This is a genomic window from Nannocystis punicea, assembly GCF_026965555.1.
GTDB lineage: Bacteria > Myxococcota_A > Polyangia > Nannocystales > Nannocystaceae > Nannocystis > Nannocystis punicea.
Genome location: NZ_CP114040.1, coordinates 5,289,695 through 5,405,037 on the forward strand (window position 1 = coordinate 5,289,695; position 115,343 = coordinate 5,405,037).

Below are 115,343 nucleotides of genomic sequence, written 5' to 3' on the forward strand. Positions count from 1 at the left end.
CCAAGTGTACGTTCGGACATGTTCGTCCGAACATGGCGAATGGGTCCTATGCGTGACGACGCCTGCCGTGAACGGGAGGCCGGAGCGAATCGACATGCCGGACCCGGCAGGGAGCCCAGTCGTTGAATGTCCCGAAGAACAGGCGCCGTGCGGGTCTTTCGGGACACGCGAAGTGCCCAGGGCGCTGAAGAGTTGCTCTCGGCCGGTGAGCGAGACGCAGTGCGAGTCCATGGCCTCCGCTCGGCGACCGCCAGAGCGGGCGAGTCGAGCGCTCGACTCGGCGACGACCAACATGACCTTTGAGACACATGACTTCGGCCGCCGCGTGACTGCTCGCCGGAGCGAGCTCCCGCACCTCCATCGGCTCGTCGCGGACGCCGCCGCTGGCCGATGGAGCGGCGCGGGCCGAGGGGCGCACGGAGCGATCGCGGGTCCGTGCCCCGTCGAATGGCGCGCGTGATCGAACCCGCGCCGGCCGGTCGCGCAGCCGCACGCAGCCGCGCCTCCGGCGAGCGGCTCCGCGCGCAAGGTCACGCTCCGTGCGCTTGTCTGGCGCCCGCGGCTGGCCTATTTCGCCCGCGATGACCGCGGCACAGTTCGAAGTGCGCGTCGAGGCCAACCGTCGCCTCTCGGGCGGCTACTTCTTGCTCGAGCTCGCCGCCGCGGCGCCGACGCCGGTCGCCGACGCGGTCCCGGGCCAGTTCGTGATGCTGCGCGGCGAGTGGGGCAGGGAGCTGCTCAACCCGCGGGCCTTCTCGATCCTCGACGCGCCGGACGCCACGCGCTTCTCGATCCTCGCCAAGGCCTACGGCGAGGGCACGCGGCGGCTCAAGCGGGTCGAGCCCGGCGATCGCCTGGTCACCACCGGGCCGCTCGGCGCCGCGTTCCCGCGCCCCGTCGCCGGCGTGCGCGACCTGCTTGTCGCCGGCGGCGTCGGTCTGCCGCCGCTCCACTTCTATGCGCGTATGGCCCAGAGAGCAGGTCTCTCGGGACATGTCGAAATGTACTACGGCGGCCGCGACCGCGACGACCTGGTGCTGCTCGACGACCTCGCCGCGTGGGGCGTGGCCGCCAACCTGGCCACCGAGGACGGCAGCGCCGGCGTGCGCGGCTACGTGACCGCCGCCCTGTCGCCGCGCCTCGACGCCGCCGCGCGCTCGGGCGAGGTCGTACGCGTGCTCGCCTGCGGGCCGACGCCGATGCTGGCCGCGGTGCGCCGCCTGGTGCTGGAGCGCGGCGTGCAGGCCTACCTCTGCCTCGAGGAGAACATGGCGTGCGGCTTCGGCGTGTGCCTCGGCTGCGCCGTGCCGGTCTACGGCGCCAAACCCTACCGCTACTGCTGCACCGACGGCCCGGTGTTCGACGCTCGCGAGGTGCGCTGGCCATGACCGAAGGCATCGACCTCACCACTTCCTGCGGCCCGATCGCGCTGCGCACCCCGATCCTCGCGGCCTCGGGCTGCTTCGCCTACGGCCAGCAATTCGCCGCCTTCACCGACCTGCGCGCGCTCGGCGGGATCTCGACCAAGGGCATCTCGCCGCTGCCGCGCTTCGGCAACCCGCTGCCGCGGATCTGCGAGACCACGGGCGGCATGCTCAACTCGATCGGGCTCGAGAACGTCGGCGTCGAGGCGTTCCTGCGCGACAAGCTGCCGTTCCTCCGCGACCTCGGCGTGTCGGTGTGGGTCAACTTCTTCGGCGTCGACTTCGAGACCTACGTCGACTGCGCGCGCAAGCTCGGCGAGGGGCAGGGCATCGATGCGCTCGAGATGAACATCTCGTGCCCGAACATCAAGAAGGGCGGGATCGAGTTCGGCACCGTCCCCGAGGTCGCGCACCGGCTCACCCGCGCCTGCGTCGAGGTCTCGCGCGTGCCGATCATCGTCAAGCTGAGCCCGAACGTCAGCGACATCGTCGCCATGGCCGACGCGGTGCAGAAGGCCGGCGCCGCCGGTGTGTCGCTGATCAACACGATCACTGGCATGGCGATCGACGTGCGCACGCGCCGGCCGAAGATCGCCACCACGTACGGCGGTCTGTCGGGCCCGGCGATCAAGCCGATCGCGCTGCGCATGGTCCATCAGGTCGCGCGCGCGCTGCCGGATCTCCCGATCTGCGGCATGGGCGGGATCCTCAGCGGCGAAGACGCGCTCGAGTTCCTGATGGCCGGAGCGCACTGCGTGCAGATCGGCACCGCCAACTTCGCCGAGCCCGGCGCGTGCGTGCGCGTCACCGAGGAACTGCGGGCCCTGCTGGGCACGCTGCGGTTCCCCTCGGTGCGGGCGGCGATCGGCAGCCTCGAAGCGCACGCGGCCGAGCCCGAGCACCTGGTCGAGTCGCCCTGGTCCGGGGGCTAGTCGCGGCTGCGGGGCGACGGCGGTCGCGCCTCCTCTGAGAGGCGCCGGGAGCCGATCTTCGTCGCTGAAGTCCCCCGAGCTCGCCTGCTCCGTCGCTAGCGCGGGTTTTTCGCGGGTGCGGCGCCGTACGCGGCGGTTTCGCGGCCATTCTGTACTTCGGGACAGGCGCTCGCGGAGGCTGCGGCGGCGGTGACGCCTCGATCCTGTACTTTGGGCCAGGCGCACGCGGGCGGCCCTGCGGGCTGCGGGAAGGGATGTGGGAGGACCTGGTCTTTCGGCTAGGCGAGCGGAGCGCCGCTGGCGCGCGGTTGGTACGCGTCGTCCGGAGAATGTAGGTGTCGCGCAATTGTTCGGTGCGGAGCGGTGTCTTGAGCTCGCGCATCCCGGTCCACGCGGGCGCGCGTCCACGCGCGAGGGTGGGGGACCTCGCCGCCGCTTGCGGCCAAAACCCGGCCTCGGATACGCTGCCGGTCGCTGATGTCGGATCGTGAAATTCCCTGGCGGGCTCGCCTCGCGGCCGCAGTCCTCGACGTTTCACCCGACTGGGGCGCGAGCGCTGCGAGCAAGGCTCTAGGCGCGGCCGCCCGCGCTCGTCTGCCGCGGCCGCTGAGCCGCGCGTTCGTCTCGGCCTATGTCCGCTACTTCGGCGTCGATCTCGAAGACGTCGACCCGCGCGCGATGGAGGACGGCTACGACAGCTTCAACGCCTTCTTCACGCGCCGCCTGCGACCGGGCGCGCGGCCGGTCGATTCGCGGCGGGACGTGCTCAGCGCCCCCTGCGACGGCCTCCTCCGCGGCATCGCGCCGATCGAGCGCGACACCGCGGTGGTCGCCAAGGGCCACCAGTACACGCTCGGCGAGCTGCTCGCCGACGACGCGCTCGCCGACTCGTTCCTCGGCGGCCTCGCCACGACCATCTACCTGCATCCGCGCGACTACCATCGCGTGCACACGCCGTGCGACGGCACGGCCCAGCGCGTGATCGCGGTGCCGGGTCGGCTCCTCCCGGTCACCGCGGCCGCGCTCGAGCGGTCGCCGCGCCTGTTCGCCCTCAACGAGCGCCTGATCCACGTCCTCGACACGCCGTTCGGCGCGCTCGTGGTGGTGATGATCGCCGCCTTCGGCGTCGGCCACATGAGCTGCGCCTATCGCCACATCGAGCCGCACCCGCGCGAGATCCAGCGCGTCGACTGCGACCCGCCGGCGCGCCTGCGCAAGGGCGACGAGCTCGGCGTGTTCCACCTCGGCAGCACCGTCGTGGTGTTGACCCAGGCCGGCGTCCGTCCGCTCGCGCCGGCCGACGAGCCCACCGCGGTGCGCATGGGCCAGCCCCTCTTGCAGCGAGGCGACGTCGCATGACCTGGCAGGTATCTCCCGAGGAGTGGCTGCTCGACTTCACGATCATCCCGCGCGGCCTCGCGCGCGGCGTCGATTCGCTCGACGTGATCGACGATCGCCTGCGGAGCATGCTCTCGCCGCCGGCTCCACCGGCCGGGATCATCATCCCGACGATCACCGCCACGCGCTCCGGGAGGTCCGTCTCGGGGTCGATCCCGCCGTCACCGGCGAAGCAGCCCACCGGCCCAAGACCGGCCGCTGCGCCGCTCTCGGAGTCTGCAGGGAGCAGCGGCCTCAGCGTGGAGCTGCGGCCGATCGGTCCGGCGGCGCCGAGCCCGGCCCCGCCCCCCGAGGCAGGAGCGGGCATGGTCATCCCCTCGCTCACCCGACCGGGCGGGGCGCTCGTCGACGACGACGATGACGCGCTCGCGCTCGAGCGCCTCGCGCCCGAGCCCAGCATCCCGCGCGACGACGACGTCGAGGACGTGATGTCGGCGGTGGCCGCCTCCGCGTCCTTGCTGCCCGTCGCTGCCGAACCCGAGGCCGAGGCCGAAACCGAGGTCGAAGCGGAAGAGGCCGAAGCCGAAGAGGAAGAAGAACTCCAGGCGGAGCCGGCGGAAGCCGAGGCGGCCGAGGACGACGAGCTCGAGGACGACGCGCTCGAAGTCCAGGAAGAGGTCGTCGTGGCCCGCCCGGCGCCGGTGGTCGAGAAACCGGCCAGCGTGCCGCGCCCGCGTCAGCCGACCGGACCGGTGCCTGCCGCCGAGAAACTGGGTCCGCCACGCCCGCCGGCGGCCGCTCCGACGACGCCCGAGAAGTCTGGACCTCCGCGCCCGCCGCCGACCCCGGAAAAAGCGGGGCCGCCGCGTCCACCGCCAGCCGCCGCCGAGAAGCCGACCGCGCCGCCACGTCCGCCGCCCGAGAAGGCGCCCCCGCCGAAGGCCTCGCCGGCCGCGTCCCCGCCGGCGCCCCGCAGCGACGGCCGCAAGCGCCGCAACTGGCACGAGGACGTGTTCGGGGACCACTACGCGGCGATCCTCCCGGTCGACGCCGACGCCAGCGCCGAGATCGACGCCGCCTTCATCCAGAAGTCGCTCGATCTGGCGAGCGGGCAGACCTTGCTCGACGTCGGCTGCGGCGACGGTCGCCACACGGAGGCCTTCGCCGCCCTCGGCCTCGACGTCACGGGCCTCGACAATTCGATGCCGCAGCTGCTGCGAGCCGCGCGGCGCAACGAGGCCAGCAAGTTCAACTTCGACATCCTCCACGGCGACATGCGCGGCATCCCGCGCGACCGCACCTACGACGCCGTCACCTGCCTGGGCAGCAGCTTCGGCTACTTCGAGAGCGACGAGCAGAACCGGCAGTGCCTGCAGGACATGGTCGAGGTGCTGAAGCCCGGCGGCAAGCTCGCGCTGCAGGTGTTCAACCGCGACTACCTGATGGGGGTCCTGCCGTGTCGGTCGTGGTGGCAGGGCCGAGGCTGCCTGGTGCTCGACGTGGCGGACATGCACTTCTCCACCGGACGCGTCCGGATCCATCGGACGGTGGTGTTCGAGGACGGCCGCCAGTTCGAACACCACATCTCGATCCGCGCCTACTCCGCACACACTCTGGCGAAGATGCTCGCCACGATGGGGGCGCGGGTGATCGAGCTGTCGGGCAGTCGTGACACTCGCGGCCGCTTCTATGGCGGCGCATCGCCCGAGATCTGGATCTTCGCGCAACGACGCGACGACGTCTGACCTGCGTCCGATCGTCGCGCAGAGGCGTCGTGCCCGCGCGACAACGATGTCAGAGGGAATGACAGCGGTGTCTCGCGGGTTTCGAACCCCGTGACCCCACGTCACGCCGTTGGAGGAAGATCACGAGCGCCGCGACCGCGACGCCCTGGACGGGGGCGCGGTCCGTACCCAGTTTGGGTCAGGTCTGCGGAACGAGCCTCTATCGCGCCGTCAAGCCTCTTGCGCGCGGCTCCATGTGAGACAAAACGGCCGAGGAACACCTACATCTGCGCAGTTCTACCGATGCAGAGGGTGATGAAACTTCCACCTCGGACTTGCGTAGGACCTTGAAGCAGAAGGCGCCAAAACGGTGCCTAACATGGGGTCCTCCAGTGATCCTGGTCGAGCCTGGCGACACTACCAACGCAGGCCCGAAGCACGCGAAGGCGTTTCTCTCCGCCGCACGACTATACCGCGATCTCCCGCGACGCGAATCCCGCATCTTAGCTTGGCCCGAAACTTGATAGCACCCCAACCGAACGAGGTCGATCATGGCACGCCGCAAAGTCACCCGTGGAGCCCCCCCCAAGCTCGCTCGCGCCCGTCCGCGCACCTGGCCGGCCGCGGCCAATCCGCGCTCGGTGACCCCCGCCGTGACCACCCCGGCCCGTCCGCGCGTCGAGCGCGTTCGTGAAGGCGGTGGCACCGAGGCCGCCGCGAACGACGAGTCGCCGAACTTCCTCGGCGTGTACTTCCGCGAGATGGCCGGCCTGGGCGTGATGAGTCCCGAGGAAGAGCTGACCATCGCTACTCGCATCGCCGATCTCCGCCGCGCCTACTGGGGCGCGATGCTCGCCTATCCGCCGTTCGTCGAGCCGATCGTCGCGCTGATCGAGTCGCGCTACACCGACGAAGATGTCCCACGTAGCGAACTCGACGCGATGCGGACCAGCGCCCGCAATCTCCGCGACCGCGAGACCCGGGCGACACGCACCGCCTTTGAGGCAGCGTGCCACACGCTCGTCGAGCGCGCGTCCGAGGTCGACCTCGACGGCGTCGTCTCCGACCTCGTGTACGCCGATCTCGAGGGCCTCGAGGCCGGCCGCCGCGAGGGCCTCAACATGCAGGTCAACCCGCCGCGTCAGGGCAGCCGTCCGTTCGAGCTCTACGTGCAGCGCGTCAAGCAGGCCGGAGAGGCGCTGCGCGTCGCCAAGAACGCGTTCGTCAAGGCCAACCTCCGCCTGGTCGTGTCCATCGCGCGCCGCTTCAACCACGGTCGCATGCCGCTCCAGGACCTGATCCAGGAGGGCAACATCGGTCTGATGAAGGCCGTCGATCGGTTCGACCATCGCAAGGGCTTCCGCTTCTCGACCTACGGGTCGTGGTGGATCCGCCACGCGATCAGCCGCGCCATCGCCGACAAGGGCCGCGAGGTCCGTCTGCCGGTGCACATGATCGACGCGCATCACAAGCTGTCGCGCGCGCGCCGTGAGTTCGAGATCCTGCACGGCCGCGAGCCGCAGCTCGACGAGCTGGCCAAGCACACCGGCCTGGCGTCGGAGAAGATCGAGCGCATGGGCACGGTGATCTTCGACCAGGCGATCAGCCTCGATCGCCCGGTGTCCGACGACGACGGCCGTCGCGTGGTCGACTTCCTCGAGGACGACGAGGCGGCCGCGCCCGGCGAGAACCTCGAGGCCGAGGCGCTCAGCGAGCAGGTCCGCGAGGTCATCACCCAGCTGCGTCCGATCGAGGCCGACATCCTGCGCAAGCGCTTCGGCCTCGACGACTCGGGCGACGAGCTCACGCTCAAGGAGATCGGCGAGCAGTACTCGCTGTCGCGCGAGCGCATCCGTCAGCTCCAGGAGCAGGCCCTGGGCAAGATCCGCCGCGAGCTCAAGCGCCGCGAAGTCGTGTGATCCCGAGAGCCCTCGCGGCTCGCGCCGGCGCGCCTGGTGGTATGTTCCCGCCATGCGCGCCGGCTTTCGCTTTCTCGCCCTCGCGTCCGTCGCCCTCGCGTGCAGCGGGCCGTCGGAGCTGAGCGTCGAACCCGCCGAGGGCGACGGGGACGGCGGCCAGGGGGTCCGGCTGGTCGGCGCCGATCTCCTCGGTCACGGACCCGCGGTGGTCTACTTCGGCATGCGTTCGGCTCGCGCGGTGGTCATCGAGGACGACCATCACATCTCGCTCAAGACGCCCGAGGCCGAGGGGTTCGGCGCCGTCGACGTGCGCATCGACTTCGCCGACGGCACGTCGCACACGTTGCCGCAGGCGTTCACGTACCGGCAAGTCGAGGGCAAGCCGCTGCGCCCGGTCCTCTTCAAGCCGGGCGCAGTGCCGGTCCCGACCGCCGAGTAGGCGGTCAGCTCTCGCGCACGTGGAACAGCTGCTGGCCGATGAGCAGCAGGCTGCCGAACGGGACGCACTGGCCGCTGCGCACGCGCAGGTAGGTGCCGTTCGAGGAGCCGCGATCCTCGAGGAACACGCCGTCGTCGTCGCCGCCGATCCGGCAGTGCGTGCTCGAGACGTAGCCGTCGGTCGGGAAGGTGAGGTCGCCCCGCTCGCGGCCGACGATGAATTCGTTGCCGACGATCGGCACGGCCTCGCACGCGCGGCCGCCGTCGACGATCACGCTGATCCGACCCCAGTAGCCAGGATTCGGGCTGCCCATGCGCTCGGTGCCGTCGGCCAGCGCCTCCGCCTCGGGCAGATCTTCGTAGTAGAGCAGCTCTTGCCCGACGCGGAAGGTGTCGCCGTGTTGCAGCTCGATCCGCCCCTCGATCTTGCGGTAGACGCCGTTGACCGGGCTGAGATCGTCGACCCGAACGCCGTCGGCCTCGACGGTGAAGGCGCAGTGCTTGGGGTTGAGGTAGAAGTCCTGATCGAAGGGCGCGCCCGAGTCGCGGCCGAACGGGATGGGGCCATCCTCGAGATCGATGGTGCCGCCGTCGCTGCCGTCCTCGCGCAGCAAGTGGAGGAAGGCGCGCAGCTTGGGCCGCCCCGTCGCCGCGGGCCGGGCGGTGACGGGCGGCGGAGTGACTGCGACGGGCGGCGGCGTGACCGGGGCGGCGCCCAGGCGGTTGCCGCAGCGACCGCAGAACAGGAACCCTGGCGGATTGACCATGCCGCAGGCGTTGCAGCCGGCTGGCGCGACGTCGGCGGGCGGCGTCGCGGCTGCGACCGGCGGCGCAGCGGCTGGCGGCGGGACCATGGGCGCCTTGCTGGCCGGCGGCTTCGGCGGATCGATCACGGTGCCACCCGAGGTCTGCGGCGCGACCGGCGGGGTGATCTGCGTGCCCGCGGGCGTGTGACCCGAGCGCGGCGGCACCGACGCGGGCGCGCCTCCGGGCAGGCGAGCGCCACACCCGAGGCAGAACTTGTAGTGGTCCTGATTCTCCTTGCCGCAGTTCGGACAGATGATCACAACAGGGGCCCCTTCTTCAGGCCGCGACGGGCCGTGAAGCGAAATGTCGCTTACGAGATCTCGACGCGCAGCAGCTGCTGGCCGATGAAGATGTAGTCGCCGTGGAACAGCTCGACGGCGCCCTTGATCCGGACGAAGGTGCCGTTGCGCGAGCCGGTGTCGGTCAAGATGATGTGGTGCGAGTCGGACGCCGAATCGAGCCGCGCGTGGCGGCCCGAGATGAAGCGGTCCTGCGGGAAGTTCATGTGGTTGGCCTCGCGCCCGAGCGTCAGCGTGGTGGCCTGGGCCGAGACGATGCGGCCCTCGCCGCCGCCGGCCAGCAGCTGGACGACGCGGAAGCGCGCGTCGGGCCGCGGGCTCGTGTAGCTGTAGGTGTGGTTGACGTCGGGACCGGGCTCGTTGAAGGGCGCGCTGTCGAGGCGGAGCAGCTGCTCGCCGACGAGGAAGCAGTCGCCGTGATCGAGCGGCACCGGCGACTTGATCCGCACGAACACGCCGTTGACGCTGCCGAGATCCTTGGCGAACAGGCGGTTGCCCTGGACGCTGAAGAGGGCGTGCTCGGGGCTGAGAAAGAAGTCCTCGTTGAAGCGGATCTCGCCGGTGCTGCGGCCGACGATGTGATTGGTGGCGCTGAGGTGATAGGTGACGCCGTCGCCGCCTTCACCCTTGATGACGACCAGCCGCGGCACCACGTGCTGCTGCTGCAGCGCGCCGAAGAACATGGTCTTGGCCGCAGGCTTGCTCTGCAGCGCCTCGAGCGGCGCGCCGGTCACTGCGTTGAAGCGCGGCTGAGCGGCGGGCGCGGCGGTGGCCGGCTGCGCGCTCGAGATCACGGTCGACGGCGGCTTTATGGGCCCGCTCTGCGGCACGGGGGGCTGCGCCTGCATGCCCACGACCGGCAGCGGGACGGTGGCGGGAGAGGACGCGGTCGAGACCTGCGTGACCGGACGCGCCTGCGTGCCGCTGCCGGCGGCCGGGTGCGCGCCGAGGCTCGGCAGCACCGCGGAGGGCGCGATCGGTTGCGGCGCGAGGACGGCGGCGCACCGGTCGCAGCTCACGGCGCGCAGCTGGTTGAGGTGGCCACACACCGAACAGGCAAGGCCCAGTTCCATGACCCGGGGATCCTCATCCGCGCGTGGCCTCGTTGTCAACGCGACTCGGGCCCGCGAGGCGCCGGAACCGGCTCACGGATGAGGGGGCGGAGGTCGAGGCAGTCGCGCTCGCCGCTGGCGGCGCACGGGCGGCGCAGGCGGTCCTGGGACCACGCCTCGGCGCGCGTGCCCGCGGCCGCGGCGGCGAGCGCCTGCTGCAGCGCGGCAGTGTGGGGCCTGAGGACCGAGGCGGGCAGGGGTTCGATCGGCGGCGCGATCGCCTGGGCGAGCCAGCGATCGATGGCGATCTCCCAGCTCCCGGCGCGCAATGGCGGCAGGGGGGGCAACTCGACGCGCGCAGGCGACGGCGCCAGCAACCGACCGAGCGCGGCGCCGGCGGCGTCGCGCGGCAGCCCGCGCGGGCCGACGTAGCGCCCGAGCAGCGTCGCTACCGCCTCCTCGCGCGCGGCGTCGCGACGGAGCTGTCCGAAGCGCCAGGCTGCGATCGCGGCGACCACGGGGTCGCTGGCGTTCAGATCGGCGCCCACGCGCGCCAGCTGATCGTCGCCGGTCAACGCCGCGCGGGCGAAGGCGCAGACCCGACGCGCCTGCTGGCTGCTGGCGCCGGCGGCGAGGCGAGCCACGCGCTCGCGATCGGCGAGGTCGCCTCCGCGCGCCAGCGAGGCGCAGGCGAGCGCGACCATCAAGCCCTCGTGCTCCGGCGCGGCGAAGCGCCGTAGCTCGGTCGCGGCCGCCGGGGCGCTGCTGCGGGCGAGGGCCCAGGCGGCGGCGTACCAGCTCTCGCGCGAGGCGTCGCCGGTGCGCAGGAGGTCGGCGAACACCGGCACGGCCTCGGGCTCGTCGAGCGCGCCGGCGGCCTGGATGGCGGCGGCGCGCGCCTGCTCGAAGGCGGTGCGCACGGTGCGGGTGGCGTCGCGCGGCGGAGTCAGCTGCGCGCCCATGCGCGCCAGCGGCAGCGCGGTCTGGGGCAGGGCGAGGCGGCCGAGGTGTTCGGCGGCGCGGAGTCGACCGGTGACCGGGCCGCGGGCGAGGGCCTCGACCAGGGAGCGGCGGAGCGCGCCGGTCCGCGCGGTCCGCTCGGGTTCGTCGCCGCTGGCCAACCACGTCTTGACCGCGGTCGTGCTCGCGCGATCGAGGGCGTCGAGCAGCAGCCCGCGGCCCTCGTCGGCGCTCGGATCGCGGCGCGCTCGCGCGAGCGCGAGATCGAGGATCGGCGCGATCGCCCCGCGCGTCTCCGCGAGATCGAGGGCGCGCCGGCCGGCCTGCTCGACGACCTCGGGCGCGCCGCCTTTCTCGACGATCGCGCGCAGCATCGCCTCGGCGCGCTCGGGCCGTCCGCGCGCGAGCTCGAGCTCCGCCAGCCGCAGGCGCGCCAGCGCATTGGCCGGATCGCGCTGCAGCAGCCCCTCGTACAGCTTCGACGCCTGGTCGGGCTCGCCGCGGCGCTCGTAGAGCTCGCCGATCCGGATCAGCACGCGTGCGCTGTCGGCCTTGTCGAGCTCGGTGTGCGCCGCGGCCAGCAGCACGCGCTCCACGTCCCCGGACTCGAAGGCCACCTCGGCGAGCTCGGCCAGGACGTCGGCGCTGCGCTTCGGGTCGAGCGTCATCATCCGCTCGAGCGCGTCCATCGCCGCGTCTCCGCGGCCGGCGCGGCGCAGCGCCAGCGCCAGCTCGGCGAGCCGCTCCGGGTCCTGCGGTCGCAGGCGTACCAGCTTCTCGTGGACCGCGACCGCCTTGCCGTACTTCTCCTCGCGCGTGTAGATCTCGGCGAGCAGCAGACCTGCCTCGAAGGCCAGGTCGGTGTCCTTGCCGTCGAGGTCGAGCAGCGCCTGCTTCTCGATCGCCTGGCGCCGGCTGGTGAACTGCGACAGGGTGCCGCCGATCAGGATGTCGACGATCCGCGTGCGCGCCTCGTCGTGGAGGATCCGGTGCTCGGGCGCGCGGGTCAGCTCGAACACCTGCTGCCAGGTGGCGAGGGCCTGGTGCGGCAGGCGATCGTCGGTCTCGAGGATCGCGCGCAGCCGCAGGTACTTCGGCTCACGCGGCGCGGCGGCCAGGGCCTTCTGCAGCGACAGCACCGCCTCGGGGCGGCGATGTTCGGCCAGGATCTCGGCGTGCCTGGCCCAGCCCGCGTGCCCGGGGCGGACCAGGCCGGGGAGCAGCGCCCACTCCTTCATCGCGTCGGGCTCACGGTTCATCTGAAACAGCTGCTCGCCGAGGGCCACGCGCGCTTCCGGGTCGCGCGGGCGGGCCCGGACCAGCCGCTGCGCCACCGCGAGGGCGCGATCGGGCTCGTCGTGCAAATTGTAGAAGTCGAGCAGCCGCAGCAGCGCGTCGCCCTGGGCGCTGGCCGACGCCTCGAGCTCGGCGGCGACCTTGAGCCCTTGCTCGCGCTTGCCGGTGCCGATCAGCCGCGCCGCCAGCTCGAGCCCCAGCTGCAAGCGCTCGGGGCTCTTGGGCCCGAGCTTGGCGAACTCGGCCAGCGCCGCCTCGGCCTCGCCACCTGACTCGAGGGACATGACCAAAGCAGCACGTGCCTCGGGGTCGTCGGGATCGGCCGCGAGCGCGCGGCGCCAGGCGTCGACCGGATCGGCGCCGCCTGCCGCCTGCGCGCGGGCCAGGGCGCGCCAGCCGGCGCCGTCGCGGGCCTGATCGGCGCGTCCGAGGAACCGCTCGATCCGCGCCGGCGTGTCGCCGCTGGCCTGGCGCGCACCTGCCTCGAGGACCAGGTCCCACGCTGACGCGCGCTCGGGGCTGCCGACGCGGGTGGCCTCGACCTGGGCCCACGCCAGCTCGCTCGCGCCGGCCGCGTCGCCGGCGGTGAGCCGGGTCCGGGCCCACTCCTCGCGCGCGCTCAGCTGGTCGGCGCCGCGGAGGCTGGCCACCGCTTTGGCGTACGCGGCCTCGGCAGGCGCAGATTGACCGGCGCGGGCGGCCGCGCGAGCGAGCCGGAGCTGGGCCGCCCCGTTGGCGGGGTCGCGGGCCAGCGTCTGCGCGAGCCGTAGCGCCTCGGGGCCGAGTTGGTGACGATCGGCGATGTCGAGCGCCTGCAGGCGCAGCGCGTCGTCGTTGCTCGCCTGCGCCGCGGCTTCGAGGGCCGCGACGGCGCCACGGGCGTCGCCGGCGGCCTGTAGCGCCTCGACGCGCAGCTTGAACATGCGGCCGCGGAGGCTGCCGGCGCGGGGTTCGAGCTCGGCGAGGCGGGCGGCCGCGGCTCGCGGATCGCCGAGGGCGAGCTTGGCCCGCGCGTCGAGGATCCCGAGGGACAGGTCACCTGGCGTTCGGGACAGGCTCGCCTCGATCCGCTTGGCCAGGCCGGCCTTGCCGAGCACGGCCTCGAGCGCGCGCCACTGGGCCTGATCGAAGGGTTGCTTGCGCAGCTTGTCGAAGCGCTGTTGGACCAGCGCGGGGTCGGCGGCGCTGCGCTCGACGCTCCAGTCGTCCTCCGCCGGAGCTGCGTGAGCAGGCCCCGCAGTGAGGAGGCCGAGGACGAGCGGGATCCATCCGCACAGCGCGTGAGCCCCAGCACGCGGGCGAGTCAATCGTGAACTCGGCGCGAGGCGGGGCCGGAGGACCATCGTAGCGAGCCTAGCAGGTTTGCCCGCGGCGTCGCGGGCGAAGGCTGCCCGAGCCGCGCGCACGGCGATGCGAGCGCACCCGGCCGCAGCGGCCGGGCAGGGCCACCTGCCCGGCGCGGGCGCAAAGTGGCGCGCGGCGGGGTGGGTCTTGACCACAATTTCGTGCACCCTACATTCCCGCCCGAACCCACGGTCATGCCGATCTACGCCTATCGTTGTCTGCAATGTGAAGCCGAGCCCGAGTTCATCCAGAAGATGAGCGACGACCCGATCACCGTGTGCGAGGCCTGTGGCGGCCAGCTGGTCCGCAAGGTGACGGCCGCGTCGTTCCACCTCAAGGGCGGCGGCTGGTACAAGGATGGTTACGCCAGCACCAAGCCCGGTGACGGCGGGGACAAGAGCAAGAGCGAGTCGAGCTCGACGCCCGCGAGCGACAGCACCGCCAGCAAGTCCGAGTCGACGGCCAGCAAGCCGGCCGAGTCGTCGAGCGCGAAGGCGGCCACGTCATGAGCGCGCAGCGGCTGGACGGCAAGGCGCGCGCGGCCCGGTTGCTCGGGGAGGTCGAGCAGCGGGTCGGCGCCTGCACGGAGCGCGGCGTCCGGCCTTGCCTGGCGGTCGTGTTGGTCGGCGACGATCCCGCGTCCCAGGTGTACGTCCGTAGCAAGGAGAAGCGAGCCGCCGAGATCGGCATCGAAGCCCGCGACCATCGCCTGCCGGCGACCACGACGACGGACGAGCTGCTCGCGCTGGTCGCCGCCCTCAACGCCGATCGCACGGTCGACGGGATCCTCGTCCAGCTGCCGTTGCCGCCGCAGTGCGACACCCAGCGCATCTTGCTGGCGGTCGATCCGGCCAAGGACGTCGACGGCTTCCACCCCGACAACCTCGGCCGCCTCATGCTCGGCCAGCCGCGCTTTGTCGCCTGCACGCCGCAAGGCTGCATGCTGCTGCTCGCGGACGCCGGCCTCCCGCTCGCGGGGGCGCGCGCGCTCGTGATCGGCCGCTCGACGATCGTCGGCAAGCCGATGACGCAGCTGCTCGTCCACGCCGACGCGACGGTGACGACCGCTCACTCGCGCACCCGCGACCTCGCGGCCGAGGTGGCCCGCGCCGACGTGGTGGTCGCGGCGATCGGTCGGCCCGAGTTCGTCCGCGGCGAGTGGATCAAGCCCGGCGCGGTGGTGATCGACGTCGGCATGAACCGCCTCGCCGACGGCCGCCTGGTCGGCGACGTCGAGTTCTCGGCCGCAGAGGCGCGGGCCTCGGCCATCACGCCGGTGCCCGGCGGCGTCGGCCCGATGACGATCGCGTGTCTGCTCAACAACGTCGTGCTGGCGGCCGAGCGCCGCGCCGGCCTGAGCTGAGGGACATGCTCCGAAGGGCATGTTCTCAAGAACATTCCCTGAACGCCATGCTCCAAAGAGCATGCCCTATCGGACATGTCATGGAACCGGTAGTGCTCGTCCCGCCGCCCGCGCTCCGGCGGCCCGCGAGCAGCCGACGTTCGCTCCGGCATCGCCCTCGCCGTGATCCGTGAGCAGGTGCTCGAGCGGACGGTCGAGGCCCGCTCAGGCCCCCTCGCCGCGGCACTCGCTCGAGCAGAACGTCTGTCCCTCGAGCAGGCTTCGCAGGTTCTCGAGCGGACGGTCGAGGCCCGCTCAGGTCTCCTCGCTGCGGTACTCGCTCGAGCAGATGGTCTGTCCCACGAGCAGGCTTCGCAGGTGCTCGAGCGGACGGTCGAGGCCCGCTCAGGCCTCCTCGCCGCGGCACTCGCTCGAGCAGCACGTCTGTCCCTCGAACAGGCTTCGCAGGTGCTCGAGCGGACGGTCGAGGCCCGCTCAGGCCTCCTCGCCGCGGCACTCGCTCGCGCAGATGGTCTGTCCCTCGAGCAGGCTTCGCAGGTGCTCGAGCGATGGATCCGCGGCTCAGGCGTTGTCATCACGGCGCTCGCCGAGCACGTGCTCGAGCAAGGCGGCCGGTCCTCGCTCAGGCCTCGTCGTCGCGGCGCTCGCCGAGCAAGTGTTCGAGCAGGCGGTCGAGCTCGTCGAGGCTGCCGTAGGGGACCTCGATCGTGCCGGAGCCTTTCTTCTTCGAGTCGGAGCGCACGGCCACCTTGACGCCGAGGCTGCGGCGCAGGCGCTCCTCGAGATCGCGGACGATCACCGCCCGCTTGTGCGTCTCCGGATCGGGCTCGGCCTCGGGCTCGGGCGGCCGCAGGCGCTCGCGGACTGCCCGCTCGACCGCGCGGACGCTGAGGCCCTTCTCGATCGCCTCGTAGGCCAGCGAGAGCATGTCGGAGGCGTGCTCGAGCGCCAGCAGGGCGCGCGCGTGGCCCATGCTGAGGCGACCGTCCTGCACGAGATCTTGCACCTTCGACGGCAAGCGGAGCAGCCGCAGGGCGTTGGCGATGGTGCTGCGATCCTTGCTCAGGCGCTCGGCCAGCTGGTCCTGCGTGTAGCCGCGGACGTCGATGAGCTGGCGGAAGGCCTGGGCCTCCTCGATCGGGGTGAGGTCGAGGCGCTGCAGGTTCTCGAGCACTGCAAGCTCGAGGCGATCGCTCTCGGGCGTGTCGCGGACGACGGCCGGGAGCTCGTGCAGCCCGGCCAGCTGGGCCGCGCGCCAGCGGCGTTCGCCGGCCACGAGGAGGTAGTGCCCGGGTAGGGCGAGGTTCGGCGTCACCACCACGGGCTGAAGCAGACCGTAGCGCTTGAGGCTGTCGGCCAGCTCGCGCAGCAGCACCGGCTCGAACTGCTTGCGCGGCTGGTCGGGGTTGGCCGCGATCTGTTCGATCGGCAACGTCCGCAAGGCCGGGCCGGAGGCGGCCACGGGGGCGGTGTCGGCGGCAGCGGCCGGCGCCGCCGCCTGCGGGATCAGGGCGCCGAGGCCGCGGCCGAGGGCTGGGGGCCGTTTGGGGAGGGTCACGCTTCGGGCCTCGCTTCGATGCGGGACAGCAGCTCCTGGGCGAGATCGAGGTAGGCGCGGGCGCCCTTGCTCTCGATGTCGTAGAGGAGGACCGGCTTGCCGTGGCTCGGGCTCTCGCTCAGGCGGATGTTGGGCGGGATGGCGGTGGCGAACACCTTGTCGGCGAAGTGCTGGCGGACCTCGGCGACGACCTGCTGCGCCAGGTTGGTCCGGCGGTCGAACATGCAGAAGACGATGCCCTCGATCGCCAGGCGGGGATTGAGCGCCGCGCGGACGCGGTCGATCGTGCCGGTCAGCGCGCCCAGGCCCTCGAGCGAGAAGTACTTGGCCTGCATCGGGATCAGCACCGTGTCGGCAGCGACCAGGGCGTTGAGGGTGAGCAGGCCGAGCGACGGCGGGCAGTCGAGGATGACGAAGTCCCAGTCGAGCTCCGCCTCGGCCCGCTCGATGGCGGCGCGCAGGACCGTCTCGCGGCCATGGACGCCGACCAGCTCGATCTCCGCGCCCGTCAGGTCGGGCGAGGCAGGGACGACCTGCAGGGTGGGCAGCTCGGTCGGGTGGACCACGGCCTTGAGCGGAGCGGCGCCCAGCATCAGCTCGTAGGTTCCCTTGTCGACCTGGCCGCGGGGATAACCGACCGCCGAGCTGGCGTTGCCCTGGGGGTCGAGATCGACGAGGAGGACCCTCCGCTCGGCTGCGGCCAGGCTGGCGGCGAGGTTGACGGCGGTCGTCGTCTTGCCCTCGCCGCCCTTTTGGTTGCTGACAGCGACGATCCGCGGTCGCCGCCGCGTGGGCGACCTCGATGCGGTGACCTTCGGCACGGGGCCACTCCCTACCACGGCCGGAGCCGCGCCGCTCGCCCGCGAAGAGGGAGGTGGTGTGATTCAAGGTCGTTTTCTTGCCCACATGTAGGACAAGACCTACAAGGTGGGCATGAGCTACTACCGCAACGCGTTCACCAGCTTCGAAGAGTTCCAGCGCGAGGCGCTCCGCAGCGACCGCGACGAGCTCGGCAAGGAAGAGCTCGAGCTCATCTATGACCTCGAGGACAGCGACAACCTGGTGCGGCCGGCCGCTCGTGCCCGTCGGCGACGGAGCCGCGAGTAAGTCATGGCCGCGCTGACCGGGACCTTCGCCGCGAGCCCCATCGCGGCCGCCCAGGGGGGCGATCTGTCGACCCTCCTGCTCGGCGCCTCGAAGCTGATCGTCTTCGGGATCTTGAGCTGCGCAGTGTCTCAGAGCCCCGGGCTCGGCGCCGCGAAGTCCCAGCTCTCCGGCGCGTCCGGTGCATCCGGCGCGACGCGGACCAGCGCGGCCTCCTGGGTCGCCGGGTCGGGCGCCACCAGCGGATCCCGCCAGGCGCGGTAGCTGCTCCGTAGCTCGCTCAGGTCGTCGCGCAGCACGACCGCCTCGAAGTTGCCCAGGCCCGCGTTGGCGAGCGCGTTGTCGTCGGTCCTCAGGACCAGGGCGTCGCCGACAGGTCCTTCGTACAAGGATCCGACGAGCAGGGCCTTTCGGCCAGGTGCCAGGCAGGTGCTCGGCGCACAGCCGCCGTCGCCGCTGAAGTAGAGCAGGGGATCGATGCCCGGCGCCTCGGGAGCGACGGAGTCGGCGAGCGTGAAGCCGGCGAGGTCGACCTCGCCGGGGCCGAGGTTCACGACTTCGACGAACTCGGCGTGCTTCTCGAGGCTGGCCGGCCCGGGCGGATTGCTGAGCACCTCGACGATCGCCACCGTCGCGGGGACGGGCGCCTCGCCGGTGGTGCTGTCCTCGCCGGGAGCGGGCAGCTCGCCCGGGCTCGGCGCGCAGGCGACCCAGTCGGCGGCGCTGTCGCTGTCGACCGTCGGATCGAGGCGGCACAGCGACTCGCCGGCGCCAGGCGCCTCCGCCGGCGGGCCGCTCCACAGCGCGGGCTCGTCGAAGGGCGCCGGCTGAACCGCGCCGTAGAGGATGGTGTCGCCCAGGTTGCCGTCCTGGTCGCGCAGGCCGACGGCCCCGTCCTCGTTGCGCAGGCCGCCCCCGTCGGCGAAGGCTGCCCGCAGGACCGCGCCCTCGCGCAGGACCGAAGGGACAGGCAGGTCGGCGGGGCTGGCGTAGCGCGCGAGCAACAGGCGCTCACCGGGCTGCAGCACCTCGCCGCCGATCCCGAGATCGCCCATCCACAGCTCGGGCCAACTGCGGGCGACCACGACCAGGCCGCCGAGGGTCAGCGGGCTGTCGCCGACGTGGGCGATCTCGACGAACTCCGGACTCGCGGCGCCGCCGTCCTTGCCGTCGGGATCGGCCATCACCTCGGTGATCCGCAGCACGCCGAGGTCGATGGTCGGCCCGCCGCCCGTGTCCGTGAGGACAGGTCCTCCGGACCCTGTCCCGAAGGTCGAGGTGGGCTCGGGGAGCCCGAGATCGACCGGCGCGGAGCCCCAGTCGGGGAGGCTGGGCCAGGTGGTGGCGTCGGCCGAGGTCGAGGTGCCGGCGCCGCTCGTGCCCGAACTGCTGGTCGAGGTGTCGGTCGGGGTCCCGGCGGGCTGCGGGCTCCAGGCGCCGCAGGCGGCCGCGAACGCGGAGAAGAGGAGGGGAGAGAGGAAGTGTCGTGAGTGCACACCCCGAGGTCGCGGCTCGCGGGGTCGGTTTTGCAGCCCGGGCGCGATGTTTCAGCCGGGCGACCCGTGAGCACGCGCGCCAACGCCGGTTGGGCTCAACCGAGGGCGTAGTCCTTGAGCTTGCGGTAGAGCGTGGTGCGATCGATGCCGAGGAGGGCGGCGGCGCGGGCCTTGTTGCCGTCGGTGGCCGCGAGGGCGCCGAGGATCGCCTCGCGCTCGAGCTCCGCCAGCGGGCGCACCAGCCGTGCGTCCGGCGGAGCCTCGGCCGGGGCGATCGGTGCGGCGCGCATCAGCTCCGGCGGGAGATCGTCGAGGTCGAGGATCGGGCCGTCGCCGAGGACCATGGCCCGCTCGATGACGTTGCGGAGCTCGCGGACGTTGCCGGGCCAGCGGTAACGGGTCAGCACCTCGAGCGCGGCCGGCGAGACGTCGGTGATCCGCCGGCCCAGGCTCTCGCCGAACAGCTTGGCGAAGTGCAGGGCGAGCCGCGGGATGTCGTCGCGACGCTCGCGCAGCGGCGGGATGGTCGTCTGGATGACGCTGAGCCGGTACAGCAGGTCTTCGCGGAATCGGCCCGCTTCGACCATCTGCGGGAGATTTCGGTGCGTCGCGGCGATCAGGCGCACGTCGACCGAGAGCTCCTTCGTGCCGCCGACGCGGGTGAGCGTGCGGTTCTCGAGCACGCGGAGCATCCGCGCCTGGGCCGGCAGGCTGAGCTCACCGACCTCGTCCATGAACAGGGTGCCGCCGTGGGCTCGCACGAACACGCCTTCGTGCTGGCTGACCGCGCCGGTGAAGGCGCCTTTCTCGTGCCCGAACAGCTCGCTCTCGAGCAAGCCCTCGGGGATCGCGGCGCAATTGACGGCGACGAACGGCCTGGTCGCCCGCGGGGACAACGCGTGGACCATGCCGGCCGCGAGCTCCTTGCCGGTGCCGCTCTCGCCGAACAGGAGGATGGTGGTCGGGGTCGCCGCGACTCGCTCGAGGAACACGTGGAGGCGCTGGATCGCCGGCGAATTGCCGATGATCTGGCCGTGGGCGGAACCTGTCTTTGGGGTCAGTTTGGCAGCCGCCGTCAGCTGTTGTCGTTCCCCCGCGCTCTCGCCGCTGGCGCTGACGAGCTGAGCGGCGCAGACCAGGAGGAGCAGCGCCTGCTCGTCGTAGGTCGACCGCACGGCGCGCGGCGCGTCCCACTCCGCGTAGAAGATCAGCCCCTCCGCCGGGGCGGCCATGGCCCCGACGATCCCGCGCAGCTGCACGCTGCGGCGATCGGCCAGGTCGGGCTCGGCCAGCACGTCGCGCAGCAGGAAGCCCCGGCGCTCGCGGAGCACCCGGGCGAGCAGGGCCGGCGAGAGCGCGAGGTCGCAGACCGGGCCGGCGCTGGCGCTGCTGAGGATGTCGCTGCCGTCAGGGCTGAGGAGCAGCGCCCGCGTCGCCGGCAGCGCCTCGAGGGCCCATGCAGAGGCGGCGCGGAACACCGCGGCCAACGAGCCGCAGCGCGCGAGCTTGTCGCCGAGCGCCGCCAGGGCCGCCAGGCGGTTGCGACCCTCGGGGCTGGAGATCGCCCGGGTCGCATCGAGCTCGACCGTGCCGCGGACCGGCGCGGCGGGCTCGGGCGCGACGAAGGCGAGGGTGGTGTTGCCGAGGGTGAAGGCCGCGCCGGGTGCGAGCTCCTGACCCGCTTTCAGCGCCTGGCGCTGGCCCTCGGCGACGCTCCACACCGGGTTGACGCCGGCGACTTCGACGACGCGGAGGCGGCCGGCGGCGCGGTCGAGCTGGATCGTGAGGTGATGGCGCGAGACCGCCCCGTCGCCGAGTTGCAGGCCCTCGCCCTGGCCGCGGCCGATCGTCAGCGGCCCGTCGCCGAGCTCGAGCTGACGCCCGCGATCCGGTCCGGCCTGGACGATGAGCTGAAAAGGATGCACTTACCGCGACTATAACATCGTCGCTGCGCCCGGCCGGGGCGCGCGCCGATTCTCGCGGAGTATCGGCGAAATTGACGACGCGTCCGTCCGCGCCCGAGACCGCAAATTCCGTTCTTCGGGCCACGAATCAGCCGTCCGCGCGCGTGGAACTCGCGTGGTTGACAGCCTAGGGCCGAGTGTTACGTTTCCGGCACTCTTGTGACCGAAAACACCCTTACTCCGCCCCCAGGTCGCCGCGAAGAGCCCCCGGAGCTGCCCGAGGTCATCTCGCTCCTGCCCCTGCGCAACTCGGTGTTGTTCCCCGGCTCGATCATCCCGATCGACGTCGGGCGGCCCAAGTCGGTCAAGCTGATCGAAGAGGCGATCGCGAACGAGCGGCCGATCATCGGCATCGTCACTCAACGCGAGGCCCGCGTCGAGGAGCCGACCGAGGCCGACCTGCACGCGGTCGGCTGCGCGGCGCGGATCCTCAAGGTCATCAAGCTAGCGAAGGACAACTACAGCGTCATCCTCCAGGGGGTGATGCGGATCTCGATCGAGCGCGTGGTCACCAGCGAGCCGTTCCTCAAGGCCCGCGTCACCGAGCTGCCCGACGTCGAGGGCGAGGACGTCGAGGCCGTCGCGCTGGTCCAGAGCATCAAGGAGACGGCCAAGCGGCTGATCGCCCTCGTGCCCGAGCTGCCGCGCGAGGCGGCGGCGCTGCTCGACAGCGTCAGCGATCCGAGCCAGGTCGCCGACCTCGTGATCAGCAACCTCGACATCGAGGCCGGCGAGAAGCAGGAGGTGCTGGCCGCCAACAACGTGCGCGAGCGCCTGCGCAAGGTGCTGATGCTGCTCACGCGTCAGCTCGAGATCCTCAAGGTCCGCGAGCGCATCAACTCGCAGGTCCAGGAGGAGATGGGCCACTCGCAGCGCGAGTACGTGCTGCGCCAGCAGCTCAAGGCGATCAAGGGCGAGCTCGGCGAGATCGACGACGAGTCCGGCGACATCGAGGAGTTCCAGAAGAAGATCGCCGAGGCGAAGATGCCCGAGGAGGCGGAGAAGGTCGCGCGCAAGCAGCTCGACCGGCTCAAGGCGATGCAGCCGAGCAGCGCCGAGTACACCGTCACCCGCACGTACCTCGAGTGGCTCGTCGACCTGCCGTGGTCGCTCTCCAGCGAGGACCAGCTCGACATCGCCACCGTCCGCACGGTGCTCAACGAGGACCACTACGACCTCGAGAAGGTCAAGAAGCGCATCCTCGAGTACATGGCGGTGCTCAAGCTCAACGCCAGCAAGAAGGGGCCGATCCTGTGCCTCCTCGGCCCGCCCGGGGTCGGCAAGACCTCGCTCGGCAAGAGCATCGCCCGCGCGATCGGCCGCAAGTTCGTCCGCATCAGCCTCGGCGGCGTGCGCGACGAGGCCGAGATCCGCGGCCACCGGCGCACCTACGTCGGCTCGCTGCCGGGTCGCATCATCCAGGGCATCAAGCGCGCCGGCACCAACAACCCGGTGATGATGCTCGACGAGATCGACAAGCTCGGCCACGACTTCCGCGGCGACCCGGGCTCGGCGCTGCTCGAGGTCCTCGACCCCGAGCAGAACTGGTCCTTCAGCGATCACTACCTCGAGGTCCCGTTCGACCTGTCGCGGGTGATGTTCATCGCCACCTCGAACTACCTCGATCCGATCCCGCCTGCCCTGAAGGACAGGCTCGAGATCCTCCGGCTGCCCGGCTACACGCGCCAGGAGTCGCTGGCGATCGCCAAGCGATTCCTGCTGCCCAAGCAGATCAGCGAGCACGGGCTCGAGAAGACCGATCTCAAGGTCAGCTTCACCGACGACGCGCTGCTCGAGATGGTCGACAGCTATACGCACGAGGCCGGCGTCCGTAACCTCGAGCGCGAGATCAGCACCGTCATCCGCGGGATCGCCGTCAAGGTGGTCGAGGGCGAGGTCAAGGACGAGGTCGTCATCACCAAGGAGGTGATTCCGGAGTACCTCGGGCCGCAGAAGTACCTGCCCGAGGTCGCGGAGCGCACCGCCGAGCCCGGCGTGGCCACCGGCCTCGCCTGGACCCCGGTCGGCGGCGAGATCATGTTCGTCGAGGCGACCCAAATGCCCGGCAAGGGCGGCCTCATGCTCACCGGTCAGCTCGGCGACGTGATGAAGGAGTCGGCGCAGGCGGCGATGAGCTACGTGAAGAGCCACTTGGGCCCGCTCGGCATCGAGAAGTCGGCCATCGAGAACATCGACATCCACGTCCACGTGCCCGCGGGCGGGATCCCGAAGGACGGCCCCTCGGCGGGCGTGGCGATGTTCGCCGCCATCACCTCGCTGCTCACCGGCACCTGCGTCCGCCCCGACGTGGCGATGACCGGCGAGATCACCCTCCGCGGTCTCGTCCTCCCGGTCGGCGGCATCAAGGAGAAGATGCTCGCGGCCCACCGCGCCGGCATCAAGCGCGTGATCCTGCCCGAGCGCAACCAGAAGGACGTGGTCGACGTGCCGGAGGAGATCCGGCAGGACATGACCATCCTCTGCGTGAAGAACGTGCACGACGTGGCCGAGCACGTGTTCGAGCGCCCGGTCATTCCGGCCGACGCGACCCCCGACGCCGCTGCGAGCGAAGGTCCTCGCGGCGAACCTCCCGCCACGGCTACTACCTGAGCGCGGGCTTTGCGGACCGCCGGGCCTGGGGATTCCATCCCCGGGCTCGCGGTCGTCGTTTGCGTGACGACGAGTTTTCGGCCGCCGAGAGCGCGCCGTGGCAGGTGCATTTTTCGGGCCCTTCCGCCGGCTCGGCTCGCTCGGTGGCCGATTGACATGCGAGAACCGGGCCTTACTCTGCGCCCGTAACGCTTCCCGGCCTTGTCGGCTCGAGTGGGAAGCAGAAGTCCCCCCGGCCCGTACGGGCCCCAAGTCCGAGAAAGGTCAGAGTTCCACAATGGGCAAGATCATCGGTATCGACCTCGGCACGACCAACTCCGTCGTCTGCGTGATGGAGGGCAGCGAGCCGAAAGTCATCCCCAACGAAGAGGGCGGTCGCACGACCCCGTCGGTGGTGGCCTTCGAGGCGAACGGCAACGTCCTCGTCGGTCAGCAGGCGCGGCGCCAGGCGATCACCAACCCCGAGAATACCGTCTACTCGGTCAAGCGCTTCATGGGCATGAGCATGGATTCCTCCTCGCACGAGGTCAACCGTGTGCCCTACAAGGTCGTCAAGGCGCCCAACGGCGACGCGCACATCTCGATCCGCGGCAAGGCGTACTCACCGCCCGAGATCAGCGCGCGCATCCTGATGAAGCTCAAGAAGGCCGCCGAGGACTACCTCGGTGAGACGGTCAACGAGGCGGTCATCACGGTGCCGGCGTACTTCAACGACGCCCAGCGCCAGGCCACCAAGGACGCCGGCAAGATCGCCGGCCTCGACGTCAAGCGCATCGTCAACGAGCCGACCGCGGCCGCGCTGGCCTACGGCCTCGGCAAGGGCAAGAGCTCCAAGGAGCAGACCATCGCGGTCTACGACCTCGGCGGCGGTACGTTCGACATCTCGATCCTCGAGGTCGCCGAGAGCGTGGTCGAGGTCATCTCGACCAACGGCGACACCCACCTCGGCGGCGACGACTTCGACGACCGCATCATCAAGTGGCTGATCGCCGAGTTCAAGAAGGAGACCGGCATCGACGTCGGCGGCGACAAGCTGGTGCTGCAGCGCCTCAAGGACGCGGCCGAGAAGGCCAAGATCGAGCTGTCGCAGGCGATCGAGAGCGAGATCAACCTGCCGTTCCTGACCGCCGACGCGACCGGACCGAAGCACCTGCAGATCCGCCTGTCGCGCGCCAAGTTCGAGGCGATGATCGAGGACCTGGTCAAGAAGACCATCGAGCCGGTCAAGAAGGCGCTCGCCGACGCGAAGAAGTCGCCGGGCGACATCGACGAGATCCTGCTCGTCGGCGGCTCGACCCGCGTGCCGATGGTCCAGAAGTACGTGAAGGAGTTCTTCGGCAAGGATCCGAACCGCAGCGTCAACCCCGACGAGGTCGTCGGCCTCGGCGCGGCGGTCCAGGCGGGCGTCCTCGCCGGCGACGTCACCGACATCGTGCTCGTCGACGTCACCCCGCTCAGCCTCGGCATCGAGACCCTCGGCGGCGTGACCACCGTGCTCATCCCGCGCAACACCACGATCCCGACCAAGAAGACCGAGGTGTTCACCACCGCGGCCGACAACCAGCCGTCGGTCGAGGTCCACGTGGTCCAGGGCGAGCGCAGCATGGCGTCCGACAACCGCACGCTCGGTCGCTTCAGCCTCGGCGGCATCCCGGCGGCGCCGCGCGGCGTGCCGCAGATCGAGGTCACGTTCGACATCGACGCCAACGGCATCGTCAAGGTGTCGGCCAAGGACCGGGCGACCAGCAAGGAGGCCAACATCACCATCACCGCCAGCAGCGGCCTCAAGCAGGACGAGATCGAGCGGATGGTCAACGACGCCTCCAAGTTCGAGGCCGAGGACAAGAAGCGTCGCCAGGCGATCGAGAACCGCAACGGCCTCGAGGCGCTGATCATCCAGACCGAGAAGCTGCTGGCCGAGAACGGCGACAAGTTCCCGGCCGGGCCGAAGGCCGAGGTCGAGTCGGCCATCACCGACGCGAAGGCGGCGTTCGACTCCAAGGACGACGACCGGATCGCGGCCGCGAAGGACAAGCTGATGCAGGCCTCGCACAAGCTGGCGCAGGCGGCGTACGGGCAGCCCGGCGCCGAGCAGGGTCCCGGCGGCCCCGGCGGGCCGGGTGGTGCCGGTCCGGGCCCCGGTGGTCCGGGCGGAGCGGGCGCCGGCGCCAAGACCGAGGGCGACGTGATCGACGCCGAGTTCGAAGAGAAGAACTGACGCGCTCCGGCGCGCATCGGGCCGAGTCCCTCGCGGGGCTCGGCCCTTTTTGTTTGCCGAGCCGAAGGTCGGCGGACCGCGCGACGCCCGTATCGGCAGACCTCTCCTCGGCGCGTCACCGAGTCGATCGCGGCGGTCGCCGGGTCGGCACCCAGGGGGACGCGAACCGACGAAGTTCTCGCCTCCATGCGCGCCAGCGCGAGTTTGCCCGTCTTTGGACAGCGCGAGGCGGAGGGACTAAAAGAATGAGGGTATGCGTCGTCGCGCGAAGGCTGTCGCTGCGCTCGCGTTCGGGCTCGTCCTCACCAGCTGCGCCGGTCCCAACCTCTGGACCGACGGCACCAGCGTGTCGACGGGCCTGTCGAGCCGCGGTCGCCTGCGCCGGCCGGCCAAGCTCGAGCTGACGGGCAGCGGCTTCAAGGTGCCGGAGCGGTGGAAGACGCGCGGGTTCCAGTACGGCACCGAGGAGCTGGTGACGGCGCTCGGCCGCGCGGCCAAGTCGGTGCGCGGAGGATCCAAGAAGGCCACGCTCGGCATCGCCGACCTCAGCCCGCAGCGCGGCGGCAAGTCGAAGTGGCACAGCAGCCACCAGAGCGGCCGCGACGTCGACCTGATCTTCTATAGCGCCGACGAGCAGGGCAAGCCGCTGGCGCCGCCCGAGAACGACATGATCCGCTACGACGGCGAGGGCAAGCCGTACATCCGCGGGAAGGGCACGTACAACGACGCGATCTGGGAGCAGCGCCGCTTCGACACCGCGCGCAACTGGGCCCTGGTCGAGGCGCTGCTGAGCGACGCGACCATCCGCGTGCAGTGGATCTTCGTCTCGCAGCCGCTCGAGGACCGCCTGGTCGAGTACGCGACGCGCCACAAGAAGCCCCGCTGGCTCATCGAGTTCGCCCGCGCGGTCATGTACGACCCGCCCGACGCGCCGACGCACAGCGACCACTTCCACGTGCGGATCTACTGCCCGCGCGACGATCGGTTCCACGGCTGTGTCGACCGCGGCGTGGTCTGGCAGCACGAGAAGAAGTCGTACAAGTACGGCGGCCCGGAGCGCTACGACCCCATCGCGTGGCGCTCGCTGGCGTCGCTGTCGGCGATCGCGCTCGTGCCGGGCTGAAGCCGCGCGAGGCGTGGGCGCTGCGCGTCGACGTCGCGGTGTCATGGACGGGCTGCTCGTTGCGCGATGGTTCGGTTGCCACTCGAGCGCTCGCCCGCGAGGCCGAGCGCGAGCTGTTCGTCGCGCGGTGACATGGGCGAAGGGACAGGTCGTGAGGCCGCCGCCGATGCTCGAGAGCTGTCCGGCTGCTCCCGGCGAAGGGTCGTGCGCGAGCTGTTCGTCGCGCGGCGATAGGGTCGAAGGGACAGGTCGTGAGGCTGCCCGCTGATGCTCGGGCACTTGCTCGAGTGCTCTCGGCGAGGGCGGCACGCGAGCTGTTCGTCGCGCGGCGATAGGGTCGAAGGGACAGGTCGTGAGGCTGCCCGCTGATGCTCGGCACTTGCTCGAGTGCTCTCGGCGAGGGCGGCGCGCGAGCTGTTCGTCGGGCGGCGATAGGGTCGAAGGGACAGGTCGTGAGGCTGCCTGCTGATGCTCGGGCACTTGCTCGAGTGCTCTCGGCGAGGGCGGCGCGCGAGCTGTTCGTCGCGCGGCGATAGGGTCGAAGGGACAGGTCGTGAGGCTGCCTGCTGGTGCTCGGGCACTTGCTCGAGTGCTCTCGGCGAGGGCGGCGCGCGAGCTGTTCGTCGGGCGGCGATAGGGTCGAAGGGACAGGTCGTGAGGCTGCCCGCTGATGCTCGGGCACTTGCTCGAGTGCTCTCGGCGAGGGCGGCGCGCGAGCTGTTCGTCGGGCGGCGATAGAGTCGAAGGGACAGGTCGTGAGCTGCCTGCCGGTGCTCGGGGGCTGCCCGGCTGCTCGTAGCGAGGGCCGCGCGCGAGCTGTTCTTCGCGCGGCAATAGGGTCGAAGGGACAGGTCGTGGGTCCTGCCGGTGCTCGGGAGCTGTCCGGCGACTCCCGGCGAGGGCTGCGCGCGAGACCCACTCGCAAGTTGCGAGCGGTCGACCGAGCCAGCACCCGACTCGCCAGTTGCGAGCGGTCGGCCGAGCGGGACGGGCTCGCGAGTTGCGAGCATCGGCCTGCCCTTGCGAGTGACATGGGGGCTAGCGACCTGCAGCCGGGGCTTACCGGGTACGAGCAGTTGGGCAGGGGCGCGCGACCGCGCGGGCTCGCAAGTTGCGAGCGTCCGGCTGCGCGAAGGGCCGGCTCGCGAATTGCGAGCGTCCGGTCGCGCGAAGGGCGGCTTGCGAGTTGCGAGCGTCCGGTTGCGCGAAGGGCGGCTCGCAAGTTGCGAGCGTCCGGCTGCGCGAAGGGCCGGCTCGCAAGTTGCGAGCGTCCGGCTGCGCGAAGGGCCGGCTCGCAAGTTGCGAGCGTCGCAGGTGCGCAGAGACTCGCCACCTGCGAGCCGACCTCGCCACCGCGGGCGGTCGAGCGACACACGCGAGCGCCGCTCGTGGGCTCCGGAACTCGAGTCGAGCGAGGAGTCGGTGATCGGCTCGGCGAGCCGGCGAGCGAGGTCGGCGAACGGTCGTCTCGACGTAAGTCGGCTCGGCGAGCCGACTTGCGGGCTCGTGCATCTCGCAAGTCGGCTCGGCGAGCCGGCCTGCGGCCTCGCGTCGATCCGCGTGGCCCGTGCAGCCACGGCCGGGCTCGCAAGTTGCGATCGGAGCGCTTCGCCACGAACGGCCGCTTGCTGGCTCGCAGCCCGCGAGATCGCGTGAATTGAGCCGCTGGCTGCGCGCATGCGCGCGTCGGCTGCGCCTGGCTCGAAGGTCAGGAGGTCGATCGCGAGATCTCTGCGATGGAGATCTGCACGTCGATGTCCCGAGCGCTGGTCACTCCGATCTCTTGAGTAGATCGGGATGCCGATCGGCCGCCTCGCTGCAGGCGGCGAGATCTCGCGTCATCGTGGTGCTGCGCTGGCTGAGGCTGTTGGTCGTCCGTCGTGACTCGCGGGCGCGACGGCTGCTCGTACGGCGCTTGAGCTGAATGCCTGGGCAGGGGGGTACTGAACGTTCTCGCAGAATGCGAGGCGACCGAAACTTGCCGACATCGCGTGAAAGTGCTTCTAGTGATCTACTCAGTAGATTATATTGCGGACCCACAAGCCAACCTGATCGCGCCAAAGGAACTACACGGCTTGGATCACACCTCCGCTACCTTGTGAAGCCTCTCCGCCCGGGCACCGCAGTCCACGCGCTCCCGGCCGCGACTCCCTCCGCAGCAACCCGCCATGCCGACCTCGCTCACCGAAGCCCAGATCCGCGACATCGAAGCGAGCAGCCCCGAGGGGCTGTCGTCGCAGCAGCTCGTCGCGGTGTTCGAGGACGCCGACGTCAAGTTCAGCGAGGCGAACCTCCGCCGCTACGTGCAGCTCGGCCTGGTGCCGCGCTCGCGGCGGGTCGGCCACAAGGGCAAGCACCTCGGCTCGCACGGCGTGTACCCGATCCGCGCGGTGCGGCGCATCAACACCATCAAGAAGCTGATGGCGGAGCGCTACACGATCGAGGAGATCCAGGCCAAGTTCCTCACCTTCAAGGACAGCATCGAGATCCTCGACGAAGCACTCGAGGAGCTGCTGTCCGCCTTCGCCGCGAAGATCGACGCCGAAGAGCCGTCGCCGCGGCGCGACAGCCTCTACGGCGAGCTCCGCTCGCTCCGCTCGGCCGCCGACGCGCTGCTGTCCGGCGTCTACCGGCTCGAGAAGCTGCTCATCGCCGGCGGCGGCGCAGTCCGTCCGCGGGGCGGTGGGGCCGCGAGTCCGACTGAACTTTTGTAACTGTCCTTTTAGACCTGTCCTTTCCGACCTGCTCGTTCGTTCCGCTCACCTCCGCGCATTGGGTATACCGGCGCCGCTCCGCGCGCGCCGCCAGGGGATCATCATGCTGAAGCACATTTCTTCCGCCACCGGCAGCGACCTCGATCGCGACAGCGACCTCGACGAGGCCCGCGACCACGACACCGACCACGAGATCGCGAGCGACGCCGGTGAAGAAGCCGGCGAGGACGACGCCGCCGACGACGGCGACGATCCGCGTCCGATCGTGCGGCGCGCCCGCGCCAAGACGATCGCGATGAAGCGGCTCACCAAGGAAGAGCTGCGGATCGGCGCGCTGCTCTACCCGGAGCGCAGCTACTGGCGGCCCAAGTCCCGCGGCGAGTGTGCCAACGTCGCCCGCCCGTGCCCGTACGTCAGCTGCAAGCACCACCTCTACATCGACGTGAACCCGGCGACCGGCAGTATCAAGATCAACTTCCCCGACCTCGAGGTGTGGGAGCTGCAACACTCCTGCGCCCTCGACGTGGCGCAAGGCGGCGGGATCACGCTGGAAGAGGTGGGTGAGATTCTCAACCTCACGCGCGAGCGCATCCGCCAGGTCGAGGTCCGCGGCCTGCTCAAGCTCAAGGAAGCGGGCGGCGAGGATCTTCTCTCGTACCTGGCCCGCGAAGAGGGTTGACCCGGCCGCCGCGCGGGTGGTACCGCGGGCGCGCCTATGACCGCGCCCACGCCGATCCGTCGCGCCCTCGTCAGCGTCAGCGACAAGACCCACCTCGAGGTCCTGGCGCAGATCCTCATCGACTCCCAGGTCGAGGTGCTGTCGACCGGAGGGACCTATCAGGCCCTCGAGGCGCTCGGCGTCGCGGTCGTCAAGGTGAGCGAGTACACCGGCGCGCCCGAGATCCTCGGCGGGCGCGTCAAGACGCTGCACCCGAAGATCCACGGCGGGATCCTGGCGCTGCCGACCCCGGCGCACGAGGCAGAGCTGCGGCTCCATGGCATCGCCCCGATCGACCTCGTGGTCGTCAACCTCTATCCGTTCCGCCAGGTCGTCGCCAAGCCCGGCAGCAGCTTCGAGGACGCGGTCGAGAACATCGACATCGGCGGTCCGGCGATGGTGCGCGCGGCGGCCAAGAACTGGCAGCGCGTGGCGGTGGTCGTCGACCCGGCCGACTACGCGCGCCTCGGCGAGGCGCTGCGCGAGCACGGCGGCGCGCTGCCCGAGAGCCTGCGGCGGTCGCTGATGCGCAAGGCCTACGCGCACACGGCCGCCTACGACGCGGCGATCGCCGGCTACCTGGCGCGCTTCGACGACGCCGGCCTGTCCCTCGGGACAGATGTGTTGCCCGAGCGGATCTTCGTCGCCGGCGCGGCCCAGGGCGAGCTGCGCTACGGCGAGAACCCGCACCAGCCGGCCCGCTTCTACGCGACCGAGCTGGCGGCCGGCGAGCCGGCCGGGCTGCACCGCGCGGTCCAGCACCAGGGCAAGGCGCTGTCGTACAACAACCTGCTCGACGCCGACGCGGCGCTCGGCCTGTGCCGCGACCTCAGCCGGCTGGGCCTGGCGGCCGCGGTCATCAAGCACGTGTCGCCGTGCGGGGCGGCGATCGCCCGCGGCGACGAGTCGCTCGCCGACGTGTACGTGCGCGCCCGCGAGGCCGACGCCGAGAGCGCGTTCGGCGGGATCGTGGCGCTGTCGGGCCCGGTCGACCGCGCCGTCGCCGAGCGCCTGGCCGAGAGCTTCCTCGAGGTCGTGATCGCGCCGTCGTTCAGCCCCGAGGCGCTGGCGCTGCTGGCCGGCAAGAAGAACCTGCGCCTGTTGTCGCTCGAGGACATGCTCGTCGGGACAGGTCCCGAAGCCCAGGCGGCGCTGCGCCTGCGCTCGATCGCCGGCGGCTTGCTTGCCCAGCGCGAGGACGCGGTGACGGTCGCGGCGGCGCAGGGCAAGGTGGCGACCCGTCGCGCGCCCACTGCCTCCGAGCTGCGCGACCTCGAGCTGGCGCAGATCGTCGGCAAGGCGGTGCGCTCCAACGCGATCGTGCTGTGCAAGGACGGCGCGACCGTCGGCATCGGCGGCGGCCAGACCTCGCGCGTCGAGGCGGCCCGGCAGGCGACCGCCCGCGCGGGGGCGCGGGCGCAGGGGGCGGTGCTCGCCTCCGACGCCTTCTTCCCGTTCCGCGACGGCGTCGACGCTGCGGCCGCGGCCGGGGTCACCGCGATCGTCCAGCCCGGCGGCTCGGTCCGCGACGAGGAGGTCGTGACCGCGGCCGACGAGCACGGGCTGGCGATGGTCTTCACCGGTCAGCGCCACTTCCGCCACTGATCCGCTTCTGATTTTTGGTTCAGGTCCGAAAGGCCAGGTGCGATCGTGCATGTCCCGAAGAGCAGCTTGAAGGTCCTGATCGTCGGCGGCGGCGGTCGCGAGCACGCGCTGGCGTGGCGCTGCCGCGTCGAGGGCCACGAGGCCCACGCCGCGCCGGGCAGCGACGGCATCGCCGAGGACGCGACCTGCCACGCGGTCGGCGTCGGCGACCTCGCCGGCCTGGTCGCGCTGGCCGACTCGCTGCGCCCGGACCTGGTGATCGTCGGCCCCGAGCAGCCGCTGGTCGACGGGCTGGCCGACCGCCTGCGCGCGGCAGGTCACGCGGTGTTCGGGCCGTCGGCGGCGGCGGCGGAGCTCGAGGGCAGCAAGGCGGTGGCGAAGGCGTTCATGGCCCGCCACGCGATCCCCACGGCGGCGCACGTGACGGTCACCGGGCTCGACGAGGCGCTGGCGGCGGTGCGTACGTTCGCCAGCCCGCCGGTGATCAAGGCCAGCGGCCTGGCGGCCGGCAAGGGCGTGGTCGTGCCCGAGAGCTTCGCCGAGGCGGAGCTGGCCGTTCGGTCCTGTCTCGAAGGACATGTCTTCGGCGACGCCGGCGCGACTGTGGTGCTCGAGGAGCGGCTGCACGGCGAGGAGGCGTCGCTGTTCGTGCTGACCGACGGCGAGCGCTGGAGCCTCCTGCCGCCGGCGCAGGACCACAAGCGCCTGAGCGACGGCGATCAGGGGCCGAACACCGGCGGGATGGGCGCCTACTGCCCGGCCCCGGTGTGCGACGGGGCGGTGCTGCGGCGAGCGGAGCAGGAGATCGTGGGGCCGACGCTGGCCGGGCTGCGCGCCGAGGGCCGGCGGTTCGTCGGCGTGCTGTTCGTCGGCCTGATGATCGCGCCGGACGGTGCGCCGAAGGTGATCGAGTACAACTGCCGCTTCGGCGACCCGGAGGCGCAGCCGGTGCTGTTCGGCTTGCAGACGCCGATCGTCGCCGACCTGCTGGCGGCCGCTCGCGGCGAGCTGACGCCGCGCACCTACGCGGCCGCGCCGGCCGCCAGCGTGGTGGTCGCGGCGGCCGGCTATCCCGGCGAGACCCGGCCCGGCGCGGCCATCCGCGGGCTCGAGGCGGTCGCGGGGCTCGCCGACGTCAAGGTGTTCCACGCCGGCACGCGTCGCGGCGCGCACGGCTGGGAGACCCGCGGCGGGCGGGTGCTCGGGGTCTGCGCTCGCGGCGTCGACCTGCGAGCGGCGATCGAGCGCGCCTACGCGGCGGTGGCCGGCCTCGAGGTGGAAGGCGGCCAGTTCCGCCGCGACATCGGCGTGCGAGCGCTCACCCGTCACGCGGAATGAGGCGGCCTGCGGCGCGCGGGCAGGGGGTCGCCCACGCCGCGCGCGCGAAGCGTGGTATACGCCCGGCAATGGCACACGTCCGCCCGCTCCGCGGCTTCCGCTACGACCTCCCCCGCCTCGGCGACGCCGGTCTCTTGCTCGCGCCACCGTACGACGTCGTCGACGCGGCCGGCCGCGAGCGCATTGGCGCTCGCTCCCCGCACAACTGCATCCACGTGATCCTGCCCGAAGGGCAAGGTGACGCGAAGTACGAGGAGGGCGCCAAGCGGTTCGCCGCGCTCGAGCGCGAGGCGCTGGTGCGCGACGCCAGCCCGAGCTTCTACGTCTATCACCAGACCTTCACCTCGGAGGGCCAGCAGTACACGCGCAAGGGCTTCATCGGCCTGATCGAGCTGACCCGCTTCGGCGCCGGGCCAGTCCTCGCCCACGAGCGCACGCTCTCGGGCCCGAAGGCCGATCGCCTGAAGTTGATGCGCGCGTGCGAGGCTCACCTCGAGCTGGTGTTCGGCATGTTCTCCGACCCCGGCCGCGCGTGGGAGGCGGCGACCACGAGGGCGCTGGGGGCCCCGGTGCTCGAGGGCGACTTCGACGGCACGCACCACACGCTCTACCGCGTCGACGATCCGGCGGCCACGGCCGCGCTGAGCTCCGTCCTCGAGGACAAGAAGATCTACATCGCCGACGGCCACCACCGCTACGAGACGATGTGCACGTTCCGCGACGAGCTCGAGGCCGCGGGCAAGGGCGAGGTGGCGCGCTGGGGCCTCATCTTCCTGTCGAACCTCGACGACCCCGGCCTCGTCGTGCTGCCGACGCACCGCCTGATCCACAGCGTGCCCGGCCTCGACCTCGCCGCCGCGCTGGCGCAGGTCGAGCCGTTCTTCACCATCACCCGCGAGCCGCTGCCCGAGAGCGGAGCCGCAGTGCGCGCGCGGCTGGCCGAAGTGGGGGCCCGGGGCGCGGCGTTCGGTCTGGCAGTGCCGGCCAGCGGCGAGCTCGTCGTGCTGTCGCTGCGGCCCGACTTCGACCCCGCGGCGGCCGGCCTGCAGCACCTGGCGCCGGCGCTGCAGCGCCTCGACGTCGCGCTGCTGCACGAGCTTATCCTCGACCGCGGGTTCGGCGTGACGCGCGAGGCGCAGGCGCTGAACACCAACATCCGCTACTACAAGTCGACCGACGAGGCGCTGGCCGTGGCCCGCGCCGGCGGCAGCGACGTGCAGCTGGTGTGCTTCATGAACCCGACGCCGGTCCGCGACGTCCGGGCGGTGTGCGACAGCGGCGAGGTGATGCCGCAGAAGAGCACCTTCTTCTATCCGAAGATCCCGACCGGCCTGGTGTTCCACGATCTCAAGGCGGGCCTTTGAGCGCGAGACTCCCCGAGGGCGTCGACGCGGTGCTCCCGCGCGGCGCCCGTGATCTGCTGCCCGCTGCCGCGCGCCGCCGCCGCGCGGTGACCGAGGCGCTGCTCGGCGTGTTCGACCGTTGGGGCTACGACCCGGTGGTCACGCCGGCGATCGAGTACTTCGCGGTGTTCGGCCGCTGGCTGGCCGAGCGCGAGCGGCAGCGGTGCGTCCGCTTCATCGAGGCCGGCTCGGGCGAGCTCGTCACCCTGCGCTCCGACATCACGCCGCAGATCGCCCGCCTCGCCGGGCAGCAGCTGCGCGAGCGGCTCGCGGCCGGCGAGGCGGTGCGCCTGTGCTACGCGGCCGACGTCGTGCGCCTGTCCGAAGGGACACGTGAACAGAGCGAGCGCCACCAGGTCGGGGTCGAGCTGCTCGGCGACGACGCGCCCGAGGCCGACGCCGAGCTGATCCTGCTGGCCGACGAGGCGCTGCGGGCCGCGGGGGTGAAGGGCGCGACGCTCGAGGTGGCCGACGTCGGCATCGCTCGCGGGGTGTTCGAGCGCCTGCCGGGGTGCGACCTCGAGGCCCTGCACGGGCTGCTCGCCCGCAAGGACGCGGGCGGGGTGGCGCGCATGGCCGCCGGCCTGGCGCTCGACGACGAGCCGCGGCGCTGGCTCGGGCTGCTCTGTGAGCTGTTCGGAGCGCCAGGTATTTTGGAACATGTCCCCGGGGACATCCGCGCGCGCTGGCCGTGGCTGGCCGAGCGGCTCGGGCGACTCGAGGCGGCCCTCGCGGTGGTGCAGGCGCGCGCCCCGGAGCTGCACGCGCGGCTGGTGGTCGACCTCGGCGAGGTGCGCGGGTTCGACTACTACACCGGGCTGCGCCTGCGCGCGTGGGCCCCGGGCTCGGCCCGGCCGCTGGTGGTGGGCGGGCGCTACGCGGGCGGGGCGGGCTTCGCGGTCGAGCTCGACGCGCTCGAGGCCTCGCTCGACGCGGCCGGCGAGACGACGGCGGGGCGGGCGGGCGGGGTGATGATCGCCAGCCAGGGCCGCGAGCCGCAGGCGCGCGCGCTCGCGGTGGCGCGGGCCCAGGCCTTGCGGGCGGCCGGTCGGCGCGCGTGGGTCCAGGCCGGGCTGTCCCTCGAGGCAGCTCAGGCCGCGGCCGCGGAGGCCGACGAGCTGCTGTACTTCGGCGCCGACGAGCGGGCCGAGATCTGGTCGCAAGGACAGCCGGGCGCGTGGCGCCGGGCGGAGGAGAGCGGAGCATGACGACGCTGATCGTGGTCGGCGCGCAATGGGGCGACGAGGGCAAGGGCAAGGTGGTCGACTACCTGGCCAGCCAGGCGCAGCTGGTGGCGCGCTACGCCGGAGGCAACAACGCCGGGCACACTCTGGTGATCGGCGGGCGCAAGCTCGTGACCCACCTGGTGCCGTCGGGCTGCGCGTACCCGGGGACGCCGTGCGTGCTCGGAGCGGGGATGGTGATCGACGTCGACGTGTTCCGCGCCGAGGTCGAGGAGCTGCAGTCCGCGGGCATGCTGCACGGCGGCGAGCTCCGGGTGTCGCGCGACGCCCACGTGATCTTCCCGCACCACCGGCTGGTCGACGGGTTGCGCGAAGATCGGGCCCAGGCGGCCAAGATCGGCACCACGCGCCGCGGGATCGGCCCGGCCTACGAGGCCAAGGCGGGGCGCCGCGGCGTCCGTGTGCGCGACCTGTTCCGACCGGAGCGGCTGCGAGCCCGCCTCGAGCTGGCGAAGGAGGTCGTCGACGCCGAGATCGCACGCCTCGGATCCAGCGAACGGGTCGACGTGGCCGCCGAAGTGGCCCGTGCGTCGGCGTGGGCCGCCTGGCTCGGGGACAAGGTCTGCGACACCGGCGAGCTGGTCGATGCGGCGATCCGGTCCGGCAAGCGCGTGCTCTTCGAGGGCGCGCAGGGAGCTCTCCTCGACCTCGACCACGGCACGTACCCGTTCGTGACGTCGTCGACGACGCTGGCGGGCGGCGTGTGCTCGGGCATCGGCGTCGGCCCCACCGCGATCGACGGCGCCTGGGGCATCAGCAAGGCCTACGCCACGCGCGTCGGCGCCGGCCCGTTCCCCACCAAGCTCGAGGGGTCGCTCGGCGATCAGCTGCGCCACGCCGGCGACGAGTTCGGCGCGACCACCGGCAGGCCGCGCGACTGCGGGTGGCTCGACCTGCCGGCGCTCCGCCACGCAGCCAGGCTCAACGGCCTCACCGGCCTGTGCATCACCAAGCTCGATGTGCTCGCGGCGATGCCCGAGGTCCACGTGTGCCGGGCCTACGCCGACGGAGCCTCGCCCGGCGACGTCGACCTCGACGAAGTCGTGCCGATCCTCAGCCCGGTGGCGGGTTGGGGCGATCCCTCGCTTCGAGAACGAATCTCTGTCGCCAGGCGCCTCGAAGATCTCCCCGCCGCCGTGCGCGCCTACCTCGACCTGATCGCAGACGAGGTCGGTGTCCCCATCGCCCTCGTCTCGCTCGGGCCCGATCGAGAGCAGACCATTCTGCTGCGGGACCCGTTTTGAGCCCGTTGCCCGTGAGTCCTCGGCACGACCTTGCAGCGCTGCGGCCCTTCGGGCTCGCAGCCCCACGGCCTGACGAGTGGACGGTCGCGCCGGCACCGCAGCGGCCCCGAGCTCGCTCCATGAGCCTCCTGGAGCGGCGCCGCGCGGTTTTCGCGTTCCGCGGGCAAACCCGCGCTGGTGGGCTTCACGAGGCCGCTGGGCAAATGTCCGGTGGGGTGGGCCCGAGGTCGCGTGGGGTCGAGGTCGGCGAAGGGCGGCGCCAGGCAGCCCACGCTGCGGCCGTCGGCTGTTTTCTCCGTCTGGTTGTACCTACCAGCCGCATTTCCTATACTGGCGGCCCCGCGGACGTAGTCAGTTCTGCAGGACGCCGTCGCGCTCTGGCGAGCGACTCCCAGGAATCACGCTCATGAAGATCGAATGCGATAAGTGCGGAGCCAAATACTCGATTGCGGACGACAAGGTCCGCGGCAAGACCTTCAAGATCCGCTGCAAGAAGTGCAGCAACGTCATCATCGTCCGCGACAAGGCGGGCGGCGCAGAGGACGGGGGCGACGCGCCAGCCGACGAGCCGGGCTGGCACCTGGCGATCGGTGGCGAGACCGTGGGGCCGATCAGCGAGGCCGAGGTCCGCGAGCGCTTCGCCGCCGGAGAGATCGACAAGGACACCTCCGTCTGGCAGGAAGGCTTCGAAGATTGGTTGCCGCTCGGTGAAGTGAGCGCGTTCTCCGACCTGGCCGCGGCGTCGGGCCGTCCTTCGGCGCCCGATCCGTTCGCCGGCGGCAGCGACGACGACTACAGCGCGCCCGCGCCGGCCCCGAGCGCCAGCTCCAGCTTCGAGCGGCAGCCCGAGCCCGCGCGGCAGCCCGCCGTCGCGGCCGCGCCCGCGGCCTCGACCAGCGGCCCGAAAGCATCAGCGGCGCCGGCGGGCGGCGGTGACAACCCGCGCGTGTCCTCGCTGACCGGCGCGCGCAACGAGAACTCGGTGCTGTTCTCGCTCGACAGCCTGTCGTCGATCGCTATGGGCTCCAAGCAGGGCGGAGGCGGCCCCGCGCCCAGCGGTCCGTCGTTCTCGCTCGGTGGCGGTGGCGGTGGCGGCGGCGGCGGCGGTCAGTCGGCCTCGCCGACCGGCAACAGCGAAGGTTCGGGCCTCATCGACATCCGCGCCATGAGCGGGATGATGGGCGGCGGAGGCGGCGGTGGTGGCGGCGGCGGCGGCGGCGAGGAGGGTCGTGACGACTCGATGTTGCCGAGCTTCGGCGGCACCGGCTTCGGCGGTCTGTCGGCCGCGCCGCTGCTCGTGACGCCGGCCCAGCCGGTCGTCGAGCACGCGCCGGCTCCCGAGCCGCAGCGCTCGAACGCGCCGCTCTACGCGCTGATGGCGATCCTGCTGCTCGGCATGGGCGGCATGGCTTGGTACATCCTCACCCGGCCACCGCCGACGCCCGAGACGAAGATCGTCGAAGTCATCAAGCCGGCCGAGGTGAAGGAAAAGCCGGAAGACGAGGACGACGGCGACAAGCCGAAGAAGAAGAAGAAGGAAGAGGACGAAGAGGCGGACGAGACCGGCGCCGCCGAGACGCCTCCGGCCACGGACGACAAGAAGACCGCGGTCGCCAAGACGACGGCGAAGAAGACCGACAAGAAGGGCGAGAAGACGGACAGCAAGACGTCGCCCCTCGACACCAAGGTCGAGCCGAAGAAGGAAGAGAAGAAGGAAGAGAAGAAGGACGACTACAGCGTCGACTGCATCCTCGATCCTTCGAAGTGCGGCAAGAAGGGCGGCGGCGGCGACAGCAGCAGCAGCAAGCCGCCGGCCGACTCCAGCCTGCCGGAGAAGCTCGAGCTCTCCGACATCCAGGCCGGCGTCAACCCGGTCAAGGCCAACGCCAAGACCAACTGCGCCAAGAATGCCAAGGGCGGTGAGAAGGTCTCGATCAAGCTGTCGATCAGCGGTCCGTCCGGCACCGTGCTGAGCTCGACGGTGGTCGACGCCGCGGGTAACGACGGGCTCGCCAACTGCGTGGCCGCCGAGCTGAAGAAGGCGACCTTCAAGAAGGTTCAGAAGGAGCAGATCGGCACGCAGGTGTCGGTGAGCTTCTGAGCTCGGCGAGCGCGCCGAGTCTCGAGTCCGGCGGGGTCGTCCTTCGGGGCGGCCCCGTCGCGTTTTCGCGGGTCGTCGCCCGCGCGCGGGTTCGTTGCTTGACTCGTGGTCGGCCGCACAGCGGTGCTGTGAGCGCGCCGACATCAGGGGCTAGGCAGGGCCAGGGTTTTACGGCAACCTGAAGTTCTCCGCCGCGGCGCTGGCCGAGACCTTGCCTCGGTCGTTCGCGTTGGACCGCCGACGCTGGACCGAAACATACTTCCCGGCCCTCCGCGGGCCCCGATCTCCAGGAGCACTGCTCGCCATGTCGAACACCGAGAACTCCGCCCTCATCGCCCTGAGTGAGCTCAAGAACCTCGAGGCCGCGCGCGTGGCCGAGGTCGAGAGCGAGAAGCGCGCCAAGGAAGACGCCGAGCGGCGCGCCCGTGAAGAGGCCGAACGCAAGGCGCGTGAGATCGCCGAACGCAAGGCCCGCGAGGAGGCCGAGCGGATCGCCAAAGAGACCGCCGAGCGCGAGGCCCGTGAGCGAGAGGAGCGCCTGCGGCTGCAAGAGGCCGATCTGCGCGCCCGCGCGGAGCAGGAGGCCCGCCTCAAGGAAGAGCAGATGCGCCTCGACGCGCAGGTCAAGCTGGCCGAGAAGAAGGCGCGCCCGATGTGGCTGTACGCCGTGCTCGGCGTGCTGGTCATCGGCGTCAGCGTCGGCGGCTACATGATCTACGACTACATCCAGAAGCGCGACGAGGCCGAGCGGATCGCCCAGATCGAGCAAAAGAAGAAGGACGACGAGCGCGCGGCCGAGATGGCGTCCCTCATGAAGGAGCTGAAGGGCCTTCAGGAGGAGCAGAACAAGATCAAGTCGCAGAAGGACGAGATCGAGAACCAGCTCAAGAACGTCCAGGACGAGACGGAGCGGCAGAAGCTGCTGGCCGAGAAGGCCGCCCTCGATGCCCAGCTGGCGGCGAACGAGGACAAGCAGAAGAAGAACAAGGGCAAGAGCGGCGGCAGCAAGTCGAGCAGCGGCGACGGCGAGCCCAAGTCCGAGAAGCCGAAGGGCGGGATCTCGGTCAGCAAGAACGTCGACGATCCGCTCGACGGCCTGTGATCGGCGTTCGCTCAGGCGGCGCGCACGAGCTGTTCGGGCGCCGCCGGCTCTCCTGGCCGCGCCGGAGCCCTCGGCCGAGGGCGTCGCCAGAAGGATGGCCCCGGGAAAATTACGCTGCGACGGTCTTGCCCGGCGTTTTTTCCCGTGATAAAGAAGTCGCCCCTTCGGCCTGGTAGCCAAGTGGTAAGGCAGAGCTCTGCAAAAGCTCTATTCGCCGGTTCGATTCCGGCCCAGGCCTCCCCGAAGACAAGAGCCCCTGCGACCCCGCAGGGGCTCTTTGCTTTGGTCGCCGTCAGCGGAACTCGAGCTCGAGCCGGGGCAGGCCGTGCGCTGCGTGCTCCTCGGCGCTGAGCATCGTCGACGACTGCTCGTGCGGCGCCACGTGCCAGCGCAGGTAGCCGAGATCGACGCCGCGGAGCTCGAGGCGGGCGTCGTAGCGCAGCTGCAGGCTGCCATAGAGGCCGTCCGGGAGCGGCTCTGCGTAGGCCGGGCGGGCCAGGACGTACTGGTCGCTGCGGCTGCCGTTGGCGAAGAGGTGCTGCGAATCGGGCGGGCCGAGCCAGGCCCTCACCTCGGCCAGCGGCGCGCGCGGGCGGGCGATGGTGTTCTGGAGGAACGCGGCCAGCTCGCGCTGACGGGCGGGGTCGGGGACCGGGGCCGCTCGCAGCGCCGCCCAGGAGGCGGGCTCCCAGCGCCCCCCGCCGAATTCGCCGGTGCGCGAGGCCTGGACCTGCTCGGCCGCGGCTTCGGCCTCCGACTGATCGAGGTCGATCACCGCGAGCACTTCATCGGGTCCGAGGCGATCGTCCATGCCCCTGAGCGCCGAGGCGTCGGCGAGGTGCGCCTGTCCTTTGGGACCGGGTCGAAGGAACAGGAGGTAGCGGCGCTCCTCGGCGTACGAGCGCGGGTAGTTCGGCCCGCGCAGGGCATGGAGGTCGAGGTCGACGCCCGGTGCCCGCACAGCGCCGCGGACCACCTGCAGCGCGGAGAAGCGGTCCTGAATGAACATGTCCAGCGAGCCGTCGGGTCCGGGCCGGCATGGGTAGGTGCCGGGCTGGTAGCGGGTCAGCAGCCACACGGGCGCGCTCTCGGCGAGCTGGGGGTCGAACGGGTGCCACGGCTCGACCAATCCCGAGAGCCCCGCCGGCAGCGCGCGCGCCGGGGCGGCGGTGGAACTCGGAGCAGGTGGCGTGGGCCCCGAGGTCGGGGTGCACGCGAGGGCGAGGACGAGCGGGACGGCGATGCGCATGGTCATGAGGCAGGGCTCCGGGCACGAACGCGGGAGCGGTGGCGGAGGTGCCTGTCTCGAGAGACAGGTGACTGGAGTTCCGTCTCCTGTCGGCCGCACCCGGTAGCGGACGGCGGGGAGTCAGGGGCCCGGGCACGAACGCGGGAGCGCGGACGGAGGTGCCTGTCTCGAGGGACAGATGACTGGGGTTCGCTCTCCAGCCGGCCGCACCCGGTAGCGGACGGCGGGGAGTCAGGGGCCCGGGCACGAACGCGGGAGCGCGGACGGAGGTGCCTGTCTCGAGAGACAGATGATTGGGCGGTGGACGGCGGTGCGCCGGGCGGGTGCGAGGGCGGGGCGAGGCGCATGGCTCAACGGACAGGTGGGCCCGATAGCCCGAGGTCGGCGACGCGGGCGCGGACCTTGGCCATGAAGGCGGGCCCGGGGTCGGCCTTGCGGGTGCGGTACTTGGGATCGCGCTCGACGAAGTAGGGGTGGCCCTCCATCGCCAGGTACTCGTGGTGCCCGATGAGGTGGGTGATCGCGGGGAAGCGGGCCTTGAGGTGGCGGACCAGCGCGGCGTCGGCCTCTACCTGGGCGTCGGTCAGGAGGTGCTCGTCGAGGTCGCCCACGTTCTCGACGCCGATGGCGACGTGGTTGAGGCCGACGCAGTGACGCGCCATCGACGTCTCGGGCATGAGGCGGAAGATCGTCCCGTCGCGGTCGACCAGGAACTGCGACGAGACGTTGAGGTCGCCGGCGTCGGCGATCGTCTTGCGCGCGCTCTCGATGGTGGGGCGGTCGAAGTAGCGCCAGGTCGCGTCCGCCGAGCCGCCGCCGGTGTGGTGGAGGATGATCATCCGCGGCTCGATCTCGACGCCGCTCGCGGCCGGATCCTGGTGCGCACGGCGGTAGTCGATCGTGCGGGCGACTCGGGCCTCGTCGTAGGTGATCGGGCGGTCGACGATCGTCAGCGGCGGCGGCGCGGGCGCGGGCGGCTCGGCGGGCGGGGGAGCGTGGGTGGTCTTTGGAGCAGGTTCGATGGGACCGGTCGCTTCGGACAGGTTTGATGGAACATGCTCCGAAGGTCTGGCGGCCGGAGGCGCGGGTGCGGGCTCCGGTCCGGCGCAGGCGACGACGAGGAGGACCGCGGCGAACGACCGGCGCAGGCGCGCAGGGGCGGCCGCCGGGGGCCGAGAGGGGGCGGGGGCTGGCAGCTGCGCGTCGTGGCGAGACGGAGCGGAGCCTGGCAGCTGCGCGTCGCGGCGCGCCGGGTCAGCGGTCATCGTCGTCGCTCCGCAGGCGGGCGCGGGCGGCCTTTCGCTCGCGTCGCTCGCGCTTCGCCTCGACCTGCTGGATCCGCTTGTTCTTCTGCTTCTCCGTGGGTGGGCGACCGGGCAGCGCGGGCTGATCGACGTGGTGCTCCTCGAAGCTCCCCGGCGCCGCGCCGAGCTCGAAGATCGTGACCTCGCGGCGGGCTCGCTCGCCGACCCGGAGCGGGATCACGGCCGCGCCGATGCCGGCGCCGACGTACACTGCGCCGCACGGGCGCACGTCGACGCGCGAGCCGTAGAGGCCGTGCACGTACTTGTGGCCGATGAGGCGGCCGAGCGCGAGCTCGTTGAGGCGGGCGAGGGTGACCTGGCCGGCATGGGTATGCCCGGACAGCACCAGCTGCACGCCCGCGGTCCACAGGTGATCGGCCTCCTCGGCGATGTGCGACAGGCCGAGGGTGGGGAGGTCGTGGCGCAGGCCCCGCGTCGCGCGTTCGACGTCGGCGTGGCCGGTGTAGGCGTCATCGAGGCCGACGACCTGGAGCGCCTGGCCGCGCAGGGTGATCGTGGTGTGCACGTTGTCGAGGACCTCGGCGCCGGCGCGTCGCAGGGTCCTGCGCACCTCGGGACCGCCCGACCAGTGATCGTGATTGCCGAGCACCGCCATCACCGGGGCCTCGTAGCCGCGGAGGAGCTCCTCGAGTTGGTCGAGGAACGCCTGGCTGTGACAGACGAAGTCGCCGGTGATGCACACGAGGTCCGGGCGCTCGGCGTTGACGAGGTCGACCGCGGCGCGCTGGATCTTCATCGGCGTGATCCGGCCGACGTGGATGTCGGTGACGTGGGCGATGCGGAGCGGGCTGGCGAGCTGGGCCACGAACGAGGCCGGGCCGGCGAACCTGCGCACTTCGATCTGGGCTCCGGTGTCGAACCAGGCCAGCGGGTTCAGCATCCGCGATCGCGCGAGGGCGGCGGCCAGTCCGGCGCCGGCAGGCTTGGGCGGCGAAGCGGGCACGTGCGAGTGAGTATAAAGATCGCGGGGACATATTCCAGCCGGGGCGCCTGGACCGCGGGGGAGGTCGGTGATAAAGGCTGGCCGAGCCTCGTCGGCCGTCGCCATGAGCGCCGCTCCCGTCCCTCGTCCGTCACGTCGCCTGCAGGCGGCCCGCGTCGCAGGCGCGAGTCTGCTCAGCGTGTTGGGGGTGCGGATCGTGGCCGACATGCACCGGGACAGCTTCCTCGGGCCCGTCGAGCTGCTGGTGAGCCTCGGCAACCTGTACGCGCTCGCGGTCGGGCTCGCCACCGTCGTGGTCATCGCGGGCCTGCTCGGCGGTCGTCGCTGGGCGTTCCTGCTCGTGCCGCTGCTGCTCTCGGTCAACGTCGGCGTGTTCGTGCCGGCGCTGGCGTCGGACGTCCAGATCGCCGGCTTTCTCATCGTCTGGAACCTGGCGCTCATCGGCGACAGCCTGTTCGCGATCAGCAGCACGGGGGCGCGCGCGCGGCGGGTCGGCGATCGCGGGGCGTCGTTCGCGTGGCTGCAGCGCTACGGCGCCGCGGCGCAGCACCTGCTCCTGGTGTCGCTGCTGGCCGGGCTGGCGCTGTTCGGCTTCGAGGTCGAGCACGAGCTCGTCCCCGATCTGCTCGGCCTGGCGTTCGCGCTGACGACCCTCGCGCTGGTCTCGCCGTACGTGCTCGAGCTGCTGCGACATCGACGGGGCTATGTGGTCGTGATCGCGGCGGCGCTGCTGGGGTTCTTCCTGGCGGCGATCACGAGCCCGGGGGCGGTGCTCGGCCTGCTGTGGGCGCTGCAAGCCGCGGTGTTGCTGGTGATCGTCGCCCGCGGGCCGGTGTTCGCCGACCTGCTGCAGAGCTTCTACGCCCGGCCGGCGCTGCTCATCCTGTCGACGTTCGGCCTGATCGCGTTCTCGGGGGCGCTGGTCCTGACGTTCCCGGCGGCCTCGGCGACCGAGAGATCGATCGCGTTCATCGACGCCCTGTTCACGGCGATGAGCGCGACCTGCGTGACCGGGCTGATCGTGCTCGACACGCCGGTCGCGTTCTCTCACTTCGGCCAGGTCGTGATCCTGCTGCTGATCCAGCTCGGCGGCCTCGGGATCATGGTCCTGTCGACGTTCGCGGCGGTGCTGCTCGGCGGGCGTCTGGCGCTGCGCGGCGAGCAGGCGCTCGAGGAGGTGCTCGACCTGACGAGCCCCGGTTCGGCCTACGAGCTGACGCGCTTCATCGTCGTGTCGACGCTGCTGATCGAGGCCGTCGGCGCGATCGCGCTGGCGCTGCTGTTCCACTACGGCTACGGCTTCGAGGCCGCGTCGGCGCTGTGGCGCGGGACGTTCCACGCGGTGTCGGCGTTCTGCAACGCGGGCTTCGCGTTGTGGAGCGACAACCTGATCCAGTTCCAGACCGACGGCGCGGTGCAGGCCGTCCACGGCTCGCTCATCACGCTCGGCGGGCTCGGCTTCCCGGTGCTGCTGGCCCTGTGGTTGCGCGCGCGCGGGGCCGAGCGACGGCTGCCGCTGCAGGCGCGGGTGGTCCTGTGGATGTCGCTGAGCCTGGTGGTCGGCGGGACGATCCTGTTCGCGATCGCCGAGTGGGACGCGTCGCTGCACGGCCTGTCGATCGCCGACAAGATCATCAACTCGGTGTTCCAGAGCGTGACGCTGCGGACGGCGGGCTTCAACAGCGTCGACTTCTCGGCGCTCGAGCGCTCGACGATCCTGATGATGGTCGTGTGGATGTTCATCGGCGCGTCGCCCGGCAGCACCGGCGGCGGGATCAAGACGACGACGCTGGCCGTGGTGCTGGCGGCGATCCCGGCGCTGATCCGCAATCAGGCGCGGGCCCAGCTGTTCCGGCGGACGATCCCGCACGACATCGTCTACCGCGCCGGAACTATCATGACCCTGGCGACGATGGTGGCGGTGGTCATCACCTTCGCGCTGCTCGCCAGCCACGACATGCCGTTCGAGCGGGCCCTGTTCGAGACTGTCAGCGCGCTGGCGACGGTCGGCCTGTCGATCGGGGCCACCGCCGAATTGAACGCGCTCGGCAAGTGGCTCATCATCGTCACGATGTTCATCGGCCGCGTCGGCCCGATCTCGCTCGCCCTCGCGCTCGGCACGCCGCGCGGCGCGCACGTCCAGTTCCCCGAAGCCAAGATCATGGTCGGCTGAGCGCCGGGCCTCCTCATCACCTGCACTCAAGGACATGTCCTCATGAGCGGAGAATTCGCAGTCATCGGCCTCGGGCAGTTCGGACGGGCGGTCGCGCTGAGCCTGGTGCGCGAGGGCGCCGCGGTGCTGGCGATCGACCAGCTCGAGGAGCGAGCTCAGCTGGTCGAGTCCGAGGTCGACGCGGTGGCCTGCGCCGACGCGACCGACGAGCGCGCGCTCAACGAGCTGGGGCTGGAGCGCATGTCGTGCGTGGTGGTAGCGATGGGGGCCCGCGCCCGCGAGACGTCGATCCTCACCACCTCGCTGCTGCGCCAGCGCGGGATCCCGCGCATCATCAGTCGCGCGGCCAACGAGCTGCACGCGCGCGTGCTGCTGGCCGTGGGCGCGCACGAGGTCATCAACCCGGAGATGCAGATGGGCCAGCGACTGGCCCGCAACCTGGCCCACCCGACCATCCTCGAGCAGATCGCGCTCGACGAGAACACCAACCTGGTCGAGGTTGCGACGCCCGAACAATTCATCGGCAAGACGATGGCGGAGATCGACATGAAGCGGCGCTACGGGGTGTCGGTGATCGCGGTCCGGCGCGGGGGGCAGGTCATCCCTCAGCTCGCCGTCGACGACCGGCTCGCCCGCGGCGATCGCCTGCTCATCGTCGGCCCGCCGGCGTCGGTCCGCCGCGTCGCCAGCCTGGCGTAGACCCCCGGAACCGCCGCCATGACCCTCCGCACCCGCCTCCTGCTCGGCTACGGCTACCTGATCGCGCTGCTCCTGCTCAGCGTCGGCACGGCCGCGTTCAACTCCCAGCGGGTCGCCCGCAACGTGCAGGTGGTCGTGCAGAACAACCTGGTCAGCCTGAGCGCGGCGGTGGCGATGCTCGACCAGATCGAGCGCCAGGACAGCGCGACGCTGGTCGGTCTGATGCAGCGCAGCGAGCCGACCGAGATGACGGCGGCCGAGGAGGACTTCGAGAAGGCGCTGGTCCAGGCGCGCAGCGCGTCGATGTCCGACGACGACATCGCCATGCTGAAGAACCTCCAGGAGAACTACGAGGTCTACCGCAAGGCGCGCGACGAGCTGCTGCGCAGCATCCCCGAGAACCCGTACGCGGCCTACCACGAGACGGTCTTCCGCGTGTTCGAGGAGCTGAAGCGCGACGTCAATCAGTACCTCGAGGCGAAGAAGACGGCGCTCGGCGACGCCAACATCGAGGCGTCGCAGTCGGCCATCGAGGCGGCGGTGCTGCTCGGCGTGCTCGTCACCGTGGCGCTGCTGTCGCTCGGGCCGCTGTCCCGCAGCCTGCAGCGCGACGTGCTCGGACGCCTGTCGGAGGTCGGCAGCGTGACCGAGGCGATCGCCAGCGGCGACCGCCGCCGTCGCGTGCGCGACTTCTATCAGGACGAGCTGGGCCAGGTCGCGCGCCAGCTCAACGCGGCGCTCGATCGCCAGCAAGAGCTCGAGTCGCAGATGCAGGGCCGACTGCTCGAGCAGCGCCGCGTGCTGGTCGGCTTGATGAAGCAGTGGCCGATGCCCGCGGCCCTGATCGGCATCGACGGCGAGCTGGTGGCGTCGACGCTCAGCGAGGACGACGAGGCCGAGCTCGATCGCCTGACGCCGCGCGTGCGCATGGCGGCGAAGGTGCTGATGACGCGCCGCTTCGTCCGCGCCGAGGAGCTGTCGGCCGACATCAAGGCGAGCGACGGCGTACGCGTGGTGCAGATGCGCGCGCTGGCCTCCGGGGACAACCAGATCGCGGGCTGGCTGGCGTCCTTCGTCGATCCGCGGGTCGGGGTGCTGGCGCCGCGCGGGCCGGGCGATCTCGCGCCGAGCGACGAGTCGAGCGAGACGGGCGAGGTGCCGGCGAGCGAAGAAGTGGAGAGCGGCGGCGACGAGGCGCCCGCGAGCGACGTGGCGAGCGACGAGGCGCGCGAGAACGACGAACCCGCGCTCGCGGACGCGTCAGTGGCGCCGACGGCCGACGAGGAGTCCGAGCAGCGGCCTGTCTGAGCCGGCTCGCGGGGCCTCGCGGGGCCTGGTGTACGATGCGGGCATGGCGCAACAGCGGAAATCAGGCCGGCCCAGCGGCGGCCAGATCCTGGGAGACCTCCAGGGGAAGCTCAAATCGGTGACCGGCGGCGGAGGCTCGAGCTGGTTCGACTGGGTGTGGATCGGCGGGGCGCTGATCGCCGGGCTCGTCCTGATGACGACCTCGTTCACGGCGATCGAACCCGGCCAGGTGGCGGTGCGGATCAACAACATCACCGGCGGGCTGTCGACGGTGACGCAGCCGGGCTGGATCACGCGGCTGCCGTTCGGGATCCACTCGGTCTACGTGCTCGACGCGAGCCCGCAGACGTTCTCGATGCACGGGTCGAAGACGATCGACGACCTCGAGGTCAGCGAGCTGACGGTGCGCGCCAGCGACGGCTCGAACTTTCACTTCTCCGACACCACGATCATCTTCCAGATCGCCGGTGACGAGGCCCAGACGGTCATCCGCGACGGCGGCGAGGAGCGCGGCTACCTCAAGTGGATGCGCCCGTACGCCCGGGCGATCCTGCGCGACGAGTTCGGCCGCGAGTCGACGATCTCCGTGTCCAACCCGACCAAGTTCGGCGAGGCGACCGAGCGCGCCAAGAGCCGGCTCAACGAGCTGCTCGGGGTGCACGGCGTGATCGTGACCCAGATCGTGACGCCGCGGCCGCAGTTCAACGACGAGTACGAGAAGCTGATCGAGGAGCGCAACAAGCTCGGCAACCAGCTCGAGGTCATCAAGTCCAACCTCGCGGCTGCCGAGACCAGCCGCGAGCGCCGGCTCGCCGAGGTCAACCGCGATCAGAACCGCCAGATCCAGGAGAAGCGGACCGAGCTCGAGTCGGCGCTGGCGACCGCGATCGCGGCCCAGGCCGACGCGACCCGCGAGGCCGACACCTACAAGATCTCGAAGGTCGCCGAGGGCCAGGCGACGCTCAGCGCGTCCAAGCAGCAGGCGGCCGAGCTCCGCGGCCAGCTCGACGCGGTCTACCGCGCGCGCAAGGCCGAGATCGACGCGTTCCGCTCGCAGCCGGTCGAGCGCGTGATGGAGCGCCTGGGCGAGCGCCTGCGCGGGGTGACGATCGCGATCGAGCCGTGGGCCAACGACGCCAACCCGTCGCGGGTCGAGGTCGAGAAGGTCGGAGGTGCGCAGTGAAGGGCTTCGTCCGGATCTGTCAATTGACGCTGCTGTCGCTGCTGTTCCTGTGGATCGCGCCGACGTGCTTCATCTCGACGGTCCCGCTCGGCACGATCGGGGTCCGCAGCAGCAATGCGTCGGGCGTGCTCGCGGCGGACCTCGAGCCCGGGTGGACGCTCAACATGGCGGGGATCCACTCGCTGACGCTGCTGCCGAGCCACTACCTGTTCCTCGACTACGGCTCGGAGGAGGGCCAGGGGCTGCAGATCCGTACGCGCGACAACAACAACGTGTTCGTCGACGTCAGCGTGCCGTACCGCATCAAGCCCGGCGAGGCGCATCAGATCATGATGGCCGGTAACCACGTCGAGAGCACGAACGGGCAGTACCGGTTCCAGCGGCTGGCGCAGGAGACGACGGTGAGCGTGCTGCGCGAGGGCCTGGCCAACCTGACGAGCTCGGACTTCTACCACGCCGACACGCGGCTCAAGGTGGCGGACGATACTCTGGCGCGGCTCAACCAGGAGCTGGCGCCGCTGCACCTCGAGGCGCAGGCGGTCCTGGTGCGGGCGGTGACGTTCCGCGACGAGTACGAGAAGCAGCTGCAGCAGATCCAGCTCAACGAGCAGAACAAGCTGCTCGACGGGGCGCGCGAGAAGGTCGCCAAGCAGCAGCAGGAGCTCGACAACTACGAGCTCGGCACCAACGCGCTGGCCAACGCGCGGCAGCAGGACTGGATCAAGCGCCAGGCCGACCTCGAGCGCGCGTACCAGGTCGGCTTCGTCGACACCAAGGGCGACAGCACGCCGGGCTCGGCCCGCCGCGCGCTCAAGGCGTTGTCCGACGAGGAGCGGGCCGCGCTGCGCGTCGAGGTCGGGAAGGTGCTCGACATCGACGCGCCCGAGGCGATCGCCGACGGCTACCTGCTCGGGATCAAGAACATCGAGGCCGAGACGCTCGAGTACCGCCAGCGCGTGAACGCGGAGGCCGACGGCGTGTCGCAGCGCCTGGCGGCCGAGGGCGCGGCCGACGTCGCTGCGGTCCAGGGCGAGTTCGAGAGCAAGATCAACGCGCTGCTCGGCAGCCCGGCCGGTCGCGCCTACGTCGCCTACAAGAGCGCGGAGAACGTGCGCTTCGCCGAGACGCTGACGTTCCAGAGCACCGACGGGATCCCGGCGGTGCTGCGCCTGCGAGACTTCGCGCTGCGCTTCATGGGCGGCGGCTGAGTTTTTTTCAAAGAGAAAAGAAGAATTGAGTGGCAAGCGACGCGCGACCTCGTGGGCGGGGCGCGCGTCGCTCGTCGCGTTGGGTCGAGGGGTCGTGAGCGACGCACGGCCTCGGCGATGAGGCGCGCGTCGTCAGGTTGTTCGAGCGAGTCGTGGGCGATGCGCGACCTCGGCGGCGAGGTACGCGTCGCTCGTCGCATTGCTTCGAGTGCGTCGTGAGCGACGCACGGCCTCGGCGAGGGGGCGCTCGTCGCGTCGCTCCCGCTGGGTCGTAGGCGATGCTCAGCAGGCGACCAGCAGGCCGTCGGCGACGAGGCCGGCCAGCAGCTCGTCGGCTTCGTGCGGCTCGGCGCCGAGGCGCACGGCCTCGGCGGCGAGAGCGGCGTGGGGTCGGCCGTCGCCGGCGAGCAGCAGCAGACGGACGAGCGGCTCGCTGGCTGTCCCGAGGGACACCTCGCCGCCGGGACCGGCTTCTACCAGCAGGGGTTCGCGGTCGCGGCCGCGCGGCGGGCGTTCGCGCGACGGGCGGGCGTTCGCCAGCGCTGCGGCGGGGTCGGGGCCGAGGCGGGCGCGCACGCGCTCGAGGAAGGCCAGGCTGCCGGCGGGGACCAGCAGCGGGGCGACGCACGGGTTGCAGGCCAGGCCCTCGCCGGCGCCGGCGCGCGGGCGGCGGGCGCGGGCGATGGCGGCCTCGATGCGGCCGGGGCCGCCGGCATGGTCGTCGAGCCATGTCCCGAAGGACAGGGCCATCGAGCCATGTTCGAACGCGCAGGTTCGGAACGCGGCCGACGAGAAGAAGGCGTCGACGGCGGGCACGCCGAGCAGGGCGGCGGTGGCCGGGTACTCCTCGAGCAGGGCGTGCACGGCGCGGGCGCGGCGGTACGGGTCGACGGCGAGGGCCCGCGGATCGACGGCGCGCAGCAGCTCGCGCTCGCGGTCGGCGAGCTCGGGCAGCGGACCTGGCCCGCGCACGGCCGCGGCGTAGGCGGGGTCGAGGTGCATGCAGACCAGGGCGGCCTGCACCCGGCGCGGGTCGAGGCGGCTCACGCGGCCTCCGGGCCGCGCCCCGGCCACAGCGCGGCGACGCGGTCGAACAGCGGCAGGACGGCGTCGATCGGGTTGCGCTCGCACTCGACGACGATCGCGCGCAGGTTGACGGCCCGCGCCACCGCCTCGGCGGCGATCTCCCAGGTGTCCGGAAGGACATCCGTGCCGTGGTCGTCCTCGACCCATGCGAGGCCCGCGGTGTCCTGCACGCGCCCGCCGGCGACGTGCAGCTCGACCACGCGGTCCCACGGGAAGCCGTCGAAGCCGGTGAGCGGGGCGTGGCCGCGGGCGCGCTGGAACATGGCCAGGTGGGCGCAGTCGAGGAGCAGGCCGGTGTCGGCGCGCTCGGCGACGCGGGCGAAGAAGTCGAGCAGGTGCAGCTCGCCGACGAACGCGGCGCCGGGCGGGTTCTCGGGCAGGACCTCGAGGCCGGTCGCCTCGCGCAGCGCGATAAGGCCGTCGGCCAGCGGCGCGACGGCCTCGTCGACGAGGACCGGCGGCAGGAGCAGCATGTGCCCGCGGTCGCGGCGGCCGAGGTGCCACAGGCCGGCGTCGCCGCACAGCCACGCCGGGCGCAGCTCGGCGGCGATCGTGCGCACCCCCTCCAGCCACGGCGGGTCGAAGTCGTCGGGGTTGTCGAGGTTGATGTCGAGGAAGTGGTAGGTGGTCGGCAGGCCGCCGGCGGCCCAGGCCCGCGCGTCGGCGTCGAGGCCCTTGACCACCTCGACGCCGACCTCGAGGAAGCCGGCGCAGTCGGGCCGGCGCCGCCGCAGCTCGAGCGGGTCGAGGGCGCCGTCCTGCCGCCGCGCGCCGTACTCGGTGCTGACGCCGAGGCCGAGGCGAGGGAGGGCGCGGACGCGGGCGAGGAAGTCGGGCATGGACAGGTCCCTGGGACAGGTCCGAACGGGCAGGTCGGAAAGGACCTGACCGTTCGGACATGGCGAAAAGGCTAGCCGGCGTGGACCGCCTGGTTCGCCGGGCGCTGGGTGCTGCGCTCCAGCCAGGCGGACAGGTCGGGGAGGCGGGTGGTGTCGACCTTGATGAAGCTCAGGGCCCAGGCGATCGCGGCGGCGTTGGCGGCGTCGACGAGGGTGAAGTGGTCGCCGACCAGGTACTCGCGGCCGCGCAGGCGCTGGTCGAGGATCCCGAGCTGGGCCTCGAACTCCTTGCGGGCGGTCTCCGCCTGGGGGGCGTTGCGCGACTCGGCCGGGAACCACTCGCTGGTGTTGTAGAAGAGGCGGAAGATCGTGCCGCCGAGAGTGACCGAGCCCCACACGCTCCACGCCAGCGCCTCGGCGTGCTCGCCGGAGCCGACGCGCGGCCACAGGCCCTTCTCGACGCCGAAGCGGTCGCCGAGGTAGATGATGATCGCCAGCGACTCGAACATCGGCGTGCCGTCGACCACGAGGGCGGGCACCTTGGCGTTGGGGTTGATGGCCAGGAACTCCGGCTTGTGCTGCTCGCCGGCGCGGAGGTCGAGCTTGACCTTGTCGTAGGGGATCCCGAGCTCCTCGAGGACCCAGTGCACGCGCGAGGCGCTGGTATTGGGGGCGTAGTAGAAGGTGATCGACATCGGACTCCGCGGGTTATGTACGCGATCGGGCAGCGATGCGGTAGGCGAGCGCAGCGGTCGGCGGGGAGCTCAGGCGAGGCTGTAGACGAGCAGCCACTGGTTGCTGGTGCCCGGCCCGATGTCGCGGCGATCGTGCGACGCGAGGGTCACGCCGAGCTCGGCCGCGACGGCCTCGATCCGGCGGGCGGCGTCGGCGGCGGTGTCGTTGCGGTAGTGCTCGCGGCGGGCGGTCGAGCGCTCGCCGCGGGTGGTCTGCGCGGGCGTGCGGGCCAGGCCGAAGGCGGTGTTGTCGCAGACGACGAGGAGGCCGCCGGGGCGCAGCCGCGAGAGGGCCGTCGAGAGCACGCGCGCGGGGTCGCGGAGGTGGTTGAAGCTGCGCAGGATCGTGACCGCGTCGAACCGGCGCTCGCCGAGTTCGAGCGCCTCGGCGTCGCCACGCTCGAGCGCTGCGCCGGGCGGCAGGCGAGCGCGCAGGCGGGCCAGAGCGGCGGCGTCGGGGTCGACGCCGGTGTAGCGGATCGCGCCGGCGGCGATCCGCGGGGCCAGGACGTCGAGGTAGGGGGCGTCGCCGCAGCCGAGGTCGAGGACGTCGCCGGCGAGCCCGGCCAGCCGCGCGCGCACGACGGCGTCGTCGCGCGTGAAGATGTCCTCGAAGACAGGTTCGAACATCCCTGTGCATGCGGACAGGTGCGGACAGCCGGCGCACAGCGGGCTGCGGGCCAGCGGGACCAGCTCGCGGGCGAAGTCCTGGGGGGCCGGGCCGCGGGCGGCGTCGACGTAGACCTGGCCGAGGTCGTGCTTGACCGCGGCGATCTCCTCGTCGGTGAAGTCGCGGGTGTCGGCGCGGTAGCGGGCGATCGCGCCGCCGCGGCGGACGAACAGGTGGCGGCCGCGCTCCCACGGGGTGACGCCGAGGGGGCCCTGGCGCAAGGGACAGGTGGCCTCGGGGGCCTCGTGCACGGCCTCCAGCGTGTAGTTGAACGAGTTGGCGCGCGGGCGATCGGTGACCGGGCGCAGCTCGCCGTCGCCGTGGACCTCGTGGTAGCCGCGGTAGAGGCCGGGGCAGCCGCCGCGCAGGCTGCAGCCGTCGCACGCCGGCGGGTGGCGCTTGTTGTCGTCGTCGACCGGGAACAGGTCGGGCTCGCCGATCTCGACCATGGTCCAGTAGCGGTGGCTGCGGAGGTCGCTGGTGCTGTCCTCGAGGCCAGGTACGAGGCAGCGCGGGATCCCGCCGTGCTGGACCCGCACGCCGCGCTCGCGCCCGTGCTCGGCGGCGGCGAGGACGGCCTCGGCGACGGCGCCGACGCGCGGGACCAGCAGCTCGAAGTTGCGCGCGGCGCCGCCCTTGGGCTCGACCATCGAGAACTTGAGGGTGACGTCGGCGAACGCGGCGACGAGGTCGACGAGGCCGCGCAGGTGGGCGAGGTTTTGGCGGGTGACGACGCAGTTGACGGTGAGGTCGAGGCCGCGGCCGCTGAGGTTGCGCAGGGCGGCGACGGCCTGATCGAAGGCGTCGCTGCGGACCAGGCGGTTGTGCACGGGGGCGCTGCCGCCGTGCAGCGAGAGGTAGACGTAGCGCAGGCGGTTGGCGACGAGCTTGTCGGTGAGCTCGGCGTAGGCGAGGGCGCGGCCGTTGGTGACGAGGCCGAGGTCGAGGCCGAGGCCGGCGACCTGCGTGGCCCAGCGCAGGAGCTCGGGGCGGATCGTCGGCTCGCCGCCGGAGAGGACGATCATGGTGTGTCCCAGCTCGGCGGCGCGGAGGATCTTGCGCTCGACCTCCTCGGCGTCGCCGTCGATCGGGCGCACGTCGAGGGTGTGACAAAAGGTGCAGTGCTCGTTGCAGCCGTAGCCGACCTTGATCAGCGCCTTGTAGTCCCCGGGCGAGAGCCTCGGCGGCCGCGAGGTCCGCGGTCGGGCGTGGGTGCGGTCGTCCATGCGCAGCGCCGATGCTAGCGCGTCCTCGCGGCGGTCGCCGAGAGTCGAACGCGGCCGGGCGGAGCGAGGGCCGGTGCGGCGGGGCCGGCGAGCGTCGGAAGCCGAGCGTCGGCGGTCGTGAGGGGTCGGCGCTCGCGTCGCCTTGACGGGGGCTGCGGCGGGCGGGTACGTTGGGCTCCGATTAGGAAAGACTGCATGAAGCCTTCGCCGCGTGTCGCCCGTCGCAAGGTCCTGGCTGCCCTCGGAGTCGCCGCTGCCGGCGTGTCGACGGCAGCCTGCACGCTGAGGCCCCGCACGACGGCGCCGTCGGCCGCGGCCCCGCTGGCCGATCTGGTCGGGCCGGTCGGCGAGTGGCGCGTCGAGCAGGTGCTCCCGCTGGTGGCCGGCGCAGTGCCGGTGCTGATGCGCACGCCGGAGGGCCGGAAGTTCCAGGTCGATCTGTTGCGCGCAGAGGTCGACGGCCCACGCGCGGTCGCACAGGCCGGCGACCTGGCGCTGTACCTCGCCAACGGCGGCGCGGGCGACCGCCCGTCGACCGCCGTCGAGGAGCAGGGCGCGCGCGCGCTGGCGCAGCGGCTGTCGCAGCTCGCGGCCGAGCGCGGGGCGCCGGCCATCCCCGGGCTCCTGACGCTGTCCGAGCGCCTGGCGTCGCACCGCCAGGCCGTGCTGACGCCGTGGAGCTGAGCGGCCGCGGGACGGTGCCCGGTCCCGGAGGACAGGGCGCTTCGAACATGTCGCGTGAGACAGGTGATCCTGTCCTGGGGGGACAGGTGATCATGAGCGCGGCGCGCGGACGGGTACCTTTCTGTCTGAAAGGACAGGCTGCACCGAGCCCGTGCGGCGCAGGGGATTCTGTCCGGAAGGACATGTCCAAGTGACGCTGGCGCGCGCGGTGGGGGTCGATCCGTCCGGTCCGGAAGGACAGGGCGTTTTGAACATGTTGCGAGGGGCAGGTGGGACGCTGACGTTGGCGGGCGCCGACGGCGAGGCGATCGCGGCCTGGATCGCGGCGGCGCGGGGGGCAGGGTTCGCGCGGGTGGTGGCCGCGCCGGGGCCGGCAGGGCTGGCGGCCGAGGATCTGGCGCGGCTGAAGACCGCCGGGTTCGACGGGCTGCGCGTGCATCTGTACGCGGCCGAGTCGGCGGGGCACGACTACCACGCGGGTAGCGAGGGGTCGTTCCGGGCGACGACGGCGATGCTCCGCGCGGCCCGGACGGTCCCGTTGCCGGTGACCGTGACGACGCCGCTGACGCGCTCCAACACGCGGGTGCTGGCAGCGATGCCGCTGCTGCTCGCGGACGTGGGGGCGCGCGCGTGGCAGATCGAGGTGGTCGCGGAGGGCCGCCCGGACGGGTACGGGGCGGTGGCGCCGCGGCTGGCGGTGGCGGTGCCGTACGCGCTGCAGGCGATGGTGGCGGCCGAGCGGGCGGGGCTGATGGCGGCGATCGCCGGGGCGCCGCTGTGCTTGCTCGGGCCGCTGCGCGAGCGCGCCGTGCCGGGACCGGCGCGGGCGTTCGCCGACGGCTGCAGCGACTGCGCGTCGCGGGCGAACTGCGCGGGCGTCGATCCCGAGTACCTGCGCCGCTTCGGGCCGGGCGAGCTGGCGCCGGTGCGGGGCGGGGAGGCCGAGGTCGGCGCGGCGCAGAGACTTCAGGACATGTTCTCGGGGCCATGTCTCGAAGTTTCGGAGGGCGCGTGCTGGCCGATCTGACGCCGCCCGCGCCGGGGTCGGAGACGGCGCGCGGCCTGTTCTCGGGGCCATGGCTCGAAGTTTTCGGAGGGCGCGTGCTGGCCGATCCAACGCTGCCCGCGCCGGGGTCGGAGACGGTGCGCGGCCTGTTCTCGGGGCCATGGCTCGAAGTTTCGGAGGGCGCGTGCTGGCCGATCTGACGCTGCCCGCGCCGGGGTCGGAGACGGCGCGCGGGCTGTTCTCGGCGGCCCTGCGGCGCGCGCTGACGGAGCTGCTGCGGCTGCCGGCGGGGCCGGGGCCGAACGGCGCGGCGTGGGGGCGGTTCGCGCCGGAGCTGCGGCGGATCGCCGCCCGCGCCCCGGGAGCCCTGGCGAGCGCGGTGCGGCGGCCGACCGTGGGCACCCTGATCCGCTGCCTGCGCGGGCGCCCCGACCCGGCGCTGCAGGGCGAGCTGCTGGCGACGCTGGCGCTCGAGCTGGCGGTCGCGGGTGTCCTCGAGGACAGGTGCCAGGTGCCGCAGCCGCCGCCCGAGGTGCTGTGCCTGGGAGCGCGCTGCGCCCTGCGGCCGCCGCCGGGCCCGTTGACGATCGCGCCGTCCGGGTGGGCCGCGGGCGGCGTCGGCGGGCCGATCGGGCAGGACTTCGGGACATGTCCGTCCGAGCATGTTTTTAAAGATATGTACGAGCCGATCGCGGGGTCGATCGCGCTGGCGCTGCGGCGCGACAACAACCCGCTGGCGGAGGTCGAGGCCCACCCCGACAAGTCGGGCAGCGGGCTCGACCTCGGCGGTCTGCCGCCGGAGGCCTGGCTGGCGGGGCTGCGGGCGGGGCTCGAGCGGATCGCGGCGCACCTGCCGGCGCTGCGAGCCGAGCTCGACGTCGGGCTGTTGCTGGTGGTCCCGGTCGGGCACGACCGCGAGCGGCACCTGTCGGCGTCGTACCAGGAGGCGATCGGGACGGTCTACCTGAGCCTGCACCCGAGCGCGCTCACTCTGGCCGAGGCGCTGATCCACGAGTTCTCCCACAACAAGCTGCACGCCCTGCTCGAGCAGGGGCCGATCCTCGACAACGCCTGGTCGCCGCTGGTCGCCTCGCCGGTGCGCCCAGACCCGCGGCCGCTGCACGGGGTGCTCCTGGCCGCCCACGCGTTCCTGCCGGTGGCGGCGATGCTCGAGTCGATGCTGTCCTCGGGGACAGCCGAGGTCGAGACCCGGCTGCGGCAGGTCGCGCGCGGCAACCATGAGGCGGTCGAGACGCTGCGTTTGCACGCGCGGCCGACCGCCCTCGGCGCGCCGCTGCTCGCGGAGCTGGAGCGGCTCGACGCCCGCTTCCAGCGCTGGTGGGAGGGCTGACGTGCCGGGGTTGCTCGACATGATCCTCGGCTACGACTGCAACCTGTGGTGCGACTACTGCACGATCGGGCCCGAGCTGCGCGGGCGGGCGCTGTCCACGGCGCACGCGCTGGCGTCGTTGCGGCAGGGGCGGGCGCAGGGGCTCGACGCGCTGTCGATCACGGGCGGCGAGCCGACCATCCGCCCGGATCTGCTGGCGATCGTGCGCGCCGGCCGGGCGCTCGGGTTCGCCGACATCAAGGTGCAGTCGAACGGCCTGATGTACGCGCACGGTGAGAACCTGGCCCGCCTGCTGGCGGCCGGCGCGACGCGCCTCCACGTGTCGGTGCACACCCACCGCGCCGAGCGCTACGAGCAGCTGGTCCGAAGGACAGGTACGTACGCGGCCATGGTCGGCGGCCTGCAGCGGGCGGTCGCCAGCGGGGTGGCGCTGGTCGTCGATCTGATCGTCAAGCGCGACACGATGGCGGACCTGCCGGCGGCGATCGATTGGCTCGCCGAGCAGGGGGTGCGCGCAGTCGACCTGTGGTACGTGTCGCTGACCGACGCGAACGCTGCACACCCGGAGTCGCTGCCGCGGATGTCCGAGGCGCTGCCGTTCATGACCGAGGCGCTCGCCCGCGGACGGCGGCAGGCGATGACCCTGCGCTCGCTGCACGTACCGCGCTGTCTTCTGGGCCAGGATCACCCCCACGCGTGGGACCCGGGGGCCGACCACGTGGTGGTGGTGACGCCCGAGGCCACGTTCGCGCTCAAGGACAGCCGCCTGGCCGGCCGGGTCAAGGTGCCGGCGTGCGCCGGCTGTCCTTTCGAGCAGGTCTGCCCGGGCGTGCGGCCGGACTACCTGGCGGCCTTCGGCGACGGCGAGATCGCGGCCACGCGCGGGCAAGCGCCGACGCGCGGGCCGACGCGGCTGCCGATCGCGCGCTGAGGCGAGCCGATGGGCGCACGGCGGAGCCGGCCGTGCGACGAAGGGCGCACGGCGAGACCGCGGGCGACATGTCCGTGAGAACATGTCCGCGAGAACATGTCGCCGTGGACTACTTGCGGCCCAGGAGCGGCGCCAGGAAGCGCCCCGTGTGGGAGGCCTCGACTTTTGCCACCTCTTCCGGCGTGCCCTCGGCGATGACCAGCCCGCCGCCCTGGCCGCCTTCGGGGCCGAGGTCGATGATCCAGTCCGCGCACTTGATCACGTCGAGGTTGTGCTCGATGACCAGGACCGTGTTGCCGGCGTCGACCAGGCGTTGCAGCACGTGCAGCAGGCGGGCGATGTCTTCGAAGTGGAGGCCGGTGGTCGGCTCGTCGAGGACGTAGAGCGTGTTGCCCGTCTGGACCTTGCACAGCTCGCGGCTGAGCTTCACGCGCTGGGCTTCACCGCCGGACATCGTCGTCGCCGTCTGGCCGATCTTCATGTAGCCGAGGCCGACATCGACCAGGGTGTGGAGGATCCGCTTGAGCGGCGGATGGTTTTCGAACAGCTCGAGGCAGTCGTCGACGCTGCTGTCGAGGATCTCGGCGATCGTGCGGCCCTTGTAGGTGACGCCCAGGGTCTGGGCGTTGTAGCGCTTGCCGGCGCACACCTCGCAGGGCACGTACACGTCGCTGAGGAAGTGCATCTCGACCTTGATCACCCCGTCGCCCTGGCAGGCCTCGCAGCGGCCGCCCTTGACGTTGAAGCTGAAGCGGCCGGCCTTCCAGCCGCGCGCGCGCGACTCGGGCAGCTGGGCGAACAGCTCGCGGATCAGGTCGAACGACTTCGTGTACGTGCCGGGGTTCGAGCGCGGCGTGCGGCCGATCGGGCGCTGGTCGATGGCGATGACCTTGTCGAGCTTCTCGAGGCCGGTGAGGCCCTTGTGGGTGCCGACGCGGTCGAGGCTGCCGTGCAGCTTGTTGGCGAGGGCGGGCAGGAGGATGCCGTTGACGAGCGAGCTCTTGCCGGCGCCGCTGACCCCGGTGACTGCGACCAGGCCGCCGAGCGGGATCGTGACGTCGATGCCGCGGAGGTTGTGCTCGGAGGCGCCGAGGACCTTGATCTTGCCCTTCGCGGGGCGGCGCGTCGGCGGGACCTTGATCTCCTTGCGGCCGGACAGATAGGCGCCGGTGAGGCTCTCCTTGCAGCGGATCATCTCCTTCGCGGTGCCGCTGAACACGACCTTGCCGCCGAGGTGGCCGGCGCCGGGGCCGAAGTCGACCACGTGGTCGGCGGCGCGGATGGTGTCCTCGTCGTGTTCGACCACGAGGACGGTGTTGCCGAGGTCGCGCAGGTGCTGCAGGGTGCGGATGAGCCGCTGGTTGTCGCGCTGGTGGAGGCCGATGCTCGGCTCGTCGAGCACGTACATCACCCCGCTGAGCTCCGAGCCGAGCTGGCTGGCCAGGCGGATCCGCTGGGCCTCGCCGCCGGACAGGGTGGGGCCCGAGCGATCGAGGGTGAGGTAGTCGAGGCCGACGTTGAGGAGGAAGGTGAGGCGGGCGGCGATCTCGCGCAGCGCGCCCTCGGCGATGGTCTTCTGCTGGCCCGTGAGGGTGAGCGCGGCGAAGTGCTTGCTGGCCTGCAGGACGGTGAGGGCGGTGGCCTCGGCGATGGTCACCCCGGACACGCGCACGGCCAGGCTCTCGGGGCGCAGGCGCTTGCCGCCGCAGGCCTCGCACGGGGCCTCGCGGAAGTACTTGCGGTAGTAGTCGCGGGCCGCCTCGCTGTCGGTCTCGCGGAAGCGGCGCATGAGGTTGGGGATCACGCCCTCGAACCGCATGCCCCAGGTGCCCTGCGAGCTGCTGGTGTCGCTGCCCCACTTGACTGCGATCTTCTGCTCGCCCTGGACGCCGAACAGCACGGTGTCGCGCTTCTTCTTCGGCAGCTCCTTCCACGGCTTGTCGAGGTCGACGGCGCAGGCCTCGGCCAGCGCCTCGACGATGCGGAAGGTCCAGCCCTCGCCGCGCTCCATCGCCGAGGCCCACGGGGCGATCGCGCCGTCGCGGATGCTGAGGCTCGGGTCGGGCACCACGAGGTCGGGCGCGGCCTCGTTGCGGGTGCCGAGGCCGTTGCAGTCGGGGCACATGCCGAGCGGACCGTTGAACGAGAAGCTCGCCGGGTTGAGCTCGGGGAAGCTCTTGCCGCAGCAGCTGCGCGACTCGGAGAACTGCAGCTTCGGCCCCTTGCCGTCGGCCTCGGCCCGGATCTCGCCGTGGCCTTCGCGCAGCGCGAGCTCGACGCTCTCGGTGATCCGCCGCCGGTCTTCGGCGCGGGCGGTGATCCGGTCGACGACCAGGGCGATCGTGTGCTTGAACTTCTTGTCGAGCTTGGGCGGGTCGTCGAGGCGGTGGATCTCGCCGTCGACCTCGACGCGGAGGAAGCCGCGGCCGCGCAGCTCCTCGAACAGATCCTTGAACTCGCCCTTGCGGTGGGTGACGAGCGGCGCGAAGAGCGTCAGCTTGCAACCTGGCGCTTCGGCCAGGACGGCGTCGACGATCTGTTCCGGCGAGGAGCTGCGCACCGGCTTGCCGCAGTCGGTGCAGTGCTGGGTGCCGACGCGGGCGTAGAGGACGCGCAGGTAGTCGTAGATCTCCGTGATCGTGCCGACGGTCGAGCGCGGGTTGTTGGAGGCGCTCTTCTGCTCGATGGCGATGGTCGGCGAGAGGCCGCGCAGGTGCTCGATCTTCGGCCGCTCGAGCTGGCCCAGGAACTGGCGCGCGTACGCCGACAGGCTCTCGATGTAGCGCCGCTGCCCCTCGGCGTAGAGGGTGTCGAAGGCGAGGCTCGACTTGCCCGAGCCGCTGACGCCGGTGAAGACGACGAGCTTGCGCTTGGGGACGAGGAGCTCGTCGATCTGCAGGTTGTGCTCGTGCGCGCCCTTGACCTCGATGAAGTCGGGCTCGCGCACGGGGCTCAGGCGGGCGGTCCGTTCCGACGGGGTGTCCACGGCGCCGTGTTAGCACGCGTTTTCGCGCCCGCGGACACTGCCGCTCGCCTGTGCAGGTGAAAGTTTGCGCACGTGCTCGGGTGTTCAGGTGCGATCTCGCTCGGTCGGGCGGGTGCGCGCAGATGCGTTCACGGGCCCGGCTGGCTTCGGCTCGCTTCTCAAGCGGGCCGGCTGCTCTTATTAACAGGGCCCCCACGCCCGGGTGGTGGAATCGGTAGACACAGGGGACTTAAAATCCCCGGCGCAAGCGTGCGGGTTCGAGTCCCGCCCCGGGCATCGACCCTGGCCAGGGCCAGGCGCGGCGAGATCCGCGGCCGCCGGCGACCGTCGGGCGGGCGGCCCGTCCGCCGCGCCCCGTCAGGGCGCCGGCGTTCCTGACCCCGGGAGCATGTTCGTGGGGGCATGGTCGAAGGAGCATGTCCTGATGGACATGTCCTCACGGACCCTTGAAGGCGTCGGCCAGCCACAGCCAGCGGAACTCGCACTGGTCGACCGGGTTGGCGTAGGAGCGCAGGTTGTAGAAGCTGCCGAGGATCGTCTCGACCTGGTCGTGGTTCTGGTCGAACAGGGGGATCTTGGCCGGCTTGGACTCCTTCATCGCGGCGACCACGGTCTGGCCGGCGAACCCGCCGACGAGCTGGTAGGTGCCCGGCGGGGTGCCGCAGACGTTGTTGCCGCCGCACGCCTGGACCTGGTCCGTTTCGACGACGAACTCGAGCGCCTCGGGCCACGGCGCCGGCAAGGCCGCGGTCCCCGGCACGCCCATCGCGGCGACGAAGATGCTCGAGAGCATGTAGTTGACGTTGGCGGGCTTGGCGAACCGCACGAGCCGGGTCTTGCACGTCGTGTTGTCGCCCGCAGGGCCGTCGCCGACGTACGCGACGCTGACGCAGGTGCCGACCGCGAGCTTGGGGATGTGCGTGCCCGGGCCGTCGATGTGGACGTCGATGACCTCGTTGGCGAGGCACTGGGTGTCGCCCCGGATGCAGTCGAGGGTGGCCTTGCAGGCGCGGAACTTGAACGTGTTGGCGTCGGGCTTGCCCACGAGCACGCCCTGGATGACCGGGCCGAAGGGGGCGTTGCAGGTGGCCGGCTCGGGCTCGTGCTTGACGGTGATCTCGAGGTTCGGCGCGACCTCCTGCGAGCACAGGTCGGGCTGGCCGAGGTCGAGGTTGGGCACGAGGGTGTCGTTCTTCGTCGTGCCCGCGGTCGAGTCGCCGTCGGTGGCTTGAGTGTCGGTGCCGTCGGTGCCAGAGGTGGTGCCGTCGGTCGTGCTCACCGGCGCGGTGGTGGCCGTCGTCGCGGCGCTGGTGTCGCTGTCGCTGGTGGCGCTCTGGGTCGCGCCCGTCAGGTCGACGGTGGTGCCGCTGCCGCTGTCGCCGCCGGTCGAATCGGCGGTGGCGGAGGTGCCGGGTCCACCGGCGCTCGTCGAGCTCAGGGAATCGCTGGAGCTGCTCTCGAGGTGCCCCTGGCTGGCGGTGAACGCGGGGTTCGGAGTCGTGCACGCCGCGAGGAGGACGACGCACAAAGCAGGCGAGCAGACCAGGCGGCGCATGATGCGAGGCTAGTCGGCGCTCGCGCGCGCGGGCAAGAGCGTCGACGCGCCGGCGCAATTTCGCCCGCTACGTGGCCACGGGCAGCGTTCCGCGGCTCCTGGAGGCAATCGATCTGTCTGAAGAGGCAGGTGTCGGCGGCGCTCAGGCGGGCGGGACGTTCTCGGCGAAGGCGAGGTGGAGGACCATGCGAGCGCCGCCGGTGTGGCGAGTGTCGAGCGCGAGCCGTCCGCCGGAGCCCTCGGTGAGGCCGCGGGCGATCGCCAGGCCGAGGCCGGCGCCCTCCTGGTTCTCGCCGCCGGCGCCGCGAAAGAAGGGGGTGAAGATGTGCGGCTGATCCTCGACGGGGATCCCCGGCCCCTGATCGACGACGGCGAGCTCGACACCCCCCTCGACGACTGCGAGCTCGATGCGCACCTCGCCGCCGGGCGGGCTGTGGACGACCGCGTTGTCGATGAGGTTGCGGAGGGCGCGAGCGAGGTCGGCCGCGGCGCCGCGCACCTCGACCGGGAACTCGGCGAGCGTGGGCGGGACGGCGATGGTGACGCCGCGATCGTCGAGGTGGCCGCGAGCCATCCGCAGGGCCTCGCGCACGACGTCGGCCACCCTGGCCCGGCCCCGCGTGGCCGGGGCGCCGCCCTGGGCGCGGGCCAGCCGCAGGAGGTCCTCGGCGAGGGCGATGAGGGCGTCGACCGAGGACAGCATCTCGCGCAGCGCGGCGCGGTACTCGTCGGCGTCGCGCTCGCGTCGCAAGGCCAGCTGCAGCTCGCCTCGCAGCGAGGCCAGCGGCGAGCGCAGCTCGTGGGCGGCGTGGGAGATGAAGCGCCGCTGCGACGACACGACCTCGTCGAGGCGGCTGATCATGTGGTCGAGGTCGGAGGCGAGCGAGCGCGTCTCGTCGGCGCCCATGACCCGCGGATCGCCGACGCGCGCGGCGAGGTCGCCCTCGGCCACCAGGCGGGCGACGTGCGCCACCGAGTGGACGTCGCGGGCGAGGCGCTCGCCGAGCCAGCGGGCGATCAGCGCGGTGGCGCCGGCGGCACAGACGAAGATGGCGAGCAGGAGCTCGAACAAGGTGGTGGTGTCGTCCTCGACGGTGCTCTTGGAGACGGCGTAGAGCAGGGCCTCGCCCTGATCGCCGGTCGGCATGACGACGCCGCGCAGGCGGGTGTCGTCGAGCTCGAGGTCGACCGCGACGCCGTCCCACGGCAACGTGCGCCGCAAGCCGAGCGCCGCCAGCGACCCGGGGGCCTGGCCCGCGAAGCTCTCCGAGGCGGTCTCGAGCGACGTGTCGGGGCCGTAGATCGCGGTGTAGCGCGGCGTCGGATCGATGCTCTCGGGCACGTCGGCGTGGCCCTCGTCGAGCGGGTGCCCGGCGTAGTAGGTGCCGGGCAGGTGCTGGGCGAGGGCGGTGGCCTGGCGGAACAGGGCGTTGTCGAGGTCGGAGATCTCGAGGGCGCGGATCAGGAGATAGAGCGGGACGAACGACAGCGCGAGGGCGACGACGGTGACGCCTGTGACCGCGGCGACCAGGCGGTTGCGGAGCTTCATGCCTCGTTCTGCCAGCGATAGCCGACGCCGCGCACGGTCTCGATGCGGGCCGCGTGCTCGCCCAGCTTGGTGCGCAGGTTCTTGACGTGGACCTCGACCACGTTGGAGCCGGGGTCGAACGACAGCTCCCAGACCTTCTGCAGCAGCTCGGTGCGCGGGACGACCCGCCCGGCCTCGCGCACGAGGTAGCTGAGCAGCAGGAACTCGCGCGGGGTGAGGTCGAGCCGCCGACCCGAGAGGGTGACGGTGCGCTCGTGACGATCGATGCGCACGGGCCCGACCTCGAGGTAGCGGTCGCCGTGGCCGCGCCGGCCGAGCGCGCGCACGCGGGCCAGCAGCTCGCCGAGGTCGAACGGCTTGGGCAAGAAGTCGTCGGCCCCGGCGTCGAGGCCGGCGACGCGCTCCTGGATCTCGGCGCGCGCGGTGAGCATCAGGATCGGCATGGTCGCGCCGGCCGAGCGCAGGGTCCGGCACACCGTGAGGCCGTCGACCGAGGGCAACATCCAGTCGAGGATCACGAGGTCGTAGCTGATGCTGCGGCTCTGCGTGATGGCGACGCCGCCGTCCTCGACCAGGTCGACGACGTAGCCCTCCTCGGCCAGGGCTCGCAGCAAAAAGCTGGCGAGCTTCTTGTTGTCCTCGACGATGAGGATCTTCATCGCGCGGATGATAGCGCCGGTCGTCGCCCGCGTCGGGGTGGCCGGGCCGCAGGCGCGTCCGCAGCGCGCCCGGAAGCGGCAGCCGGAGCGAGCGCGGGCGGGCATCGGCGTGGCCCCGGAAACTGCAGCGCAAAGCGCGCGGGTGGCGGCGAGCCCAGGTTTCACCCTGCGGCGTGTCCGACTCGCGGCGGCGGTCAAAGCGAGTATGCTTGCACCCGTGACGCGCGCCTCCAGACGTCTCGCGCTCGCGCTGCTGCTCGTGAGCGCCGCCTGCATCCCCTCCGGCGAGCTCGTCGCCCCCGACGGCGGTCACCGCATGCTGGCCCGCGACCCGCAGTCGGGGTTGAGCGTGGTGCTGACGACGGGGGCCTGGCAGGGGATCCCGAGCGACCTCGACGACCAGGTCACCGTCGTTCACGTGCTGGTCGCCAACCTGGGCAACCGCCCGATCCGCCTGGCGCCCGGCGACATCGACTTGATCGACGAGCGCGGCTTCCGGCGCGATCTCCTCGACGCCGGCGGCTCGTTCGTCCAGGCCGGGCAGAACGACAACGGCTATCACCCCGGTCGTCAGCTCGACTTCGGCCGCATCGAGTGGGTCGGCGGCGACGTCGCCTCGTCGGCGCTGCCCTGGGGCGTGCTGGTGCCGGGCACCTCGATGCGCGGCTACGTGTACTTCGAGAAGGTCGATCGGGCCAACGCGGCGACCCTCACCTGGCACTTCTACGACAGCGACAGCCGCCCCGTCGTCGACCTCACCTTCGACCTCTACGTCGCCCGTGGCTCGCGTACGTGAGCCAGACGCGCGCGGCCGGACGAGCCGTCGGACTTCGACCTGTCTCTCGGGACTGGTGGTCGCGTGCGCCGTGACGGCCGGCCTGTGGGCGCGCCCGGCCGCGGCGGGCAACCGCGAGACCAACCCGCTGAGCAACGAGGCGGCGCTGGCCGGCGGAGCGGTGACGGCCCTCGGGCGCGACACCGGGGCCATCTACTACAACCCGGCCGGGCTCGGGGCGGTCCGGCGGACGCAGTTCAACCTGTCGACGCAGGCGGCCCAGTTCCGCGCCCGCATCGTGCCGTACGCGGCGGTCGCCGACCTCCCGGGGGGCAGGCGCGACGCGGCGACGCTGAGCAGTCTGCAGGGCCTGGTGATGCCGTCGTCGCTGGCGGTGACGCGCCACGTCGGCCACGGGGTCACGCTCGGGATCGGCTACTTCGCGCCCGACTACGACTACTACGACTACTCGGCGTCGCTGCGCGGGGCCGGCGGCGGCACCGAGTACGACGCGCGGATCCAGGTCGACGGCTGGATCTACCGCTACCACGCCGGGCCGGCGATCGGCTGGCAGCCGCACCCGCGCTTCCGCATCGGCGCGACGCTGTTCGGCACCTACGGCTGGCAGCGCGAGGAGATGCGGATGTGGATCGACGCCGCCTCGGGCACCCCCGACGCGCGCACCGACGCCACCCGCACGATCGACTACGACAACAAGCGCTCGATCTTCGGCGGCGAGGCGGTGGTCGGGCTCCAGTGGGAGTTCGTCAAGAACGTCCACCTCGGCCTGACCTTTCGGACACCTCGCTTCGTCGCCTTCGAGGTCCACCGCAGCTACCTGCTGAACAGCTCCAACGTCGATCGCCCGAGCGGCGACGACGAGTACAAGTTCGAGTTCGACGACTCGCCGTCGCCGTCGGTGCGCGGGCGAGTGGCGCCGATGCGGCTCACCATGGGCATCGCCTACGCGCTGCCGAAGCGGCGCGGGTGGGTCAGCGGCGAGATGGACTTCAGCCCGGGACTGCGCCCGAAGGGCACCGACATCAACATCCGCCCGCTGTGGAACGTCCGCGCCGGCGCCCGCCTGCGCACGGCGGAGCGGCTGTACTTCGGCCTCGGCGTGTTCTCCGACCGCGACGACCAGGTCCACACCTCGGCGTTCCCGCAGTTCCGCATCAACTATTACGGGGTCACGACCGGGGTCGAGTTCTTCTCGCCGGTCCGCCTCGGCAAGGGCGAGCGGGCCCGCAGCATCGTGTTCTCGACCTGCCTCGCGGTCCGCTACAGCTACGGCCGCGGCTCGGCGGCGCAGATCATCTTCGACCTGCGCGACGCGCCGAGCGGCCGCGTCGGCTACGAGATCGGCACGGTCGACCGGGTGGCGTTCCACCTGTTCGCCGGCCACCTCGGCATGGGCACGTACTTCTAGCCGGCGGGGCAGGGGAGCGCGGCCGCGTCTCGGGTGGGCCGCGACTCGTGCGCCGGCGGGGGAGAGCGTGAATACAAGACAGGTCTCTCGGGACATGTCCCGAGAGACCTGTTTCAGGGGACCCGTCAGGTCCTCACTTCTTGGGCTGCAGCACCTTGTCGATGACGTGGACCAGGCCGTTGCTGGCGGGCAGGTTGATCTCGAGCAGCTTGGCGCCGTCGATCGTCATCTCGGAGTCCTGGGTCTGCTTGATCGGCAGCTCCGGGCCGGCGGCGGTCGGCGCGGTGCGGTAGTTGCCGATCTTGGCGCTGTCGTTGAGCCCCGGGATGAAGTGGTACTTGAGCGTCCTCTGCAGCTGCTCCTTGTTCTTCTTCCACTTGTCGAGGGTGCCCTTGGGCAGCTTGGCGAACGCCTCGTCGGTCGGGACGAGGATGGTGAGGCTGACGTCGGCGCTGGCGAGGTCCTTGTCGAGCTCGGCGGCGACCAGCAGCTCCTGGAAGGTCTTGCCCTTCTCGAGGCCGGCGACGACGGTGGCGAGGTCCTTCGCGGCGGGGGCCTCCGGCGCGGCGGGGGGCTCCGGCTCCGGGGTGGCGGCGGCTTCGGGCTCGGGCTCCGGCGCGGGGGGTGTGGACTCGGCGACCGGCTCGGGCGTCTCGGAGGCGGAGTCTTTCTTGCAGGCGACGTTCGTGCTCGCGCTCGCTACGAGCAGGGACAGTGCGATGAGTCTCAGGTTCATGGATCCAGGCCTCCTGAGGCTCACGGTAACGCGGCGAGCCGCTCCGCGGCAACTTTTATCGGTGTTTGCGAGCTTGACGAGCACCGCCGCGATGGGCTGTGCTGTTGACGATGTTTTGTTCGCCTCGGTGTATTCCCTTCGTGCTCACTGCCGTGTTCGCGGCCACCTCCGTGCCGGCCTGCGGCGACTCCGGCGGCGGTACGGGGGTGACCGGAGTCTCGGCGACCGAGTCGCCCACGGGCGTGTCGACGGTCGATCCGAGCGCGTCGGGCAGCGACTCCGAGGGCAGCAGCGCGGCGAGCGACGGCACCGACGGGCTGACGGGGACGACGGGGGCTGTGAGCACCTCGGGGCCGGAGCCGACCACAGGTGGGGAGCCGACGTCGACCACGGCGATCACGTCGACCACGTCGACCACGTCGACCACGGAGACCACGTCGACGACGTCGACCACGACCTCGCCGTTCACCACCGGCGAGGAGACCGACACCGGCTGGCCGGAGACGACCACCGACGGCGGCGACATGTGCAAGATGAACATCGACATCGTGTTCGTGATGGACGTGTCGACGTCGATGTCGGCGATCTTGCAGAAGCTGGCCGCCGAGATCCTGGTGGTCGATCAGGCGATCGCGGCGCTCGACGTCGAGACCGACCCCAACTACGGGCTGGTGGTGTTCGTCGACGATGCGACGATCATCAACAACGGGGCCCCGTACGCCGACGCAGCGGCGCTGCAGGCCGACTTCATCGAGTGGAGCACCTTCACCCAGAGCAACTCGCAGACCGACGGCAACGGGTCGAACGGCGATTGGCCCGAGAACACGCTCGACGGCCTGTATCTGGGGGCGTTCGCGTTCCAGTGGCGGCCGACCGAGACGACGCTGCGGATGATCATCCACACCACCGACGACACCTTCGGGGACAAGGGCGCCAATCAGAGCGGCGAGATTATCCAGCACAGCTACGACGAGACGGTGCTGGGCCTGCAGGAGCGCGAGATCCGCGTGTTCAGCTTCGTCGACAACGACATGACCGGCGGGCCGGGCAACAATGAGGACGTGAGCATGGGCTTTTTCACGCCCTACCAAGGGAAGACCCCGATCCCGCAGGCGACCGACGGCGGCGCGTTCAACATCAACGACGTGTACGGGGGCCAGCTCAGCCTGTCGGCGGCGATCAACCAGTCGGTCGAGGACAGCCTGTGCAGCCAGTACATCCCGATGTGAGCCCGTGCTATAAGCGCCGGCGATGACGGACGCGGCGATCGCCACTCACCCGCGGATCGATCCCAGCCTGTGCGGCGCGCCGGTCACCGTCGCGCCCGGGCGCGCGGAGGTGCGGCTGGTCGCCAGCCCGGTGATGGCCGCCGACGACCTCGGCCTGTGCCACGGCGGGTTCGTGTTCGGGGCCGCCGACTACGCGGCGATGCTGGCGGTGAACGACCCCAACGTCGTGCTCGGCTCGGCGACGGTCAAGTTCCTCAAGCCGGTGCGGGTCGGCGAGGCGGTGCTGGCCCGCGCGACATGTACCAGCGAACATGGCCGAAAGCGCATGGTCGCGGTCGAGGTCGTGCGCGAGGCCGGCGGCGAGGTCGTGTTCGCCGGCGAGTTCGCGTGCTTCGTGCTCGACAAGCACGTGCTCGCCGAATGACCTGATTTTCCTCGAGACCGACCGACTGACTTTCGCCTGGAGAAGGAGCCCACGATGGACGGAGGAGACCGGATCGCCGAGGTGCTGCGCCGACACGGAGTGCAGTTCCTGTTCACGCTGTGCGGCGGGCACATCTCGCCGATCCTCGTCGGCGCCAAGCGCCGCGGGATCCGCGTCGTCGACGTGCGCCACGAGGTCAACGCGGTGTTCGCCGCCGACGCGGTCGCGCGCCTCACCGGCGTGCCCGGGGTCGCGGCGGTCACCGCCGGGCCGGGGCTCACCAACACGATCACGGCGGTGAAGAACGCCCAGCTGGCGCAGTCGCCGGTGATCGTGCTCGGCGGGGCGGCGGCGACGGTGCTCAAGGGCCGCGGGGCGCTGCAGGACATCGACCAGATGGCGCTGATGCGGCCGCACGTGAAGTGGGCCCAGGCGGCCCGGCGTGTGCGCGACCTGGTGCCGATGCTCGAGGAGGCGTTCCGCGTGGCCCAGGAGGGCGTGCCCGGGCCGGTGTTCCTCGAGTGCCCGGTCGACCTGCTGTACCGCGAGGACGTGGTCAAGAGCTGGTACGTCGCCAAGACCAAACCCGGCCAGGCGCCCAGCCTCGGCGAGCGCGCGCTGGCGACGTACCTCGGCTTCCACACCTGGCGGATGTTCGCCGGGGCCGACGAGCCGCGGCCGCAGACGCCCCGGCCGGTGCCGCCGCCGCCGCTGGCCCGCGACGAGCTGCGCGCGGCCGCGGAGGCGTTCGCGCGCGCCGAGCGGCCGGTGATCGTGGTCGGCAGCCAGGCGATGAGCATCCCGGGCGAGGCGCGCGGGATCGCCTCCGCGCTCGAGGCCATCGGCGCGCCGGTCTACCTCTCGGGCATGGCCCGCGGCCTGCTCGGCGCCGGCCACCCGCTGCAGATGCGGCACGCCCGCAAGGCCGCGCTCAAGCAGGCCGACCTGGTGGTCCTCGCCGGCGTGCCGTGCGACTTCCGCCTCGACTACGGCCAGAACGTCAGCCGCAGGGCGGTGCTGGTGGCCGCCAACCGCAGCGAGGAGGAGATGCAGAAGAACCGCAGCCCCGACGTGCCGGTGCTGGCCGACGCGGGGCGGTTCCTGCAGGGCCTCGCGGGCCGCCTGGTGGCCGCGGGGCAGGTCCGCGACCGCTCGGCCTGGGTGGCGAAGCTGCGCGGCGCCGACGAGGCGCGCGACAAGGACATCGCCAGCCAGGCCGAGGCAGCGCCGACCGGTCCGGAGGCGCTGGTCAGCCCGTTGCACCTGTGCCGCCGGATCGAGGCGTCGCTCGACGACCGCAGCCAGCTGGTCGCCGACGGCGGCGACTTCGTGGCCACGGCCTCGTACATCGTCCGGCCGCGCGCGCCGCTGTCGTGGCTCGATCCGGGCGTGTTCGGCACTCTCGGCGTCGGCGCCGGCTTCGCGCTCGGGGCCGGGCTGGTGCGCCCCGAGGCCGAGACGTGGATCTTTTACGGTGACGGGTCCGTCGGCTACAGCCTGAGCGAGTTCGACACCTTCGTCCGCCACAAGGTGCCGGTCATCGCGGTGGTCGGCAACGACGCCTGCTGGGCCCAGATCGCCCGCGAGCAGGTCGAGATCCTCGGCGACGCCGTCGGCACCGAGCTGGCGCGCACCGACTATCACCTCGCCGCGGCCGGCTTCGGGGCGGTGGGGCTCGAGATCCGCGAGGCCGCCGCGGTCGACGCCGTGCTCGCAGAGGCCAAGGCGGCCGCGAAGTCCGGCAAGCCGGTGCTGATCAACGTCCACCTCGCGGGCACCGACTTCCGCAAGGGCTCCCTGTCGATGTGAAGCCCGCCGGGGCTCGCGCATGAGAACTGCTTCATGCGTCGTGAGACGCACGCGGGCGCAGTGACTCGGTCTGCGGCGCTCCGCGAGCGGGGCTTGCTGTGCGCACGAACCTGCGCAAAAGTGCATGGCCATGCTCGTCCGCCTCGCCCCAGTGACTCGTGCGTTGCTCGTCTCGTTGCTCGTCAGTTGCAACCCCTCGGAGTCGGGGTCGCCCGCCGACACGGAGGACACGGACGACACCGGGTTCATGGGCGATCCGGAGGTGTTCAGCGCCCTGTCCGCGCCGGTCGACATCGTCATCGACGAGCGCGGCGTGCCGCACATCTACGGCGAGACCGACGCGGACGTGTTCTTCGCCGCGGGCTACCAGGTCGCGGTCGATCGCCTGTTCCAGATGGACCTGATGCGGCGGCGGGCGTACGGGCGCGGGGCGGAGGTGCTGGGCGAGGGCAAGGTCGACGAGGACCGGATCTCGCGCCTGTTCGACTTCCGGCGCTGGGGCAAGCTCGACGCCGAGCGGCTGAAGAAGGAGAGCCCCGAGGAGTACCACCTGTTCGTCGCGTGGACGGCGGGCGTCAACCGTCGCATCGAGGAGGTCAACTCGGGCGCAGTGCCGCTGCCGTACGGGTTCGGCAAGGCGGAGCTGAACTACTCGCCCGAGCCGTGGGACCCGGTCGACGCGCTGGTCATCGGCAAGATGGTCAGCTTCGGCAACTCGAACGTGCTCGAGTACGAGTTCCTCGCCACCGTCGTCACCCGCTTCGTGCCCAAGGTGCTCGAGGTGGTGCAGCTGCCGCGGCCGGGCTGGGAGGTCTACACCGTGCCGCCGGAGGACCGACCCTCGGCCGGGACCGCGCCGGCCCCGAGCGAGGCCCTGCCGAAGGGGACTTCGGGACAGGTCGCGAAGAACAGGTCCCAAGAGCCAGCCCTCGCTGTGCCGCCGAACGCCGCGTCGTCGCTGCGGCGGCTGCACGACGCGCTGTCGGGCTTCCGCGTGGTCGGCAGCAACAACTGGGCGGTCGACGGCCGGTTCACCGCCAGCGGCAAGCCGATCATCGCCAACGACCCGCACCAGCCGCTGCAGAGCCCGTCGGTGATGTACGCGGTGCACCTGAACAGCGCCGACGCGGGCGGCAACTTCGACGTCGCCGGCTTCGGCTTCGCCGGGGTGCCGGGCGTGCAGCTCGGGCACAACCGCAAGGTCCACTGGGCCGCGACCACCGGCTTCGCCGACTGCATGGACCTCTACGCGGTCACGCTCGCGCCCGACCAGGCCACGATCGGCATCGGCGGCAAGACTGCGCCGGTGGTCTGGCGCGACGAGGTCATCAAGGTCGCCGGCATGGGCGACCGCACCTTCCGCGTCGGCGACGTCGAGGGCTACGGGGTGCTCGTCGGCGACGCCTTGCCGCTCGACCCGGCGCTGGTGGTCGACGCCGCTCGCCGGCTGCTGATCAACTGGACCGGCTTCCGCGCCACCAACGAGGCGCGCGCCTTCCTGCGGATGGGCAAGGCGCAGTCGATCGACGAGTGGGAGCAGGCGGTCGACATGATCGAGGTCGGCACCTTCAACTGGATGGCGGCCGACGCCACCGGCATCACCTACCACCTCAACACCAACGTGCCGGATCGCGGCGCGCCGGCGGGCCGGTCGATGCCGATCCGCGTGGTCGACGGCGACGATCCGGCCTACGTGTGGAACGGCAAGTTCCTGCCCGCCGACCAGCTGCCGCGCAGCCGCGCGCCGCAGACCGGCTTCATCGTCACCGCCAACAACGACCCGTGGGGCTTCACCGGCGACGGGGACCTCAGCAACGACCCCTGGTACTACGGCGCCTTCTACGACCCGGGCTACCGCGCGGGCCGGGTCGAGCAGCGGCTGCAGGAGCTCACGCAGGCCGGCAAGGTCACGGTCGCCGACATGCAGTCGATCCAGTCCGACACGCACAGCCTCGTCGCCGACAAGATGTTGCCGGTGCTCGCCGAGGTCTACGCCAAGGTCGCGACCGACGACACGCTGCTGGAGTTCCGCGGGCGCAAGGACCTCGAGGTGTTGAACGAGCTGCTGACGGCGCAGTGGAACCGGCGGATGGACCGGCAGGAGTCGGGCGCGCTGGCGTTCCACGTGTTCGCGCACTTCCTCGTCCAGCGGATCTTCGAGGACGACCTGGCGCTGGTGTTCGGCGCGATCATGGACGCGTCGCCGGTGTACGCGCTCAAGTTCGCCGCGCTGGCGGCCACCGGCATGTACCCCAACGCCAACGAGTTGATGCAGGAGGGCCGCGACCTGCTGGTGATGCGGGCGCTGGTCGACGCGGCCGACTGGTTGACGGCCGAGTTCGGGTCGGTGTCGCCGCACCGCTACCGCTGGGGCGACCGCCACGGCACCGGCTTCCGCAACGCCTACGGCGGCGAGCTCGACGGCGGCTGGCACCCGACCGACGGCGGCGAGGACACCGTCAACGTCTCGGGCAGCTCGTTCTTCGAGCCCGAGTCGACCGACGTGCGGCCGCAGTTCGAGTCGAACGACGGCGCGGTCTTCCGTGTCATCACCGGCTTCGACGGCGAGGGCGTGCCGCAGGCGGTCGTCAACTTCCCGCCGGGCAACAGCGCCGATCCGACCAGTCCGCACTTCGCCGACACCCTCGAGGACTGGATCGAGGATCGGTATCACCACTATCCGTACCGCCGGCACGAGGTCGACGCGGTGACCAAGGAGACGGTCACCCTCGAGCCGTGAGGGTCGCCTGCGCCCGCGGGTGCGCGCCGGCGGGCGCGCCGCGGGGGCCCGCGGGCGGGCGAATGCGGGTATAGTCCGGGCCGTGTCGTTCCCCCGGACGCTCCGTATCCTCGTTGCCGGCGCGCTGCTGGCGTGCACCCCGAAGGGCCCGACGGAGACGACGCCGCCGGGCGACGCTGCCGGCGACGACGAGAGCGTGCCCGAGGCCCCGCCGATCGAGCGCAGCGGGCAGCTGATGAACGCCGGGCGCCCCGCCGAGGCGATCGCGGTGCTCGACGCGGCCCTGGCCAAAAAGCCAGATGACCCCGAGCTCCACTACACCCGCGGGATCGCGCTGCAGCAGGTCGGTCGCGGGGACGAGGCGGTCGCCGCGTGGAAGGAGGCCGTGCGGATCGATCCGAAGTTCTACCCGGCGCACAACGGCATCGGCGCGGTCGCGCTCGACGCCGGCCGCCTCGACGAGGCGGTCGCCGCCTTCGAGGCCGCGATCGCGGCCAAGCCCGACTTCGCCGACGCCCACTACAACCTCGGCCGGGCCGCGCGGGCCCGCGGGCAGAACGACCGCGCCGCCGCGGCGCTGACCGAGGCCAACCGCCTCGCGCCCGAGGACGTCGACGTGTTGTTCCTGCTCGTCCAGGTCGACCGCGACCTCGGCAAGCGCGACGAGGCCCTCGCCGCCGCCACCAAGGCCGCCTCGCTCGCGCCCGACGACCCGGAGGTGCGGCGCACTCTCGGCCACCTCTTGATGGAGGCCGACAAGATTGGCGAGGCCCAGGTCGAGTTCTCCGTCGCCCTGCAGAAGCGCCCCGACGACAACGACGCCAAGCTCGGCCTGGCCCGCGCCCTCGTCAAGCTCGAGCGCGCCGACGAGGCGCTCGTGCATCTCGCCGACCTCGCGGCCCGCTTGCCCGACCAGGCCGTCGTGTGGAGCGAGTGGGGCGCCGCCCTGGCCAAGCTCGGCCGCCTCGACGGCCCCGACGGCGCGCTCGCCAAGCTCGACAAGGCGCTCGCGCTCAAGCCCGACCTGGCCTCGGCCCACATCCGCAAGATCGGCGCCCTCGCGCAGGCCAAGCAGTGCAAGCCGGCCAAGGAGGCGCTGAAGGCGTTCACCGCCAAGCACCCCAAGCCCGAAGCGCTGACCCAGGCCAAGGCCGCGCTGACCGGCTGCGGCAAGTGAAATGAGCCTGGTCGATCGGGCATGGCCGATCGGGCAGGTTTCAGTGCGGCGTGGGCGATGACGGCTACGCGCCGCGGGACCTCGCGGACGGGCGACCGGGGCGTGGCCGATCGGGCAGGTTGCACCGGGTCATGGTGACGTGCCTCCGGGAGCTCCGCACGGCGTGAGCCCTCGCGGACGGCCGATGGTGCGGGACGAGCGTCGCGGAGGCGTGGCGAACCGCGAGCGGGGTGAGCAGGATGAGCGGGGCGTTGCGGAGGCGCGACGAACCACTTGCAGGGCGAGAAGGGCGAGTGGGACGAGCGGAGCGTTGCGGAGGGGCGAGGACTTGCAGGCGGAGACGAGCGAGGCGTTGACGACTTGCAGGCGGAGACGAGCGGGGCGTTGGGGAGGGGCGACGACTTGCAGGCGGAGACAAGCGGGGCACTGCGGACACGCGATGGAATGCGGGCGGGGACGAGCGGGGCCCCATAACCTTCTCAAGGCGGGCGGGGGGCATGGGACGCCGGCGGGGCGGAGCCCAAGGCTCGCGCGGAGGCGCAAAGTCCGTGATGCGAGCGAGAGCCTTCGATGCTTGTCCGAGCAGCTCTCGTAGGAGGCGCGCCGAGCACGTGCCTTGGGGGGGAACCCGCCGAAAGCGAGGGACCCATGCCGCCCGCCCGCCGCCACCCCACACTCCAAGGCCCCGCGACGAGTTCACGGCAATGGTGGGTGGCAGAGAAGGCCCCGCGACGAGTTCACGGCAAGGGTGGGTGGCAGAGAGTGCCCCGCGACGAGTTCACGGCAATGGTGGGTGGCAGAGAAGGCCCCGCGAAGAGTTCACGGCAATGGTGGGTGGCAGAGAGTGCCCCGCGAAAAGTTCACGGCAATGGTGGGTGGCCGAGAATGCCCCCGCGATCGCTACCCATCCCAAGGGACATGGCTGAAAGACCATGCACAAACAGACAGACAGTCGCGCGACTGGCAGAAAGCGGCACAGCCGCCTCCCCGAGGGGAAGGCGGCTGTGACGGCGGAGCGGGCGGGGCCCGCGGGGCTCACTGCGGGAGGCCGCAGACGCCGACGTTCTCGAATCCGGGAGGGGCCATGCCTTCCTCGTACCAGGGCAGGCAGTCCGCGTTGGCGCCGACGCACTCGGGGGCGCTGATGTCGCAGAACGCGAGGCAGCAGCCGATGGACATCGGGTCGCACTCGGTGGCGAGCTCGGGGTTGAGGCAGTAGAAGCCCGGGTCGCACGCGTTGGCGTACTCGCACACGTCGAACTCCTGGCCCTCTTCGCCCGACGCGTCCAGCACGCAGATGAAGCTGTTCGGGTCCATCGGGTTCGGGATGCACAGGTCGCCGCCCATGCAGTTCTGCAGGAGCGGGTCGCACATGGGCAGGCAGAGGATGAGCACGCCGTCGTTGACGATCGTGCAGGCCGTGCCGGAGACGTCGCACGACGGGGCGTCGGGCGAGCCGGAGCAGAAATGCACGCAGGTGCCCTCGCCGGTCTCCGGGTCGACGTTCCAGCACATGTTGGCGAGGTCGCAGCTGTCGATGCCGCTGACGCCGCTGCCCTCGACCGTGCACGGGTCACCGGTCTGGGCGGGGTTCTCCATGATCGGCGTGCACTTGAGCGACTCCCACGAGTTGTCGCCGTCGCCCGAGTAGGGCATGCACTTCTGGCCGGCCGGGCAGTCCTGAACCCACGGGTCGCACTCCTTGGTGCCGCCGCCGCCGTCCGGGGGCATGATGAAGTTGTCGCCGGTCGTGTCCGAGGTGCCCTGGCTGGTGCCGTCGGTGTCCGGGGTGCCGGTGGTCGGGCTCGTGCTGGGCGAGGTGGCGGTCGTCGTGGTCCCCGGCGTCTCCGTGTCGCTGTTGCTGCCGTCCGACGTCTCGCCCTCGGTCGCGTCGCCCGAAGGGTTGGTGGTGTTGTTGGTCGTCGGGTTCGTGGCGCCCGTGGCACCGGGCTTGCCGTCGTCGCCGCAGCCGAACACCAGCGCGGTACAGAGCAGGCTAGAAACCAAGCTGAACTTCTTCATGGGTCCCTCGTGAGTGCGATTTGAGCTGTCGGCGCGCGCCCTACGGTGTGGGAAGCTCGCGCATGTTGGGTATGGCGGTTGAGGTCGCTTTAGGAAGAACCCTTACCCGCCGATCCTCATGTCCTCGGTCGCCAGCATGGCATAGCCTACGGAACAAGCGCAACTGGCTAATTGGCTTCGCATGCCTGCGTATGACCGGGTGTTGCTCACTCCGTCACACGTTTCCGCCCGCCGATTTGACGGGTGACGGGGGTTGTTTCAGGTGCTGTGACGGCCCTGGCGAGGGGCGGTAACGTCGATCCGGTCGGAGCGAGGAAGCGCCGGAGGGCCGCCGGACGCGACAACGGCCCGGCGGGTCTGCCGCCGGGCCGTTGAATTTCCCGGAGATCGCTCTCCTGGGTGGGAGGCGCAACTACTTGCGGACGTCCGCGCTCGGGAGCTGGCGCCGCAGGTGGTCGTCGAACAGGACGATGCCCGGGATGGTGACGCCGCCCTCGAGCATGGCCGCGCCCTGGCGGCGGATGCCGTCGAGGCCGAGGCGGCCGATCATGCCCGATACGTCGTCACCGTCGACCGCCTGCACGAGGCGCCCGAGGTGGCCGTGGAGCTGCCGCGACAGCGCCTTGGCCGCCGGGCCGTCCCACGGCGACTGGTAGACCATGCGCGACAGCGCGTCCTGGAGGGCGCGCAGGTGCATGTCGGCGGCCACCTGCAGGCGGAGGCGAAGCACGTCGAGCGGATCACGGCCCGTCTCGGCGGCCACCCGCAGCGACGACAGGGCGCCCGTGAGGTGCTCGATGCGGGCCAGGCGCCCGGCCAGCGCCGGCGCGAAGCCGGCCGACTCGAACTCGTGCGCGCGCGCGTGGAGCTGCGGGATCTGGCTGGCGGGCAGCGCGTGCTCGACGTGATCGAGCAGCTCGCGGGCGCGGTCGATCATGCGCTGGTCGACCGTTGCGTAGGCGTCGCCCTCGAGCAGGACCACGGTGGTCTCCTCGAGCGCGGCCTCGACCACGTGCATGGCCCGGTAGATGGCCTCCTGGCGGTTCTTGTCCTCGCTGGCGTAGAGGTCGCGGCGCAGCGCGTCGACGTCGCCGGCGGCCGACGCGGTCATGTACGCCTCGGCGATCGCGTGCGCGGGCCGGCCCGTGCTGGTCATGAGCTCGGGGAAGAAGGTCGCGCCGGCGTTGTCGACGATCCGGTTGACGACCATCGTGGTCGCGATCTCGCGGCGCAGCAGGTGGCTCTTCACCGCGCCCTCGGCGGCCTCGACGATCGCGGCCGGGAAGTACTCGCGGACCATGCGGTCGACGAGGCCCTCGGACAGCGGCTCGCCGTCGAGGAGCACGCGGTAGACCAGCATCTTGGCGTAGGCGCACAGGGCCGAGGCGTCGCACTTGAACAGGCCGATGCCCTTGCGCGCGCGGTTGGCCAGCTCGTCCTCGGTCGGCAGGGCGAAGGTGTCCGGGTTGAACGGCACGTGCTGCACGAGGTACGACAGCGTGCGGGCGTAGCGGTAGACGTCGACCTTCGAGCGGCGGACGTCGTAGCTGACCATGCGGCTCTGCGAGCGGTTGTTGGCCAGCACCATGTCGCACACCTCGGTGGTGGCGGCCTTGAGGACCTCGTTGCGGCGCTCGCGGGTGACCTTGCCGCTCGCCAGCAGCGGCGCGAACAGGATCTTGATGTTGACCTCGTGGTCCGAGGTGTCGACGCCGCCGGAGTTGTCGAGGAACGAGGTGTAGTTCTGGCCGCCGATCCGCGCGAAGGCCGGGCGACCGCGGTCGGTGATCGCCAGGTTGGCGCCCTCGGACATGACGCGGAAGCGCAGCTGGTTGGCGTTGACCCGCACGGCGTCGTTGGCCTTGTCGCCGACGTCGGCGTGGGTCTCGTCCTTGCTCTTCACGTAGGTGCCGATGCCGCCCATCCAGCACAGGTCGACCTTGAGCAGCAGGATCGCCCGGATCGCCTCCTCGCCCGAGACCACCTGCGTCGGCGAGAAGCCGAGCAGCTGGCGCGCCTCCGGCGACAGGTCGAGCGACTTGGCGTTGCGCGGGAACACTGCGCCGCCGGGGCTCAGCTTGCTCGAGTCGTAGTCGGACCACTGCGAGCGCGGCAGGACGAACAGCCGCTCGCGCTCGAGGAAGCTGACCTCCGGGTCCGGCGTCGGGTCGATGAAGACGTGGGCGTGGTTGAAGGCGGCCAACAGCTTGACGGTGCGGCTGCGCAAGAGGCCGTTGCCGAACACGTCGCCGCTCATGTCGCCGACGCCGATCGCCGTGATGACGTCGCCCTCGGGGTCGATGCCCATCTCACGGAAGTTGCGCTTGGTGGTCTCCCACGCGCCGCGGGCGGTGATGCCGGTGGCCTTGTGGTCGTAGCCGTTCGAGCCGCCCGACGCGAACGCGTCGTCGAGCCAGAACTTGTGCGACATGCTGACGCTGTTGGCGGTGTCCGACAGGTGCGCGGTGCCCTTGTCGGCGGCGACGACGAGGTACGGGTCGGGGCCCTCGGTGTGGAGGATGCCCGGCGGGGTGACGATCTGGCCGTCGACCACGTTGTCGGTGACCGACAGCAGGGCCTCGACGAAGATCTGGTAGTAGCGGTCGCCGGCGGCGCGCAGCTCGTTGCGATCGGTCGGGGCCTGGCGCAGGACGAAGCCGCCCTTGGCGCCGACCGGCACGATCAGCACGTTCTTGACCATCTGCGTGGCCATGAGGCCGTGGATCTCGGTGCGGAAGTCGTCCGGCCGGTCGGAGAAGCGGATGCCGCCGCGGGCGACGCGGCCGCCGCGGAGGTGCACGCCCTCGAAGTCGGGGTGGTAGATGAAGATCTCGCGCAGCGGCTTGGGATCGGGGCCGAACGGGACGCGCTGGCCGTCGAACTTGAACGCCATCGCCGGGGTCTGATCGCGGCGCGCGCCCGGCGGGGTCTTGATGACGAAGGCGTTGGTGCGCAGCGTGGCGCGGACGACGTCGGCGACGGCCCGCAGCACGCGGTCGGCGGTGTAGTCGGCGACGTCGCGCAGCTCGGCCTCGAGGGTCTTGTCGGTGACCTCGGCCAGCTGCGGGGTGGCGCTGGTCGGGTCATAACGAGCGTCGAGCCACGAGACCAGCGCGGAGGCGACGGTCGGGTAGGCGACCAGCGTCTGCCGGATCAGCGCCGAGGTGAACGGGCAGCGGACCTGGTGGAGGTAGGCGACGTAGGCGCGCAGGATCTCGACCTCGAGCGCCGTCATCGTCGTCGACACGATCAGCTGGTTGAGCGAGTCGCGGCCCATGGTGCCGGCGTAGACCTGGCGCAGCGTGGCCCGGATCTCGTCGGCGCGGCTCATGACCGCCGGGATCCGCTCGGGGCGGACGTCGAGGCGGTAGTTGTCGAGCTCGAACGGGGTGGTGTGCGCGAGGTGGACCGGGCGCGCGTACTCGTCGACGACCTTGAAGCCGAAGCTGCCGATCAGCGGCAGCTCGTCGCTGAGGTTCATCGCCTTGCGGCTGAACACTCGCATGTTGAGGCTGCCCGGGTGGTCGCCGGTGACCGAGACGTAGAGGTCGAAGTCGAACTCGGCGCCGCGGCGGATGTTCTCGATGCAGCGCAGGTCGCCGAGCAGCCGCTGGTCGCCGGCGCGGCGCTTGTGCTCCTCGCTGAAGGCGCCGTGGTACAGCTCGAACAGCTCCTCGACCTGCTCGGGCGGGGCGAGCTCGGACAGCGCCTCGCGCAGGCGCTCGTTCCAGCCCTTGGCCAGCGCGAGCACCTCGGACCGCACGCGCTCGGTGTCGACCGCCGCGAACGGGGTCGGGCCGGTCATGTAGTAGTGGATGATCGCGTTGTCGTAGCGATCCATGTAGACGCCGAAGTCGGAGTAGGTGGCCCCGAACTCGCGCTGCAGCTTCTCCTGCACCTGCAGCCGCAGCTCGTCGTTGAACTGCTCGCGCGGGAGGCTGACGAACGCGAACACGAACCGGCCGTCCTCGCCGACGTTGATGTGCACGTCGGAGCCGCCCTCGACCTCGGCCCGGAGCACGCGGTCGGTGAGCTCCCAGATGCTGTCCTCGCTCTGGGTCAGCAGGTACTCGAGCGGCAGCGAGTTGAAGGCGTTGGTCAGGCTCTTGCCGCGGTGGCTGTCGATCGAGACGCTGCGCTCGGTCAGCAGCTTGCGCAGCATGACGCGCAGGAACGGGATCTCCTCCGGCGGGGTGTGCAGCGCCTTGTAGGTGAAGAGGCCGTTGATCAGGCAGGTGCCGACCGGCTGGCCGTCGCGGCCGACGCGGGTGACGACGAAGTGGCCCGGCTTGCCGCTGCGGTGGACCGGCGACTCCTCGTTGCTGCGGTGGTAACGGACGGTGCGGTCGAGGTCGCGGGCGTAGGCGGCGAAGCGATCGGCGTCGCGCTCGCTGGTGTGCACGGAGGCGGTGCCGAGCGTGGAGATCCGCTGGCCCTGCTCGTCGTACTCCTCGACGCCGAGCAGCACGAGGTTCTCCTCGCACAGCCAGCGGACCATGCCCTCGGTCTCACGCAAGGTCAGGCTGCGGTCGTTGCTCTCGGAGTTGGCGGCCCGCAGGTAGTCGTCGGCGAGGTCCTGCAGCCGGCGCTTCATCGGCTGGAAGTCGCGCACCATCGCCTGCACGATCCGCAGGCGGGTGCGGAAGCGGTCCTCGATGTCCTCGGGGACATGTTGGCCGGGGTCGAGCTCGACCCGGATCACCGACTCCGGCGCGCCCATGCCGATGCTGGTGAGGTTGCCGGCGGAGTCGCGCCGGACCTTGATCACCGCGTTCATCAGGCTGGCGATCTCGAGCCGCTCCGCGCCGAACAGCGCGCGCAGCGAGGACACCAGGAACGGCTGGTCTTCGAGACAGCTCTCGAGGACGACGCTGTCGTCGTGCCGCCGCACGACCGAGTTGATCTCGCCGCGGCCGCGGGTCTTGATCGTGTTCAGGACTTGCTCGAGCTGCTCGACGAGCTCGGCGCTCGGCACCCGCCGGATGTCTCGGAGGTCGACCGAGGTCAACACCGCCTTGCAGAGGGCCGCCAGGAGGTTGACGTCGGTCCCGGGCAGCTTGGGGACGTACGAGGCGAGGACCTGCTGTACCTCGTGGATCCGCTGGTTGCTCAGTTTTTGCGTCGCCATCGGCGGCAACTCTCCGCCGGCCGGCGGCTGGGTGCAATCCCTCGAGGGGGGAGCGCACGCGACCGTTGCCGCGGTTTGCTGCCGCATTCGGCAGCCGAGTCGCGGCCGACTCGCGCAAACCCCCGGAAGGGCTCGCGCAGGGCGTTGCGCACCGCGGCTGCATGACATCCCGCACGCGGGATCCGAAGGGGCCGCAGTGCTTGCGGTCCTATTCTTGGATCGTGCCTCAGCCCTCCGTCGCTGCACCGGATCTGGCGGCCTGCGCCGCGCGTCGCTCCCGCCTCTCCGCCCGCCTCGGCGACGCCGTGCTGCTGCTGGCCGCCGGCGAGCCGCCGACCCGCTCCGGCGACACGCGCTACCGCTTCCGGCCGGACTCGAACTTCTACTACCTGACCGGCGCCGCCGAACCCGGCAGCGTGCTCCTGCTGCGGCCGGGCCGGGCGCCGGCGAGCGCGCTGTTCCTGCCGGTCCAGGACGAGCGCGACGTGCTGTACCACGGCCGCCGGCCCACCGCCGACGAGGCGCGCGAGCAGTTCGGCGTCGACGCGGTGTTCCCGATCGCGCAGCTCGAGCTCGAGCTGCCGCGCCTGCTCGACGGCGTCGACGAGCTGTACCTGCCCTTTTCGACATGTCCGATGATCGATCGGGCGGCGTTCGCCGCGATCGAGCGGCTGCGCGCCGGCGATCGCCGGGGGGAGGTCGCGCCGACCTGCCTGCGCGACGCCCGGGCGCTGCTGGCCGAGGACCGGCTGGTGAAGGACGCGGCGGCGATGACGGCGCTGCGCCGCGCGGTCGACATCAGCGCGGCCGGCCACGTGGCGGCGATGCGAGCGACGCGGCCCGGTCGGCTCGAGCTCGAGATCGAGGCGCTGCTCGAGCACGAGTTCCGCCGCCGCGGCGCGAGCGGGCCCGGCTACGAGACGATCGTGGCCGCGGGGATCAACGCCAACACGCTCCACTACACCGCGGCCCGCGGGGCGCTCGGGGCCGGCGAGCTGCTGCTGGTCGACGCCGGCGCGGAGTGGGAGCTGTTCACCGGCGACATCACGCGCACGTTCCCGATCGGCGGCCGCTTCACGCCGGCGCAGCGCGACGCCTACGAGATCGCGCTGGCCGCCAACGAGGCCGGGATCGCGGCCGCGGTGGTCGGCTCGAGCCTCGACGCGATCCACGACGCCTGTCTGCGCGTGCTGTGCGACGGCCTGCGGGCGCTCGGCCTGGTCGAGGCCGGCGTCGACGAGGCGATCGAGGAGGAGCTGTACAAGCCGTACTACCCGCACAAGACCAGCCACTGGCTCGGCGCCGATGTCCACGACGTCGGCCGCTACACCGTCGGCGGCCGCGCCCAGCCGCTGCGCGCGGGCTTCGTGCTGACGGTCGAGCCGGGGCTGTACTTCCCGGTCACCGACGAGGTGCCGGCCGGGCTGCGCGGGGTCGGCATCCGCGTCGAGGACGACGTGCTCGTCACCGCCGGCGCGCCCGAGGTGCTCAGCGCCGGCGCGCCCAAGCGGGTCGCCGAGCTCGAGGCCCTGGTCGGTCAGGCCTGAGCCCGGGCGCCCGGGCGCAGCAGCGCCTCGCGGCCGCGAGCGCGCCGGGCTGAAGGGGCATGTCTCGACGGGCATGCCCCTTCAGACATGTCGAATCAGGCATGTCGCAAAGAGCATGCTGTATCGACCATGTCTGAAGAGACATGCCGCATCGACGCGGCTCCGGCCCGGGGGCCGGCGGCGAGGCGCGGCCGTGCGAGCCGCGCTCACGGCTGGGGCCGCACGGCCCGCGGGCCGCGGAGGTCGCGGAGGGCGGCGACCATGAGCTCGCGGACGCGGGTCTGCAGCAGCTCGACGTCGCCGCCGGTGGCGTCGGGCATGACGGGCTCGAGCACGCTGACCTCGACGCGCAGCTCGTCGAGGCGCTCGAACACCCAGCCGTCGCGGGGGAGGGCGGCGCCGGTGCCGTCGATGACGATGGGGACGATCGGCACGCCGGCCTCGACGGCCAGGGCGAAGGCGCCGCGGCGAAACTCGCGGAGCTGGCCGTCGCGCGAGCGCGTGCCCTCGGGGAACATGAGGATCCGCGAGCCGCGCCGCAGGTGCTCGCGGCAGCGCGTGAGCATCGCCGCGCGGCTGTTCGCGTCGCCGCGGCGGACCGGCACGTAGTCGGCCATCGCCATCATCCAGCCGAGGAAGGGCACCCAGAACACCGACTCCTTGGCGACCCACTTGAACGGGGTGCGCAGGGCGTAGAGGACGAAGATGTCGCCGAAAGACTGATGGTTGGCGACCAGCACGCACGGGCGATCGCCGAGCAGCCGCTCGCGGCCGTGGATGTGGATCCGCGAGGCGCCGAACAGACGGATGCAGTGGTTGGCCCAGGTGATCGCGTACCAGTGCGAGAACCGGCGCTGCGGATCGAACGGGGCCACGAGGAGCCAGATCGGCGCGACCGCGATCCAGAACACGACCAGGCTCACCGCGAGATAGGACCAGAAGAGGGCCGATCGGAGGCGCTGCACGGCGTCTCCCTTGTAGCGGCGCGGGGCCGGCGCTGGCAAGTCACGCCAGGCCGCAGGTGCCGGGGCGGGCGCGGTCTGGCATGCTGAGGTTTGTGTCGCCCCGTCGTCGTCGCCTCGCTCCGCTCTCGCTCGCGCTCGCCGGCACGCTCGCGTGCGCGGAGCCGGCGAGCCCGCCAGCGCCCGCTCCGCCGGCCAAGGTCGAGCCGGCGAAGCCGCGCCTGATCGCCGCGCCGGAGGCGGGAGACCTGCCGACGATCGTGCGCGAGGAGGCGGCGCGCGAGGGCGGGACTCTGGTGGTCAGCGTGGGCGCGTCCTGGTGCGAGCCGTGCCGCGTGTTCCACGAAGCGGTCCAGTCGGGGCAGCTCGACGAGCGGCTCGCGGGGGTCCGCTTCCTCGAGTTCGACATCGATCGCGACCGGGCGCGGCTGGAGGCCGCAGGCTACAAGTCGCGCTTCATCCCGCTGTTCGCGTTGCCGAACGCGGAGGGCCGCGCCAGCGACAAGCTGATTTCGGGCGGGATCAAGGGGCCGCGAGCGGTCGAGCACATCATGGCCCGGCTGGGCCCGCTGCTGCGCCAGAAGCCTTGAGCGCGGGCGGGTGAGCCCGTATGTTCGCGGGGTGCTGCGGATCGCGGCGGTCCTGCTGTTCGGGCTCTACTTCGTGCTCAGCCAGCCGCTGTGGTTCACCGGCGCGCTGCTGATCACGGCGCTCACGGCCCCGTTCGACCGCCGGCGCGCGCTGCTTCACCGCTACACCTGCGTGTGGGGCGGCCACTACGCGCTCCTGATGCCCGGCTGGGACGTCCGCGTCGAAGGCCGCGAGCACATCGCCCCGGGCGGCGTGTACGTGCTGTGCTCGAACCACCAGTCGCACGTCGACACTCTGGTGCTGTTCACCCTGTTCCGTCACTTCAAGTGGGTCGCCAAGACGAGCGTGTTCCGCGTGCCGTTCATCGGCTGGAACATGACGCTCAACCGCTACGTGGCGCTGCGCCGCGGCGACACTGCGAGCATCGCGGCGATGCTCCGCTGCTGCCGCGAGAACCTCGACGCCGGCTCGTCGGTGTTCATGTTCCCCGAGGGCACGCGCTCGCGCGACGGCCGGATCCAGGGGTTCAAGCACGGGGCCTTCTCGCTGGCGGCCGAGGCGGGCGCGCCGATCGTGCCGATCGTGCTCGACGGCACCAGCGCGGCGCTGCCGAAGTCGTCGTGGCGGATCGGCCTCGACCGTGCGCGGCTGCCGATCCGGGTGCAGGTGCTGCCGCCGGTCGCGCTGTCCGACCTGGGCGCCGGTGCCGGCGCCGCCGAGCTGCGGGCGGAGGTGCGGGCGCGCATGCTGGCGGGGCTGGCGGCCATGCGCGGCGTCACGGTCGCCGAGGTCGACGGCGCGGCGGGGGCGTCGCAGAAGCGCACGGACATGGCCTGAGGGACAGGTTCTGGCGGCGCGCGTGGGCAGTCTCGCAGGCTCGCGGGCGGGCAGCCGGGTGGCCAGAAACGACGAGTCCCCGAGACCATCGGGCCTCGGGGACATGTCTGAAAGAGCAGGCGGGTGGCGCGCGGGCCGGCTCAGGACTCGACGCCGGAGTCCTCGATGGCCACGGGCTTGCTGGTGGGGCCGTTGCGGGAGCCGACCTTCTCCATGGCGTCGATGACCTCGGTGCCGGACACGACCTTGCCGAACACGACGTGCTTGCCGTCGAGCCAGGGGGTCTCGGCGGTGGTGATGAAGAACTGCGAGCCGTTGGTGTTGGCGCCGGCGTTGGCCATCGACAGCAGGTACTTGCCGGTGTGCTTCAGCTTGAAGTTCTCGTCGGCGAACTTCTCGCCGTAGATCGACTCGCCGCCGGTGCCGTTGCCGCGGGTGAAGTCGCCGCCCTGGCACATGAACCCGGGGATGATGCGGTGGAAGGGCGAGCCCTTGAAGTGGAGCGGCTTGCCGGAGCGGCCGACGCCCTTCTCGCCGGTGCAGAGCGCGCGGAAGTTCTCCGCGGTCTTCGGCACGACGTCGGCGAACAGCTCGAACACGATGCGGCCGGCGGGGGCGCCGCCGATGGTGATGTCGAAATAGACGCGCGGGTTTGACATGAGGCCGCGGACTCTACCACAACCCGGCGGGTGCGCCGGTGGGCGCCAGGCGGCAGAACTGCGTGAACCCTGCGAGCCCTCCCGCGAGCGACGCACGCTTGGGGGCGTCAGCCGGCGAGAGCGGCGGAAGAAAGGCGAGCGGGTCGCCCGGCATGATTGTGGCCGAAGTTCAACCCCTACATCAAGTAGGTGGGGACTGCGTTAACCGCGTCGGGCTTCTCGTCGGACGAGCCTGCGCACCAGCGATCAGAGACGGACCCCTGGCTGAACGGTGTAGGTAGAACTTTGGGCCTCATGCCGAGCGTCCCGCTCGCGCCTCGTCACTGTAGCACCACTTCGTCGGCGTGGCGACGTGCGCGGCGCCCGACATCGTCCGGATCACCTCACTGCAGCGGCCACGGGGTGAGGACGTAATCGGACCCACTGCCGTGGCAGCCGGTGCACAGCTTGACGCCGGTGTCGTCCGCGTACACGGTGACGTCGAGGCGCTCGTACCAGTACCAGCCGTCGCCGCTCGCGCTGTCGGGGGCGAGCTTGACCATCACTGCGTAGCCGACGATCTCGTCGGTGCCGCCGCCGTAGAGCTCTTTCACCGTGGCGGCGTCTTGCGGGTGCATCACGTTCGCGGCGGCCAGGGAGTCGGCGAGCGCGGGGTTGACGAAGGTCCGCACGTTGCCGCCGTGCGGGCCCGCAGAGGCGTGGACCGTCGACTCGGCCGGCCAGCTCCGGTACGCGCCGCCCGCGAGCCACGCTTCCAACGCCTCGGCCGAGTCGACAGGCGGCAGGGCGTCGGCGTCTCCGGTCGTGCTCGCTGCTCCCGTCGTACTCGCGTCGGACGTCGAGCTCGCGTCGCCGGTGGCGGTCGTGGTCGGCTCGCCCGCGGTGGCGTCGGCGTCGGTGGTCGCGCTCGTGGTCGTGTCGTCGCCGGTGACCGCGTGGCTGGTGCTGCCGTCGCCGTCGGCACCGCAGGCGGGGGCGAGGACGGCGAGGACGAGGACGAGGCGCGTGGGGTCGACGGGCATGCGCGGCGTCAACGAGGCGCCGCGGCGGTCGTTACAGGTGCGTCGCAGCGCTCGCGCGCTCGGCCTGCGAGGCGAGCACGCGCACTGCCTCGATCATGATGCCGAACCGCGGATCCTGGGTGTGGCCGCGGGCGAAGCGGAGGTAGATCTGCTGGGCGACGACGGCGGTCTTGAACAGGCCGAAGGCGTAGTAGAAGTTGATCGCTTCGAGGCTGCGGCCGGTGCGGCGCGCGTAGTGCTCGGCGAACTCGGCCCGCGTGAAGCTGCCGGGCGCGTGCGTCGGCCCGAACGCGAAGGCCTGCAGCTCGGGCGGGTCGTCGGCCTGCACCCAGTAGCAGAGGGCGGTGCCGAGATCCATGAGCGGGTCGCCCACCGTGGCCATCTCCCAGTCGAGGATCGCGGTGATCCGCGTGAGGTCGTCGGGCGCGAGCACGAGGTTGTCGTACTTGAAGTCGTTGTGCAGGAGCGTGGGGGCGCCCGAGGTCGGCATGTGTCCCGAGAGCCAGGTAGCGACCGCGTCGACGGCGGGGATGTCGTCGGTCCTGGCGGCCTGGTAGCGCTTCGTCCAGCCCTCGACCTGGCGCCGGACGTAGCCGTCCGGGTGCCCGAGCTGGACCAGGCCGGTGGCCTCGATGTCGATCGCGTGCAGGTCGGCGAGGGCGTCGGCGGCCGCGGTGGCGAGGCCGCGGGCGAGCGCGGGGGTGAAGTCGACGCCCCGCGGCGGGGTGCGGCGGATGACGACGCCCTGGCGCCGCTCCATCAGGTAGAACTTGGCGCCGAGGATCGACTCGTCGAGGCAGAGGTGGATCGGCCGCGGCGCTCGCTCGCACACCGGCGCGAGCCGTGACAGGAGCGTGTGCTCGCGCTCCATGTCGTGCGCCGTCTTGACCTGGGTGCCGAACGGCGGCCGCCGCAGGACGTAGGCGTCGCCGCCGACGGTGACGAGGTAGGTGAGGTTGGAGTGGCCGCCGGGGAACTGCTGGACCGTGACCTCGGCGTCGCTCGGCGCGACCAGAGCCTCGCGCAGGTAAGGCGCGAGGCGCTCGAGGTCGAGCTCCTCGCCGGGACGGACAGGGCGCGGGTTGTCGATGGCGGTCATGAGTCCTCCAGGACAGGGCGAAGCATGCAGGTTTGAAAGGACAGGTCGAAAGGGACAGGGTCGATCGGGCAGGGCGAAACCGACAGGTCCGAGAGGACAGTCTTTATTAAAGGGTCAGCCGGCGCGGCCCGGGCGGTGGCGGGCGAGGATCCGGCGGGCGGCGGCGACCTTGTGGACCTCGTCGGGGCCGTCGTAGATCCGGGCGCCGCGCTCGCGGGTGTAGAAGAAGGCGAGCACGGTGTCGTCGGTGAGGCCGAGCGCGCCGTGGACCTGGATCGCCCGGTCGAGGACCTCGGACAGGACCTCGGCGACGTGGAACTTGATCAGGGAGATGTCGTCGCGGGCGGCGGCGAAGCCGTGCTGGTCGATGAGCCAGGCGGTGCGCAGGACCAGCAGCCGGGCGGCGTCGATGCGGGCGCGGCTCTCGGCCAGCCAGGCCTGGACGATCTGCTTGTCGCCCAAGTGCTCGCCGGGGGCCAGCTCGCGGCTCGCGGCCCGGGCGGCCATCATCGCCAGGGCCCGCTCGCAGATCCCCAGCCAGCGCATGCAGTGGTGGATCCGCCCGGGGCCGAGGCGCTCCTGGGCGATGACGAAGCCGCCGTGCGCCGGGCCGAGCAAGCTGTCCTTCGGGACACGACAGGCGGTGAACTCGAGCTCGGCGTGCGAGTCCCAGCCGGCGCCGGCGTGGCCGAACAGCGAGACGTTGCGGACGCGCCGGAAGCCGGGGCTGTCGGTCGGGACGATCAGCATGCTGGCCCGCCGGTGCGCCTCGGCGGCAGGATCGGTGACGGCCAAGACGACGGCGAAGGCGGCCCCGTCGGCGCCGGTGGTGAACCACTTGCGGCCGTCGAGGACGTAGTCGTCGCCGTCGAGGCGGGCGGCGCAGCGCAGCTGGGTGGGGTTGGAGCCGGGGGTGTCGGGCTCGGTCATGGCGAAGCAGCTGCGGATCTCGCCGCGAAGCAGGGGCTCCAGCCAGCGCTCGCGCTGCGCGGGGGTGGCGTAGCGATGGAGGATCTCCATGTTGCCGGCGTCGGGCGCCTGGCAGTTGCAGGCGAGGTGACCGAGCGGGCTGTGGCCGAGGACCTCGCTCAGGAGGCCGTGATCGAGGAGGGAGAGGCCGAGGCCGCCCTCGTCCTTGGCCATCTGCGGCAGCCACAGGCCCTCGGCCCGGGCCGCGGTGCGCAGGCCGTCGACGATGTCGGGGCAGTCGGCGACGCCGCGCGCGAGGACGGTCGGCTCGACCGGGAGGACGTGGGTGCGCATGAAGGCGCGGGCTCGGTCGAGCAGGGCTGCGGTCGCGGGCGGGATCGCGAAGTCCATGGTGACGCGAGGCTACCGCAGGAGGCACGCCCGGAGCCACGGTGCGCCGAGAGGGCGCCGGGAGTGGCGGAGCGGCCCGTCCTCGAGGCCCGTCGCGGGCGGGTGCTACGTCGGGCCATGGCTCGAGCCGCGTGGGTGCTCGGCGTGCTCCTCATGGTGTCGCCGGGGTGCGCCCAGAGCCGCGCGCCGGTGCTGCAGAAGCTGTTCGTGGACTCGGGGGCGCCGGACGAGATCACGCGGCTCATCACCCTCATCGAGGCGCTGCCGCCCAGGAACTTCGACCGCGCGCTGCTCGACAGGCCTCGCGGATCGCGGCGACCGCGGCTCAGCGCAGGGTGACGTGGGCGCGGTCGTGGATGTGCGGGAGGGCGTTGAAGACCCGCAGCTGCATCTCGCCGGGGCGGTAGGCGAGCTCGGTGAGGGAGGCGTTGTGGACGATGAAGCTGGTCTTGAGGCCAGCCCAGGTGTCGAGCCCGAGCGCGAGCGCAGTGACGACGCCGACCGGCCCGGCCGAGCTGACGACCAGGACGGTGCTCTTGCGCGGGTGCCGGTCCATGACGCGATCGAGGCCGTGGGCGACGCGGGCCTGAAACTCGCGGAACGGCTCGACCGCCGGGTGCTCGACCTCGCCGGCGTGCCAGCGCTGCATCGCGGCCTGAAACACGAGCTCGAAGGCCCGCTGGTGCCCGGGTGTGCCGCGCTCGGCGGCCATCCAGGCGGTGGCCATGGCGGCGAGCTCGGGGTCGCGTTCGCACAGGGCGGGCAGGGCCTCCTTCATCAGGGCGATCGCGGGGTACTCGTCGAACTCGAGCTGCTCGACCGGGGCGGGGTACTCGGCGCCGACCTGGCGGGCGCCGGCGACCAGCAGGGCCGCCGTGTCTCGCTGACGCTTGCGCGGGCCGGCGTAGATCGCCTGCGGCGGATCGATCATCCGCGCGAGGTAGCGGCCGAGGGCGTCGGCCTGCTGCTCGCCGAGCGGCGAGAGGACGTCGTAGTCGGCAGCGCCGAGCGAGGCCTGGCCGTGGCGGATGATCAACAGTCGGCTCACCCGGTGATCGTGCCCGCGCTCGCACGCCGGATCAACGCGACTGCGCCGGCGACGGGTGTGAGGCGAGCGGCGCGGGTGAGAGCGTTCGTGGGGCCTGCTTCCGGGGGGCAGCTCGTGGGGCGCGACGCGAGCGGGCCACGCCGGGGCCGCCGCTGTGCGGGAGGCAGGAGGTCTTGTGCGGGCCGAGGTGACGGACGCAGTCGCCCGGGCGGTACACCGGCGCCGGGCGAGGACGCTGCGTCCCGCCGAATCGTGCGACCTCGACGCGCTCGACCTCGGCGAGGGCGTCGTTCCGAGGTCGGCGGGGCGGCTCAGGCAGAGGTCCTTTCGGACATGTTCTTTGTCATGTGTTCGAAAGAACATGTCGAAACGGGAATGCACGAAAGGACAGGTCCCCAAGGACCTGTCCTTCGTGCCATCCGCCGGCTCAGCGCTTCGAGATCTCGGCGTCGAGGCGGCGCTCGATCGCCTCGAGCTCCCGCATCTTGCGCTCGAAGTCGTCGCCGTCGCCGCCGCGCTTGCGGCCGGGGCCGAGCGCGCGGGCGCTGCGGCCGCCGGTGACGGCCTTGCGCTCGCCGCTGCCCGCGACCAGCCGGTAACCGATGTAGCCGGCGCCGGCGAGGGCGCCGACGAACAGGACGTTGCCCAGGACGGCGAAGAACAGGCCGAACACCATCCTGGCGGCGATCATCAGGGCGAACAGGCCGCCGAGCACGAGCAGCGAACCCTTGGCGAAGCGGGCCGCGACGCTGGGGCGATCGTCGTCGTCATGTTCGTAGGAACCCATGGACATCATGGATAGGCGATGGCGGAGGCGGTGGCAAACCCTCCGGCGAGGTCGGCCACAGAGCGGCCCGGCGGGGCCAGGAGCGCGCTCTCGCCGGGGCCGCGGGCCGTAAAGTCACACGCGCGTCACGGCGCTGCAGCGGCTGGCTCGGGCGCTGCCGGGTCCGGCAACGCGTGGTCGCCGTCGCCGGACCACTGCGAGCCCAATCCTGCCTTGCGCGGCAGGGGAGCCGGTTTCGGCCGCGGTCCGGGCCGGCTGCTCGCCCCGGGGCCAGGGCCCCCAGCGTCGGGGACGGGCGGGGACGTGTGAGGCGTCGCGGGGACGGATGGGGACGACGGGGACTCGAGGGCTGCGAGCGGCGCGGCGGCAGGAGCCGGCAGGAGGGATCGGCTGCGCGGATCGTCGGGCGGGGAGCTCGGGGCGCTCGTCGGCGCGGGGCCGTTCGCCTGTGTGGCGGGGCCCGCCGGTCGGGCGTGGCGCGAGGCCGGCGTGGCTTTCTGGGCCTTGGGGACGACGGCTGGGGAGGGGTCGGCGGCCGGGGAGGCGGCGTGGTCCGCTGCGCCCGAGCAGTCGGCGTGCTGTGGGTCGGTGCAGGGGTCGTCGGGGACCGCTGCGGGCGCCCGGGTGGACGCGGGAATGATCGGAGCCGGGCGGCCCGGCCTGGAGGCGGACGGGGAATTCGCGGCCGCAGGCGCGGATACGTGGGCGAGCGCGCCGTCGGTCGTGGGCTTCGCCCTCGGTCGCAGCGAACCGCTGACGACCCCGGCGGTGAGGAGGGCGAGGCCGGCGGCGACCAACAGCGGGACGGCGCGACGCGGCGACAGGGCGCGCGAGCGGGGCTCGGACGGCGGGGCGCGCCAGCGGGCCGCGGAATCACCGGGGCGGCCGTACGCCAGGGTGGGGGCGCTGTCGTGGATCGAGGCGACGCGGGTGAGCGCGGAGTCGGAGCTGGAGGTGCGCGACAGCGAGGCGCCGGAGTCGCCGGCCTCGAGGACGTCGCGCAGCGCGTGCTCGCCGGTGCTGCCGGCGTCGGACACGGGCACGAGCCCGGCGCGGCCGGACAGGCGCGCGGCGTCGATGCGCATGCTGATGGCCGAGGTGCGCGGCCCCAGGTGATCGGGGAAGTCGTCGGCGTCGCCGGTGTCGAGCGTGCCGCTGAACTGCAGGCGGCCGACTTCGATCGCGGCCATGGCGTTGGCGAGCGCCATCACGGTCGGCCAGCGATCGTCGGGCGACTTGGCGAGCGCGCGCAGGACGATCGCCTCGAGCTCGGCGGGGATCCGCCGCCGCACGCTCGTGGGGAACGGCGCCGGCGGGGTGATGAGGTGAGCCGCGAGGACGTGGGCCGGCCGCGGGTCGGCGAACGGGAGGCGGCCGGTGAGGCACTCGTAGAGGATGACGCCGAGCGCGTAGACGTCGGTGCGGCGATCGATGACGCCGGTGCTGATCTGCTCGGGCGCGGCGTAGCGGGCCAGCTGCAGCGCGGCCTCGGGCTCGGCGCACGACCACACGCGGCCGCCGGTGGCCACGAGGACGCCCGGGCTGACGACCTTGAGGGTGCCCGGGTCGTTCTTGTCGCGCACCGGGTACAGGCTGCTGGTCGAAAGATCCTGGCGGATCATTCCGTGCTCGTGGGACAGCTGCACGATCTGGCAGGCGCGCACCAGCAAGGAGCGCAGCCGCTGCCACGGCGGCGGACCCTCGCGCGCGAGCACGTCGGCCAGGCTGGCCGCGGGGAACACGTCGGTGACCAGGAACAGGCGGCCGTGCTCGTCGTGGTCGAGGTCGAGGAGATCGACGAGATCGGCGAGCAGCGGCACCTCGCCGCGCGGCAGGCGGAGGTTGCGGGCGCGGCGGAGCTCGAGCCGCGCGACCAACTCGCCGCCGACGTTGAGCTCGGGGGGCACGAGCCTCACCGCGACCGGCCGCGCCTCCTCCAGATCCTCGCCGCGCATGAGCTCGCCGAGCGGGCCGCTGCCGACGCGCTCCACGAGGCGATAACGGCCGCCCAGGAGTGAACCTGGCCCCGAGGCCATCCGGCCGTCGGCGCGCGGGCTGTCGTCGGTGCTCGCCATGATCCGTCGCAAGCATAGTGACGAGCGGACGGACGAGCGCAAGGAATTTGCTTTTTCGAGGCTGGCCGATCGGTCAGATCGATCTCGGGCCCGCGTGGCGGTCGATCGTCGGTCGCGAGCGAACGGCGTCGCGACCGCGACATCGCGTCGCGACGGCGGCGTTCGCAAGGCGGGGGATCGCGGTGCGCCGGACGGGCGAGCGGGCTGCGGCTTTTGCGCGAAAACGGCCGAAGCCGCGAAACTGCGGCGGAATTCCGGTCGCAGGCGGCCAGCCTGAGGGTCCATCGGCCGCCGGATCGGGCATACTCGCGTCACCGTGGCGCAGCAAGACGACAAGGGTGGAAAGCCCCCGAGCTCTCCAGGTCGGCCTCCGATCAATCTTCCTGGCGGGCCGCTCCGTGACGACGAGATTCCGCGCGATCCCGCGGATCTGTTCGACGCGATCATCGTCGACGAGCGAGCGACCGGGCTGGGCGTGGCGACCCGGCCCGGGGCGATCCCGCCGATGCCCACGATGCCGCCGATCGAGGTCGATCTGGACGACGACATCGAGTTGCAGGCCGACGAGCCGGCCAAACCGCCGACGCGTCCGGTGCCCCCGGCGCCCCGGGCGCCTGAGGTGAAGGTCGAGCCGCCGAAGGCCGCTCCCGGTCCGACGCCTGCGCCGGCGCCCGCCAAGCCGGAGCCCTCGCGGCCGTTCGCCAAGCTCAGCGAGCCGAAGCCCGCGGCCGAGCCCGGCAAGCCGGCGCCGCCGAACCTGGGGCTGGGCGCGCTGGGCAAGGGGCTCGGCGCCATGCCCATGCGCGGCGTCTCCCGGCCCACGCCGGCGCTCGGCAACACGACGTTGATCGGCGGCGGGCCCACCGCCAAGGCGCCGTCGCAGCCGCAGTCGGCCGCCGGGGCCGCGCCGCCCCCGGTGGCTCCGCCGCCGGCCGCCGGGGCCGCGCCGCCAAGCCGCAAGACGGACGAGGCGATCGTCGCGGCGAAGACGATCCCGGTCGATCTCGAGGTGGAGGTCGACACCGATGCGCCGGCGTCCGGGCCGCCGATCGACGTCCTCGCGGTCACCGCCCGCGACGGCGAGATCGATCCGTCGGTGGTCCAGGCGGCCCGTGCCGAGGCCCCGCGCGCCTCGGACTCGGCGACGCGCCTGTCCGCCGGGCTCGACACCACGCCGCGCCCCGGCGGCCCGCCCGCGCCGATGCCCGACGCGCTGCGCACCCGCTTGCTGGCTCGCGGGGCGCCGCCGCCCAATCCCAAGGGACAGGGCCCCGGGGACAGGTCCCCACTGCCAGGTCCGCTGGGACAGGTCCCTGGGGACAGGTCCTCGGGGCCAGTTCCCCTCGCGCCCGGCGAGCCGCCGCGGACCCGCACCACGCCGATGTCGGGCCCCTCGGGGGTGCCGGCGACCGGCGCCCGCGGGCCCTCGGGGCCGGCGACGCGGACGATCTCGAGCCCGGCGATGGCGGCCGAGAACCCGTTCCTGCGCGCGGCCCAGGCCCAGATCGAGGCGTGGGAGGCGGAGCTGGCGACCCAGCCCGACCTGTTCCGCACGGCCCGGCTGTCGTACGAGATCGGCCGGCTCTACGAGTACCCGCTCGGCGACGTGGCCCAGGCGGCGACCTACTACCTGCGCGCGCACGGGCTGGCGCCGGAGTTCCTGCCGGTGGTCCGCGGGGCCCGGCGCTCGCTGCTGGCGCAGAAGAACTGGTCGCGCGCGCTGCCGCTGTTCGACACCGAGATCCGGCTGACGTCGGAGCAGAAGCGCAAGGCGGCGCTGCTGGCGGCCAAGGCGGCGGTGCTGCTGGACGGGCTCGGCAACGAGGGCGAGGCGCGGGCGACGTTCGCCCAGGCTCGCGACCTCGACCCGAGCAACGTGGCCTACCTCCGCGCGCTCGAGCAGCTCGACGCCAAGGCCGGCGCGTGGGACCAGCTCGAGCGGACGACGGCGCAGCTGGCCAGCGCGGTCGAGAAGGACCCGCGCCTGCGCTCGGCGCTGGTGGCCCGCCGCGCCCACCTGGCCGAGGTGCGGCTCAAGAGCGTCGGCTCGTCGGTCGAGCTGCTCGAGACGGCGCTCGACCTCGACCCGGCGGCGTCCGGCGCGTTCGCGGCGCTCAAGCGCCTGCACCACGGGCAGCACCGCTGGCGCGAGCTCATCAGCGTGCTCGAGCGCGAGGCGCAGCAGCTGACCGACCCCGACGTGCGGGCGATGTCCTACTACCGGATCGCCCGCCTGCACTCGGAGCGGCTCGGCAGCCGCGACAAGGCGATCGCCGCGCTCGAGCGCTCGGTCGCCGAGAGCCCGCGCTACCGCCTGGTGCTCGAGGAGCTGATCCGCCTGTACGAGGCCGCGGAGCGCTACGACGCGATGACGCACACGCTGCAGGCGCTGGTCGAGCTGCTCGAGCTGCCGTCGGAGAAGATCAGCGTCCTCTACCAGATCGGCGACATCGTCGAGAACCGCCTGCACAACGAGGACGAGGCGATGCAGTGGTACGAGGAGGCGCTGGCGATCGAGCCGGCGTTCCGCCCGAGCCTGCGCGCCCTGTCGAAGCTGCTGACGCGCAAGAAGCAGTGGGACCGGCTGCTGCACATGCTGCAGGCCGAGGCCGAGGCGGTCAACGACGCCCAGCGGGCGGCCGCGGCGTACACCAAGATGGCGGAGCTCCACGAGATCCAGCTCGAGGATCCCGAGCGGGCGATGGAGTACCACTCGCGCGCGCTGACGCTGCACCCCGGGCTGGCGACGTCGTTCAAGGCGCTGCTGCGGCTGTTCGCCGCCGCGGGCCGCCACCACGAGCTCATCGAGCTGCTCGAGCGCGGCATCGACTCGGCCGAGGAGGACGACCGCCGGATCGCGTACCTCACCCGGATCGCCGACCTCTACATCGACTACCTCAACGAGCCGGTCCAGGCCGCCCACACGTACCGCCGGATCCTCAAGATCGACCCCGACCACATCGGGGCGATCCACGCGCTGCAGCGGGCCTGCGAGGTCGCCGGCCGCTACAAGGAGCTGGTCGAGGCGATCGAGCTCGAGGCGAGCAAGACGCTCGACAAGCCGCGCATCGTCCAGCTGCTGCACCGCGCCGGCGAGGTCCTCGACGAGAAGCTCGACGACCGCGACGGCGCGCTGGTCCGGCTGCGCCGCGTGCTCGAGGTCGACCCGAAGTACGCGCCGGCGCTGGCGAGCATCGGCCGCCTGTACCATCGGACAGGTCGCTGGGACGAGCTGCTCAACACCTACGAGCGCGAGCTGGCGATCACGCCGCCGGGCAAGGCCGCGGTGGCGCTGCTGCACACGATGGGCCAGCTGTGCGAGAGCCGGCTGGCCGACACGCGGCGGGCGATCGGCTGCTACCGCAACGCGATCGAGATCGACGCCAAGCACGGGCCGTCGCTGCACTCGCTGCAGCGCCTGCTCGAGCGCAACAAGACCTGGCAAGAGCTGGTCGACGTGCTCGAGGTCGAGCTGCGCGGGCTGTCCGAGCCGCGGGCCCGCGCCCAGGTGGCCTACCGGATCGGCCGCGTGTACGAGGAGCACCTCGGCGACGCGCCGCGGGCGGTGGTCGCCTACCAGGCCGCGCTGCAGGCCCTCGGCGACTACCGGCCGGCGCTCGACGGCCTGGCCCGCGTGCGCGCGGCGCTCGAGGCGTGGCCGGGCGTGGTCGAGGACCTGGCCCAAGAGGCAGCCACGGCGAAGGACGGCTCGCTGGCCACCGCGGCGCTGCTGCGCGCCGGCGAGGTGTTCGCCGAGCAGCTCGGCCAGCCCGAGCGGGCCATCGCCGCCTACGAGCGCGTGCTCGAGCGCGAGCAGGGCAACCTCGCGGCGATGCTGGCCCTCGACGCGCTGTACCGCCAGCAGGGCATGTGGAAGTCGCTGGCCGACCTGCAGGTCCGGCTGTCGAAGCACGTCGCCGACGAAGGGGCCAAGGTGGCGGCGCTGCGCGAGCTGGCCCGCCTGTACGAGGGCCCGGTCGGCGCCGACGTCGACACGATCCGCAACACCTACGCGGCGGTGCTGCAGCGCGCGTCCACCGATCCGGTCGCGCTCTCGGGGCTCGAGCGCCTGGCGATCGCGGGGCGCGACGATCAGACGCTGGCCCGCATCGACGCCCAGGTCGTCAACATCGAGGGCGAGGACCCGACGCTGCTCGGCGCCTACTACACGCGCCTCGGCGAGACGCTCGAGCGCGCCGGCTCGTTGCAGGCGGCGGCCAAGAGCTACGAGATGGCGCTCACCGGCGATCCGGAGAGCCTGGGGGCGATCCTCGGGCTCGTGCGCGTGTCGACGCTGATCGACGATCCGCGGGCGCTGGCGGCCGCCAAGGCGCGCCTGGCCGCGGCCGAGCGCAGCGGCGAGACGGCGGCCAACCTGCTGGTCGAGACGGCCAAGATCCGCCTGCAGCGGCTCGACGATCCGGAGTCGGCGACGCGGGACCTCGAGCTGGCGCTCGAGCGCTACCCCGACCACGCCGAGGCGGCCGACATGCTCTACAAGATCCTGCTCATGCTCGAGCAGGGCACGCGGCTGCTCGAGAAGCTGTCGCAGGCGGCCGCGGCGGCCCGCGGGGCCGAGCGCTCGGCGGCGCTGTGGCTGCGGATCGCCGAGCTGTACGCCGACGAGCTCGGCAACCTGGCCGGCGGCATCAGCGTGCTTCGACGTGTCCTTCGGGACAGGCCGCGGCACGTGCCGATGCTGCTGTTCCTGGCCGACCTCTACAACCGCAACGCGCAGTGGGGCGACGCGGCCGAGATCTACGGGGAGATCCTGCAGGTCGCCAGCCAGGCGGACGCGCTGTTCACCGCCAACCGCAACCTCGCCGGGCTGCTCGCCGATCACATCGGCGACCTGCCGCGCGCGCGTCAGTGCCTCGAGGCGGCGTTGCAGGCGCGGCCCGACGATCGCGGCGCGCTGCTGGCCCTCACCGACGTCTACGCCCGCATGGGCGACGGCTCGGCGGCGGCCGAGACGGCGCGGCGGCTGCTGCGGGCCTCGACGACCATCGACGACCGCGTCGCCGCGATCGTCCACCTCGCGCACATCGAGCTGCACCAGGGCCGCCGCTTGCAGGGCCTCGAGGCGCTGCTCAGCGCGGTCGCGCTCGAGGGCCCCGACGGCGTCGCGGCCGGCGAGTACGCCAAGCAGGTGCAGACCGCCGACGACTGGGAGCTGTACGAGCAGGCGTTGATGCGGCACCTGCAGCAGGTCGCGGGCGACGACGCCAAGCTGGGGCGCGCGTACCTCGAGCTGGCGCGCATCCAGGGCGACGCGATGCAGCGCACCGACAAGGCGATCGCCACGCTCGAGTTCGGTATCGCCGAGGTCAAGCAGAACCTGCCGCTGCGCCTCGCCCTCGGCGAGCGCCTGCGGGCCGGCGGGCTGGCGGAGCAGGCCGGCACCGTGTTCCGCCAGGCGGCCGGCCTGTACCCCGCGTCGCCCGATCCGTGGCGCGGGCTCGTGCAGTGCTACGTCGACCGCGGCAAGATGGCCGAGGCGGCGCTCGGGCTCGGGCCGCTGTGCGTGCTCGGTGCCGCCAGCGAGTCGGACATGCGGGCGCTGACCCGCATGACCCCGAAGCCGGCCTCGGCGGCCCCCAACTCGTTCGCGCCCGAGGTGCTGCGGACCCAGCTCGATCGCAGCCCGCAGGGCGCGGTGGCCGAGAAGCTCATCAACGCGATCAGCCTCAGCCTCAGCAAGCTGTACCTCGGCGACCTCAACCGCTTCAGCGTCAACGTGAAGGAGAAGATCACGGCGCGCTCCGGCAACCCGCTGCGCGGGTTCGTCGACAAGATCGCGGGGCTGTTCGGCCTGCCCGACTACGACCTCTACGTCTATCGCGGCGCCGGGACCACGGTCAGCCTCGAGTTCGGCGCGCTGCCGGTGGTGCTCGTGCCGGCGACGGTGCTGCGGCTGTCCGAGCCGCAGCAGGCGTTCGTCATCGCGCGGGCGCTGGCCTACGTGCAGCGCGGCCTGCAGGCGGTGACGCGCTTCAAGGCCTCGGAGCTGATGCTGATCCTCGCCGCCGCGGCTCGCACGGCCGCGCCCAACTACGGCTCGAACCTCGCCGATCCGAGCGCGCTCGACGACCTGCAGCGGCGGATCGTCAAGGTGCTCGGCCGGCGCGAGCGGCAGGTGCTGCAGGAGGTCTCGGCCGAATACGCTCAGTCGGCGCCGGTCGACTTCCACGCGTGGTACGCCGACCTCAAGACGACGTCGCTGCGCGCCGCGGCGCTCATCGCCGCCGACCTGCCGTCGTGCGCGGCGCTGCTGCGGCAGGAGGACCAGGCGCTCCTCTACCTCGAGGGCGAGGAGCTGGTCTTCAACTCCGAGGTCATCGCCGACCTCCTGCGCTTCTGGTGCAGCGAGGGGGCGATCGATCTGCGGCGTCGCACCGGCCTCCTGGCGGGGTAACATCCCCGTCCGGAGGTCGGACATGACGATGCGCGGAACGTGGGTAGCGGCGGCCATCCTGGCCGTCGCGTGCGGGGGCGGGGGCGGGGGCGCGACGGACACCGAGGCGACCGCCGCCTCGACGGACGGGACGGGGGCTGGCCCGACGACCATGTCCTCGGAGACAGCCAGCACGACGACGGACGGACCGACGACCGCGGGGCCGAGCTCCGATCCGACGACGGTGGGTCCGACGAGCGACCCGACCGCGGGCCCGACGACCAGCGGGCCGACGAGCGACCCCACCGCGGGGCCGACCACCGACCCGGGCACGACCACCGACACGACCGGGCCCGACACCACCACCGGCGCGGGCGACGACAGCACCCTGTGCGCCTCGCAGGCCGAGGGCCTGTTCTTCCCGCCGGACGCGATCTGGTACCACGACGCCTCGAACGACGCGGTCGCGCCCGACTCGGCCGCGATCACGCAGTGGATGGTGCAGGACTCGCCGCCGAACGGGTGGGGCACCGGGACGATGCGGATCGACTTCAGCATCACCGCCATCGACGCGCCCGCCGGCACCGAGAAGCGCCCCTACGAGCTCGACAACGACTACTACTACTCGCCGGACTGCGACGTCGCCCCGATCCCGCTGCCGCCCGGCGGCGTGGTCGAGGACTACCCGCAGGACATCCCGCCGGCCGACAGCTTCGAGGGCTACGACTGCAGTGGCTACCAGGACGGCGCCGACTGTCACATGATCGTGGTGTCGCGCAGCGAGCAGCGGCTCTACGAGATCTACCACGCGACCCTCGACGCGCAGTCGGAGCAGTTCACCGCCGGCTGCCTCGCGCTGTGGGACACCTCGAAGACCTACGACCTCGACGGCCGCGGCCAGCAGTGCACCAGCGCCGACGCGGCCGGCTTCCCGATCGCGCCGCTGCTGTTCTCGGCCGAGGAGGTCGCGGCCGGCGAGATCAACCACGCGATCCGGTTCATCCTGCCCAACTCGATGATCCGCGCCAAGAAGTACGTCGCGCCCGCGACCCACGGCACCAACACCACCGGGCCGATGACCTCGATCCCGTACGGCGGTCACATGCGCCTGCGCGCCGACTACCCGATCGAGGACCTCAGCCCCGGCGCGCAGGTGATCGCCAAGGCGCTGCAGAAGTACGGCATGTACATGTCCGACGGCGGCAACATCGCCCTGACCGCGCAGAGCGACGTGTACGGCTGCGCGACCTGGGCCGACGTCGGCGTCGACTCGTTCTCGCTCGAAGACCTCAAGGCCACCGACTTCGAGGTCATCGATCACGGGCCGACGATCGACGTGACCTACGAGTGCGAGCGGACGCCCGTCATGGAGTAGGGCGCCCGCCGCGGCGCGGGTTCACGGCGCGCCGTGGACCCACTTCGACCACGCGATCAGGATGTCCGCGGCGGCGTCGATCTTGCCGAAGGTCTCGACGCCGATCGAGTTGGTCTCCTCGTAGTGGTCGCCCTCGGCCTCGGTGATCCACGGCGGGTCGCCGAGGACCCAGTCGTACTCGGGCACGATGTAGCCGAGCTCGTCGTTGCCCATGCCGACGATGAAGCGGTAGGTCCCGTGCATCTTGTCCTTGAGGTACGGGGCCTCGGGCGCGCCCTGCAGGTTCGGCGGGTTGGTGTTGTTGGGGTCGACGAGCGGCTTGGTCGGCACGTTGATGTGGCTGCCGTCGTAGCCGCCGATCGCCAGCTCCGGGAACAGCTCGCCCGGCACGGTGAGGAACTGCGCCGGCCCGAGGTTGATCAGCGCCGCCTCGGTCTCGATGTACATGCCGTCCATCTCCATGAACGTCTCGCGGTCGAAGATCCCGAGCTGGAACATGGCCTGGAAGTTGAGGTTGTCGACCCGCAGCTTGAACTTCTGCGCCTGCAGGTCGAGCTGCGGGGCGTCGATCGCGTCGCCGTTGGCCAGCGCGTCGAGGGCCATCTCGCCGAGCAGCTGGCCGATCGCGTCGGCCTTCTCGAAGGTGCCCGACTGGTAGGTCTCGCCGTCGGGGGTCTTCACCGCCATGCCGAGCGGCGTCATCAGGCCGCCGACGGCCGCGTTGAGGAACAGGCACGGGCCGCCGACGCCGGGCTTGCCGGGCGCCTGCAACCACTGGCTGCCCTGCTCGAGCGTGCGCCGGAGGCCGTGGGCGAAGTCGCTGGTGATGAGGGTGTTCTCGTCGGACAGCGCCTCGGGGTGGTTGCCGAAGCTGACGAGGCTGGCGATCGTCTGCGCCTCGTCGTCGACGAGCTGCACCGCGCCGATCATCTCGTCGACGACGAACGGGTCGCGGCTGTCGTTGATGACGTTGCCGACGCCGTTGGCGTGGTACGTCGAGGTGTCGACCTCGCCGACGATCAGCTGCGCGACCGTCGTCTTGGCGGCGTCGGCGGCGACGATCGACTCGACGATGGCCTGCCGCACCTGCGCGCGGTAGGCCGGGTCGTAGCCGCTGACGAGCTGCTCCGGGCCCCACAGGCCCATGCTGTCGGGGCCCTCGTGGTTGTGCAGCGCGTGCAGCAGGACGTAGTCGACCTCGAGCCCCATCTCCGCGAGAGTGTCGCGGATCGCCAGGGTCTCGTTGTTGAAGAAGCCGACCAGGTCGAGGGTGACGATCGCCAGCTTGGTGTTGCCCTGCTCGAGCACGAGCGCGCGGGCCCACAGGCCGTCGCCCTCGCCGACGAGGCCGAGGTTCGCCCCGCGGACGCCGGTGGCCGGCCGCCCGTTGTGAAAGCCGGCCAGCCAGCTGGCCTGGAACTCACCGTCGCCCTCGCCCATGTCGGCCGCCACGTAGTCGGGGTCGCCGGGGCACAGGCGGTCGCAGCCGCAGTCGAGGAACACCTCGCCCGGCGGCTCGTACTCGGCGTCGGCGTCGAGGTCGTTCCACGCCTCGAAGCAGCTCGGCACGATCGATAGCACCGACGCGCCCGCCAGCAGCGCGGCGTCGGGCACCGGATCGCAGTGACCGTCGGGATCGCCGGGACACACGAGCTCCGGCACGACGTCGGGCGGCGGCGGGCCCTCGGTGTCGCCAGTCGTGGTGCTCGTCCCGGTGGTCGTCGTGTCGGTGGTGGTCGTCGTGGAGGTCGTCGTCGCGGTCGGGTCGACGGTCGTCGCGGTCGGGTCGGTGGTGGTCGTCGTCGACGTGATCGCGTCGGTGGTGGTCGGCACCACCGTGGTCGTCGGACCGTCGGTGGTCTCGGTCGCGGTCGTCGCCGTCGGACCGGTGGTGATCGACGGCGGGTCGTCGCTCGTGGTCGAGGAGGAGGACGAGCTCGAGGATGTGTCGGTATCCGTGGTGGTGGCGGTCGAATCGCCGCAGGCCAGCGGTATTACGGCCAGAGTGAGGAGAAGCGGGCGGGATATCATCACGACGCATCGTAGCCGAGCCCGCTCGCGCCCGGCCCGCGCGCGCGTGAGGACGGGCGTGGGCTGGTCAGGACGCGCGCCCGATCGCGGACGAGCGACCGGACCGATCGGGCATGTCCTCGGGGACAGATCGTCGGCTGAGCTTGCGCACGGGCGAGGCTCCGCTACGTTTGCCCGGCCATGCTTCGTCTCGCGCTCGTCGTCTCTTGCGGCCTGCTGGCCTGCCAGCCCAAACCCGAGCCCGGCGGCGGCGATCCGGCGCCATCGGGCGGGATGAGCGTCGAGTCCGAGGCGTTCGCGGCGGGGGCGGAGATCCCGAGCGAATACACCTGCGAGGGTCGCGACATCTCGCCGCCGCTGCGCTGGTCGGGGGTGCCGGCCGCGGCCAAGAGCCTGGTGCTGATCGAGACCGACCCCGACGCGCCCGACCCGGCCGCGCCTAAGACGACCTTCACCCACTGGATCGTCGTCGACCTGCCGCCGACCGACGGCTCGCTGCCGGCAGGCGTGACCCCCGATCGCCTGCCCGCCGGCGCGCGCGAGGGCACCAACGACTTCAAGCGCGTTGGCTACGGCGGGCCGTGTCCGCCGATCGGCCGTCATCGCTACTTCCACTCGCTCTACGCCCTCGACACCACGCTGCCGTCGCCGCAGGCGCCCACGCGCGCGGAGCTCGAGCAGGCGATGTCCGGCCACGTGATCGCCAAGGCGGAGCTGATGGGGACGTACCAGAAGCAGAAGCCCCAGTGAGCGGGCCCGCGCGCGTGCCGGGCTGTCGCGGCGGGCGTCCGGCCGGCGACAAACTGTCACGCAGATCGGGGGCGAGAGGCGAGGGGAGACGCGGAGATCGAGGCGTTGCGGCTGGTGCGGATCTTGCCTCGGAGATCGACATGACCCCTCGCTCCGCGCTGCTGCCCGTCTGTCTCGGCCTGCTGCTCGGCTGCGGCGACGCGACGGCGGAGCCGGAGGGCGCGGTGGAGGCGGCGCCGGCGGTGGAGGCGGCGCCGGCGATCGAGGCCGCGGTGGCGGCGGCGCCCGCGGCGTGCGACGGCTGTTCGAACGGACAGGTCCCCGAGGACAGCATCGAGGAGACCGAGCTGCCGCTGACGCTCCTCGCCACCACCGCGGCGGCCGACCCGAGCGCCAGCCAGGCGACCATCCGCGACGATCCGAGCGGCGTGATCCGGGTGTTCCGCGTCGGCGACCTGGTGTGGGAGGGCACCACGATCGCGGCGGTCGATCGCGGCGCGGTGATCTTGGGCCGCGCCGGGCAGCAGGAGCGCCTGGCCATGGGGACAGGTACGGTCGAGCTGCGGGCGACCGACGTGTACTACCCCGACCTGTTCGCCGACGAGGACTTCGCCGGCGTCCTCGCCCAGGGCGTGAAGCTGCCCCCGGGGCCAGGTTACGTGATCAAGAACGAGGACCACGCGTGGGGCACCCCGCGCACGATCCGGCTGCTCCAGGAGTCGATCCGCGCCTACACCCGGGGCGGTCGCGGCGGGCCGAAGGTCCACGTCGGCGACATCAGCCTGCACGGCGGCGGCGTGTTCCCGCCCCACCTGTCGCACCGCCACGGCCGCGACATCGACGTCGGCTACGTGCTGCGCGGCGTCGACGCCGACGTGACGCGGTTCATCGTGGCGACGAAGGACAACCTCGACGTCGCGCGCTCGTGGGCGCTGGTCGAGGCGGTGCTGGCGACCGACCAGGTGCACTACGTGTTCATGGACTACGGCCTGCAGAAGCTCTTCTACGAGCACGCAATCGCTGCGGGGGTCAGCGCACGCCGTTTGAACGACGTGTTCCAGTACCCGCGCGGCGAGGGGGCGCCGTTCGGCGTCATCCGTCACTGGCGTGGCCACCGGAACCACTTCCACGTCCGCTTCCGCGAGTGAGCCGCCGGCGGGGAAGGCTTGCTCGCCGCGCCGGTGCTCGGCGACACTCGATCGCCACGGCGCGAAGCTCCGCGCCGTGAGACCGAGCGCACGAAGGTGCGTCGCGCCGGTCGCGCGAGCCCGCCAGAGCATTCATCTTCAGGCAGCGATGACCAGCGTCGACGTCCATGCCCTCGCCCTCGAGAAGGTCGGGCGGATCTTGGGTCCCCACCGGGCGCGGACGCTGCTGCAGGCCTTTCTCGCGCGCTCGGAGAAGCTCGCGCTGGCGACCACCGACGACCTGCAGGCGTTCGGCGAGGCGCTCGGGGCCTATGGGGGCATCGAGCAGGCGGTCGGCGCGCTGCTGATGGTCCAGGCCGTGCTCATCGAGACCGCCGAGCCACCGCCGCGACCGTCCATGCCGCCTCGCGAGCCGCGCTGACGGGCCCTGGCGGTCCGCGCCGCGACGGGCTTGCCGCCGGCGGTCGGCGAGTTCAGTCTGTCGCCCCCGATGTCCGAACGACCCGCCCACCGGCCCACCGCGATCCTCGTCGGCGTCCAGCTGCCCGGCGTCGGCGACGCGGAGCACGCCGCCGACCTCGCCGAGCTCGCCCGCCTCGTCGACACCCTCGGCTACGACGTCACCGGGACGGTGACCCAGCGCCGCGAGGCGCTCAGCAAGTCGGTGGTGCTCGGCGAGGGCAAGCTCAAGGAGCTCGCCGAGCTCACCGGCGGCCGCGGCTACGTGCCCTCCGCCGTGCCGGCGCGCAAGGACAAGGCCCGCCAGCGCCGCGAGGAGGAGAGCGGCGAGGGCGACGACGAGGTCGAGTTCGACGACTTCGACGAGGACGACGGCCAGGTCCCGATCGTCGGTAAAGATGTCCCCGAGGACAGCAAGAAGCGGCCGGGCCTGGTCGCGGTCGACCACGAGCTCGGCCCGAGTCAGGCCCGCAACCTCGAGCGGGCCACCGGGGTGCAGGTGCTCGACCGCACCGGCGTGATCGTCGAGATCTTCCACCGCCACGCGCGCAGCCGGGAGGCCAAGCTGCAGGTCGAGCTGGCCCGCCTGGCCTACGTCGCGCCGCGCCTGCGCGAGACCGGGACCCGCAGTGAGCGCCAGGCCGGCCGCGGCGCCGGCGAGACCGAGCTCGAGTTCGATCGCCGGCGGATCCGCGACCGCATGGCCGAGATCCGGCGCGAGCTCGAGGTCGTCCACCGCGAGCAGGACCACCGCCGTGAGCACCGCGCGGGCCAGCCCACGGTCGCGCTGGTCGGCTACACCAACGCCGGCAAGAGCTCGCTGATGCGCGCGCTCACCGGCAGCGAGGTGCTGGTCGCCGACCAGCTGTTCGCCACGCTCGACACCACGATCCGCGCGCTCCACCCGGAGTCCCATCCGCGGATCCTCGTGTCCGACACCGTCGGCTTCATCAAGAAGCTGCCGCACGACCTCGTCGCCTCGTTCCGCTCGACCCTCGACGAGGCCCGCCACGCCGGCCTGCTGCTGTTCCTGGTCGACGCATCCGACCCGACCTTCCGCGACCAGTACGCGGTCACCCGCGAGGTCGTCGGCGAGATCGGCGCGATGCAGGCGCCGTCGCGCCTGATCCTCAACAAGGTCGACCGCCTCGACGAGGAGCAGCGCGCCGAGCTGCGGGGCGAGTTCCCTGACGCGATCCAGATGTCGGCCCTCGACAAGGACGACGTCGCCAGGCTGCGCGCGAGCATCGTCGCGTTCTTCGGCCAGGACCTGGTCGAGGCCGAGCTGCTGATCCCGTGGCCGCAGCACGCGCTGGTCTCCCAGCTCCACGGCGAGGCCCAGGTGCTGTCCGAGGCCCACGAGGAGGCCGGCACGCGCCTGCGCGTGCGCATCGAACCGGACACGCTGAAGCGCGTGCGCGGGGCGCTGGGCCAGGCAGAGGCGTGAGCCCCGAGTAGGGGCAGGGCCAGCGGTTGCCGGCCGCGGGCGCGGCTCGCTACAATGACCGGATGACCGCGGGGACAGGTGCGATCGAGCTCGCGGCCAACGCGAGCGCGAGCGCGTGGCGCTGCGGTCCGGGGATCCAGGTGCGTCCGCGCCGGTCGCTGCGGGCGATCGAGGAGGCGACGCAAGCTGAACTTTGGGACATCTTCGCTCTGGTCGCCGCGGTGCAGCGCGAGCACCTGCCGGACGGCGGCCGGGTGGAGTTCGTCAGCGGCGCCGGCGAGGCCCTGGTGGTCGAGCTGCGGCCGATCGCGCGGACACCCGGGTTGCCGGCGCTGCCCGGCTTCGTGCCGGGACAGGAGGAGCACCTGGTCGACGTGCTGCGCGCCGGGCTGCAGCTGGCGGCGCGGATCGACATCGTCGTCGCGTTCGTGATGCTGTCCGGCCTGCGCGAGATCGAGGAAGACCTGGCGCGAGCGCTCGACCGCGGGGCCCGGGTGCGGCTGCTGACGGGCGACACCCTGTCGATCACCGAGCCCGAGGCTCTGGCGGCGCTGCTCGCCCTGGCGAGCGGGCGCGAGGGCCTGGAGGTGCGGATGTTCTGCTGTCCCCGAGGACAGACGTTCCACGCCAAGGCGTATGTGTTCGTCGCTCACGACGACGGCGGGGTGGCGTACGTCGGCAGCAGCAACCTCAGCCGCTCGGCGCTGCGCGAGGGGGTCGAGTGGAACCTGCGGGCGGTCGCGGAGCAGGCGGAGTTCGCGGCGATCCGCGAGCGGTTCGCGGCGCTGTGGGGCGATCCTCGCTCCCGGTTGTTGACGCCCCGGCTACTGGCCGAATACCGCGCGCGGCGACCGGCCGAACCGCCGGTGATCGAGGCGTTCGACGCGCCGCCGCCACCGCCGACGCCGCACGCGCTCCAGCGCGAGGCGCTGGTCAGGCTGGACATGTCCCGAAGGTCAGGCGATGCGCGCGGCCTGGTGGTGCTGGCGACCGGCCTCGGCAAGACGCTGCTGTCGGCGTTCGACTTCGCGGCGACCGGCTGGCCGCGCGCGCTGTTCGTGGCCCACCGCGAGGAGATCCTGCAGCAGGCGATGAGCGCGTGGGGCAGGGTGCTGCCGGACCGCGCGCTCGGCCGGTGGTTCGGCGGCGAGCGCGACGACGGGGCGGAGGTGGTGTTCGCGTCGATCCAGGCGCTCACCCGCGCGGACGCGCTGGCGGACGTCCCGGCCGATCGCTTCGAGTACGTCGTGATCGACGAGTTCCACCACGCGGCCGCGCCCACGTACCAGCAGCTCCTGCAGCAGCTGCGGCCGAAGTACCTGCTCGGCCTGACCGCGACCCCCGAGCGCGGCGACGGGGCCGAGCTGCTGGCGCTGTGTCACGGAAACCTGGTCTTTCGGGCAGGTCTGAGCGTCGGCCTCGAGGCGGGCCTGCTGACGCCGTTCCACTACCACGCGATCCGCGACGACGTCGACTACGAGCAGATCCCGTGGCGCTCCGGTCGCTTCGACGAGGCCGCGTTGACGCGCGCCGTGGCGACGCGCGAGCACGCAGGCGCGGCCTTGCGGGCGCTCGACGACCACGCGCCGCGCGCGGACCGACGGGCGCTGGTGTTCTGCTGCAGCGTCGCGCACGCCGACTTCATGGCGGAGTTCCTGCGCGGCGAGGGCATCCCGGCCGAGGCGGTCCACAGCGGTCCGACGTCGGCGCCGCGCCGCGAGTCGCTGCGGCGCTTCGCGGCCGGCGAGCTCGCGGCGTTGACCGCGGTCGACCTGTTCAACGAGGGCCTGGACGTGCCCGAGATCGACGCGGTGTTGATGCTGCGGCCGACCGAGTCACCGGTGGTGTTCCTGCAGCAGATCGGTCGTGGGCTGCGGCTCGGCAGGGAGCGTCCGAAGCCGCATCTGACAGTGGTCGATGTGGTCGGCAATCACCGCACGTTCCTCCACAAGCTCGACGCGCTGCGGGCGTTGCTCGACGCCGGCGCCGGGCGGGTCGAGGTCCTGCGAGGTCTGCGGAGCGGCGCGCTGGCGCTGCCCGCGGGGTGCGTGCTCGAGCTGCCGACGGTCGTGATCGATCTGCTCGAGCAGCTGTGCGCGCGCGAGCGAGAGGCCGACTCGCGCGGGGCGGTGCTGGCGGTCGTGCCGCCGCTCCGGCTCAAGGTGAACCATAACAAGACGGACCCGATCCTGATGCTCGACAGGCAGCGGCGCCCCGACACGCCCGAAGGCGAGGTCGAGGTCGAGGTCGACGGCGAGCCTTACCTGCTCCGGTTCGTCAAGGTCGCGGTGAACGTGGCCACAAGACCAGGTGCGAAGGACAATGTCCTTCCGGACATCCTGCGGGGATGGTTCGGGCCGCACGCGGGGTGGGGCAGGGACTTCGTGGTCCTGGCCCGTCGCAAGGGGCGCTGGCGCCTCGAGCCGGCGCGCGACGCGGCGGCGCCGATCCGCCGCGGCGTCCCGTTCTACCGCGACCTCGCGCTGGCCGCCGGCGTCGGGCCCTGGACCCACGGCGAGCCGCGGGCGGAGGTCGCGGCGATCCGGGCGACCGACGCGGTCGACCCGCGCCGCCACTTCGTCGCCAGCGTCGAGGGCGACTCGATGGACGGCGGCGACGCGCCGATCCGCGACGGCGACCTGGTCCTGTGCGAGTGGGCGCGCGATCTCTCGCTGGCAGAGGTGGCCGGCCACTCTTGCGTGCTGGTCCTCGTGGAGGGCCCCGAGCTGAGCGAGGTGGTGCTCAAGATCCCGGTGCAGGCCGGCGGTGCGTGGGTGCTCCGCAGTCGGAACCCCGCGTTTCCGGACCGGCGGATCGGCGCGGGCGAGGTCTGGGTGGTCGCGCGCGTGCTCGGGCCGGTGGTCCTGGCCTGATATCATCGCCTTCGCATGGCCGACGATCCCGAGGCGCGACGGGTGTCCGAGCTGCTCGACCGGATCACGCGCGGCGAGCTCAGCGAGGCCGAGACGGAGGAGCTCGAGCTGTACGCGCAGGGCGATCCGGAGCTGCGGGCGGTGATCGCGGCGCGGACCAGCCAGGCGGCGCTGGGCGGGGGGTGGCTGGCGCGGGTCGAGGCCGACCACCGGATCGCGCGCGCCGAGCGGTCGCCGCGGGTGCTGCTCGAGCGCGGGCTCGGCGGGCTGCTGGTGGCGCTCGGGGTGGTGGCGTGGGCCGCGGCGCCGGTGCTGGGCCCCGCGCTGGCGGTCGCGGGCCTCGGCCTGCTGGTGTACTCGTGGATCCGCGTGAACCACAGTCAGGACCCATACAAGGACATTCAGCGATGACCAGCACCCCTGCAGTCCTCCACGCCGCCGACCTCGCGCACCGCAAGGCGGGCGAGATGCTCGTCACCACGACCGAGTCGGTGCCCGGCTTCCGGGTCGTCCGCGTGCTCGGGCTGGTCCGCGGCAACACGGTCCGCACGCGCAACCTGGGGCAGGACTTCCTCGCCGGGCTGCGCAACATCGTCGGCGGGGAGGTGACGCAGTACACCGCGATGCTGTCGCAGAGCCGCGAACAGGCGCTCGACCGCATGCGCGCCGAGGCGCTGGCGCTCGGCGCCAACGCGATCGTCGCCATGCGCCTGGCGACCTCGACCGTGATGGCCGGGGCCGCCGAGATCCTGGCGTACGGGACGGCGGTCATCCTCGCGCCGGCGGAGTGATCGGGGCGCGGGAGAGGCGGCTGGCCGAGAGGGCATGTCGTCACGGGCATGTCGCTCGGAACAGGTGCCAAGAGGCATGTCCGCGAGGACATGGAGAATCGAACATGTTTTTTCATGCATGTCGAATCAGATATGAATCAAGGGGAAGTATCCATTCGGACATGTCGATAAGGACATGTTTCATCGAACACTTTCTGGAATGACGTGCCGCCAAGGACATCATGCTCCAAACAGAGCCCGGCAGCCGTGTCGCGGGGAACATGGCGCGTCCAGCGGCGCTCTGCGGCCATGGATTTGAGGAGAATCTCGGGACATGGCGAGGAGGCCATGCTCTCCGAGACAGGCGAGGCGTGACCGGGCGCCTGGCGTTCGCGCCGCCCGGACCGTGCGCGGCCTGGTTGGGCTCCGGACGGCGACGCCGCGCCCGGGCTCCTTGCCCGTGCGGCGAGCGCTCCGGAGCCGCGGTCGCAAGCCTGGACAGGATTCGCCCCGGCGCTCGCGGTGCATCGCGGCGCCGGCCCGCCACGTGCGGTTCGCGGTGCTGTTCGCGTTCGCCGGCCCGCCACGTGCGGTTCACGGTGCTGCTCGCGTTCGCGGGCCCGCGCGATCCCGGCGAGCCCGGGGCGGGGAGTTGTGGCATCCTGCGCGCGTGACGTACGCCGCCTGGTTCCAGTGCTTTCGCGGTTGTCCCGGCCGATTCGGGCTCACCGAGGTGATCTATCGCTGCCCGCAGTGCCACGGGCTACTCGAGGTGCAGCACGACCACGCGGCGCTGCGCTCGCGCTCGCCGGCGGCGTGGATGCGGCTGTTCGACGAGCGCTACGGGCGGACGCAGTGGCCGTTCGGCAGCGGCGTGTGGTCCAAGCTCGAGTGGGTGCTGCCGCAGATCGATCCGGGCAACGTGGTGTCGCTGTTCGAGGGTAACTCGAACCTGATGTGGGCCGAGCGCTTCGGCAAGTCGATCGGGCTCGACGACCTGTGGGTGAAGCAGTGCGGGATCAGCCACACCGGCTCGTTCAAGGACCTGGGGATGACGGTGCTGGTGTCGGCGGTGAAGCAGGCGATCGCCGAGGGCCGGCCGATCCGTGCCGTGGCGTGCGCGTCGACGGGCGACACGTCGGCGGCGCTGGCGGCCTACGGGGCCGCGGCCGGGATCCCGGTGGTGGTGCTGCTGCCGGCCGGCAAGATCAGCGCGGCGCAGCTGATCCAGCCGGTCGCCAACGGGGCGATCGTGTGTAGCCTCGACACCGACTTCGACGGCTGCATGCGCGTGGTCCAGCGGCTCACCGAGGACCCCGGCATCTACCTCGCCAACTCGATGAACTCGCTGCGCGTCGAGGGCCAGAAGACGGTGGCGCTCGAGATCGTGCAGCAGTTCGACTGGGAGGTGCCGGACTGGGTGCTGATCCCGGGCGGCAACCTCGGCAACGTGTCGGCGCTGGCCAAGGGGTTCGAGATGATGCTGGGCCTCGGGGTGATCGCCAGGCTGCCGCGGATCGTGTGCTGCCAGGCCCAGCGCGCCGATCCGCTGTATCTGGCGTTCGCGCGGGCGCAGGCGGAGGGCCGGCCGATGACGGAGGAGGACTACGCGCCGCAGCACGCCCGGGCGACGCTGGCGTCGGCGATCCAGATCGGCGCGCCGGTGTCGCTGCCGAAGGCGGTGCGCGCGTTGCAGCGCTGCGACGGGCTGGTCGAGGAGGCCAGCGAGGCCGAGCTCGCCGATGCGGCCGCGCTGGCCGACCGCTCGGGCATGTTCAACTGCCCGCACACCGGCGTGGCCCTGGCGTGCCTGCAGAAGCTGGCGAAGCGCGGGGTGATCGGTCGACGCGAGCGCGTGATCGTGATCTCCACGGCGCACGGGCTCAAGTTCACCGAGTTCAAGGCCCGCTACCACGAGGGCAAGCTGGAGTTCCCGAGCACGTACGCCAATCAGCCGGTGGCGATGGGCAGCGAGCCCGAGGAGGTGGTGGCGGCCCTGCACCGCGTGCTCGACGCCCGGGCAGGGTAGCGGGGGCGCGCAGAGCTGGCGCTCGGGACAGGTGATATGCGGCCGTCGGCGCGCTGCGAGATGACATCTGGCCTTCAGGACTTGGGGAGGCCCGCGCGTTGCGAGATGACAGCTGTCCTCCAGGACATTTTTTGGGGAGTACCGCGACGGCTGGTCGGGCTGTCCTTTCGGACCTGCGATCGGCGCTCAGCCGAGCAGCTTGTTGAGCTCGTCGTTGACACGGTCCTCGACGCGGCCCTTGAAGGCGCGCAGCAGCAGGGGCAGGGCGACCTGGACGCGGACGTGGGCGTCTTCGACGCTGATCGTGCCGGTGGTGCCCTTGGCGGGGCCGTGGGGGGCGTTGAAGGCGAGGTCGTCGCCCTTCCACTGCCAGCGGATGTCGAACTTGGCCTCGAGGCGCTTGGCGAGCGCTTCGGTGCGCTCCCGGGCGGTGGCCTTGCCGAGCGGGTTCGCGCGACGGATGTCGATCTGGGCCATGACTGTCTACCTCCGGACGAACGACCAAGATGAACGGGCCCCCGCGAGCTGTCCAGGCGACGGGCGGGATGATGCTGTCTTAAAGGACATGTTATCTTTGCGGCGGCGCGGGGACGCTGGCTGGCCGCGAGCGTCAGTGACGGGGCGACGACGTCGCCGAGGACCCCGTGAAGGGGCGCGGATCGACCGCGCGGCGCCTCGGGCTCGGGAATGCGCGGCCGTGTTCGCGCGTCCGTGCGGGCATGCGCCTGTGGCTCCTGTTCGCCCCGCTCCTGCTCTCCGCCTGCGCGAGGTCGATCCCCGCGGCCGCTCCGCCGAGCGAGGCCGCGGCGAGGAGTCCGACGCCGCCGAGCGAGGTCGCGAAGAGCAGCC

At 71.9% G+C, this 115,343-nt stretch carries 84 protein-coding genes, 2 tRNA genes and 1 other RNA gene (1 of these 87 cut by a window edge); 55 read left to right on the forward strand and 32 right to left on the reverse strand.

Going from position 1 to position 115,343, the window contains the following annotated elements; genetic code table 11:
* Positions 1-581 precede the first annotated feature (581 nt).
* The 6 genes from O0S08_RS20445 (at position 582) to O0S08_RS20470 (ending at position 7,776) form a co-directional block, all read left to right on the forward strand.
* On the forward strand, positions 582-1,388 hold the full coding sequence (locus O0S08_RS20445; protein ID WP_269040879.1) for a dihydroorotate dehydrogenase electron transfer subunit: 807 nt from the start codon (positions 582-584) through the stop codon (positions 1,386-1,388).
* The gene (locus O0S08_RS20450) at positions 1,385-2,356 is read left to right on the forward strand and encodes a dihydroorotate dehydrogenase (RefSeq protein ID WP_269040880.1); all 972 of its coding nucleotides are present in this window, start codon (positions 1,385-1,387) and stop codon (positions 2,354-2,356) included. Before O0S08_RS20445 ends, O0S08_RS20450 begins: the two co-directional genes overlap by 4 nt.
* A 477-nt stretch (positions 2,357-2,833) precedes the next feature.
* Positions 2,834-3,715, forward strand: coding sequence for an archaetidylserine decarboxylase (gene asd / locus O0S08_RS20455; protein WP_269040881.1), 882 nt, complete (start codon positions 2,834-2,836; stop codon positions 3,713-3,715).
* Positions 3,712-5,439, forward strand: a complete 1,728-nt coding sequence (locus tag O0S08_RS20460) for a class I SAM-dependent methyltransferase (protein WP_269040882.1) — start codon at positions 3,712-3,714, stop codon at positions 5,437-5,439. The genes asd and O0S08_RS20460 overlap by 4 nt, the downstream gene beginning before the upstream one ends.
* 530 nt (positions 5,440-5,969) lie before the next feature.
* Positions 5,970-7,337 (forward strand): sigma-70 family RNA polymerase sigma factor, encoded by a 1,368-nt coding sequence (locus O0S08_RS20465; protein ID WP_269040883.1) that lies wholly within the window; start codon positions 5,970-5,972, stop codon positions 7,335-7,337.
* 52 nt (positions 7,338-7,389) lie between these two features.
* A complete protein-coding gene (locus tag O0S08_RS20470; protein ID WP_269040884.1) occupies positions 7,390-7,776 on the forward strand; it encodes an IPT/TIG domain-containing protein in 387 nt (128 codons plus the stop codon).
* 4 nt (positions 7,777-7,780) lie between these two features.
* On the opposite strand, the gene O0S08_RS20475 is transcribed toward O0S08_RS20470, so the two are convergent.
* From O0S08_RS20475 to O0S08_RS20485, 3 genes are read right to left on the reverse strand one after another with little or no spacing between them, the layout of a single operon-like run.
* The gene (locus O0S08_RS20475) at positions 7,781-8,842 is read right to left on the reverse strand and encodes an FHA domain-containing protein (protein ID WP_269040885.1); all 1,062 of its coding nucleotides are present in this window, start codon (positions 8,840-8,842) and stop codon (positions 7,781-7,783) included.
* Between the two features lie 50 nt (positions 8,843-8,892).
* A complete protein-coding gene (locus O0S08_RS20480) occupies positions 8,893-9,954 on the reverse strand; it encodes an FHA domain-containing protein (RefSeq protein WP_269040886.1) in 1,062 nt (353 codons plus the stop codon).
* A gap of 35 nt (positions 9,955-9,989) precedes the next feature.
* On the reverse strand, positions 9,990-13,532 hold the full coding sequence (locus O0S08_RS20485; RefSeq protein ID WP_269040887.1) for a tetratricopeptide repeat protein: 3,543 nt from the start codon (positions 13,530-13,532) through the stop codon (positions 9,990-9,992).
* 162 nt (positions 13,533-13,694) lie between these two features.
* Between O0S08_RS20485 and O0S08_RS20490 the strand changes: the two genes are divergently transcribed.
* Together O0S08_RS20490 and folD are read left to right on the forward strand one after the other, a co-directional pair.
* On the forward strand, positions 13,695-14,042 hold the full coding sequence (locus tag O0S08_RS20490; protein ID WP_269040888.1) for an FmdB family zinc ribbon protein: 348 nt from the start codon (positions 13,695-13,697) through the stop codon (positions 14,040-14,042).
* Positions 14,039-14,896: a bifunctional methylenetetrahydrofolate dehydrogenase/methenyltetrahydrofolate cyclohydrolase FolD gene (folD, locus tag O0S08_RS20495; protein ID WP_269040889.1), complete on the forward strand. Its 858-nt coding sequence runs from the start codon at positions 14,039-14,041 to the stop codon at positions 14,894-14,896. Before O0S08_RS20490 ends, folD begins: the two co-directional genes overlap by 4 nt.
* A 622-nt stretch (positions 14,897-15,518) precedes the next feature.
* Here the strand turns inward: folD and O0S08_RS20500 are convergent.
* On the reverse strand, positions 15,519-16,454 hold the full coding sequence (locus O0S08_RS20500; protein ID WP_269040890.1) for a ParB/RepB/Spo0J family partition protein: 936 nt from the start codon (positions 16,452-16,454) through the stop codon (positions 15,519-15,521).
* Positions 16,451-17,275, reverse strand: coding sequence for a ParA family protein (locus O0S08_RS20505; protein ID WP_269040891.1), 825 nt, complete (start codon positions 17,273-17,275; stop codon positions 16,451-16,453). Before O0S08_RS20505 ends, O0S08_RS20500 begins: the two co-directional genes overlap by 4 nt.
* A 112-nt stretch (positions 17,276-17,387) precedes the next feature.
* On the opposite strand from O0S08_RS20505, the gene O0S08_RS20510 reads away from it, so the two are divergent.
* The gene (locus O0S08_RS20510) at positions 17,388-17,561 is read left to right on the forward strand and encodes a hypothetical protein (RefSeq protein WP_269040892.1); all 174 of its coding nucleotides are present in this window, start codon (positions 17,388-17,390) and stop codon (positions 17,559-17,561) included.
* Between the two features lie 128 nt (positions 17,562-17,689).
* Here the strand turns inward: O0S08_RS20510 and O0S08_RS20515 are convergent, their stop codons facing one another.
* Positions 17,690-19,054: a lamin tail domain-containing protein gene (locus tag O0S08_RS20515; protein WP_269040893.1), complete on the reverse strand. Its 1,365-nt coding sequence runs from the start codon at positions 19,052-19,054 to the stop codon at positions 17,690-17,692.
* 95 nt (positions 19,055-19,149) lie between these two features.
* On the reverse strand, positions 19,150-20,979 hold the full coding sequence (locus O0S08_RS20520) for a sigma 54-interacting transcriptional regulator (protein WP_269040894.1): 1,830 nt from the start codon (positions 20,977-20,979) through the stop codon (positions 19,150-19,152).
* A 198-nt stretch (positions 20,980-21,177) separates the two neighbouring features.
* Between O0S08_RS20520 and lon the strand changes: the two genes are divergently transcribed.
* The 13 genes from lon (at position 21,178) to O0S08_RS20585 (ending at position 40,676) form a co-directional block, all read left to right on the forward strand.
* Positions 21,178-23,628 carry an endopeptidase La gene (lon, locus tag O0S08_RS20525; protein ID WP_269040895.1) on the forward strand — a complete coding sequence of 817 codons (2,451 nt, stop codon included), beginning with the start codon at positions 21,178-21,180 and terminating at the stop codon, positions 23,626-23,628.
* Between the two features lie 277 nt (positions 23,629-23,905).
* On the forward strand, positions 23,906-25,846 hold the full coding sequence (gene dnaK, locus O0S08_RS20530) for a molecular chaperone DnaK (protein WP_269040896.1): 1,941 nt from the start codon (positions 23,906-23,908) through the stop codon (positions 25,844-25,846).
* A gap of 253 nt (positions 25,847-26,099) precedes the next feature.
* On the forward strand, positions 26,100-26,969 hold the full coding sequence (locus O0S08_RS20535) for a penicillin-insensitive murein endopeptidase (protein ID WP_269040897.1): 870 nt from the start codon (positions 26,100-26,102) through the stop codon (positions 26,967-26,969).
* Positions 26,970-29,137: 2,168 nt separating this feature from the next.
* Positions 29,138-29,683: a MerR family transcriptional regulator gene (locus tag O0S08_RS20540; protein WP_269040898.1), complete on the forward strand. Its 546-nt coding sequence runs from the start codon at positions 29,138-29,140 to the stop codon at positions 29,681-29,683.
* Between the two features lie 103 nt (positions 29,684-29,786).
* Positions 29,787-30,362 carry a sigma factor-like helix-turn-helix DNA-binding protein gene (locus O0S08_RS20545; RefSeq protein WP_269040899.1) on the forward strand — a complete coding sequence of 192 codons (576 nt, stop codon included), beginning with the start codon at positions 29,787-29,789 and terminating at the stop codon, positions 30,360-30,362.
* A gap of 36 nt (positions 30,363-30,398) precedes the next feature.
* Entirely contained in the window at positions 30,399-32,006 is a 1,608-nt protein-coding gene (gene purH, locus O0S08_RS20550) for a bifunctional phosphoribosylaminoimidazolecarboxamide formyltransferase/IMP cyclohydrolase (RefSeq protein WP_269040900.1), read from the forward strand.
* A gap of 66 nt (positions 32,007-32,072) precedes the next feature.
* Positions 32,073-33,344, forward strand: a complete 1,272-nt coding sequence (gene purD / locus O0S08_RS20555) for a phosphoribosylamine--glycine ligase (RefSeq protein WP_371879548.1) — start codon at positions 32,073-32,075, stop codon at positions 33,342-33,344.
* A gap of 68 nt (positions 33,345-33,412) precedes the next feature.
* The gene (locus O0S08_RS20560) at positions 33,413-34,708 is read left to right on the forward strand and encodes a DUF1015 domain-containing protein (protein WP_269040902.1); all 1,296 of its coding nucleotides are present in this window, start codon (positions 33,413-33,415) and stop codon (positions 34,706-34,708) included.
* Positions 34,705-35,955, forward strand: a complete 1,251-nt coding sequence (locus tag O0S08_RS20565; protein ID WP_269040903.1) for an ATP phosphoribosyltransferase regulatory subunit — start codon at positions 34,705-34,707, stop codon at positions 35,953-35,955. Before O0S08_RS20560 ends, O0S08_RS20565 begins: the two co-directional genes overlap by 4 nt.
* A complete protein-coding gene (locus O0S08_RS20570; protein ID WP_269040904.1) occupies positions 35,952-37,235 on the forward strand; it encodes an adenylosuccinate synthase in 1,284 nt (427 codons plus the stop codon). The genes O0S08_RS20565 and O0S08_RS20570 overlap by 4 nt, the downstream gene beginning before the upstream one ends.
* A gap of 406 nt (positions 37,236-37,641) precedes the next feature.
* Complete coding sequence (locus tag O0S08_RS20575) at positions 37,642-39,336, forward strand: GYF domain-containing protein (protein WP_269040905.1); 1,695 nt, start codon at positions 37,642-37,644, stop codon at positions 39,334-39,336.
* Between the two features lie 304 nt (positions 39,337-39,640).
* Positions 39,641-40,438, forward strand: coding sequence for a hypothetical protein (locus O0S08_RS20580; protein ID WP_269040906.1), 798 nt, complete (start codon positions 39,641-39,643; stop codon positions 40,436-40,438).
* Positions 40,439-40,604: 166 nt separating this feature from the next.
* Positions 40,605-40,676: transfer RNA gene (locus tag O0S08_RS20585), tRNA-Cys, on the forward strand.
* Between the two features lie 54 nt (positions 40,677-40,730).
* Here O0S08_RS20585 and O0S08_RS20590 read toward each other — a convergent pair.
* From O0S08_RS20590 to O0S08_RS20600, 3 genes are all read right to left on the reverse strand, one after another.
* On the reverse strand, positions 40,731-41,693 hold the full coding sequence (locus O0S08_RS20590; protein ID WP_269040907.1) for a hypothetical protein: 963 nt from the start codon (positions 41,691-41,693) through the stop codon (positions 40,731-40,733).
* Positions 41,694-42,037: 344 nt separating this feature from the next.
* A complete protein-coding gene (locus tag O0S08_RS20595; RefSeq protein ID WP_269040908.1) occupies positions 42,038-42,952 on the reverse strand; it encodes an N-acetylmuramoyl-L-alanine amidase in 915 nt (304 codons plus the stop codon).
* Positions 42,942-43,955, reverse strand: a complete 1,014-nt coding sequence (locus O0S08_RS20600) for a metallophosphoesterase (RefSeq protein ID WP_269040909.1) — start codon at positions 43,953-43,955, stop codon at positions 42,942-42,944. The genes O0S08_RS20595 and O0S08_RS20600 overlap by 11 nt, the downstream gene beginning before the upstream one ends.
* Before the next feature lie 205 nt (positions 43,956-44,160).
* Here O0S08_RS20600 and O0S08_RS20605 point away from each other — a divergent pair, with 205 nt between their 5' ends.
* The 5 genes from O0S08_RS20605 to O0S08_RS20625 are packed head-to-tail and all read left to right on the forward strand — an operon-like array spanning position 44,161 to position 50,526.
* Positions 44,161-46,128, forward strand: a complete 1,968-nt coding sequence (locus O0S08_RS20605) for a TrkH family potassium uptake protein (protein WP_269040910.1) — start codon at positions 44,161-44,163, stop codon at positions 46,126-46,128.
* 42 nt (positions 46,129-46,170) lie between these two features.
* Complete coding sequence (locus O0S08_RS20610; RefSeq protein WP_269040911.1) at positions 46,171-46,827, forward strand: potassium channel family protein; 657 nt, start codon at positions 46,171-46,173, stop codon at positions 46,825-46,827.
* Positions 46,828-46,845: 18 nt separating this feature from the next.
* A complete protein-coding gene (locus O0S08_RS20615; RefSeq protein WP_269040912.1) occupies positions 46,846-48,135 on the forward strand; it encodes a HAMP domain-containing protein in 1,290 nt (429 codons plus the stop codon).
* A gap of 43 nt (positions 48,136-48,178) precedes the next feature.
* On the forward strand, positions 48,179-49,318 hold the full coding sequence (locus O0S08_RS20620) for an SPFH domain-containing protein (protein ID WP_269040913.1): 1,140 nt from the start codon (positions 48,179-48,181) through the stop codon (positions 49,316-49,318).
* The gene (locus O0S08_RS20625; RefSeq protein ID WP_269040914.1) at positions 49,315-50,526 is read left to right on the forward strand and encodes an SPFH domain-containing protein; all 1,212 of its coding nucleotides are present in this window, start codon (positions 49,315-49,317) and stop codon (positions 50,524-50,526) included. The genes O0S08_RS20620 and O0S08_RS20625 overlap by 4 nt, the downstream gene beginning before the upstream one ends.
* A gap of 282 nt (positions 50,527-50,808) precedes the next feature.
* On the opposite strand, the gene O0S08_RS20630 is transcribed toward O0S08_RS20625, so the two are convergent.
* The 4 genes from O0S08_RS20630 to O0S08_RS20645 form a co-directional block, all read right to left on the reverse strand.
* The gene (locus tag O0S08_RS20630) at positions 50,809-51,573 is read right to left on the reverse strand and encodes a hypothetical protein (RefSeq protein WP_269040915.1); all 765 of its coding nucleotides are present in this window, start codon (positions 51,571-51,573) and stop codon (positions 50,809-50,811) included.
* Positions 51,570-52,451, reverse strand: a complete 882-nt coding sequence (locus O0S08_RS20635; protein WP_269040916.1) for a multinuclear nonheme iron-dependent oxidase — start codon at positions 52,449-52,451, stop codon at positions 51,570-51,572. The genes O0S08_RS20630 and O0S08_RS20635 overlap by 4 nt, the downstream gene beginning before the upstream one ends.
* A 71-nt stretch (positions 52,452-52,522) precedes the next feature.
* The gene (locus O0S08_RS20640; RefSeq protein WP_269040917.1) at positions 52,523-53,146 is read right to left on the reverse strand and encodes a glutathione S-transferase family protein; all 624 of its coding nucleotides are present in this window, start codon (positions 53,144-53,146) and stop codon (positions 52,523-52,525) included.
* A gap of 69 nt (positions 53,147-53,215) precedes the next feature.
* Complete coding sequence (locus O0S08_RS20645; protein WP_269040918.1) at positions 53,216-55,081, reverse strand: radical SAM protein; 1,866 nt, start codon at positions 55,079-55,081, stop codon at positions 53,216-53,218.
* A 195-nt stretch (positions 55,082-55,276) separates the two neighbouring features.
* On the opposite strand from O0S08_RS20645, the gene O0S08_RS20650 reads away from it, so the two are divergent.
* The 5 genes from O0S08_RS20650 (at position 55,277) to O0S08_RS20670 (ending at position 59,053) form a co-directional block, all read left to right on the forward strand.
* The gene (locus tag O0S08_RS20650) at positions 55,277-55,765 is read left to right on the forward strand and encodes a hypothetical protein (RefSeq protein WP_269040919.1); all 489 of its coding nucleotides are present in this window, start codon (positions 55,277-55,279) and stop codon (positions 55,763-55,765) included.
* A 190-nt stretch (positions 55,766-55,955) separates the two neighbouring features.
* Positions 55,956-56,792, forward strand: a complete 837-nt coding sequence (locus O0S08_RS20655) for a hypothetical protein (protein WP_269040920.1) — start codon at positions 55,956-55,958, stop codon at positions 56,790-56,792.
* The gene (locus O0S08_RS20660) at positions 56,777-56,971 is read left to right on the forward strand and encodes a hypothetical protein (RefSeq protein ID WP_269040921.1); all 195 of its coding nucleotides are present in this window, start codon (positions 56,777-56,779) and stop codon (positions 56,969-56,971) included. The genes O0S08_RS20655 and O0S08_RS20660 overlap by 16 nt, the downstream gene beginning before the upstream one ends.
* A complete protein-coding gene (locus O0S08_RS20665) occupies positions 56,956-58,122 on the forward strand; it encodes an aKG-HExxH-type peptide beta-hydroxylase (RefSeq protein ID WP_269040922.1) in 1,167 nt (388 codons plus the stop codon). The genes O0S08_RS20660 and O0S08_RS20665 overlap by 16 nt, the downstream gene beginning before the upstream one ends.
* 1 nt (position 58,123) lies before the next feature.
* A complete protein-coding gene (locus O0S08_RS20670) occupies positions 58,124-59,053 on the forward strand; it encodes a radical SAM protein (protein ID WP_269040923.1) in 930 nt (309 codons plus the stop codon).
* Between the two features lie 109 nt (positions 59,054-59,162).
* Here O0S08_RS20670 and uvrA read toward each other — a convergent pair whose 3' ends face one another.
* Entirely contained in the window at positions 59,163-62,000 is a 2,838-nt protein-coding gene (gene uvrA / locus O0S08_RS20675; protein ID WP_269041855.1) for an excinuclease ABC subunit UvrA, read from the reverse strand.
* A 235-nt stretch (positions 62,001-62,235) separates the two neighbouring features.
* Here uvrA and O0S08_RS20680 point away from each other — a divergent pair.
* Positions 62,236-62,315: transfer RNA gene (locus O0S08_RS20680), tRNA-Leu, on the forward strand.
* A 160-nt stretch (positions 62,316-62,475) separates the two neighbouring features.
* On the opposite strand, the gene O0S08_RS20685 is transcribed toward O0S08_RS20680, so the two are convergent.
* The 3 genes from O0S08_RS20685 to O0S08_RS20695 form a co-directional block, all read right to left on the reverse strand.
* Positions 62,476-63,594 carry a hypothetical protein gene (locus O0S08_RS20685; RefSeq protein WP_269040924.1) on the reverse strand — a complete coding sequence of 373 codons (1,119 nt, stop codon included), beginning with the start codon at positions 63,592-63,594 and terminating at the stop codon, positions 62,476-62,478.
* A 142-nt stretch (positions 63,595-63,736) separates the two neighbouring features.
* Positions 63,737-65,143: a HAMP domain-containing sensor histidine kinase gene (locus tag O0S08_RS20690; protein ID WP_269040925.1), complete on the reverse strand. Its 1,407-nt coding sequence runs from the start codon at positions 65,141-65,143 to the stop codon at positions 63,737-63,739.
* Positions 65,140-65,802: a response regulator transcription factor gene (locus tag O0S08_RS20695; RefSeq protein WP_224194879.1), complete on the reverse strand. Its 663-nt coding sequence runs from the start codon at positions 65,800-65,802 to the stop codon at positions 65,140-65,142. Before O0S08_RS20695 ends, O0S08_RS20690 begins: the two co-directional genes overlap by 4 nt.
* Before the next feature lie 217 nt (positions 65,803-66,019).
* Here O0S08_RS20695 and O0S08_RS20700 point away from each other — a divergent pair, with 217 nt between their 5' ends.
* Positions 66,020-66,598 carry a hypothetical protein gene (locus O0S08_RS20700; RefSeq protein WP_269040926.1) on the forward strand — a complete coding sequence of 193 codons (579 nt, stop codon included), beginning with the start codon at positions 66,020-66,022 and terminating at the stop codon, positions 66,596-66,598.
* 55 nt (positions 66,599-66,653) lie between these two features.
* Positions 66,654-68,006: an OmpP1/FadL family transporter gene (locus O0S08_RS20705; RefSeq protein ID WP_269040927.1), complete on the forward strand. Its 1,353-nt coding sequence runs from the start codon at positions 66,654-66,656 to the stop codon at positions 68,004-68,006.
* A gap of 133 nt (positions 68,007-68,139) precedes the next feature.
* Here O0S08_RS20705 and O0S08_RS20710 read toward each other — a convergent pair whose 3' ends face one another.
* Positions 68,140-68,742 carry a fasciclin domain-containing protein gene (locus O0S08_RS20710; RefSeq protein ID WP_269040928.1) on the reverse strand — a complete coding sequence of 201 codons (603 nt, stop codon included), beginning with the start codon at positions 68,740-68,742 and terminating at the stop codon, positions 68,140-68,142.
* Between the two features lie 140 nt (positions 68,743-68,882).
* Here O0S08_RS20710 and O0S08_RS20715 point away from each other — a divergent pair, with 140 nt between their 5' ends.
* The 5 genes from O0S08_RS20715 to O0S08_RS20735 all read left to right on the forward strand — a co-directional run bounded on the left by O0S08_RS20715 (position 68,883) and on the right by O0S08_RS20735 (position 76,121).
* Positions 68,883-69,971 (forward strand): vWA domain-containing protein, encoded by a 1,089-nt coding sequence (locus O0S08_RS20715; protein WP_269040929.1) that lies wholly within the window; start codon positions 68,883-68,885, stop codon positions 69,969-69,971.
* A gap of 22 nt (positions 69,972-69,993) precedes the next feature.
* The gene (locus O0S08_RS20720) at positions 69,994-70,395 is read left to right on the forward strand and encodes a PaaI family thioesterase (protein ID WP_269040930.1); all 402 of its coding nucleotides are present in this window, start codon (positions 69,994-69,996) and stop codon (positions 70,393-70,395) included.
* A gap of 54 nt (positions 70,396-70,449) precedes the next feature.
* Positions 70,450-72,204, forward strand: a complete 1,755-nt coding sequence (locus tag O0S08_RS20725; protein ID WP_269040931.1) for a thiamine pyrophosphate-binding protein — start codon at positions 70,450-70,452, stop codon at positions 72,202-72,204.
* A gap of 130 nt (positions 72,205-72,334) precedes the next feature.
* Positions 72,335-74,944, forward strand: a complete 2,610-nt coding sequence (locus O0S08_RS20730; RefSeq protein WP_269040932.1) for a penicillin acylase family protein — start codon at positions 72,335-72,337, stop codon at positions 74,942-74,944.
* Positions 74,945-75,026: 82 nt separating this feature from the next.
* On the forward strand, positions 75,027-76,121 hold the full coding sequence (locus tag O0S08_RS20735) for a tetratricopeptide repeat protein (protein ID WP_269040933.1): 1,095 nt from the start codon (positions 75,027-75,029) through the stop codon (positions 76,119-76,121).
* 1,035 nt (positions 76,122-77,156) lie between these two features.
* On the opposite strand, the gene O0S08_RS20740 is transcribed toward O0S08_RS20735, so the two are convergent.
* Both O0S08_RS20740 and O0S08_RS20745 read right to left on the reverse strand, forming a co-directional pair.
* A complete protein-coding gene (locus O0S08_RS20740; protein ID WP_269040934.1) occupies positions 77,157-78,143 on the reverse strand; it encodes a hypothetical protein in 987 nt (328 codons plus the stop codon).
* 412 nt (positions 78,144-78,555) lie between these two features.
* On the reverse strand, positions 78,556-83,271 hold the full coding sequence (locus tag O0S08_RS20745; RefSeq protein ID WP_269040935.1) for an NAD-glutamate dehydrogenase domain-containing protein: 4,716 nt from the start codon (positions 83,269-83,271) through the stop codon (positions 78,556-78,558).
* A gap of 221 nt (positions 83,272-83,492) precedes the next feature.
* On the opposite strand from O0S08_RS20745, the gene O0S08_RS20750 reads away from it, so the two are divergent.
* Positions 83,493-84,818 (forward strand): aminopeptidase P N-terminal domain-containing protein, encoded by a 1,326-nt coding sequence (locus tag O0S08_RS20750; protein WP_269040936.1) that lies wholly within the window; start codon positions 83,493-83,495, stop codon positions 84,816-84,818.
* A gap of 206 nt (positions 84,819-85,024) precedes the next feature.
* Here O0S08_RS20750 and O0S08_RS20755 read toward each other — a convergent pair whose 3' ends face one another.
* Positions 85,025-85,783, reverse strand: a complete 759-nt coding sequence (locus tag O0S08_RS20755; protein ID WP_269040937.1) for a lysophospholipid acyltransferase family protein — start codon at positions 85,781-85,783, stop codon at positions 85,025-85,027.
* Positions 85,784-85,875: 92 nt separating this feature from the next.
* On the opposite strand from O0S08_RS20755, the gene O0S08_RS20760 reads away from it, so the two are divergent.
* Together O0S08_RS20760 and O0S08_RS20765 are read left to right on the forward strand one after the other, a co-directional pair.
* Positions 85,876-86,370 (forward strand): TlpA family protein disulfide reductase, encoded by a 495-nt coding sequence (locus O0S08_RS20760; RefSeq protein ID WP_269040938.1) that lies wholly within the window; start codon positions 85,876-85,878, stop codon positions 86,368-86,370.
* Positions 86,371-86,401: 31 nt separating this feature from the next.
* Positions 86,402-87,208: a lysophospholipid acyltransferase family protein gene (locus O0S08_RS20765; RefSeq protein WP_269040939.1), complete on the forward strand. Its 807-nt coding sequence runs from the start codon at positions 86,402-86,404 to the stop codon at positions 87,206-87,208.
* A gap of 140 nt (positions 87,209-87,348) precedes the next feature.
* On the opposite strand, the gene O0S08_RS20770 is transcribed toward O0S08_RS20765, so the two are convergent.
* The 5 genes from O0S08_RS20770 to O0S08_RS20790 form a co-directional block, all read right to left on the reverse strand.
* Complete coding sequence (locus O0S08_RS20770; RefSeq protein ID WP_269040940.1) at positions 87,349-87,867, reverse strand: peptidylprolyl isomerase; 519 nt, start codon at positions 87,865-87,867, stop codon at positions 87,349-87,351.
* A 132-nt stretch (positions 87,868-87,999) separates the two neighbouring features.
* Positions 88,000-88,182, reverse strand: a non-coding RNA gene (ssrS, locus tag O0S08_RS20775) — 6S RNA.
* A 68-nt stretch (positions 88,183-88,250) separates the two neighbouring features.
* On the reverse strand, positions 88,251-88,889 hold the full coding sequence (locus tag O0S08_RS20780; RefSeq protein WP_269040941.1) for a hypothetical protein: 639 nt from the start codon (positions 88,887-88,889) through the stop codon (positions 88,251-88,253).
* A 31-nt stretch (positions 88,890-88,920) separates the two neighbouring features.
* On the reverse strand, positions 88,921-89,988 hold the full coding sequence (locus O0S08_RS20785) for a phosphotransferase family protein (RefSeq protein ID WP_269040942.1): 1,068 nt from the start codon (positions 89,986-89,988) through the stop codon (positions 88,921-88,923).
* Between the two features lie 114 nt (positions 89,989-90,102).
* Positions 90,103-91,308: an acyl-CoA dehydrogenase family protein gene (locus O0S08_RS20790; RefSeq protein WP_269040943.1), complete on the reverse strand. Its 1,206-nt coding sequence runs from the start codon at positions 91,306-91,308 to the stop codon at positions 90,103-90,105.
* A 117-nt stretch (positions 91,309-91,425) separates the two neighbouring features.
* Here O0S08_RS20790 and O0S08_RS20795 point away from each other — a divergent pair, with 117 nt between their 5' ends.
* The gene (locus O0S08_RS20795) at positions 91,426-91,647 is read left to right on the forward strand and encodes a hypothetical protein (protein ID WP_269040944.1); all 222 of its coding nucleotides are present in this window, start codon (positions 91,426-91,428) and stop codon (positions 91,645-91,647) included.
* Here O0S08_RS20795 and O0S08_RS20800 read toward each other — a convergent pair.
* The 3 genes from O0S08_RS20800 to O0S08_RS20810 all read right to left on the reverse strand — a co-directional run bounded on the left by O0S08_RS20800 (position 91,634) and on the right by O0S08_RS20810 (position 95,218).
* A complete protein-coding gene (locus tag O0S08_RS20800) occupies positions 91,634-92,356 on the reverse strand; it encodes a histidine phosphatase family protein (protein WP_269040945.1) in 723 nt (240 codons plus the stop codon). The genes O0S08_RS20795 and O0S08_RS20800 overlap by 14 nt on opposite strands.
* Before the next feature lie 427 nt (positions 92,357-92,783).
* Positions 92,784-93,143: a hypothetical protein gene (locus tag O0S08_RS20805; RefSeq protein WP_269040946.1), complete on the reverse strand. Its 360-nt coding sequence runs from the start codon at positions 93,141-93,143 to the stop codon at positions 92,784-92,786.
* Positions 93,144-93,268: 125 nt separating this feature from the next.
* Positions 93,269-95,218, reverse strand: coding sequence for a serine/threonine protein kinase (locus tag O0S08_RS20810; RefSeq protein WP_269040947.1), 1,950 nt, complete (start codon positions 95,216-95,218; stop codon positions 93,269-93,271).
* 316 nt (positions 95,219-95,534) lie between these two features.
* On the opposite strand from O0S08_RS20810, the gene O0S08_RS20815 reads away from it, so the two are divergent.
* Both O0S08_RS20815 and O0S08_RS20820 read left to right on the forward strand, forming a co-directional pair.
* Positions 95,535-101,633, forward strand: coding sequence for a tetratricopeptide repeat protein (locus O0S08_RS20815; RefSeq protein WP_269040948.1), 6,099 nt, complete (start codon positions 95,535-95,537; stop codon positions 101,631-101,633).
* Between the two features lie 151 nt (positions 101,634-101,784).
* Complete coding sequence (locus O0S08_RS20820) at positions 101,785-102,987, forward strand: hypothetical protein (protein ID WP_269040949.1); 1,203 nt, start codon at positions 101,785-101,787, stop codon at positions 102,985-102,987.
* A gap of 21 nt (positions 102,988-103,008) precedes the next feature.
* Here O0S08_RS20820 and O0S08_RS20825 read toward each other — a convergent pair whose 3' ends face one another.
* Positions 103,009-104,820, reverse strand: coding sequence for a hypothetical protein (locus O0S08_RS20825; RefSeq protein WP_269040950.1), 1,812 nt, complete (start codon positions 104,818-104,820; stop codon positions 103,009-103,011).
* A gap of 471 nt (positions 104,821-105,291) precedes the next feature.
* On the opposite strand from O0S08_RS20825, the gene O0S08_RS20830 reads away from it, so the two are divergent.
* From O0S08_RS20830 to thrC, 8 genes are all read left to right on the forward strand, one after another.
* Positions 105,292-105,768, forward strand: coding sequence for a YbhB/YbcL family Raf kinase inhibitor-like protein (locus O0S08_RS20830; RefSeq protein WP_269041856.1), 477 nt, complete (start codon positions 105,292-105,294; stop codon positions 105,766-105,768).
* Between the two features lie 140 nt (positions 105,769-105,908).
* On the forward strand, positions 105,909-106,916 hold the full coding sequence (locus tag O0S08_RS20835) for a penicillin-insensitive murein endopeptidase (RefSeq protein ID WP_269040951.1): 1,008 nt from the start codon (positions 105,909-105,911) through the stop codon (positions 106,914-106,916).
* A gap of 148 nt (positions 106,917-107,064) precedes the next feature.
* Entirely contained in the window at positions 107,065-107,337 is a 273-nt protein-coding gene (locus tag O0S08_RS20840) for a hypothetical protein (protein ID WP_269040952.1), read from the forward strand.
* Between the two features lie 69 nt (positions 107,338-107,406).
* A complete protein-coding gene (hflX, locus tag O0S08_RS20845) occupies positions 107,407-108,822 on the forward strand; it encodes a GTPase HflX (RefSeq protein WP_269040953.1) in 1,416 nt (471 codons plus the stop codon).
* A 62-nt stretch (positions 108,823-108,884) separates the two neighbouring features.
* Positions 108,885-111,695, forward strand: a complete 2,811-nt coding sequence (locus O0S08_RS20850) for a DEAD/DEAH box helicase family protein (RefSeq protein WP_269040954.1) — start codon at positions 108,885-108,887, stop codon at positions 111,693-111,695.
* Positions 111,696-111,710: 15 nt separating this feature from the next.
* A complete protein-coding gene (locus O0S08_RS20855; protein ID WP_269040955.1) occupies positions 111,711-112,106 on the forward strand; it encodes a hypothetical protein in 396 nt (131 codons plus the stop codon).
* Positions 112,103-112,486, forward strand: a complete 384-nt coding sequence (locus O0S08_RS20860; protein WP_269040956.1) for a YbjQ family protein — start codon at positions 112,103-112,105, stop codon at positions 112,484-112,486. The genes O0S08_RS20855 and O0S08_RS20860 overlap by 4 nt, the downstream gene beginning before the upstream one ends.
* Positions 112,487-113,135: 649 nt before the next feature.
* Positions 113,136-114,494 carry a threonine synthase gene (gene thrC, locus O0S08_RS20865; protein ID WP_269040957.1) on the forward strand — a complete coding sequence of 453 codons (1,359 nt, stop codon included), beginning with the start codon at positions 113,136-113,138 and terminating at the stop codon, positions 114,492-114,494.
* 186 nt (positions 114,495-114,680) lie between these two features.
* On the opposite strand, the gene O0S08_RS20870 is transcribed toward thrC, so the two are convergent.
* Positions 114,681-114,971 (reverse strand): polyhydroxyalkanoic acid system family protein, encoded by a 291-nt coding sequence (locus O0S08_RS20870; RefSeq protein ID WP_269040958.1) that lies wholly within the window; start codon positions 114,969-114,971, stop codon positions 114,681-114,683.
* Positions 114,972-115,213: 242 nt separating this feature from the next.
* On the opposite strand from O0S08_RS20870, the gene O0S08_RS20875 reads away from it, so the two are divergent.
* Positions 115,214-115,343, forward strand: the beginning of a protein-coding gene (locus O0S08_RS20875; protein WP_269040959.1) for a penicillin-binding transpeptidase domain-containing protein. 770 nt of this gene lie beyond the right edge of the window; the window shows 130 of its 900 coding nt (coding positions 1-130); its start codon is at positions 115,214-115,216; its stop codon lies beyond the right edge, outside the window.

Bases quoted from the DNA above. Each gene is read 5' to 3' on its own strand.
- O0S08_RS20870 (WP_269040958.1), bottom strand. From the start codon at position 114,971: ATGGCCCAGATCGACATCCGTCGCGCGAACCCGCTCGGCAAGGCCACC.
- O0S08_RS20580 (WP_269040906.1), top strand. From the start codon at position 39,641: ATGTCGAACACCGAGAACTCCGCCCTCATCGCCCTGAGTGAGCTCAAG.
- O0S08_RS20650 (WP_269040919.1), top strand. From the start codon at position 55,277: ATGAAGCCTTCGCCGCGTGTCGCCCGTCGCAAGGTCCTGGCTGCCCTC.
- folD (WP_269040889.1), top strand. From the start codon at position 14,039: ATGAGCGCGCAGCGGCTGGACGGCAAGGCGCGCGCGGCCCGGTTGCTC.
- hflX (WP_269040953.1), top strand. From the start codon at position 107,407: ATGTCCGAACGACCCGCCCACCGGCCCACCGCGATCCTCGTCGGCGTC.
- O0S08_RS20830 (WP_269041856.1), top strand. From the start codon at position 105,292: ATGAGCGTCGAGTCCGAGGCGTTCGCGGCGGGGGCGGAGATCCCGAGC.
- O0S08_RS20570 (WP_269040904.1), top strand. From the start codon at position 35,952: ATGACGACGCTGATCGTGGTCGGCGCGCAATGGGGCGACGAGGGCAAG.
- O0S08_RS20485 (WP_269040887.1), bottom strand. From the start codon at position 13,532: ATGGTCCTCCGGCCCCGCCTCGCGCCGAGTTCACGATTGACTCGCCCG.
- O0S08_RS20745 (WP_269040935.1), bottom strand. From the start codon at position 83,271: ATGGCGACGCAAAAACTGAGCAACCAGCGGATCCACGAGGTACAGCAG.
- O0S08_RS20795 (WP_269040944.1), top strand. From the start codon at position 91,426: ATGGCTCGAGCCGCGTGGGTGCTCGGCGTGCTCCTCATGGTGTCGCCG.
- O0S08_RS20480 (WP_269040886.1), bottom strand. From the start codon at position 9,954: ATGGAACTGGGCCTTGCCTGTTCGGTGTGTGGCCACCTCAACCAGCTG.
- O0S08_RS20575 (WP_269040905.1), top strand. From the start codon at position 37,642: ATGAAGATCGAATGCGATAAGTGCGGAGCCAAATACTCGATTGCGGAC.
- O0S08_RS20545 (WP_269040899.1), top strand. From the start codon at position 29,787: ATGCTGAAGCACATTTCTTCCGCCACCGGCAGCGACCTCGATCGCGAC.
- O0S08_RS20785 (WP_269040942.1), bottom strand. From the start codon at position 89,988: ATGACCGCCATCGACAACCCGCGCCCTGTCCGTCCCGGCGAGGAGCTC.
- O0S08_RS20615 (WP_269040912.1), top strand. From the start codon at position 46,846: ATGACCCTCCGCACCCGCCTCCTGCTCGGCTACGGCTACCTGATCGCG.
- O0S08_RS20535 (WP_269040897.1), top strand. From the start codon at position 26,100: ATGCGTCGTCGCGCGAAGGCTGTCGCTGCGCTCGCGTTCGGGCTCGTC.
- dnaK (WP_269040896.1), top strand. From the start codon at position 23,906: ATGGGCAAGATCATCGGTATCGACCTCGGCACGACCAACTCCGTCGTC.
- O0S08_RS20690 (WP_269040925.1), bottom strand. From the start codon at position 65,143: ATGAAGCTCCGCAACCGCCTGGTCGCCGCGGTCACAGGCGTCACCGTC.
- O0S08_RS20710 (WP_269040928.1), bottom strand. From the start codon at position 68,742: ATGAACCTGAGACTCATCGCACTGTCCCTGCTCGTAGCGAGCGCGAGC.
- O0S08_RS20740 (WP_269040934.1), bottom strand. From the start codon at position 78,143: ATGAAGAAGTTCAGCTTGGTTTCTAGCCTGCTCTGTACCGCGCTGGTG.
- O0S08_RS20635 (WP_269040916.1), bottom strand. From the start codon at position 52,451: ATGCCCGACTTCCTCGCCCGCGTCCGCGCCCTCCCTCGCCTCGGCCTC.
- O0S08_RS20620 (WP_269040913.1), top strand. From the start codon at position 48,179: ATGGCGCAACAGCGGAAATCAGGCCGGCCCAGCGGCGGCCAGATCCTG.
- O0S08_RS20445 (WP_269040879.1), top strand. From the start codon at position 582: ATGACCGCGGCACAGTTCGAAGTGCGCGTCGAGGCCAACCGTCGCCTC.
- O0S08_RS20790 (WP_269040943.1), bottom strand. From the start codon at position 91,308: ATGGACTTCGCGATCCCGCCCGCGACCGCAGCCCTGCTCGACCGAGCC.
- O0S08_RS20835 (WP_269040951.1), top strand. From the start codon at position 105,909: ATGACCCCTCGCTCCGCGCTGCTGCCCGTCTGTCTCGGCCTGCTGCTC.
- O0S08_RS20460 (WP_269040882.1), top strand. From the start codon at position 3,712: ATGACCTGGCAGGTATCTCCCGAGGAGTGGCTGCTCGACTTCACGATC.
- O0S08_RS20810 (WP_269040947.1), bottom strand. From the start codon at position 95,218: ATGGCGAGCACCGACGACAGCCCGCGCGCCGACGGCCGGATGGCCTCG.
- O0S08_RS20730 (WP_269040932.1), top strand. From the start codon at position 72,335: ATGCTCGTCCGCCTCGCCCCAGTGACTCGTGCGTTGCTCGTCTCGTTG.
- O0S08_RS20470 (WP_269040884.1), top strand. From the start codon at position 7,390: ATGCGCGCCGGCTTTCGCTTTCTCGCCCTCGCGTCCGTCGCCCTCGCG.
- O0S08_RS20645 (WP_269040918.1), bottom strand. From the start codon at position 55,081: ATGGACGACCGCACCCACGCCCGACCGCGGACCTCGCGGCCGCCGAGG.
- O0S08_RS20725 (WP_269040931.1), top strand. From the start codon at position 70,450: ATGGACGGAGGAGACCGGATCGCCGAGGTGCTGCGCCGACACGGAGTG.
- purH (WP_269040900.1), top strand. From the start codon at position 30,399: ATGACCGCGCCCACGCCGATCCGTCGCGCCCTCGTCAGCGTCAGCGAC.
- O0S08_RS20640 (WP_269040917.1), bottom strand. From the start codon at position 53,146: ATGTCGATCACCTTCTACTACGCCCCCAATACCAGCGCCTCGCGCGTG.
- O0S08_RS20540 (WP_269040898.1), top strand. From the start codon at position 29,138: ATGCCGACCTCGCTCACCGAAGCCCAGATCCGCGACATCGAAGCGAGC.
- O0S08_RS20605 (WP_269040910.1), top strand. From the start codon at position 44,161: ATGCACCGGGACAGCTTCCTCGGGCCCGTCGAGCTGCTGGTGAGCCTC.
- O0S08_RS20720 (WP_269040930.1), top strand. From the start codon at position 69,994: ATGACGGACGCGGCGATCGCCACTCACCCGCGGATCGATCCCAGCCTG.
- O0S08_RS20610 (WP_269040911.1), top strand. From the start codon at position 46,171: ATGAGCGGAGAATTCGCAGTCATCGGCCTCGGGCAGTTCGGACGGGCG.
- O0S08_RS20770 (WP_269040940.1), bottom strand. From the start codon at position 87,867: ATGTCAAACCCGCGCGTCTATTTCGACATCACCATCGGCGGCGCCCCC.
- O0S08_RS20850 (WP_269040954.1), top strand. From the start codon at position 108,885: ATGACCGCGGGGACAGGTGCGATCGAGCTCGCGGCCAACGCGAGCGCG.
- O0S08_RS20685 (WP_269040924.1), bottom strand. From the start codon at position 63,594: ATGCGCCGCCTGGTCTGCTCGCCTGCTTTGTGCGTCGTCCTCCTCGCG.
- O0S08_RS20590 (WP_269040907.1), bottom strand. From the start codon at position 41,693: ATGACCATGCGCATCGCCGTCCCGCTCGTCCTCGCCCTCGCGTGCACC.
- O0S08_RS20560 (WP_269040902.1), top strand. From the start codon at position 33,413: ATGGCACACGTCCGCCCGCTCCGCGGCTTCCGCTACGACCTCCCCCGC.
- O0S08_RS20450 (WP_269040880.1), top strand. From the start codon at position 1,385: ATGACCGAAGGCATCGACCTCACCACTTCCTGCGGCCCGATCGCGCTG.
- O0S08_RS20465 (WP_269040883.1), top strand. From the start codon at position 5,970: ATGGCACGCCGCAAAGTCACCCGTGGAGCCCCCCCCAAGCTCGCTCGC.
- O0S08_RS20840 (WP_269040952.1), top strand. From the start codon at position 107,065: ATGACCAGCGTCGACGTCCATGCCCTCGCCCTCGAGAAGGTCGGGCGG.
- O0S08_RS20860 (WP_269040956.1), top strand. From the start codon at position 112,103: ATGACCAGCACCCCTGCAGTCCTCCACGCCGCCGACCTCGCGCACCGC.
- O0S08_RS20695 (WP_224194879.1), bottom strand. From the start codon at position 65,802: ATGAAGATCCTCATCGTCGAGGACAACAAGAAGCTCGCCAGCTTTTTG.
- asd (WP_269040881.1), top strand. From the start codon at position 2,834: ATGTCGGATCGTGAAATTCCCTGGCGGGCTCGCCTCGCGGCCGCAGTC.
- O0S08_RS20595 (WP_269040908.1), bottom strand. From the start codon at position 42,952: ATGACCGCTGACCCGGCGCGCCGCGACGCGCAGCTGCCAGGCTCCGCT.
- O0S08_RS20780 (WP_269040941.1), bottom strand. From the start codon at position 88,889: ATGCCCGTCGACCCCACGCGCCTCGTCCTCGTCCTCGCCGTCCTCGCC.
- O0S08_RS20855 (WP_269040955.1), top strand. From the start codon at position 111,711: ATGGCCGACGATCCCGAGGCGCGACGGGTGTCCGAGCTGCTCGACCGG.
- O0S08_RS20820 (WP_269040949.1), top strand. From the start codon at position 101,785: ATGTCCTCGGAGACAGCCAGCACGACGACGGACGGACCGACGACCGCG.
- O0S08_RS20510 (WP_269040892.1), top strand. From the start codon at position 17,388: ATGAGCTACTACCGCAACGCGTTCACCAGCTTCGAAGAGTTCCAGCGC.
- O0S08_RS20805 (WP_269040946.1), bottom strand. From the start codon at position 93,143: ATGGGTTCCTACGAACATGACGACGACGATCGCCCCAGCGTCGCGGCC.